Consider the following 114,937-nt stretch of genomic DNA (forward strand, 5'->3'; position numbering starts at 1 on the left):
CCCCCGCACGGTGCGGGGCGGGCGCGCCCCGGGCCTCCCGTCCGCCCTGATCGTGAGCACAGGACGTCGGGCCGGCTCGACGGACCCGACCATTCCTGCTCACGAAGCGGGCGCGAGCGCGCGCGACCGCGCACGAGTCCTACTCGTCGGCGGGCAGCGGCTCGGCGTGCTCGATGCGGGCGCTCGCCGTGGCCATGTGCTCGTCCATCGCGCGCTGCACGGCGGGCACGTCGCGGGCGCGCAACGCCTCGAAGACGGCGCGGTGCTCGTGGAACGCGGCCTCGGTCGCCTGCCGGGTCTGCACGCGGCGCGCGACCCACACGCTCAGCATCGAGCGCAGACTCTGCAGCAGGTCGGCGAGCACGTCGTTGCCGGACGCCCGTGCCAGCAGGACGTGGAAGCGGACGTCGGCGTCGATGAAGGCCTGCGGGTCGTCGAGCGTCGCCTCCTGCCGGACCAGGTACTCGCCGAGCTCGGTGATCTGCTCGTCGGTGGCGCGCTGCGCGGCGAGGATCGCGGCCGTGCGCTCCAGCGAGGACCGGATCTCGAGCAGTTCGCGGGTGCGGTTCGCGGCGAGCATCAGACCCCACGACAGGGTCGTCGGCAGCAGGTCCGAGGTGCCGCCACGCAGGTACGTGCCCGAACCGGGGCGGATCTGCACGATGCCCAGGATCTCGAGGGCGGCGAGGGCCTCGCGGACCGCCGAGCGACCCACGCCGAGCCGCTCGGACAGGACCCGCTCCGCCGGCAGCCGCGACCCGGGGGCCAGCTCGCCGGCGGTGAGCAGCGACACGAGCTGTCGGGCGACCACCGAGGCGGGTGACCCGACGGGCACGGACTCGAGTTCGAGTCGGATGTTGAGGGGGTCGTCCGGGCTGAACGCGGGCATGCAGTGAGCGTACCGGTCGGTCAACCGGTTGCGGCGGGAGCAGTGCCAGCGCGCCGGGCGGACGGCCTCGTCCGAGCCGACGCGCGAAATGGTCAACCGGTTGACAAGTTGATCGAGCGCGACGCACACTGGATCAGGCGCACCGATGCGCCCGCTCCCGATCCGCGCAGCAGCCCGGACCACCCCGACGCAGCAGCCGGGCGGAGTCGTACCACCCCCACCGAGCAGGAGTCATCGTGGACATCCCCGCCACGCGAGGCATCCCCACCTCGGTCGTCGAGAAGACGGCCATCCGCAAGATCGCGATCCGCATCGTGCCGTTCGTAGCACTGATGTTCTTCATCAACTTCCTCGACCGCACCGCGATCTCCTTCGCCGCCCCCAACGGCATGGAGGCCGACCTCGGCCTGACCGCCGCCCAGTTCGGCTTCGCGTCCGGTGTGTTCTTCATCGGCTACCTCGTGCTCGAGGTGCCGTCCAACCTCGCGCTGCACAAGTTCGGCGCCCGGATCTGGCTCGCCCGCATCATGATCACGTGGGGCATCGTGTCCCTGCTCTTCACGTGGGTGCAGAACTACCCGCAGCTCGTCGGTCTGCGCTTCCTGCTCGGCATCGCCGAGGCGGGGTTCTTCCCCGGCGCGATCCTGTTCCTGTCGACGTGGGTCCCGGCTCGCCACCGCGGCAAGATGCTCGCGCTGTTCTACCTGGCCCAGCCGCTCACGAGCGTCATCGGCTCGCCGCTCGCCGGCTGGCTGATGACCCACGAGGGGATCCTCGGCGGCCTGGCCGGCTGGCGCTTCATGTTCCTCTGCGTCTCGATCCCGGCGATCATCGTCGGCGTCCTGTGCCTCTTCGTCCTCAAGGACAAGCCGTCGCAGGCGAAGTGGCTCGACGAGGACGAGAAGGTCTGGCTGGAGACGACGCTCGCTGCCGAGAGCGCGGCGAAGGGCGGCGGCGGCGACGGCCACGGCAAGGGCGGCCTGCGTGCGGCCTTCGGCTCCGGCCGCGTCTGGATGCTCGCCGCCGTGTACTTCGGGTTCATCTACGGCCTCTACGCACTCAGCTTCTTCCTGCCGACGATCATCGACGGCTTCCAGGAGCAGTTCGGCACGACGTTCGACCTGTTCCAGAAGGGCCTCATCACGGCCATCCCGTACGTGCCGGCCGCGGTCGTCCTGTACTTCTGGTCGCGTGACGCCTTCCGTCGTGGCGTCCGGGTCTGGCACATCGCCGTCCCGGCCCTGGTCGGCGGTCTGACGATCCCGGTCGCGCTGTACATGAACAGCCCGGCGGCCACCGTCGCCGTCATCGCGATCACCGCGTGTGCGATCTTCGCGGCCCTGCCGAACTTCTGGACGGTCCCGACGCAGTTCCTGACCGGTGCCGCCGCAGCCGCGGGGGTCGCCCTGATCAACACCGTGGGCAACCTCGGTGGGTTCGCCGCCCCGTACATCACGGGCGCGGTCAGCGAGTGGACCGGCGGGTACCAGGTGCCGATGTTCATCGTCGGGTTCTTCATGGTGCTGTCGAGCGTGCTGATGTTCGTCCTCGGCCGGAACACCAAGCGCAACGAAGCGGCCGCCGCCGCGACCGGAGCCGAGACCGCAGCCGCGGCCACGGACGGACCGACCGCCATCGCGAAGGAGGCCGGCGCATGACCCGCCTGTTCAACGACCCGGCGGACTTCGCCGACGAGATGGTCGACGGCTTCGTCGCCGCCAACCGCGCCCGGGTCCGCAGGGTGCACGGCGGCGTCGCCCGCTCCACCACCAGCCCCGAGGGGACCGTCGCGCTCGTCGTCGGCGGTGGCTCCGGCCACTACCCGGCCTTCGGCGGCCTCGTCGGGCACGGCCTGGCTGCCGGTGCCGCGATGGGCAACCTGTTCGCCAGCCCCAGCGCCCAGCAGGTCACCGCCGTGGCGAAGGCGTCCGAGCACGGCGGCGGCGTACTGCTGAGCTACGGCAACTACGCCGGCGACGTCCTCAACTTCGACGCCGCGGCACGGGCGCTCGAGGCACAGGGCATCGACGTCCGCACGGTCCGCGTGACCGACGACATCGCCTCGGCGCCCGCCGACCAGGCGCACCAGCGCCGGGGCATCGCGGGTGACCTCTGCGTGTTCAAGGTGGCCGGCGCGGCCGCGGAACGCGGCGACGACCTCGACGCGGTCACCGCGATCGCGACCCGCGCCAACGACCGCACGCGCAGCTTCGGTGTCGCCTTCTCCGGCTGCTCCCTGCCCGGCGCCGACGAACCGCTCTTCACCGTCCCCGAGGGCCGGATGGCCATCGGCATGGGCATCCACGGCGAACGCGGCATCGCCGAGGCCGACGTCCCCACCGCGGACGGCCTGGCCGACCTGCTCGTCGACGAGCTGCTCACCGAGCTGCCGTCCGGCGTCACCGCGGACGGTGCGCGCGTCGTCCCGATCCTCAACGGCCTCGGCTCCGTCAAGTACGAGGAACTCTTCGTCGTCTTCGGTGCCGTCCAGCGGAAGCTCACCGAGGCCGGCATCGTCGTGGTCGAGCCCGAGGTCGGCGAACTCGTCACCAGCTTCGACATGGCGGGCGTCTCGCTCACCCTGTTCTGGCTCGACGACGAACTCGAGCAGCTCTGGGCCGCGCCCGCCGACGCCCCCGCGTACCGCAAGGGCGGCGCCGTCCCGCAGCAGCCGCTGCCGGCCGAGGTGCTCGAAGCCGGCGTGGTGGTGCCCGTGACGCCCGGCACCGAGGAGTCCCGGGCCGCAGCAGTCCGCGTCGCAGGCGCCGTCTCCGCGATCCGCGCCACGATCGACGACCACGCCGACGAGCTCGGCCGCATCGACGCCGTCGCCGGCGACGGCGACCACGGCATCGGCATGCAGCGCGGCTCCACCGCCGCCGACCGTGCGGCACAGGACGCCGCCGCCCGTGGCGCCGGCGCCGGTTCGGTCCTCGCGATCGCCGGTGATGCCTGGTCCGACAAGGCCGGCGGCACGTCCGGTGCGATCTGGGGTGCTGCCCTGGAGGCCATGGGTCGCGTCCTCGGGGACGAGTCCCGTCCGACATCCGCCACCGTCCAGAGCGCGGTGCACGCCGCCACCGAGGCCGTCCTGGCCTTCGGGGCCGTCCCCGGCGACAAGACCATGGTCGACGCACTCGTGCCGTTCGACCAGGTCTTCTCCGCCCGGGTCGACGCCGGCGACGAACTCGTCGACGCCTGGTCGGCCGCCTCGGCCGCAGCGCAGACCGCGGCCGACGCCACGGCCGACCTGTTGCCCCGGATGGGCCGTGCACGCACCCACGGTGCGGACGCCGTCGGCACCCCGGACGCCGGCGCGGTCTCGTTCGCGCTGATCACCGCCGCGGTCCGCTCGACCATCGCCGTCCCCGCCTGACCCCCACCACGAAAGGCACACCCGCATGAGTGAGCAGCAGTTCCGCATCGTCGTCGGTTCGGACGACGCCGGCTTCGACCACAAGGAGGCCATCAAGGCCGACCTGGCGAAGGACCCCCGCGTGGCCTCCGTGGTCGACGTGGGCGTGGACGCCGACGGCCACACGGCCTACCCGCACGTCGCCGTCGACGCCGCCCGTCTGGTGGCGAACGGCGAGGCCGACCGCGCGATCCTGGTCTGCGGCACCGGCCTCGGAGTCGCGATCGCGGCGAACAAGGTCCCCGGCATCCGCGCCGTGACCGCGCACGACTCGTTCTCGGTCGAGCGCTCGATCCTGTCGAACGACGCCCAGGTCCTCTGCATGGGGCAGCGCGTCGTCGGGGTCGAGGTCGCGCGCCGGATGTCGAAGGAGTGGCTCGGCTACACCTTCGACCAGACCAGCGCGAGCGCGTCGAAGGTCCAGGCCATCTGCGCCTACGACGGCTCCGCGCCGGTGGGGACCGACGCCTGATGACCGTGACCGCGGCGGCCGCCCCCGTGACGATCGGGGTGTCGCTCAAGATGTACTTCTCGCACGCCCGGACGCTCGAGTGGGCGGCCGCCGTGGCCGACATCGCCCGGAGCCACCCGGCGGTGCGCTCCGGCGCGGTCGAGCTCTTCGTGGCGCCGACGTTCCCGTCGCTCGTGCCGGTGCGTGCGGTGATCGGGGACGCCCCCGTGACGCTCGGCGCGCAGGACCTGGCGTGGGCGGACGAGGGCGCGTTCACCGGCGAGGTCTCCGGCGTGGAGCTCCGGGAGATCGGTGTCGACCTCGTCGAGATCGCACACGCCGAGCGCCGCTCCCTGTTCCACGAGACGGACGACGAGATCGCGGGGAAGGTGCACGCGGCGTTCCGCAACCACCTGCGGCCCCTGATCTGCATCGGTGAGACCGCGCGCGCCGCCGACGACGACCCCGCAGCCGCGATCGCCGAGGTCACCGCGCAGCTCGACCGGTTCACCACCACGGCCACCGCCGACGGTCTCGCCGGACCGCTCATCGCCGCGTACGAGCCGGTGTGGGCGATCGGTGCCCCGCAGCCCGCACCCGACGAGCACATCGTCGCGGTGCTCGGTGGGATCGAGCAGCACCTGGCGACCCGGCCGGAGCTCGCCGGCTCGGTCGCGATCTACGGCGGCAGTGCCGGTCCGGGCCTGCTGACCCGCGGTGCCGGACGCATCGGCGGCCTGTTCCTCGGCCGCTTCGCCCACGACCCCGAGGCGATCCGCACGATCCTCGATGAAGCCGAGGCGCTGGCCGCGACGCAGGACGGAGCACCGGCGTGACCTCCCTGCTCGGCCTCTCCACCTACGCCTACTTCTGGCGCATGTCCGACCGCGTGCCGTCGCCGCTGTCCCTCGACGACGCCCTGCGCGACGCCGCGACCCACGACGGCGTCGACCTGTTCCAGATCTGCGACCACCTGCCGCTCGACACCGCGACCGATGCGCGCCTGGCGTCGATCCGGTCCCTGGCCACCGACCTCGGTCTCACGCTCGAGGTCGGCACCCGTGGCACCCGGCCGGAGCACCTGGCCCGGTACCTGCACGTCGCGCAGCAGCTCGGCGCGACCCTCGTCCGGAGCATGTGGACGAGCGGCGACGACCAGCCCGACGCGGCCGAGACCGGACGACGCCTGCGGCAGGCGCTCCCCGCCTACGAGCGCGCGGGCGTGACCCTCGCGCTGGAGACCTACGAGGTCGTCGCCACCGCCGACCTCGTCGCCGTCGTCGAAGCGATCGGCTCCGACCACCTCGGCATCTGCCTCGACCCGGCGAACACCGTCGCCCGGCTCGAACACCCGGCCGACGTCGTGGCGATGACCGCCCCGCACGTCGTCAACTGGCACGTGAAGGACGCCGCCTTCACCCGCTCACCGGGCTGGGTCGGGTTCCAGTACACCGGCGTCCGCACCGGTACCGGACTGCTCGACCACGACGCCGTCCGCGCCGCGATCGAGCCCGACGCCCGGGGGATCAACCGCGTCATCGAGTTCTGGCTGCCGTGGCAGGACGAGCACGCCGGCGCCGAACCCCTGCCGGGGGAGACCCCCGCACAGACCACCACGCGCATCGAGGCGGCGTGGACCGAACACACCATCGAGTACATCAGGAGCAAGGAATCATGACCGACACCGTCACCACCCCCCACACCGTCGCTGCCGGATCCGGCACGGCCGACGTCACCGTCGCCGTGATCGGTGCCGGCGGCAAGATGGGCACCCGCGTCTCGAACAACTTCGCGAAGAGCGAGTACACGACCCTGTACAGCGAGGCCTCGCCCGCCGGCCAGGAGCGCATCCGGGCCCTCGGCCGCGAGATCACCGACAGCCTCGACGCCGCGAAGGCCGCCGACGTCGTCATCCTCGCCGTGCCCGACGTCCTGCTCGGCACCGTCTCCGAGCAGCTCGTCCCCGTGATGCAGCCCGGCGCCACGATCCTGACGCTCGACCCCGCCGCCGCCTACGCCGGACTGCTCGCCAAGCGCGAGGACGTCCACTACGCCGTGGCGCACCCGTGCCACCCGTCGGTGTTCCTCGAGCGCACCACCAAGGCCGAGTGGGACGACACCTTCGGTGGCATCGCCGCCCCGCAGGAGGTGATCGCGGCCTTCGACGCGTCGGAGTCGCTCGGCGACCAGGACGAGCGCGCCAAGGCCGTCGCCGAGGCCGTCATCACCACCATGTACGCGCCCGTCATCCAGGTGCACTGGGTGACGGTGAAGCAGCTCGCCGTGCTCGAGCCGACCCTGGTCGAGACCATCGCCTGCATGATCGGCGACTTCCTCAACGACGCCCTCGAAGAAACGGTCACCGGTGTCGGCGTGCCCCGCGAGGCCGCCCGCGCCATGCTCCACGGCCACACCTGGATCGCGCTGACGAACGGCCTGCGCGGCTCGAACCCGTTCTCCGACGCCTGCCACATCGCGATGGGCTACGGCCGCGAGAAGCTCATCAAGGAGGACTGGAAGCAGGTCTTCGACGACAGCGAGCTCGACTCGGTCATCGCGAAGATGCTGAAGATCGACGCCGTCCGGCGCTGATCACCCGCGGTCCCCACGGACCGGAACGCCCCGCCGACCCCCTTCCGGCGGGGCGTTCCCCGTGCCGCCACGGCTGCTCTTCGCCACCCGCTGGCCGCCCTGGAGGCCCGGTCCGGCCCCGTCAGACCGTCTCGCGCCCGGCGAGCAGTGCGCCCAGCGCTGCGGCGCCGCCCGCAGCGTCGGGCACGGTCACCATCCGCGCTTGCCCGCCGCGGAGCCGTGCGACCAGCCCCGGCCCGGACCGCACGACGTAGGCGACGCCGCGGCCCGAGATCCGGTAGCCCCAGCCACCCCACTGCCCGGGGGACACCTGCTCCCAGCCGCACGACTCGATGCGCTCCAACGGCACCCGCATGAGCGGGATCCTCGTCCACGTGGACGTGAGCCGCATGCCCCGTCGGTCGACCGTGAGCTCCACCCGCGCCAGCACCAGCACGGCGAGCCCCGCGAGCACCATGGCCAGACCGGACACGACCGCCGTGGTCACGCCCGCCGACACCGTCCAGACCGCGGTCCCGACGCCGAGCAGCACGACGAGCGCCCCGAGCAGCGCGAACCACCGGCTGCCGACGCGTGCACGCCAGGCCACCCGGGTGTCGGGCCCGACGGTCAGGGGTGCGACGTCGGACGCCGGCACGGGGGCAGCGACCCGGAACAGTGCGAGCACGGGGACAGCGGCGACCACCACGGCGACGAGCAGGAACGGCACCGTCCACCACGGGGACAGGGTGCCGTCGCCGGCCGTGTTCGTCCAGGCCAGCAGGACCCAGGCCGACCCGAGGGTCCCGGCCAGCAGGTTCGCGACGAGCAGCACGGTGGCCGCGGTCCGCTTGTCGTGCCACCGCAGCGCGCCCATCGCGAGCCCGACGGCCACGAGCGCCACCGCCAGGGTGACCCAGAACGCCGTCCAGGGGGAGCCCCAGCCGTCCGCTGTGCCGTCCGTCCGGAAGTGGATCGCGATCCGTGACGGCATGGCGGGCGCCGCGAGGACCGCGGTGAGCACCAGTCCCACCGCGACCAGGAGCCCTGGTGCCACCACCGCCAGCCGTGTGCCCGTGGTCATCGGTCGTGTCGTCATCGTGCCCCCTTGATCATCGTGAACAGGTCGTCGAGCGGGACGCCGAGGGTGTCCGCCTGGTCGCGCAGCTCGTCGACGAGCGTGCGCAACCGGTCGAACGAGGCGTTGCCCGACCGCAGGACCGTCGCACCGCGGCCACGCCGCAACTCGATCAGTCCGTCGTCCTGCAGCAGCGCGTAGGCACGCAGGACGGTGTGCATGTTGACGTCGACCGAGGCCGCGAGGTCGCGCGCTGCGGGCAGTCGCTCGCCGTTCCGGAGCTCGCCGCGGGCGATCGCGTGGCGGATCTGGGTGGCGACCTGTTCCGCCAGGGTCGCGCGGGCCCCCGGGTCGACGGTGATCAACATGTTCGCATTCTATGCGAACAATCCCGCTCGGCACCAGGGGTCACCCGCCCCTCGAGACCCTGCTCGGACGCCGTTTGGCCGCGGAACGCAGGCGCGGTTCCAGCGGGCTCCGGCACGCGTACCGTCCGTCGCGATGACCGATTCGACCACCACCAGCACCCCGTCGAACTACGAGTCCGCCGACGGGGTGGACCCCCTGCGCGTCACCACCTACCGACAGGTCCGCAAGGCCGCACGCCGCGGGCACGCACTGCCCGGCGACGTCGGCGAACCGTCGCTCGCAGACCTCGTGAACGCCCGGAAGAACGGCATCGCCGAGTCCCGCTGACCCCGCGTGGCCGTGCGTGCGGGCGGGCGACCGGTCAGCCGTGCGCGACGGACTCCACCAGCGCGTCGAGCGCCCGGTCGAGTTCCGGCAGCGTGACGGCGCCGTAGCCGAACACGATGCCCGCCGGTGCGCTGCCGGGCGCGAGCCCGTACTCCTCGAGCGTCGCCACTCGTACCCCGGCGTCCGCCATCCGCTCGGCGACGTCGGCCCCGGTGGTCGGACCCGACCACGTGACCACCGCGTGCAGTCCGCCGTTCAGGGCACGGGCCTCCAGTCCGGTGACGTCGTCGAGCCGGGCCGCGATCCGGGCTCGGCGATGCGCGTAGTCGCGGCGCACCCGTCCCAGGTGCCGCCGCAGCGCACCCGTGCGCAGCAGGTGGGCCAGTGCCGCCTGCACCGGCTCGGCGACCACCGCGCCGCGTGCACGCCGCGCCGACAGCACCGCCTCCGCCACCCGTGCACCGATCCCGGCACCTGCTGCGGAGGGCAGGACGACCCAGGCGCACCGCAGTCGCGGGTCGAGCTTCTTCGAGAACCCGCCGACGTGCAGCACCACGCCCTCGGCGTCGAGTGCGGCCAGCGCGGGCACGGGCGTCCCGCGATGCCGGAACTCCGAGTCGTAGTCGTCCTCGACCACCACCGTGCCGGTCGCAGCCGCCCAGGCGAGCAGCCGACGGCGCCGGGCCACCGGCATCACCGAGCCGAGCGGGTACTGGTGGGTCGGACTGACCAGCACCGCGTCGACCGGCCCCGCAGCCTCGAGCGCGTCGAGGTCGAGGCCGTCCTCCCCGACCGGGACGGCGACGAGGGTCCCGCCCGCGCTCGTGATCGCCCGGTGCCCGGTGCGGTAGCCGGGGTCCTCGACGCCGAAGACGGGTGGACGACCCAGCAGGCTCCGCAGCGCCTCGGTGATCAGCGACAGCGCCTCCGAGGTCCCCGCAGTCACGAGCACCCGGTCGACCGTCGTCGTGAACCCGCGGGTCAGGCCGAGCTGGGCGACGACCTGTGCCCGCAGCTCGGGGGAGCCGAGCGGCTCCGCGATCGCGTTCCGGAGCGGTGCCGACGCCGCTGCGCGCCAGGCGGCCCGCCAGTCCCGCTGGGGGATCGCGGTCACGGCGGGGATGCCCGGCCGGCAGTCGATGCGCACCGCGGGCGACGGATCGGCCAGGACGGCGTCGGCGGCGAAGGCGACGGGCGAGCCGGGCCCGGCGCCGCCCGCCACCGACCCACCCGGCGTCCGGCCGTGCACGTCCGCCGCGACCCGGGCCACCGCACCGTGCCGCGTGCGCAGGTACCCCTCGCCGTCGAGTTGTTCGTACGCCGCGACGACGGTGCCGCGCGCCACCCCGAGCTCTGCCGCCAGCGCACGCGTCGACGGCAGTGGATCGCCCTCGCGCAGGGTGCCGTCGTGCACCATCGCGCGGACCCGGGCCACGACACCGGACACCTTGCTCGACTGGTCCACCGTGATCACTCCGAACTGGTCCACGCATCGGACCACTGGTGACCCTAGCGTGAGCGCATGCCCACCCCGAACGCCCAGCCGCACCCCACGGAACCCGCCGCCGACGGTCCCTCGCTCCGCGTCCGCCGCCTGCGCGACCGCCAGTCCGACGACCCGGGAGTCCTCGACGCGATCCTCGCCGAAGCCCACGTCGCGCACGTCGGCATCGTCCGCGGCGGCCACCCCGTGGTCCTGCCCTTCCTCTGCGCCGTCGGGGACCTCGGCGACGGCCCGGTGATGCTGCTGCACGGCTCGACCGGAGGCGGCCTGTTCCTCGACGCCGGGGCCGAGGGTGTCCCGGTGGCCGCGACCGTCACCCACCTGGACGGCCTGGTGTTCGCCCGCTCCACCAACGACAGCTCCGCGAACTACCGCAGCGCGATGATCGCCGGCCGCGCCACCGTCGTCCCGACCGACCTGCGTGCCGAAGCGCTCTGGCAGGTGGCGGACCACCTCATGCCGGGTCGCCGAGCCGAGGTGCGCGAGATGACCGCGAAGGAGGTCCGCGCCACCCAGGTCCTCCAGCTGCCCCTCGACCGCGCGAGCGTCAAGGTCCGTGCCCACGGGGTCGGCGAGGACCCGGCCGACGGCGAGGACCACACCGTCTGGGCGGGCGTCCTGCCACTCGCGGTCCGCGCCGGTGTCCCGATCTCGGGGGACATCTCGGGGGACAGTCCGGTGGACGCGTCCGTCCTCGCGCTGTCGGCTCGCCTCGACCGTCTGGCCGCCGACCGGGAGGCCCGGATCGCCGCCGCCATGCGGGTCGCGTCGGTCTGAGCCCGTCCCCACGGCCGCACGCCGGCTCCGGAACAGCCGTGCGCGTCGTCGGAGTGGCCTGCGAGCGGTGATCGTTCCTGTGACCAGCTGCAGGAACACTCCGGCGCTGCCCAGCCGCGGACACCGTCGTGACCAATACGTTACTTTCCGGACCGCCGAGTGGTCCCGACCCGGAAGGACCCATGGGACGCCACACCCTGCCTGCAGCAGCCGACGACCGTCAGCCCACGCGGACGCACACGCACCCCGCGCGACCGCACACGCACCCCGCGGCCGATCCCGCGCCGCTGACGCCGGACACGCAGCAGTCCCGTCCCCGCGGACGCCGCTCGGCCCTCGGCCCCGCAGCCGCCCGTTCCACCTTCGTCGAGCACCCGAAGCCGGCCCGGACCGTGCGGATGCAGCCGCGTCCCGCCCCCGTCGCGTCGTCGGCCGGCAGCGCGGTGCTGAGCCGGACGGCCACCCTGCGTGCCGAACGAGCACTCGACCCGCGGCACATCCGTCGTTCCGCGAACGCGAAGCGCGCCGCGATCCTGCTGGCCCCCGCCATCGCCGTGACCTCGAGCCTGACGCTCGCCCTGCCCGCGAACGCCGACACGCTGCCGGTCGACACCCGCTCCGGCACGACCACGGCACAGGACGCCCAGACCTTCACGGTGGCGCACGACGTGCAGGTCCCCGTGGTCTCGACCGACGGCATGACCACCACCACGACGATCGTGTCCTACCCGACGCTCGACCTGCGGTTCGGGGTGACGACGGCGCAGGCACAGTCCGCGTTGTCCGCCGCGCTGTCGGCCGGCGGCGACCGGGCCACGATCCTGGCGACCGCCCTGCAGTACATGGGGGACCCGTACGTCGAGGGCGGCGCGAGCCACGAGGGCATCGACTGCTCCGGGCTCACGATGGTCGCGTACCAGGCGGTGGGGATCCAGCTCGTGCACTACGTGCCGACGCAGGACGCCGTCGCCACCACGATCCCCGAGTCCGAGGCGTTGCCGGGCGACCTCGTCGTGTACGACGACGACGACCACGTCGGCCTGTACCTCGGCCAGGGGCTCGTGCTGCAGGCACCGCACCCGGGCGAGGTCGTCGACATCGTCCCGATGTACTCGGCGGCGCACCACTTCGCCCGCGTCCTGCCGGCCGGCAGCTGACCCGGCGGACCGCGCTGGGGCCCTGGTGGTGACCAGCAGGACCACCCGGACGGGGCGTCCCCACGGATCACGGGCCTCCCGTATCCTGGAGTGATGGCTTCCGACACCCGCACCCCGTTCGAACAGCAGCAGTCTGCTCGTCCGCAGGTGCGCCCGCGCACCGAGGGCTGGAAGCAGGCCACCGACACCGACGGCCGGCCGCTCCTGCAGTTCGCGTCCCCGAAGCGCGGCAAGCCGCCCGTGCACCTGGCCGACCTGACGGCTGAGGAACGCGAGGCCCGCGTCAAGGACCTCGGTCTGCCCGGGTTCCGCGCCAAGCAGCTCGCGACCCACTACTTCCAGCACTACACGTCCGACCCGGCCAAGATGACCGACCTGCCCGCCGCCCAGCGGGAGCAGCTCGTCGCCGGGATGCTGCCGCCGCTCCTCACCGAGACCCGGCGGCTCGCGACGGACAACGGCGACACCATCAAGTTCCTCTGGAAGTTGCACGACGGCGCCCTGGTCGAGTCGGTCCTGATGCGGTACCCCGGCCGGATCACGCTGTGCGTGTCGTCCCAGGCCGGGTGCGGCATGAACTGCCCGTTCTGCGCCACCGGCCAGGCCGGGCTGACCCGCAACATGTCCACCGCCGAGATCATCGAGCAGATCGTCCGGGCCAACGCCGCGATCGCCGCCGGTGAGCTCGGGGGCGATCCCCGCAAGGGCGGCAACGACCGCGTCGACGCCGAACGCGTGACGAACATCGTGTTCATGGGCATGGGGGAGCCGCTCGCGAACTACAAGCGGGTGATGGACGCGGTGCGGTTGATGGTCGCGCCGCAGCCGAACGGCCTCGGCATGAGTGCCCGCGGCATCACGGTGTCGACCGTCGGCCTCGTGCCGGCGATGATCAAGCTCGCGGACGAAGGGATCCCGCTCACCTTCGCGCTGTCCCTGCACGCCCCCGACGACGAACTCCGCGACGAGCTCATCCCGGTGAACTCGCGCTGGAAGGCCGACGAGGCGATCGACGCCGCCCACAACTACTACGTCAAGACGGGCCGTCGTGTCTCGATCGAGTACGCGCTCATCAAGGACATGAACGACCACGCCTGGCGAGCCGACCTGCTCGCCGAGAAGCTGAACAAGCGTGGCAAGGGATGGGTGCACGTCAACCCGATCCCGCTCAACCCGACGCCGGGCTCCGTCTGGACCTCGTCCGAGGTGCACGTGCAGGACGAGTTCGTCCGCCGACTCAACGCCGCCGGCATCCCGACGACCCTGCGTGACACCCGCGGCAAGGAGATCGACGGGGCGTGCGGGCAGTTGGCCGCGGCCGAGTAGGTCGGTCCGGTCAGTCGGTCCGGTCCAGTTGGTCTGGTCGTCTGGTCGTCTGTTCGTTCGGGAGGCACGGTGCGGGTTCGCACCGTGCCTTCCGTCGTTCACGGGGTGCGTCCACCCCGTCGATCACCGGAAACCCGGGGGGGCAGCTCCCGTTCACCGGAGTGCGACACGCCCGGGAGGGAGGACGGTTGGCGGGCCCCCTGGGGCCTGTGTAGAGTAATCACTCGTTGCCGCTGAGGCGGAGAACGGAACGGCCGAGACGGTCACAGGGTGCAAGCCCTGGATGCGCAGTCCGGACGGGGTCCCGCTCAGGCAACATCCCCCCGAAGAAGTCGAAGTGATTCGACGTGTCCGACGGTGGAACAAGACGAATGCCTCTCTGGCGGAATCCTTTTGTGGGTCGAGCGGGGAGTGCGTCTGGTCCTTGAGAACTCAACAGCGTGCACATTGTCAATGCCAATTTATTGATTGACCTCGTGCCTGGTCGGCAGTGCGTCTGGTCCTTGAGAACTCAACAGCGTGCACATTGTCAATGCCAATTTATTGATTGACCTCGTGCCTGGTCGGCTTGCTGACTGGGTCATGAAGCAATTCCTTTTGGATTGAAGATTGTCAGTAGACAGTCAACAGTCAGAATCAACTCGGTCTGATGCCTTCGGGTGTTGGGTCTGTATTTTTTTACGGAGAGTTTGATCCTGGCTCAGGACGAACGCTGGCGGCGTGCTTAACACATGCAAGTCGAACGATGATGCCCAGCTTGCTGGGTGGATTAGTGGCGAACGGGTGAGTAACACGTGAGTAACCTGCCCCTGACTCTGGGATAAGCGTTGGAAACGACGTCTAATACTGGATATGATCACTGGCCGCATGGTCTGGTGGTGGAAAGATTTTTTGGTTGGGGATGGACTCGCGGCCTATCAGCTTGTTGGTGAGGTAATGGCTCACCAAGGCGACGACGGGTAGCCGGCCTGAGAGGGTGACCGGCCACACTGGGACTGAGACACGGCCCAGACTCCTACGGGAGGCAGCAGTGGGGAATATTGCACAATGGGCGAAAGCCTGATGCAGCAACGCCGCGTGAGGGATGACGGCCTTCGGGTTGTAAACCTCTTTTAGTAGGGAAGAAGCGAAAGTGACGGTACCTGCAGAAAAAGCACCGGCTAACTACGTGCCAGCAGCCGCGGTAATACGTAGGGTGCAAGCGTTGTCCGGAATTATTGGGCGTAAAGAGCTCGTAGGCGGTTTGTCGCGTCTGCTGTGAAATCCCGAGGCTCAACCTCGGGCTTGCAGTGGGTACGGGCAGACTAGAGTGCGGTAGGGGAGATTGGAATTCCTGGTGTAGCGGTGGAATGCGCAGATATCAGGAGGAACACCGATGGCGAAGGCAGATCTCTGGGCCGTAACTGACGCTGAGGAGCGAAAGCATGGGGAGCGAACAGGATTAGATACCCTGGTAGTCCATGCCGTAAACGTTGGGCGCTAGATGTAGGGACCTTTCCACGGTTTCTGTGTCGTAGCTAACGCATTAAGCGCCCCGCCTGGGGAGTACGGCCGCAAGGCTAAAACTCAAAGGAATTGACGGGGGCCCGCACAAGCGGCGGAGCATGCGGATTAATTCGATGCAACGCGAAGAACCTTACCAAGGCTTGACATACACCGGAAACGGCCAGAGATGGTCGCCCCCTTGTGGTCGGTGTACAGGTGGTGCATGGTTGTCGTCAGCTCGTGTCGTGAGATGTTGGGTTAAGTCCCGCAACGAGCGCAACCCTCGTTCTATGTTGCCAGCGGGTTATGCCGGGGACTCATAGGAGACTGCCGGGGTCAACTCGGAGGAAGGTGGGGATGACGTCAAATCATCATGCCCCTTATGTCTTGGGCTTCACGCATGCTACAATGGCCGGTACAAAGGGCTGCGATACCGTAAGGTGGAGCGAATCCCAAAAAGCCGGTCTCAGTTCGGATTGAGGTCTGCAACTCGACCTCATGAAGTCGGAGTCGCTAGTAATCGCAGATCAGCAACGCTGCGGTGAATACGTTCCCGGGCCTTGTACACACCGCCCGTCAAGTCATGAAAGTCGGTAACACCCGAAGCCGGTGGCCTAACCCTTGTGGAAGGAGCCGTCGAAGGTGGGATCGGTGATTAGGACTAAGTCGTAACAAGGTAGCCGTACCGGAAGGTGCGGCTGGATCACCTCCTTTCTAAGGAGCATCTGGTCAGTGCTGGTCGCCCATTAGGGGTGGCTGGTTGCTGGTCCAGGCGCCTGTTTCGGACCGAACGTGTCCGACGGGTAGCTCATGGGTGGAACATTGACAGTGCAGTTGGGAGTGATGCTTCCGACCTCAGTACGCTCTGCTTGCAGGGTTGGGACGGGTCGGGGGTGGAGCGCTCAGCTGGTGCACGTTGTTGGGTCCTGAGGGACCAGGCTTCCTGCTGCTACGTGAGTGGTGGTGGGGGTTGGGCCTACGGGTCCTTCGTCGGGCCAGTGTGATCCTGCTGTTGTGGTGGGGGAGTGCTGGTGCCGATCGTATGTTGAGAACTACACAGTGGACGCGAGCATCTTTGATTCGCGTCATCCATGATCAGCCTTTGGGTTGTTGAGTGGTGACGTTGGATCGCAATTTTAATCTTTGTGGTCAAGTTTCTAAGAGCAAACGGTGGATGCCTTGGCATCTGGAGCCGATGAAGGACGTAGAAATCTGCGATAAGCCTCGGGGAGCTGATAATCGAGCTTCGATCCGAGGATTTCCGAATGGGGAAACCCCGCCAGGCGTTTTGCGACCTGGTGACTCCCGCCTGAATATATAGGGCGGGTAGAGGGAACGTGGGGAAGTGAAACATCTCAGTACCCACAGGAAGAGAAAACAACATGTGATTCCGTGAGTAGTGGCGAGCGAAAGCGGATGAGGCTAAACCGATCATGTGTGATAGCCGGCGGGCGTTGCATGGTCGGGGTTGTGGGACACGTCACTCAGTTCTGCCGGACTGGGGCGGTTACAGCGCATCATAGTCGAACCGGTTTGAAAGCCGGGCCGTAGTGGGTGCCAGCCCCGTAGACGAAATGGTGTTATGGCCGGATGTGTATCCCAAGTAGCACGGGGCCCGAGAAATCCCGTGTGAATCTGTCAGGACCACCTGATAAGCCTAAATACTCCCAGATGACCGATAGCGGACAAGTACCGTGAGGGAAAGGTGAAAAGTACCCCGGGAGGGGAGTGAAATAGTACCTGAAACCGTTTGCTTACAAACCGTCGGAGCCTCCTTAGTAGGGGTGACGGCGTGCCTTTTGAAGAATGAGCCTGCGAGTTAGTGATATGTGGCGAGGTTAACCCGTGAGGGGCAGCCGTAGCGAAAGCGAGTCTGAATAGGGCGTTTGAGTCGCATGTTCTAGACCCGAAGCGAAGTGATCTATCCATGGCCAGGTTGAAGCGACGGTAAGACGTCGTGGAGGACCGAACCCACTTCAGTTGAAAATGGAGGGGATGAGCTGTGGATAGGGGTGAAAGGCCAATCAAACTTCGTGATAGCTGGTTCTCTCCGAAATGCATTTAGGTGCAGCGTTGCGTGTTTCTCGCCGGAGGTAGAGCTACTGGATGGCCGATGGGCCTCAACAGGTTACTGACGTCAGCCAAACTCCGAATGCCGGTGAGTGAGAGCGCAGCAGTGAGACGGTGGGGGATAAGCTTCATCGTCGAGAGGGAAACAACCCAGACTACCAACTAAGGTCCCTAAGCGTGTGCTAAGTGGGAAAGGATGTGGAGTTGCACAGACAACCAGGAGGTTGGCTTAGAAGCAGCCACCCTTGAAAGAGTGCGTAATAGCTCACTGGTCAAGTGATTCCGCGCCGACAATGTAACGGGGCTCAAGCACACCACCGAAGTTGTAGATTTCGCACTATAGACAAGCCTTCGTGGTTCAGTCGTGCGGAGTGGTAGGAGAGCGTCGTGTGGCGAGTGAAGCGGCGGAGTGATCCAGCCGTGGACGCTACACGAGTGAGAATGCAGGCATGAGTAGCGAAAGACGGGTGAGAAACCCGTCCTCCGAAAGACCAAGGGTTCCAGGGCCAGGTTAATCCGCCCTGGGTAAGTCGGGACCTAAGGCGAGGCCGACAGGCGTAGTCGATGGACAACGGGTTGATATTCCCGTACCGGCGAACAACCGCCCAAGCTAATCCAGTGGTGCTAAGAGTCCTAACCCGGTACAACCGGATCCCTTCGGGGTGATGGTGGCCGGTCTAACGCTCGACCCCATGCTGGTGCGGTTAGCGTATGAACAGGTGTGACGCAGGAAGGTAGCTGAGCCAGGCGATGGTATCCGTAAGGTGAACCTGGTGTAAGGATGTAGGGCTGACGATAGGCAAATCCGTCGTCTGTGTGCCTGAGATCCGACGCGTACCCGTAAGGGGAAATCAGTGATCCTATGCTGCCGAGAAAAGCATCGACGCGAGGTTGCAGCCGCCCGTACCCGAAACCGACTCAGGTGGTCAGGTAGAGAATACCAAGGAGATCGAGAGAATCGTGGTTAAGGAACTCGGCAAAATGCCCCCGTAACTTCGGGAGAAGGGGGGCCGGACACGTGACCGGATTTACTCCGTGAGCGTTGAAGGCCGCAGAGACCAGTGGGAAGCGACTGTTTACTAAAAACACAGGTCCGTGCGAAGTCGCAAGACGATGTATACGGACTGACGCCTGCCCGGTGCTGGAAGGTTAAGAGGAAGGGTTAGCCTTTGGGCGAAGCTCTGAATTTAAGCCCCAGTAAACGGCGGTGGTAACTATAACCATCCTAAGGTAGCGAAATTCCTTGTCGGGTAAGTTCCGACCTGCACGAATGGCGTAACGACTTCCCAGCTGTCTCAACCGCGAACTCGGCGAAATTGCACTACGAGTAAAGATGCTCGTTACGCGCAGCAGGACGGAAAGACCCCGTGACCTTTACTACAGTTTGGTATTGGTGTTCGGAGTGGCTTGTGTAGGATAGGTGGGAGACTGTGAAGCGGGCACGCTAGTGTTCGTGGAGTCATTGTTGAAATACCACTCTGGTCACTTTGGATGTCTAACGTAGGACCCTGATCGGGTTCATGGACAGTGCCTGATGGGTAGTTTAACTGGGGCGGTTGCCTCCCAAAGAGTAACGGAGGCGCCCAAAGGTTCCCTCAACCTGGTTGGCAATCAGGTGGCGAGTGTAAGTGCACAAGGGAGCTTGACTGTGAGACTGACAGGTCGAGCAGGGACGAAAGTCGGGACTAGTGATCCGGCAGTGGCTTGTGGAAGCGCTGTCGCTCAACGGATAAAAGGTACCTCGGGGATAACAGGCTGATCTTGCCCAAGAGTCCATATCGACGGCATGGTTTGGCACCTCGATGTCGGCTCGTCGCATCCTGGGGCTGGAGTAGGTCCCAAGGGTTGGGCTGTTCGCCCATTAAAGCGGTACGCGAGCTGGGTTTAGAACGTCGTGAGACAGTTCGGTCCCTATCCGCTGCGCGCGTTGGAAATTTGAGAAGATCTATCCCTAGTACGAGAGGACCGGGATGGACGAACCTCTGGTGTGTCAGTTGTTCTGCCAAGGGCACCGCTGATTAGCTACGTTCGGACCGGATAACCGCTGAAAGCATCTAAGCGGGAAGCCGTCTTCGAGATGAGATTTCCATGCACCTTGAGTGTGAGAGGCTCCCAGCAGACTACTGGGTTGATAGGCCGGATGTGGAAGCGGGGACTAACGACCCGTGGAGCTGACCGGTACTAATAAGCCGAAGACTTGATAACACACTGATTTCCGTGCACTTGTTGCACGGGCTCGCGTCCACTTTGTGGTTCCCGACAGACGATCGGGAATCGAAACTGAATACACCGCTCTGCCCTCTTCACGGAGGGCAGTAGTCGGGACAGCTTTGAGACCAATGTATGATCTGGTCGAGAGTGTTCCGGTGGTCATAGCGAGAGGGAAACGCCCGGTCACATTCCGAACCCGGAAGCTAAGCCTCTCAGCGCCGATGGTACTGCAAGGGGGACCTTGTGGGAGAGTAGGACGCCGCCGGACTTAACGTAAGAAAGATGTGGCCATCGGCCCTCCATCGAGAATTCGCAGGGGAAACCCTCGTTCTCGGTTGGGGCCGGTGGCCATTTCTGTTTCTGCCGCCGTTCACTCNCTCCCCCGCCGACGCCCCCGCGGTGCGCCGCGATCGCGCGGCGCACCGCGGGGGCGTCGGCGGGGGAGAGCGCTCCGGCGAGGACGAGCACCGGGGCCGGGGCGGGCGGTGTGCCGTGCCCGACGAGGACGCGGGTCGACGCGTGGACGCGCCCCCAGGCCTCCAGGAGGGCGAGCACGCCCTTCGAACGCGTGAGGCGACCGTAGTGGAGCACCACGGGGCGGTCGTCGTCGATGCCGAGCGCCGCACGGGCGCGGCGGGTGCTGGCGGGCGTGGCCAGCGGGAAGGCTGAGGTGTCGACGCCGTTCGGCACCGCGTCGATGCGGTCGGCCGGTGCCCCGGCTGCCGTCCAGGCCCGCGTCATCGCGGTGGAGACCGCGAAGAACCGCGTCCGGCCCCCCGCGAACGGCCCGAGGCGGCGGTAGTTCGGGGCGTGGTGCAGGTGCACCGCGAGGGGGACGCCGGACACGAACGACACGACGCGGCCCCACGGCAGGAACTCCGGCCGGTTCAGCCAGAGGACGTCGGGGCGGGACCGGCGGAGGCGGAGGCCCTCGCCGACGAAGCGCAGCAGGTCCCGCGGTGCGGTCCGCACCGAGAAGGAGTAGTCCCGTGCTGGGCGGAGCCGGACACCGAGACGGTCGAAGGGGGCACGGCCGTCGTCCGGGCGACCGGTCGGCGCAGGGCGGTGCCATACCTCGACGTCGTGCCCAGCGGACACGAGCTCGCCGACGTCCTCGAGGACGCAGCGCTCGACGCCGCCGGTGATGGTGAGCCCGTTCGTGGCGACGACGACACGGAGTGTGCGGTGGGCGGTGGGACTGGTCATGCCGAGCCTCCGCGGGCGAGTTGCAGTCGACGGAAGAACCAGGGCATGCAGGCGACGACACCGATGACCCTGACGATGTTCCAGGTGAGGTCCTGCGGTGCCAGCAGCGACGCCGCGGCGAGCACCAGGGCGATGCCGACGGCCAGCAGCACCCGGCGTCCGGGCCCCCGCCACTCGCGGCGGTCCGGGAGCGCCGCCTGCTGCAGGACGGCGAGGATCCCGTAGGCGATCACGGTCGCGATGCCGGCGCCGACGATGCCGGTCAGCGGCACGAGCACCAGGTTCGCGGCGATGTTGACGACACCGGCGACCGCACCGATCACTCCCACGGTCACGCCGCGGCGCTCCACCAGCAGCAGTCGGCCGGTGGCGCCGCTCGCGACCACGGGGAACGCGGTCAGGGCGACCACGAACACGACGACGGTGAGCGACTCGACGCGGTACGAGGCCGGCGCGAGGATCGGCAGGGCCACGGGCGACACGAGCGTCACGGCGAGGAGCACGGGGGCGAGGAGCACGTAGAGCTCGTCGCGGGCGTGCATCGCGAGCCGACGACGGGCGACGGCGTCGCGGAGGGCGGCGAAGTGCGGCGCCCACGCCTGGTTCGTGAAGGTCAGCAGCAGGATGACCGCGGACCCGACGACGTAGGCGATCTGGTAGCGGGCGACCTCGTCGGCACCGAGCAGGCGCTGCACGACGAGCCGGTCGCCGGCGTTCAGGACGAAGTACGACAGGCTGCCGAGCGCGATCGGGACGCCCAGCCGGAAGGCGCGAGCGGTGGTGCGGTGGTCGAACAGGCCACGGAACCGGGGCCTGGTCGCGACGATGCCGATGACCATCGCGACGCCCTGGGCGACGACGCCGCCCCAGGCGTAGGTGGTGGCGTCGGCGTGCACGGCGGCCAGCAGCCCGAGGCCGATGACCGACCCGCCGACCGACGACAGCAGGCTCGTCACCGCGAAGACCCGGATGCGGTCCTGCGCCACCAGCAGGGCGAGGGAGAGCTGCACGATCGCGGCGGGCCCGGTCCACAGCACGGCCACCAGGAGCAGCGGGTGCTGGTCGACGAAGCCCGCGGCGTCCCCCCACAGCGGGATCGAGACGAGTGCGAACACCGTGACGGTGACGGCGGTGACCATGCCGACGAACAGCAGGCCGCGCGCCCGTCGGTCGTCGCCGTCCTCGGCCCGCTGCAGCACCGCCGCCTGGTCGATGCCGCACACCGCGACGACCACGAGCGCCTGGTAGAGCGCGATCGCCGAGGCCAGCACACCGAACTCGGCCGGTGGCATCAGGTGCGCCAGCACGGGCGAGATGAGCGAACTCACGACGAGCTGCATCGACCACACCACGACGTAGAGCAGGCCGCGTCCGAACAGCACCGACGAGCCGCGGGCCACCGCCGTCGAACCGGTGTCCGTGGAGAGCGCTCCGGGCGAGGCGGGCTGCTCGACGGCGGCCTCGGCTGCACGGGCCTCGCGTCGGGTCTGGGGGACGGTCACCGCGACACCACCGCCGGTTCGTCGTCGCGTCGGGCACCGGTGCGCAGCCCGAACGCGGCGTCGACGACGTCGAGCAGGTCGCCGCTGCGTTCCGTCGAGAACTTGCGGGCGAACAGGAACGGGGCGGACTGGTCGGCCGAGGCACGGCGTTCCAGCACCCGTCCGGCGTCCTCGATCCCGAGCCACGGCGGGCTCTTCTGCTTCGTGCCGTCCCACCCGATCCACCACAGCGGGTGCGCGACGTGGGCGTCGGCGAAGTCGGGGGTGAACGCCGGGGTCAGCAACACCGACGGCACGAAGGTCTCGTCACCGATCCACACACGCTCCCAGAAGGTCACCAGGTCCGGCCGGCCGTCGACCACGTCGACGACGCCCTGCGCATGGTGCCGCGCCAGGACCTTGAGCTGCGAGCCACCGCCGAACACGACGCCGCGCGGCGCCCTGCGGGGGATCGGCAGGCGCAGCATGTGCTTCCGCCACGCCCAGTGCCGGAAACGCACGCGGGAACGGCCACCGTCACGACCCCACGCGGGGTGCGGGAGCGGCTGCACGTCGACGAACGACCGACCGGGGTTCGCCGTCATGACCGCGGCGATCTCCGCGGCACCGGCCAACGGGTAGTCGCTGCCGGTCAGCACGGCCACGTGCGTCGCGTCGGTCTCCGCGAGGGCAGCACGGTAGCCAGCGACCTCGGCCGCGACGTTCTCCCACTTCGCCCAGCCGGTGCGCATCCGGGGCAGCACACGGACCCGCTCGGGCAGGTCGGCCGTCATCGCTGCGAACGCGTCGTCGTCGGTGCTCGCGTCGCAGTGCAGGAACACCGGGAACGGGTCGAGCGCCGCCACGAGACGACGGACGTGCGTCGGGTCCTCGTGGGCGAGGACGATGCACGCGAGCGGCGTGGGGGAGATGGCCATGTCCGCGACGCTAAGCGGGCCCGGGAACCCCGACAAGGCCGGTCAGGGGCGGGTGCGGGGGAACGGCGGTTTCCCGCAGACCGGCCGCTCGGACCGATCGGACGCGGGGCCGGTCAGCGGCTGCGGCGGAACTTCGGGCAGTCGCAGAGGGCGCAGTCGGTGCCGGGACGGTAGTGCTCGTGCGCCCCTTCGGCGTGCCCGCAGCTCGAGCAGCCGGACCCGGTCGCGTCGTCGTCGGCCACGAGCGTGAGGAGACCCCCCGAGGTCTCGGGCACCAGGTGCAACTGCGGCCGCGGACGCCTGGTCGGGCCGGGCCGGGCCGTCGTGCGAGCCTGGGGCATGCGTCCTCCTCGTGCTCGGCGGGCAGCCGGTGCGCACCGGGGCGATCGCCCGGCGTGTTCGCCACTCTACTGGCGGCAAACCGCAGGCTCCCCGCATCCTCCGAGCAACGCCGTTGACCCCCTGTCGTCGGCCGGTGACCATGGCCAGGTCCACCCGATGAGAGCGGCCCGACGGGACGAGCATGACCGACCACACCACCACCGCGGCCCGAGCCCTGACACTCGAGCCCGCGATGCCCTCGACCCACGCCCCCACCTGGGCCGGAGCCGCCTGGGTCGGTGCCGTCGACCGGTCCGCCGCGCTCGCCGCGGACACCGTCCAGCTGGCCGGCGCCACCGGCTTCCGCCGGGCACGCCTGATGGTCCGCGACGGCGACGACGTCGCCGGGTTCGTGGACGTGCGCGTCGACGAGGGCGGGGCGGTGGACCCGGCCGAGCTCGGACCCGTCCTGCGCCGACTGCCGGCACCGGGCCCCGCGGTCGACGCGCCCGCATCCGGCGCACGCGTCTCGGTCGTCATCGGCACGCGCGAACGCGCCGCGTCACTCGACCGCGCCGTCCGGTCCGTCCTGGCGTCGGCGTACGACGACTTCGAGGTGTTCGTCGTCGACAACGCGCCGGTCACGACCGGGACGCGCGACGTCGTCGCCGCGCTCGGTGACCCGCGGGTGCACTACGTCCTCGAGCCCCGCGCCGGAGTCTCGCGTGCCCGCAACGCCGGCCTCGCGCTCGCGTCCGGCACGGTCGTCGCCTTCATCGACGACGACGTCGTCGCCGACCCGCGCTGGATGGCCGCCATCGCCGCCGCCTACGAGCGGGACAGCGACGTCTGGTGCGTCACCGGACTGGTACCGAGCGGCGAGCTCCGCACCCCCACGCAGCGCTACTTCGACGAGCGGGTCACCTGGGCCCGGAACCTCGAGCGCCGGGTCCTCCGCACGGCGAGCCCTCCGGTCGACGAACCCCTGTTCCCGTTCACCGTCGGGGCCTTCGGCACGGGGGCCAACATGTCCGTGCGCCGCGACGCGGTCCGCCAGCTCGGCGGCTTCGACGTCGCCCTCGGCCCCGGCACCCGGGCCCGGGCCGGCGAGGACCCCGACCTGTTCACCCGGGTCCTGCTCGCCGGTGGGGCGCTCGCCGTGGAGCCCTCGGCCGTCGTGTGGCACGAACACCGGAAGGACCGTGCCGCTCTGCGGTCGCAGGCCATCGGTTACGGCACGGGCCTCGGCGCGTGGGTGACGAAGCTCGTCCTGCGGCCGTCGACCGCGTTCGCGGTGCTGCGGCGGGCGGCCGGGGCGGTGCGGCGGCTCGGTGCCCTGGGGCAGGGAGCGGACGATCGCCCGGTCGACGCGATCGGCGGCTGGCCCGTGGACGCCGAGTTCACCGAGGCGACGCGCGGGCTGAAGCGCGCTGAACTCGTGGCCGCGCTGGGCGGGCCGTGGCGGTACCTGGCCGGGCGGCTGACTGCGCGCTGAGGCGCGGGCACGCCGGCACCGGCTTTGCGACAGAGCACGCGTCGATCGACGCGTGCTCTGTCGCGCTCCGCGTGCGCGGCAGAACGGACGGGAGGCCCGTGGCGACGCTGCCACGGGCCTCCCGTTCCGCGCGGGGGACCGGCTAGGGCCGGAACCGTCCCGCCTCGACGTCGCGCCAGCGACGACGGCTCCGGAACCAGGCGGCCGGACCCGCGGGGAAGCCGCGCAGCTCGTGGTACGCCAGGGTCTTCGGGATGCGTGTGGTCGAGGCCTCGTTCGTGACCTCGGTGGCGGCGTCGCGGCGCCCGGCCAGACGGGACACCATCTGCTTCGACTTGACCTTCGCGGCGAGCGGCATCAGGCGGGCGAGGACGGCGACGTGCCGCTTGTCCTTCGCGGCGAGCGCGAACATCAGCGCGGTGAACCCGACGCCGTTGCCGTGCAGCTGCTTGTGCAGGTCCTCGATGGTCTGACGGTGCCGGTGGTGCACGACCGCGCGGGGTTCGAAGCCGATCCTCCCGCCGCGCCAGAGCGTCTCGACGAACATCGCCAGGTCCTCACCGCCGCGGGCGGGGGAGCCGGCGCCGAGCGTGGGGTCGAAGCCACCGACGGTGTCGATCAGGGTGCGTCGGTAGGCCATGTTCGCGCCGGCGCCGTACGCCCCGATGCCGTAGACCGCGAAGCGCTTGAGCACCTGGCCCGACGGGGTGAGGGCACGGACGCGGGCGTGCCGCATGGTGCCGGGGACGTCCTCGGGGACGATCGTGACGGGCGAGAAGGTGCGCTCGGCGCTGAACCCGCCGTAGTACGCCTCGTACCAGATCTGCGCGGGGGTGGTGAGCTCGCTCGGCAGGATCACGCCGGTGACGGCCTGCAGGTCCGGCTCGCTGACGAACCGCGAACCGATCGCGCGGAGCCACTGCGGGTCGACGCGGACGTCGTCGTCGGTGAAGGCGATCACGTCGCCGGTCGCGGCGGCGACACCGGCGTTGCGACCGGCGGACAGGCCCGGGCGACGTTCCTCGACCAGACGGACGTCCCGCCCGGCCAGCATCGCGGGCAGCGCGTCACCGGCGGGGACGCGCACCCGGTTGTCGACGAGTATGACCTCGTGCCGCGGGTAGTCCAGGTGCTCGAGGACGTCGAGCAGCTTGCCGAGGTCCTCGACGCGGTCGACGACGGTGGACACCACGACCGAGATGGTCGGCAGGTCCTCGTCGGCCACGACGGGGACGTCGGCCAGCACGGTCTCCTGCAGGGCCTCGAGCGCGCGGGCCGCGTCGGCGGGGTCGTCGGTGAGCAGCACGTCGAGCGTGCCGGTGGGGTGGCCGCCGCGGTAGCCGATCACCATGGCGGACGCGCCGGTCTCGTCGGCGACGAGCCGGGGGAGCGGGGCGTCGAGGTCGACGCCGATCACCCGGCGCGGTGCGGGCACGGTGGCGGCGGTGGAGGGGATGGCCATGTGCGGGACGCTACGACGGCCCGGAGCGGCCGACAACGGCAGATCGGCGCAGTGGCGGGGTTCGTGCGGGGTTCCGCACGGCGCGTGTGCCCCGGACGAGTATGAGCGCTCACCCAGGAAGACACGGGAAGCTCATGGGTCACGCTCAGGTCACGGATCCGATGCAACCGGTTGCGCTCCGGTCGGACCGGGCGTAGCTTCCTCCTCCAGCAGGCAGTGTCGCCTGCTCCAGGGCGGCGGTGTCGTGCTCCGACCGAGCCGTCCTGGTGATCTCAACGAGGAGACAACGCTGTGAAGACAACACGCGCCAGGGTGCGGTTCGCGTCCGTTGCGGGGGTCGCGGTCATCGGGCTCGTGCTCACCGGATGCTCGAGCGGCAGTTCGGCGGACGACGACGCCAAGAGCGGCCAGGACAGCCGCGGACCCATCACCTACGTGCAGGGCAAGGACAACTCGAACGTCGTCCGCCCGCTGATCGCGAAGTGGAACAAGGCCCACCCGGACGAGAAGGTCACCTTCAAGGAACAGTCCGACCAGGCCGACCAGCAGCACGACGACCTGGTGCAGCACTTCCAGGCCAAGGACGAGAACTACGACGTCGTCGACGTGGACGTCGTCTGGACCGCCGAGTTCGCCGCGAAGAAGTGGCTCACGCCGCTCACCGGCGAGATGAAGCTCGACACCTCGAAGCTCCTGCCGTCGACGGTGAAGACCGCGACCTACAACGACACCCTCTACGCCGCGCCGCAGACCTCGGACGGCGCGCTGCTCTACTACCGCAAGGACCTCGTCAAGACGCCCCCCACCACGTGGAAGGAGATGATGGACGACTGCACGATCGCGAAGGCCGCCGGCATCGGTTGCTACGCGGGGCAGTTCGCGAAGTACGAGGGCCTCACCGTCAACGCGTCCGAGGCGATCAACGGCTCCGGCGGTTCGGTGCTCGGCAGCGACGGTGCTCCCGACGTCGACACCGACAAGGCGAAGGCCGGTCTGCAGAACCTGGTCGACGCGTTCCAGGACGGGAACATCCCGGCCGAGGCGATCACCTACCAGGAGGAGCAGGGCCGCACCGCGTTCGAGGACGGCAAGCTGCTGTTCCTGCGCAACTGGCCCTACGTCTACAGCCTCGCCAAGACCGACGGCTCGTCGAAGGTCAAGGACACCTTCGGCATCGCGCCGATCCCCGGTGCCGACGGCGTCGGAGCCTCGACGCTCGGTGGGCACAACGCGGCCATCAGCGTGTACTCGAAGCACAAGGCGACGGCGCACGACTTCCTCGAGTTCCTGACCTCGGACGAGACGCAGAAGTTCTTCGCGACCCAGGGCTCGCTCGCACCGGTCGTCGGTGACCTCTACACGGACCCCGAGCTGACGAAGCAGCTGCCCTACCTGCCGACGCTGCTCAAGTCGATCGAGTCGGCGGAGCCGCGCCCGGTCACGCCGTTCTACCCGGCCGTCACGAAGGCGATCCAGGACAACACCTACGCGGCGCTCAAGGGGTCGAAGTCGGTCGACGAAGCCATGAAGGACATGCAGGACGCCCTCAAGGCCGCGACCGACAGCGGGAGCTAGCGGCCGCACCGCGGCTTCCGCCGCACCTTCCGGACAGGAGGCCCGTGGCGGGTCCGCCACGGGCCTCCCTCCGTCCCCACTTGCGTTCCGACACCCCCGGCAAGGAGGCCGACACGTGTCAGCAGCAACCGAGATCCCCGCAGCCGTCCCGAACCCGACGGGCACGGAACCGAAGCCCCAGCGGCGCAAGGGCGGGCTCAACGCCGAGCACGGCCGGTGGGCCGTGTACCTCATCGGCCCGACGATCGTGCTCCTGGCGGTCGTCATCGGGTACCCCGTGGTCAGCGCGGTCATCCAGTCGTTCCAGCTCGACCAGGGCCTCGACAAGGCGACCGGTCTGTTCGTCGAGGGCGGCTTCGCCGGAGTCACGAACTACGTGCACTGGCTCGGCCAGCGGTGCGGGGACGTCGCGTGCCCACCAGGCAACCTCGGCTCCCAGTTCTGGGTCGCCTTCGGGAACACGTTCTTCTTCACGATCGTGACCGTGGTCCTCGAGACCGTCATCGGTCTGTGGATGGCGATCATCATGAACCGCAACTTCAGGGGCCGCGCCCTCGTCCGCGCCGCCATCCTGGTGCCGTGGGCGATCCCGACCGCCGTCACCGCGAAGCTCTGGTACTTCATCTTCGACGCGAACGGCGTGCTCAACCACGTGATCGGGCACCAGGTCCTCTGGTTCTCCGACGAGTGGGCGTCTCGGTTCGCGATCGTCATCGCCGACACCTGGAAGACGACGCCGTTCATGGCGCTGCTGATCCTCGCGGGCCTGCAGCTCATCCCCGAGGACGTCTACGAGGCGGGGAAGATGGACGGCGCTTCGACGCTCCAACGCTTCTTCCTCATCACGCTGCCGCTCGTCCGGCCGGCCCTGATGGTCGCCATCCTGTTCCGCGTCCTCGATGCCCTGCGCATCTACGACCTCATCGCGATCATGACCGGCGGTGGTGGTGGTTCCGGGAACGCGACCGTGTCGCTGTCCGTGCTGGTCGTCGACCAGATCCGGCAGGGGTTCAACGCCGCATCCGCCCTGTCCACCATCACGTTCCTCATCGTCTTCATCGTCGCGTTCGTCTTCGTCCGGTTCCTCGGCGCGAACGTCGTGCAGACGCAGGCAGCCCAGCAGAAGGGTGAACTCAAGTGACCCTCGCAGCAGATCGTCCCCGGCGCACCGCCGCGACCCGCGACCGGGCGACGGACCGTCCCGACGTGCGGGTCCGACGCCGGACGGGCCCGAAGCTCCGGACCGCCGTGCAGGCCGTCGTCATCGCCGTCTGGTGCCTCCTGCCGTTCTACTGGATGGTGGTCACGAGCTTCCGCGAGGTCGGGTACACGTTCGACGCCACCCCGTGGTTCACCCACGTGACCCTCGACAACTACGCGACCGCGTTCTCGACGGCACTGGGCAACCACCTCGGCCGAGCCCTCCTGAACAGCGTGTTCATCGGCGTCGCCGTGACCGTCATCGCCCTGCTCGTCGGCACCACGGCGGCGTACGCGCTGGCCCGGCTCGAGTTCCGCGGCAAGTCGTTCATCGCCGGTGCGATCCTGGCCGCGTCGATGTTCCCCGGTGTCGCCCTCATCTCGCCGCTGTTCCAGCTGTTCACCGACATCGGCTGGATGGGGTCGTACCAGGCACTCATCCTGCCGAGCATCTCGTTCGTGCTGCCCCTGACCGTGTACACGCTCGCGTCGTTCTTCCGCGAGATGCCGTGGGACCTCGAAGAGGCCGCCCGCATCGACGGGTGCACCCGGGTGCAGGCGTTCCGGCGGATCATCCTGCCGCTCGCGGCGCCCGCGGTGTTCACCACGGCGATCCTGGCGTTCATCTCGAGCTGGAACGAGTACCTCATCTCGTCGCAGCTCTCGAGCGACGCGACACAGCCGGTGACCGTGGCGATCGCCTCGTTCGCCGGGTCGCAGCCGCACCAGGAGCCCTACACGGCGGTGATGGCCGCCGGCACGATCGTCACGATACCGCTCGTGGTCCTCGTGTTGATCTTCCAGCGGCGCATCGTGGCGGGGCTCACCGCCGGCGGCGTGAAGGGCTGACGGCCATGGCCCAGCGCGGACCCACCCGTCCCACCGCCCACATCGAGGAATCGATCGGCTTCGTCGGCATGTTCGGCATGCTGTTCCTCGGCGTCACGGTGTTCTGCGAGCTCACCGGGCGACCGGCACTCGGCTGGGCGCTCACCCTGCTGGTGTGCGTGCTCGGTGTCGTCGCCCTCGACCGCTGGCGGGTGCGGGTGCTCCGCCGGCACGCCGAGGTCGACGGTGTCGGTGCCACTCCCGCCATCGCTGGGTTCCGCACCGCGCGCGGCGACGACCACCGGCGCCGGCCACGACCCTCCGCGGACGGGCGGGTGCACCGGCACAGCGGGTGGGACGAGCTCGCACCAGCCGGTCGTCGAGCGCCGCACGGCGCCCGCCGGGCCGCAGCGGCCGTCGCGCACGCCACCCCCGGCACTGCGGCCGACCGACCGGCGGACGTGACGCACGGGACGGACGGCTGACGGGCCTCCCGGGTCGCACCGATGGGGATCCAGGAGATCGCGACCGTCACGGGGCTGTCGAAGTCGACGGTGTCGCGGGCACTCCGCGGCATGTCGAACGTGGCCGACACCACGATCGAGCAGGTGCAGCGAGTCGCCGACGAGCTCGGGTACGTCCCGAGTTCGGCGGCGGCCGGCCTCGCCACCGGGCGTCAGCGCGCCGTCGGGGTGGTCGTGCCCGTCATCGACCGCTGGTTCTCCGTGAAGGCGCTCGGCGGTGTCGACGCGGAGCTCCGCCAGGCCGGGTACGACCTGGTCCTCTACAACCTCGGCGGCCCGGGCGGCGACCGTGACCGGGCGTTCCGGCGCTCGATGCTGCGGCACCGCGTCGACGGCCTCGTGCTGCTCTCCCTGGTGCTCGACGCCACCGAACGGGCCGAACTCGAACTCAGCCGACACCCGATGGTCGTCATCGGCGGCCCCGCACCGGGCCTGCGGAACGTGGGCGTCGACGACCGCGAGGTCACCCGGATCGCCGTCGAGCACCTGCACGGACTCGGGCACCGGCGGATCGCCTACGTGGGCGGCCAGGACGAGGCCGGCCTGAACGTCGCCGTGCCGCACCTGCGTCGGGACGGGTTCCTCGACGCGATGCGGTCGGCGGGGTCCGCGGTGCCGGAACGGTGGTCCCTGGACGGCCGGTTCTCGTTCGCCGGTGGGACCGCCGCCGGGGCCGTGCTGTTCGCCGAGCCGGCGACCGCGCGACCGACGGCGGTGCTCTGCGCCTCGGACGAGATGGCCCTCGGCGTCCTGCTGGCCGCCCACCGAGCCGGCCTCGCAGTACCCGAAGCCGTGTCCGTGATGGGGATCGACGGCCACGAGTTCGGTGCCGCCGTCGGACTCACCACCGTCGCGCAGGACCCGGTCGCCCAGGGGCGGACCGCGGCGCGGGCGGTGCTCGCCGAGGTCGACGGCGGTGTGGCCGGCCCGATCGCGGCGGCACCGGCGCACCTGGTCGCCCGAGCGTCGACGGGGCCGCCGCCGGGGTGAGGTCGGCGGCGCGTGGGTGGCGTGGGCGTGGGCGGCGTGGGCGTGGGCGTGGGCGTGGGCGTGATCGACTCGGAACGACGTTCCCGATGTCGTACGACAACGGCGATGTCGTTCCGAGCCGACGCAGCCCCAGCGGCCCTCCCTCGCTCGGCTCGGCTCGGCTCGGCGTAGCCTCGCCCGCATGGAGGTCACGAAACTCGAACACGCCTGCCAGATCATCACCGAGGGCAACACCCGCCTGGTGCTCGACCCGGGCAACTTCACCCGCCCGGTCGACGTCACGGGTGTCGTCGCCGTCGTCGTGACCCACGAGCACCCGGACCACGTCACGCCCGAACAGCTGCACCGGATCCTCGCCGCCGACCCCGATACCGTGGTGTTCGGCCCCGAAGGCGTCCGCGCGGCGCTCGCCGACTCCGGCATCGCGGTCGAGGTCGTGACCGACGGCGACCACCGCACCGTCGGCCCGTTCGAGCTCTCCTTCCACGGCACCCGACACCAGCTCATCCACTCCTCGGTGCCGATCGTCGACAACACCGGCGTGCTCGTGAACGGCCGGCTGTTCCACCCGGGGGACTCGTACACGGACCCGGGCGTCCCCGTCGAGGTCCTCGCAGCGCCCGTCGGGGCACCGTGGCTCAAGGTCGGCGAGATGATGGACGCCGTCGCCGCGATCGCGCCGTCCCGCGCGTACCCGATCCACGAGGCCACGCTCTCCGACATCGGCTACGACATGCACACGGGGCGGCTGCGCGAGGCCGTCGAACCCGCGGGGTCGCTCGTCGTGCTGCGGCCGGGGGAGTCGCTCACGATCTGACCGCGCGGGCGGACGGGAGGCCCGTGGCGGGCCCGCCCCGCGCCTCCCTTCCGAGGGGCGGGCGCGTCCACGGCCGCGCGACCGATGCGTGCGCATGTTGCGACAGACTGCGCGTCGTTCGACGGGTGTTTCGTCGCTCGATGCGCACGCAACGGATGCGTGTGCAGGTTGCGACAGAACGCGCGTCGTTCGACCGGTGTTCCGTCGGAATCTGCACGCGCAGCGAGCGCCGTATGCCGGGCGCAGCACGACGGCGCACCCGGGCGACACGCCCCGTTTTGGTACGGATGCAGGGCTTGTGCAATACTTGTCGAGTTGTCGGAACGGCCCCATCGTATAGCGGCCTAGTACGCTGCCCTCTCACGGCGGTAACGCGGGTTCGAATCCCGCTGGGGTCACCACAGGTGACATGCTCCGAGTCCGACAACAGCCGCGGCCCCATCGTATAGCGGCCTAGTACGCTGCCCTCTCACGGCGGTAACGCGGGTTCGAATCCCGCTGGGGTCACCAGCACACGAAACCCCCGCCGAGCTCCTGCTCTGCGGGGGTTTCGTCGTCCCCTCCGACAGGCGGTGTCGACCCGGCTCGGCACATGTGCGCATCCACAGACCGTCCAGGTGCGGGCGATCGCGGGCGCCGCGGGTGGGGCGGTACGCTGTCGACGTCGCCAGACCCGGCAGTGGGGCCTGCCGGACCCAACCGCGCACCAGCCGCCAACGGTCCCTATCCCGAACACCGCACGCGGAGACGATCCGGCGTGCTCGGCGATAGGAGTACCGATGACCGATGAGCGCCCACCACACCTGCGATGGGGCTTCATCACCCTGGTCGCCTTCGGCGGCGCGATCGGGACCACCGTCCGCGCACTGCTCGCTGCGGCGTTCCCCGCACACGACGGCATCAGCTGGACCATCCTGGCGATCAACGTCGTCGGGGCGTTCTGCCTCGGGTTCCTGCTCGACGCGCTCGCACGCCGCGGCGCCGACGTCGGTCGTCGTCGCGCGGCCCGGCTGTTCGTCGGCACCGGCGTCCTGGGCGGCTTCACGACCTACAGCACGCTCGCGGACGACACCGCGCAGCTGCTCGACCTCGGCCGGTGGACGGCCGGCAGCGGGTACGCCCTGCTGTCGGTCGTGCTCGGACTCGCCGCGGTCGTCCTCGGTCTCTGGGTCGCCGCGGCCACCCGGCCCCGCACCCGCCCGGAACCGCTGCAGGACGCCCGATGAGCCCCGTCGAACTGCTCCTCGTCGCGGTCGGCGGGGGAGCAGGCGCCGCGCTGCGCTTCGTGCTCGACGGGCTCGTCAAGGGCCGCGTGGCCCGTTCGCGGTTCGTCGGGTTCCCGGTCGGCACGCTGCTCATCAACGTGTCCGGGTCGCTCCTGCTCGGCGTGCTGACGGGCCTCGGACAGGCCGGCACCATCCCCGCCTCGACGGTCGCGGTGCTCGGGACGGGCATGATGGGTGGGTACACGACGTTCTCGACGGCGAGCGTCGAGACCGTACAGCTCCTCCGATCCGGCAAGACCCGGCTCGCCGTCCTGAACGGCCTCGGGATGCTCGTCGTCTCGGTCGGCGCAGCTGCGCTCGGCCTCTGGATCGGAAGGAACTCATGACCTCGGAACGCCCCGGCGAACTCGTCCTCGTCCGTCACGGAGAGACGGAGTGGTCGAAGAGCGGGCAACACACCGGCCGCACCGACATCCCGCTCACCGACAACGGCGTCGAGCAGGCGAAGCGCGCAGGCCGGTACCTCGGGGACCGGTCGTTCGCGCTGGCGCTGTCGAGCCCGCTGCAGCGCGCCCGCGACACCGCACACCTGATCGGCGTCGAGCCGGAGCTCGACGAGGACCTGTACGAGTGGGACTACGGCGCGTACGAGGGCCTCACCACCCCGCAGATCAAGGTGCTGCGCCACGGACCGTGGGACCTGTGGACCGACGGCGTCCCCGCCGGCGACACCCCCGGTGAGAACGCCGCCGAGGTCCGGGTCCGCGTCGAGCGCATCCTGAACCGTGCCCGTCCGGTGCTCGCCGAGGGCCACGACGCCGTGTTCATCGCGCACGGCCACGTGCTGCGGGCGCTCGGCGCCGCGTGGATCCGGCTCGCACCGCAGGACGGTGCCGTGCTGAAGCTCGGCACCGCTTCGGTCAGCGTCCTGGGCTACGAGCACGGCCGCCCCGTCATCGACGCCTGGAACATCCAGCCGCGCGACTGACGCGCTGGTGGGGCGTCCGGTGCTCGCGAAAGCGACAGACCCGCGGCACCCGGTGCGGTCCCGTCCGCGAGGGCGACAGACTTCAGCGGTTGTTCCGCAGCGATCTGTCGCTTTCGCAGAGCGCGCTGGTCGTGACCACGGACGGACGGGAGGCCCGTGGCGGCCCCGCCACGGGCCTCCCGTCCGTCGTCCGCGCCCGTTCCTTCCCCTGTCACGCGCGATGGCAGGCGGAATCGGGCATCCCTGGTCGGAAGGAATGACCAGGAACGCCCGGAACGACCGGGTGCGTCAGACGGTCCGGATGGCGCTGGTCGCACCGAGGGCACGGCCGCGCCGGCGCTCGATCGCGCGCCCGACGAGCAGCAGCCCCACGCTGACCACGGCACCGAGCACGGTCTGCGCGATCCGGTCGAGCGCGAGCAGCTGGGGCGCCTCGGGCAGGCTCAGCCACGAGACCGCCAACGCAAGCGGGGTGAGGAACAGCAGGCACACGGCGTAGTTCCGGGCGACGAAGATCTCGGCGAAGAACTGCCCGACGACGGCCAGCACGACGATCCACCACGCCGCCGGTTCGAGCAGCAGGACGCCGACCGCGACCACGGTGCCCCCGATCGTGCCGACCACACGCTGCCCGGCGCGGACGACGGTGTGCCGCTGCCGGATCGCCGGCAGCGTCGACACCACCGCGATGACGGCCCAGTACGGGTGGCCGAGTCCGGGGATCGACTCCGCGACCGCACCGGCGACGAGGGACCCGACGACGTTGAGCCCGACGGTCTCCCACAGCGCCGGCGTGCGCAGGACCGCGAGCGACCGGTGCTTGCGGTCGGCCAGCGGGCGGAACCGGTGCGGGGCGTGCGGGTGGAACACCCGGCGGAGCACCGAACCGGACATCGCGACGAGCCACGCCCAGACCACCGAGCACACGATGATCGTCGCGACGAGCGGGACGTCCGCCGGACGCATCGGGACGAGTGCGGACACGACGAACGCGAACACCGGGAAGATCGGCTGAGCGGGGATCGCCCGGAGCACGGAGAGGGTGCAGACCGCGACCACCAGGGCGACGACGAGACCCACGGCCTGCAGCCAGAGCGGCGACCCGACGAGCCCGACCCCGATGCCGGCGAACATGCAGAGCGTCTGCAGCGCCCCGGCGACCCCGGTGGTGACGGCACGCTGCCGGTAGGGCTCGGTCGCACCGAAGATGGCGGTGAACCCGGCGAACATGGCGAAGGCGGCGTACCCCGGCATCCCGAGGGCGATGAGCAGCGCGAGCGGTGCGCCACCGGCGATCGCGGCGCGGGCCGCGCCCTCGAGGTTGATGGTCCGGGTCGAGTGCGCAGGTGTCGTCATGTCGTCCCCATCTTCCCACCGCGACAGGTGTCGGGGAGTCGCCCCGGGCCTCCAGGCCGCGCCGTCACGGGGTGACGGGCGTGCGACGGCGGGGTGACGGACCCGCGACGGGCGGGGTGCCGCGCGTTGGTATACCAATGGTAGAGTCGCCTGATCGTGCCGCGGTCGCGGCGCAACGACGAGGACGAGGAGGGCCGGGCTCATGGGAAAGACGCTCGCCGAGAAGGTGTGGGACGACCACGTCGTGGTCAAGGGTGAGGACGGCAACCCCGACCTCCTCTACATCGACCTCCACCTCGTGCACGAGGTGACGAGTCCGCAGGCGTTCGACGGCCTGCGGCAGGCCGGTCGGCCGGTCCGTCGCCTCGACCTGACGATCGCGACCGAGGACCACAACACCCCGACGCTCGCCATCGACCGCCCCATCGCGGACCCGACGAGCCGGATCCAGATCGAGACCCTCCGTCGCAACTGCGAGGAGTTCGGCGTCCGCCTGCACTCCCTGGGTGACAAGGAGCAGGGCATCGTCCACGTGGTCGGCCCGCAGCTCGGCCTCACCATGCCCGGCATCACCGTGGTCTGCGGCGACTCGCACACCAGCACCCACGGGGCCTTCGGCGCGATGGCCTTCGGCATCGGCACGTCCGAGGTCGAGCACGTCCTCGCCACGCAGACCCTGCCGCTCAAGCCGTTCAAGACGATGGCGATCACGGTCGAGGGCACGCTGCGCCCCGGGGTGACGGCGAAGGACATCATCCTGGCCGTCATCGCGAAGATCGGCACCGGCGGCGGCCAGGGCTACGTGCTCGAGTACCGCGGCTCCGCGATCCGCGCGCTCTCGATGGAGGGGCGCATGACGATCTGCAACATGTCGATCGAGGCCGGTGCCCGCGCCGGCATGGTCGCCCCCGACCAGACGACCTACGACTACGTGCAGGGCCGCGACCACGCCCCGACCGGTGCGGACTGGGACGACGCCGTCGCCTACTGGGAGACCCTCGCCACGGACGACGACGCCGTGTTCGACGCCGAGGTGTTCATCGACGCCGACGACCTCGAGCCCTTCGTCACCTGGGGCACGAACCCCGGCCAGGGCGTCTCGCTGTCCGAGAACGTGCCGGACCCGTCGAGCTACAGCGACCCCAACGACCAGGCCGCAGCACGCCGAGCCCTGGAGTACATGGACATCACCGCCGGCACCCCGATGAAGGACATCGCCGTCGACGCGGTGTTCATGGGGTCCTGCACGAACTCGCGCATCGAGGACCTGCGGGCCTTCGCGTCGATCATCAAGGGCCGCACCAAGGCCGACGGCGTCCGGGTGATGGTCGTGCCCGGCTCCGCCCGCGTCCGGCTCGAGGCCGAGGCCGAGGGGCTCGACAAGGTGTTCACCGAGTTCGGCGCCGAGTGGCGGTTCGCCGGCTGCTCGATGTGCCTCGGCATGAACCCGGACCAGCTGGCACCGGGGGAGCGCTGCGCGAGCACCTCGAACCGCAACTTCGAGGGGCGCCAGGGCAAGGGCGGCCGTACGCACCTGGTGTCGCCGCTCGTCGCCGCGGCCACCGCGGTGCGCGGCACGCTGTCCAGCCCGTGGGACCTGGAGACCGACGACGAGATCGCGGCGGCGACGTCCGCCACCGCCACCGAGGGGACCTTCTGATGGACAAGATCACCACCGTCACCGGCATCGCGGCCCCGCTCAAGCGGTCCAACGTCGACACCGACCAGATCATCCCCGCGGTCTACCTGAAGCGCGTCACGAAGACCGGCTTCGAGGACGCCCTGTTCTCCGGGTGGCGCCAGGACCCCGACTTCGTCCTGAACCAGGAGCGCTACCAGGGCGCCCGCGTCCTGATCGCCGGCCCCGACTTCGGCACGGGGTCGTCCCGCGAGCACGCCGTCTGGGCGCTCCGTGACTTCGGCTTCTCGGTCGTGATCTCGCCCCGGTTCGCGGACATCTTCCGGGGCAACGCCGGCAAGCAGGGCCTGGTCACCGCGATCGTGACCGAACCGGAAGTCGAGCGGCTGTGGGCCGTCATCGAGGCGAACCCGGGCGTCGAGGCGACGGTCGACCTCGTGACGCAGCGCGTGTCGCTGGGGGATGTGGACGTCCCCTTCGAGATCGACGCTTACACTCGTTGGCGGTTGATGGAAGGGCTCGACGACATCGGGCTCACCCTCCGTGACGAGACCTCGATCACGGAGTTCGAATCCCGCCGCTCCAGTTGGCGGCCGAAGACATTGCCGGTGAAGTAGTGAACTCTCTCGTACAGGACGCAGCGGCCGCAGGGGCGCGCGTGGGCCTCACGTCGGACGAGATCGTCATCCGCGGGGGCAAGCCCCTCGTGGGGCGCATCGAGGTCCGTGGGGCGAAGAACCTCGCGACCAAGGCCATGGTGGCGTCGCTGCTCGGTGACACCCCGTCGATCCTCCGTGACGTGCCGGACATCTCCGACGTCAAGGTGGTCCGCGGGCTGCTCGAGGTGCACGGCGTGCGCATCACCGATCCGGCACGAGGCGAGCTCATCCTCGACCCGTCGCGCGTCGAGTCGGCGCACTTCGCCGAGATCGACGCCCACGCCGGCTCGAGCCGCATCCCGATCCTGTTCTGCGGCCCGCTGCTGCACAAGCTCGGCGAGGCGTTCATCCCCGACCTCGGCGGCTGCCGCATCGGCGACCGCCCGATCGACTTCCACCTCGACGCGCTCCGCGCCATGGGCGCGGTCGTCGACAAGCAGGTCAACGGCATCCACCTGACGGCCCCGGACGGCCTGACCGGCGCCTCCATCGAGCTGCCGTACCCGAGCGTCGGCGCCACCGAGCAGGTCCTGCTCTCGGCGACCCTCGCCAAGGGCGTCACGGAGCTGCGGAACGCCGCGATCGAGCCCGAGATCATGGACCTCATCGCGATCCTGCAGAAGATGGGCGCCATCGTCTCGGTCGAGCCGAACCGCGTCATCTTCATCGAGGGTGTCGAGTCGCTCCGCGGCTACACGCACCGTGCGATCAACGACCGCAACGAGGCCGCGAGCTGGGCCTCCGCAGCGCTCGCCACCAACGGCGACATCTTCGTCGAGGGTGCGAACCAGCAGGAGCTCATGACGTTCCTCAACGTCTTCCGCAAGGTCGGCGGCGGGTTCGACATCCAGGAGGACGGGATCCGGTTCTACCGCGAGCTGGACACCCTGAAGCCCGTGGTCATCGAGACCGACGTGCACCCCGGCTTCATGACGGACTGGCAGCAGCCGCTCGTCGTCGCGCTGACGCAGGCCGACGGCCAGAGCATCGTGCACGAGACCGTCTACGAGAACCGCTTCGGCTTCACCGACGCCCTGAACGAGATGGGTGCCGACATCGTCGTGCACAAGGAGGGGCTCCCCGGCCACGACCGCCGTGTCGCCCGCCGCCCGTTCGAGCAGGCCGCCGTCGTCACCGGGCCCACGAAGCTGCACGCCGCGAACGTCCGCGTCCCCGACCTGCGCGGTGGCTTCAGCCACCTCATCGCGGCGCTGACCGCCGAGGGTGAGTCGCACATCACCAACGTCGGCATCATCAGCCGCGGCTACGAGCACTTCATCCCGAAGCTGCGCAAGCTCGGCGCCGACTTCGACTTCGCTGGGTAGGCACCGTGCGGGCTGAAGGAAAGGGTGACGGTCTGGAGGCCCGTGGCGGCTCCGACGCGCAGGTCGCGACCGGCATCCCCGTGCGTGGGCGCCGATGGCGCCGCGGCGAGCTGAACACCGCGTTCCGCATCGTCGCCTCCATCGTCATCCCGACGTTCCGGTTCTCGGCGCGCTACCACTGGCACGGCCCGAACCGCCTGCCGGCGGAGGGCGCGTTCGTGCTCGCGCCGAACCACTTCACGAACATCGACCCGCTGGTCGTGGGCACCGCCGTGTACATCTCGAAGCGGGCGCCGCGGTTCCTGGCGAAGGCGTCGCTGTTCACGGTCCCCGTGGTCGGCAAGCTCATGTCCGGCATGGGGCAGATCCCGGTCGAACGCTCCGGCCGGACGCGTCTGAGCGACCCGCTCGGCGGCGGCCGGTCGCTCGTCGAGCAGGGCGGGGCGATCATCGTCTACCCCGAGGGCACGCTCACGCGCGACCCGGACCTGTGGCCGATGCGCGGCAAGACGGGCGCGGTCCGGATCGCGCTCGAGAACGACGTCCCGATCATCCCGATGGCCCACTGGGGCACGCAGAACATCATGGCGCGGTACGGCAAGAAGCTCCGGCTGTTCCCGCCGTCGCGCGTCGACGTGATCATCGGCGACCCGGTCGACCTGTCGGCGTACCGCGGTCGGCCGATCGACCAGCAGATGCTCGGCGAGGCCACCGAACTCGTCATGCGCGAGATCACCGCGCTGCTCGAGGTGCTCCGTGGTGAACGGGCACCCGCGACCCGCTGGGACCCGGCGGCGAACAACCAGAAGGAGACCGGCCGGTTTGAGTGACCTCCGCCCCCACGACGACCGACCCGACCCCGCTGCGGCGGCTCCCGGGGCCTTCGACACCGCTGCGATCCGGGTGGTCATGCAGTCGACCGACAAGCCCCGGGTGGCCGTCATCGGTGCCGGCAGCTGGGGCACCACGTTCGCGAAGGTGCTGGCCGAGGGCGGTGCGTCCACCGTGGTGTGGGCCCGGCGCCCCGAGGTCGCCCGCGAGATCACCGAGACCAAGCGCAACTCGGACTACCTGCCCGGCATCAACCTGCCGCGCACGCTGACCGCCTCGACGTCCCTCGAGCGCGTGCTCGACGGTGCCTCGCAGGTGTACGTCTCGGTGCCCTCGCAGACCCTGCGCTCCAACCTCGCCGCGATCCGCGAGCTGCTGCCCGCCGACGTGCCGGTCGTCAGCCTGATGAAGGGCGTCGAGAAGAGCACGGGGCTGCGGATGAGCGAGGTCCTGCTGCAGGGCCTCGGCATCGACCAGGACCGCATCGCCGTGGCCAGCGGCCCGAACCTGGCGCTCGAGATCGCCCGCCGGCAGCCGACCGCCGCCGTGGTGTCGTCGTCCTCGCTGGAGACCGCCACCGACGTCGCCGCCGTCGCGACGAACCCGTACTTCCGGTCGTTCATCAACACCGACGTCATCGGCACCGAGTTCGGCGGCGTGCTGAAGAACCTCATCGCCGTCGCGATCGGCATCGTCGACGGGGTCGGCTACGGCGAGAACACCAAGGCCTCGATCATCACCCGCGGCCTGGCCGAGATGACCGACTTCGCGGTGTCGCTCGGTGCGCAGTCGTCCACGCTGTCCGGGCTCGCGGGCCTCGGCGACCTCATCGCCACGTGCCAGTCGCCGCTGTCGCGGAACAACACCGCCGGGCGGCTGCTCGGTCAGGGCTACCGGTTCGACGAGGTCGTCCGCCAGATGAACCAGACGGCGGAGGGGCTGGCCTCGGTCGCCCCGATCCTCGAGCTGGCCGCGGCGAACGGTGTCGACATGCCCATCGTCAGCCAGGTCGGCGAGGTCCTCGCCGGTAGGCTCGATCCGCGCAACATCGCGCCGCACCTCACCGAGACCGACGAGCCGCAGGGCGAGTGACCGGTCCCGCACCGAGTCACGAAGGGACTCCCGTGCCCACGATCCCCGAGGGAACCCCCATGCCCAGGACCACCGTCGCCGTGCTCTTCGGCGGTCGATCGAGCGAGCACGAGATCAGCTGCGTGACCGCCGGCGGCATCATGGACGTCGTCGACCGGTCCGAGTACGACCTGGTGCCGATCGGGATCACCCAGGACGGTGCCTTCACGCTGCAGTCCGACGACCCGGCGCAGTGGACGATCCGCGACGGCGCGCTGCCGACCGTGCCCGACAACGGCACGCGGATCGCGTTCCCGACGTCCCCGGCCACGAACGAACTCGTCGTGTCGCACCCCGACGGCACCGTCACCGCGATCCCGGTCGACGTGGTGTTCCCGATCCTGCACGGCCCCTTCGGAGAGGACGGCACGATCCAGGGCCTGCTCGAGATCGCCGGGCTGCCCTACGTCGGCGACGGCGTGCTCGCGAGCGCCCTGGCCATGGACAAGCACGTCGCCAAGGCCGTGCTCGAGCACGCCGGGCTGCGGGTCGCCCCGTGGACAACAGTGCTCCGCCGGCAGTGGGCGGCCGACCCGGTCGACGTCGCCGAAACGGTCGCCGCACACGGCTGGCCGCTGTTCGTCAAGCCGGCCCGAGCGGGATCGAGCATGGGCGTCTCACGCGTCGACGACCCCTCGCAGCTGGGTGCCGCCATGGACCTGGCGTTCGAGCACGACTCCAAGGTCATCATCGAGCCGCGGGTGATCGGCCGCGAGGTCGAGGTGGCCGTGCTCGAGGGGCGCGACGGTGCGCCGCGGACGAGCCTGCCCGGCGAGATCGTGGTGGCCGAGGACGGCTTCTACGACTTCGCCTCGAAGTACCTGGGCGGCGACGAGTCGCTGCTCTGCCCGGCCCCGCTGACCGAGGCGCAGACCGACGAGATCCGCTCGATCGGCGCGCGCGCGTTCGAGGCCATCGGCGGTTCGGGCCTGGCCCGTGTCGACTGCTTCCTGACCGACGACGGCTTCGTCGTGAACGAGGTCAACACGATGCCGGGCTTCACGCCGCTGTCGATGTACCCGCGCTGCTGGGCGGCGTCGGGTGTGTCCTACGGCGAGCTGGTCACCGAGCTCATCGAACTGGGTCGCGCCGCCGTCCGCTGACCAGGTCGGTCAGCCCTGCACGTCCGCCGGGTCGAGGCACTCGTGTCCGTCCTTCGGCAGCGACGACACGGCGTCGGACAGCTCCTGCACGACCGACGTGGTCTTCGTCGAGTCGACGACGACCTGCACGGCCGGCGACCGTCCGAACGTGGTGAAGACGACCTGGTCGCCGCGGTCGTCGCGGATCCAGTCGACGCCGCCCTGCGAGAAGCACGGCAGGTCGGACACGGTGGGCACGGCGACGCCGCAGTGGTAGATCGCCACCTCGGGGTCGCCCCAGGCCGCCGTGGCCTGTGCGTTCGTGTTCCGCAGGTCGAACTTGGAGCCCACGGTCGCGGGCAGTCGGACCTGCACGGCGGCACACGCTGCGGCGTCGGCCGACGGCGCTGCGGTCATCGAGACGGCGTTCGTGCACCCGGTCAGCCCGGCGGCGAGGGTGATCACGACCCCGACGATCGCGAGGGTCCGAGGGGTGCGGCGCGCGGTGTCCATCGCCGTCCAGGCTACCGTTCTCGTGTGGACGCGACGGACGACGCCTGGAACGGACCGACGGTGGGGGAGCTCGGCGAACTCGTCGTCCTCGACCGGATCACGAGCCGCCTGCCGACCGGGACGCCGATCCTCGGCCCCGGTGACGACTGCGCGGTGGTGGCAGCACCCGACGGTCGGTTCGTCGTCACGACCGACATGATGGTCCACGGTCCGGACTTCCGGTGGGCATGGTCGTCGCCGACGGACGTCGGGTGGAAGGCCGCCGCCACGAACCTCTCCGACGTCGCGGCGATGGGTGCGGTGCCGAGTGGCCTCGTGATCGCCCTGGCAGCGCCGCAGGACACCCCCGTCGCGGTCCTCGAGGGCATCGCCGACGGCTTCCGGCTCGCCGTCGACGCGCTCGCGCCGGGGTGCGGGGTGGTCGGTGGGGACCTCTCCACCTCGGCCACGTTCACGGTCACCGTCACCGCCTTCGGGGACCTGCGCGGCCTCGCACCCGTGCTGCGGTCGGGCGCCGGGGTCGGTGACGTGCTCGCGGTGTCCGGCGAGACGGGTCGTGCCGCACGTGGGCTGTCCCGGCTGTTCCGCGACGGCGTGGACGACCGGGGCGAACCGGACCGCGCAGCGACCGTGACGAGCGGCGCCGACACGGACCCCGACGTCGGACGGCAGCGTCGCCCGGTACCGCCGATCGCCGACGGCCCGCTCGCCGCGCAGACGGGGGCCACCGCGATGCTCGACCTGTCGGACGGCCTGGCGATCGATGCCGGCCGGCTGGCGCGCGCGAGCCGCGTCACGCTGGAGATCGACGCCGAGGCCGAACTCGACGACGCCGCGCTGCACGGCGGCGAGGACCACGGACTCCTCGCCACGTTCCCCGCCGACGTCGTCCTGCCCGGGGGCTTCCGCCGCATCGGCGTCGTGCGGGAGCGTGGCGACGCAGACCTGTTGCGCGCCGGTTCCCCGGTGCCGACGACCGGCTGGGACCCCTACGCCGACTGGGACGGCGCCGCCGGCTGACCCGGCTGACCCGATCCGGTCGGTGCAGGACCGTGTTGCGACAGGACACGCGTCGTTCGACACGTGCACTGTCGCAGAGCGCGTGCACAGGCGCACCGCGCCTCAGTCGGCGGCGACGGCCTCCCACGCGACGGTCTCGCCGTAGCTGCGCTTGCTGAACGGCGCGAGCCCCGTCGGCCAGGTGGGTTCGGGGGAGCGCTTGCTCCGCTCGACCACGACGACGGCGTCGGGAGTCAGCTTCGGCGCCAGCGCCTCGAGCACCTCGGCGAGCTCGTGCTCCGTGACGTCGTAGGGCGGGTCGATGAACACCAGGTCGAAGGTGCGGACGGTTCCGCGCAGGTACCCGAGCACGGGCTGCGGCTGCACGTCGATCCGGACACCGGGGATCCGCTGCTGCACCGCCTTCGCGTTCGCCCGGCACGCCTGCGCCGCTGCGGACGCCCGGTCCACCAGGACCACCTCGACGGCCCCGCGCGACGCCGCTTCGAGCCCGAGCGCGCCCGTGCCCGCGTACAGGTCGGCCACCGACGTGTCCTCGACCAGTCCCCGCGCCTCGAGCGACGAGAACAGCGCCTCACGCACGCGGTCGCTCGTCGGCCGGGTGCCGGACTTCGGCACGCGGAGCGTCAGGGAGCCGGCGGCGCCGGCGATGATGCGGGTCATGCAGCCACCGTATCGGCCCGGCGGGTCCGTTCCGGCGTTCTCCACAGGCCCGTTCGGGAGGCGCGGGTGGGGTCGGTCGTGCCCGGTACCGTTGGACCGTGGTCACCTCCGGAACCCCCGCTGCGCCGGCCGCGCCCGACCTCGGTCCGGCGCCGCTCGACGCGCGGCTCGCGAACGTCCTCGGCGGTCGGACGGCGACCGCGATCGAGAAGGCCTTCGGCTACCGCACGGTGGGGGAGTTCCTCGAGCACGCGCCGCGTCGGTACGCCGAGCGTGGTGCGCTGACGGCCCTCGACTCGCTCGCGATCGGCGAACCGGTCACCATCGTGGCCGAGGTGGTCGACGTCCGCGAACGCACGATGCGCGCGCGTCGTGGCTCCATCCTCGAAGCGAAGATCGGTGACGGCAAGGGGCTGCTCACCCTGACGTTCTTCAACCAGGGATGGCGCACGAAGGACCTCGTGCCCGGCGCCCGCGGCATCTTCTCCGGCAAGGTCAGCGACTACCGCGGTGCCCGGCAGCTCGCCCACCCGGACTACGAGCTGTTCGACCCGGACGACCCACGGGCCACCGCCGACCCCGGTTCCGACGAAGCGATCCGGTGGTCGCGCCAGCCGATCCCGATCTACCCGGCGACGGCCTCGCTCACCTCGTGGCAGATCGCGAAGTCCATCGGCATCGTCCTCGACACCCTGCCGGACCTGCCCGACCCCGTGCCCGCGTCCGCGCGGTCCCGGCTCGACCTCGTGCCGTTCCGCCGGGCTCTCGAACTGCTGCACCGCCCCGAGAAGGTCGCCGACTTCAAGCGCGCGCAGGACGCCCTGCGCTACCGCGAGGCGTTCGTGCTGCAGACCGCCCTGGTGCAGCGCCGGATCGCGGCCCGTCGCACCGCGGCGACGCCGCGCGTGGCCGCTCCCGGTGGCATCCTCGAACGCTTCGACGCCACCCTGCCCTTCACGCTGACCGACGACCAGCGTGCCGTCGGTGCCGACATCGACCACGACCTCGCCCGTACCTGGCCCATGCACCGCCTGATCCAGGGTGAGGTCGGTTCCGGCAAGACCCTCGTGGCGATCCGGGCCATGCTCACCGTGGCCGAGTCCGGCGGGCAGTCCGCGCTCATCGCCCCGACCGAGGTGCTTGCGGCGCAGCACCTGCGGTCCATCGTGAAGTTCCTCGGTCCGGACCTGGCGGCCGAACTCCGACCGGTGATCCTGACGGGGTCGCAGTCCACCGACGAACGCCGTCGTGCCCTGCTCGCCGCGGTGTCGGGCAGCTCACGGCTGGTCGTCGGCACCCACGCCCTCCTGGGCGACCGGGTGGACTTCGCCGAGCTCGGACTCGTGGTGGTCGACGAGCAGCACCGCTTCGGCGTCGAGCAGCGCGAGGCCCTCCGCACCAAGGGCACGACCCCGCCGCACGTGCTCGTGCTCACGGCCACACCGATCCCGCGCACCGTCGCGATGACCGTGTTCGGCGACCTCGACGTCTCGACCATCACGGGCATGCCGTCGGGGCGTGCCGGCGTCGAGACCTTCACCGTCCCGCTGGCGGAGCACCCCGGCTGGGAGCCCCGGATCTGGTCGCGGATGGCCGAGGAACTCGCGAAGGGCCGGCAGGCGTTCGTCGTCTGTCCGGCCATCGACGACGCCCACACCGAGGACGACGGGGAGCCGGAACCCGCCGAGGCCGAGGCCGACGCCCCGAAGCGCGCTCCTGCGACCGTCCTCGCCACGGCCGAGCGGATGCGCACCATGCCCGCGCTCGAGGGGCGCTCGATCGCGGTCCTGCACGGCCGGATGACCGCCGACGAGAAGGACCGCGTGATGACGTCCTTCGCCGCCGGTGACCTCGACGTCGTCGTGGCCACGACCGTGATCGAGGTCGGGGTCGACGTGCCGAACGCGGCGATGATGGCGGTCCTCGACGCCGACCGGTTCGGTGTCTCGCAGCTCCACCAGCTGCGCGGTCGCATCGGCCGTGGGCAGTGGGCCGGTGTCTGCCTGCTCGTCACCACGGCCGAGCTCGAGACCACCTCGCGTGAGCGCGTCGACGCGGTGGCCGCCTCGGACGACGGCTTCGAGCTCGCCCGGATCGACCTCGAGCTCCGACGCGAAGGCGACGTCCTGGGTGAACGACAGTCCGGAGGGCGGTCCTCGCTCAACCTGCTCCGGGTGGTCGAGCACGCGGACCTCATCGTCGACGCGCGCGAAGAAGCCGAGCGGGTGCTCGAACCCGACCCGGAGCTCGAGGGGTCGCCGGCCCTCCGTGACGCGCTCGCCCGGCGCCTCGACGAGTCCGACGCGGCGTTCCTCGGCAAGAACTGACCCGGGGGCACGACGGCGCGCGCGGTATCGTCGCTGCCATGGCGCAGATCGCGGTGGTCCCCGGTTCCTTCGACCCCGTCACCCTCGGGCACCTCGACGTCATCGGCCGCGCGGCCGGGCTCTTCGACGAGGTGCACGTCCTCGTGGTGCACAACCCCGACAAGAAGCCGGCGATGTTCGAGGCGGTCGACCGGGTCCGGCTCATCCGGGACTCGCTGGTCGAGGTCGGCGCGCCCGGGACGGTCACGGTCGGCGAATGGACGTCGGGCCTGCTGGTCGACTACTGCCGGCAGGTCGGCGCGAAGGTCCTGGTGAAGGGCGTGCGGTCCGGCGAGGACGTCGCGTACGAGACCCCGATGGCCATCATGAACCGCCACCTGGCCGACGTCGAGACGGTGTTCCTGCTGCCCGAGGCATCGCGGGCGCACGTGTCGAGCTCGCTCATCCGCCAGGTGTCGTCCCTCGGCGGCGACGTCACGCCCTACGTGCCGAAGACCGTCGCGGACGCCCTCGCGGCCCGCTGAGCGTCCCCGGGGCGGCACCGCGTCCGGACACGCCTGTCGCCACCTCGACTCTCGGCCTGGATCGCGCTAGGCTTGTCGATCGTGTCTTCCCCCGTGAACAGCCCCTACGCCCTGCGCGTGCGCGACCTCGCGCACCGGCCGGGCGAGATGCGCGAGCACTCGCTCGACATCGAGGTGCCCGACGCGATGGGGGCCGGTCTGATCGCCGTCCGCCAGGGTGCGGAACTGCGGATCGACGTCAAGCTCGAAGGCCTGCACGAGGGCGTCCTCGTGTCCGGGCACGCTTCAGCCGACGCCGCGGGGGAGTGCTCGCGCTGCCTCATCGACATCAGCGAACCGATCGAGGTCGATTTCGCCGAGCTGTTCGCGTATGATGCCTCGGAGGATTTCGACTTCTTCGTTCGCGATGACCACGTGGACACCGAACAGGTCGTTCGAGATGCGGTGGTGCTGTCGCTGCCGTTCCAGCCGGTCTGCCGACCGGACTGCCCAGGACTCGACCCGGTGACGGGTGAGCGTCTGGCCGACCTCGGCGAGCAGCCCGCTCGTCAGGTGATCGACCCCCGGTGGGCAGCGCTCAGCGGGATCGCTCTCGACGACAGTGCTGCAGGATCCACCGACGGTGACACCACCGCACCGAAGACCACCGAGGGCGAGGAGCGGGCCGAGACCGAGTAGGTCCCGACACCGCCAGCCCCCGTTCCGACCACCGACCAACCGAAAGAGATTCACCATGGCCGTTCCCAAGCGCAAGCAGTCCCGTGCGAACACGCACGCCCGTCGTTCGCAGTGGAAGGCCACGCCGATCCAGCTCGTGAAGACGATCGAGAACGGTCAGGTCACCTACAGCCTCCCGCACCGCGCGAAGGTCGTCGAGGACTCGGCCGGCACGCCCCTGTACATGGAGTACAAGGGCCGCAAGGTCGCCGACGTCTGATCGGACCGAACGCATGACGACAACGTCCGGCGCTGCGGGGTCTCGCCCCGCGGGGCCGGACGTCGTTCGTCTGCAGGGCATCCTCGGGGTCGACATCGACCTCGAGCTGCTCCAGCTCGCCCTGACGCACCGCTCCTACGCCTACGAGCACGGGGGCATCAAGCACAACGAGCGCCTCGAGTTCCTCGGGGACTCGATCCTCGGCCAGGCCGTGACCGTGAAGCTCTACCGGTCGTTCCCCGACCTCGACGAAGGCGACCTCGCCAAGCGTCGAGCGAGCCTGGTGTCGACCGTGGCGCTGGCCGAGATCGCCCGGATGATCGGGCTCGGCCGCTACCTGCGCCTCGGCAAGGGCGAGGAACAGACCGGTGGGCGCGACAAGTCGTCGATCCTGGCCGACACGGTCGAAGCCGTGATCGGCGCGACGTACCTGTCGGCCGGCCCCGACCCGGCCACCGAGCTCGTGCTCCGTCTGGTCGAGCCGCTCATGATCGACCCGGACCGCTTCGGCGCCGCGATGGACCCGAAGACGAGCCTGCAGGAGCTCGCCTCGAGCCGCTCGCTCGGCAACCCGGCGTACCGCGTCACCGAGACCGGCCCGGACCACGACAAGACCTTCACGGCCACGGTCGTCCTGCAGGGCGAGGACATCGCCACCGGCACCGGGTCGAGCAAGAAGGCAGCCGAGATGGCGGCCGCGCTCGACGCGTGGACGCGGCTGTCCGGTCGAGCGGCCTGACCGCGTGCCCGAACTCCCCGAGGTCGAGGTCGTCCGCGCCGGCCTCGAACCCGCCGTCAGCGGCGCGCGGGTCCTGCACGTCGACGTGGTCGACGACCGTGCCCTGACCCGGCACGACGGCCCCGCCGAGGACTTCGCCGACCGACTGACCGGTCGCACCATCGCCGCCGCCGTCCGCCGGGGCAAGTTCCTCTGGATGCCGCTGCAGCCCGAGCACGACGGGGACCGCCCCGAGGCACTCGTCGCCCACCTCGGCATGAGCGGGCAGATCCTGCTGGGCCGTGGTCGGCAGGCGGCGAAGCACCGGCGGATCCTCATCGACGTGCAGCCCGCGGGCACCGACCGTGCGGGTGCGCCGGAACCCCCGGTGGAGCTCGAGTTCGTCGACCAGCGCACGTTCGGTTCGATGGCGATCGACGCGATGGTGCCGACGATCGACGGTGCTCCCGCCGGGTTCGGCGGGCAGGTCGACGCGACCGACCCCGACGCCGTGTGGCGCCGCTGGGTGCCCGGCCAGGTGTCGCACATCGCGCGTGACCCACTCGATCCCGCGTTCGACGACGACCGGTTCACCGCGATGGCCCGGAAGCGCTCGAGCGGCATCAAGCGGGTGCTGCTCGACCAGGGTGTCGTGAGCGGCATCGGCAACATCTACGCCGACGAGTCGCTGTGGGCGGCGAAGCTGCACTACGACCGCGCCGCCGACCGGCTCACCCGCGCCGACCTGCGACGCCTGCTCGACGAGGTCCGCGCCATCCTGCGCCGGGCGCTCGAGGACGGCGGCACGAGCTTCGACGCCCAGTACGTCAACGTGAACGGGCAGTCCGGGTACTTCTCGCAGCGCCTGAACGTCTACGGCCAGCAGGGCAAGCCGTGCCCCCGCTGCGGCACCACGATCGTCCGCGAGGCCTTCATGAACCGGTCGAGCCACATCTGTCCCGTGTGCCAACCGCGTCCCCGTGCCCGCACGCGTTAGCCTGACGCCAACCTGAGCATCCGGAGACCGCATGTACTTGAAGAGCCTGACCATCAAGGGGTTCAAGTCCTTCGCGCAGCCGACGACGTTCGCGTTCGAGCCGGGCGTGACGTGCATCGTCGGCCCGAACGGCTCCGGCAAGTCGAACGTGGTGGACGCCCTGGCCTGGGTGATGGGGGAGCAGGGGGCGAAGACCCTGCGCGGCGGCAAGATGGAGGACGTCATCTTCGCCGGCACCTCCACCCGCGGTCCGCTCGGTCGCGCCCAGGTGCTGCTGACCATCGACAACAGCGACGGCCTGCTGCCGATCGAGTACTCCGAGGTGACGATCGCGCGCACGCTGTTCCGCAACGGCGGCAGCGAGTACGCCATCAACGGTGAGAACTGCCGACTGCTCGACGTGCAGGAGCTGCTGAGCGACACCGGCCTGGGCCGTGAGATGCACGTGATCGTCGGGCAGGGGCAGCTCGACAAGGTGCTGCACGCCACGCCGGAGGACCGCCGCGGCTTCATCGAGGAGGCCGCGGGGATCCTGAAGCACCGCCGCCGCAAGGAGAAGACCCTCCGCAAGCTCGACGCGATGCAGACCAACCTGACCCGCTTGTCCGACCTGGCCGGTGAGATCCGGCGGCAGCTGAAGCCCCTCGGGCGACAGGCCGAGGTCGCGCGCAAGGCCCAGTCGGTCGCCGCGGTCTTCCGCGACGCCAAGGCCCGCATCCTGGCCGACGACGTGGTGCGCCTGCGCCGCGAGCTGCACGACCACCAGGAGGTCGAGGCCGGCCGCAAGTCCGAGCGCATCGTCCTGACCGAACGGCTCGACCAGACCCGGGTGCGCCAGCAGCACGTCGAGCAGAGCATGGTCGGCGACGACGTCGACCGCGCCCGCACCGTCGTGCACCGGCTCGAGAGCGTGCAGGAGCGCCTCCGCGGCCTGTCGAGCCTGGCGAACCAGCGCCTGATGTTCCTGGCGCAGCAGGCCGACGCCCCGCAGCAGGGCCCGACCGTCACCCAGGAGCAGGTGGACGGGGTCCGCGCCGAGGCCGATCGCCTCGCGGCCCGTGCCGACGAGATGCAGGGCGGCTCGGCGACGACGGCCCGTGCCGTGCAGGACGCCCGGGTCGCCCTCGACGCCCTCGACGAGCGGATCGCCGCGCAGGCCGCCCGGGTCTCGCAGCACGACCTCGAGGCGCAGCGGCTCGCCAGTGCCGTTGACGTCGCGCGGTCGAAGCGCGGTTCCGCCGTCGCCGACCGTGAACGGCGGGAGCGGGCTCTCGCCGAGGCCGGGGAGCGTGCCGAGCGTGCTGCGGCGGCCCTCGCCGAACTCGGGGTCGACCCGTCCGAAGGTGTCGACGAGGCCGCACTCGCGCAGACCCTCGAGCAGGCGCGTGCCGAGCTCGAACGGGCACAGAGCGCGCGCGACGAGCAGCGCGACCGGCTGCACGCCCTCGAACGCGAGCGGGACGCCCTGGACGCCCGGGTCACCGCGCTCGGCATGTCGATCGAGGTCCGTGACGGCTCGCAGGCCCTGATCGACGCCGGCCGCGCGGGCATCGTCGGTCGCCTGGCCGACAGCCTGACGGTGTCCCCCGGGTTCGAGGCCGCGATCGCCACCGCGCTCGAGGGCCTCGCCGACGCCGTGCTCGCCGACGGCCGCGGTGTGGCGCTCGACGCCGTCGACCACGCCCGTGCCGCTGACCTCGGCCGGATCGACGTCGTCGTCGCGGACGCCGTGCCCGTCTCCACCGCTCTGCCCGCGACCCTGCCGGCCGGCGTCCGCCGTGCCACCGACCTGGTGCAGGGACCGCCGGCGCTCGCGTCGATCCTGCGCGACACGCTGGTCGCGGAGACCGACGACCTCGACCTGGAGGCGGTGCTCACCGCCGCCCCGCAGGCCACGGTGGTCACGCGGTCCGGCGACCTCGTCCGTGCGGTCCGCGTGACCGGCGGCGGGGAACGCGTGACCTCGCGTATCGAGCTCGTCGCGGAGCGCGACGACGCCGTGACCCGACGCGACGCGATCGCGACCGACGCGGAGGACGCCGCCACGGGCCTCCAGGCCGCGCGCAGCGCCGTCGAGGACGCACGCCGTCGTGCGGACGAGGCCGACGCGGCATCCCGGGCGTACACGCGGGCGAAGGCCGAGTACGACCGCACGAGTGCGTCGACGCGGGCGAAGGCGGAGAACGCCGCGGCCGAGGTCGAGCGGCTGCGCGCCGCGCTGGCGGAGACCGACGGTGCCGTCGAGACCGCCGAGGCGGCGCTGGCCGAGGCCGAGTCGGCCCACCGGACCTTCACCGAGCAGGACCGCCCCGTGGTCGACGCGTCCGAGCGCCCCGCGCTGCAGGACGCGCTCGAGGCCGCGCGCGCCGCCGAGGTCGAGCAGCGCATCCAGGTCGAGACCGTGCGCGAGCGGGTGCGCGCCGAACGGAACCGCGCCGACCAGCTCGAACGCCAGCTGGAGGCCGAGCGTGCCGCCGCTGAGGAAGCCGCGCGGCTCGCGGTGATCCGCCGCGGACAGATCCGCACCGCCGAAGCCGTGCTCGCCGACCTGCCCGGGGTGCTCGGCGCGGTCGACCGTTCGCTGGCCGAGGCGCGGGTGCAGCTGGCGACCGAGGAAGCCGAGCGGTCGAAGCGCAACACCGAGCTGCAGACGATCCGCAACGAGGAACGTGAACTCCGCGACCGCCTGCAGACCATCACCGACGGCGTGCACTCCCTCGAGATGGAGATCTACGAGAAGAAGCTGCACGTCTCCGGCGTCCTCGACCGGGCGCAGAGCGAGCTCGGGCTGACCGAGGCGGTACTGGTGGCCGAGTACGGGCCGCACGTGCCGGTGCCGGTCGACGTGCTCGTGGACCCGCGGGTGCTCGCGCGGAAGCACCGCGAGGCGGAGCGCGCAGCGGCGGCCGTCGCCGCCGACGCCGCGGGCGTGCCCGAGCCGGACCGCGCGGACGCGCACGAAGACGCAGACGCAGACGCAGAGATGAGCACCGACGACGGCACTGACGAGCCGGCCGACGACCTGGCCCTCGTCGAGCCTGCGTCCACCCTGCCCGGCGGCCCCGCCCTGCCCGAGTTCGACACGACCGACGAGATCGACCCCGCCGACGTCGAGACCGTCCCCTACGTCCGCGCCGAGCAGGAGCGCCGGCTCAAGGCCGCCGAGCGCGACCTCGGACAGCTCGGCAAGGTGAACCCGCTCGCGCTCGAGGAGTTCCAGGCGCTCGAGCAGCGGCACGCGTTCCTCGCCGAGCAGCTCGAGGACCTGCAGAAGACCCGGACGGACCTGCTGACGATCATCGACGAGCTCGACACGAAGATGCAGACGATCTTCGAGTCCGCGTTCAACGACACGAAGGAAGCGTTCGACGTCATCTTCCCGATCCTGTTCCCGGGCGGCTCGGGGTCGATCAACCTGACCGACCCGACCGACCTGCTCGGCACCGGGATCGACGTGCAGGTGAAGCCCGCCGGCAAGAAGATCGACCGCCTGACGCTGCTGTCCGGCGGCGAGCGGTCGCTGGCTGCGGTGGCGCTCCTCGTCGCGATCTTCACCGCGAGGCCGTCGCCGTTCTACATCATGGACGAGGTCGAGGCGGCGCTCGACGACGCCAACCTCGGCCGTCTGCTGACCGTGTTCGAGCGCCTGCGCGAGTCGTCGCAGCTCATCGTCATCACGCACCAGAAGCGCACGATGGAGATCGCGGACGCCCTGTACGGGGTGTCGATGCGGCAGGACGGCGTCTCCGCCGTCGTCGGGCAGCGGGTGCAGAAGCGCGAGCCGGCGGACGCGGTCGCGTAGGCGCCCTGGTCGCGACCGCGACAGACAGGAGGCGCGGTGCCAGCTGGCACCGCGCCTCCTGTTCCGTCAGGTGCGTCCGGACAGGACGCCGGGTCGCTACGCGCGACCGCGGATCGTCCGGAGCAGCCAGCCGATGATCCCGAGCAGGATGAGCACGATGCCCACCCAGAGCAGGAGCTTCAGGGCGCCGACGAAGATGCCGCTGAAGAGCAGGACGAGGCCGACGATGATCGCGATGATCAGCAGTGCGGGCATGAGGGTCTCCTATCCCTGGAACGAGACCGAGCAGATGCCCGGACCAGAACGGGACGCTACTCCTCGGCGCCGCATCGCGTTCGCTCGTGCGGCGGGACCGCGCCCGCTCAGCCGACGAGGTTCTGCACGAACACGTGCGGCGTGAAGCCCGTCAGGTCGTTGATGCCCTCGCCCTGCCCGATGAGCTTGATCGGGATGCCGGTCTTCTCCTGCACGCTGAGCACGAAGCCGGCCTTGGCCGAGCCGTCGAGCTTCGTGATGACGAGGCCGGTCACGCCGGCGCCCTCGATGAAGGCCTGGGCCTGGGCGAGTCCGTTCTGGCCGGTCGTCGCGTCGAGGACGAGCAGGACCTCGCTGATCTCGGTCTGCTTCTCGACGACGCGCTTGATCTTGGTGAGCTCGTCCATCAGCCCGGCCTTGGTGTGCAGGCGCCCGGCGGTGTCGATGACGACGATCTCGGTCTGGTCGCGGATCGCCTTCTCGACGGTCTGGTACGCCACCGATGCGGGGTCCTGCCCGGGCTGCGACGGACGGACGACGTCGACCCCGGCGCGCTGGGCCCAGGTGGCGACCTGCTCGACCGCCGCGGCGCGGAACGTGTCCGCCGCCCCGACGAGCACCGTGCGGTCGTAGGTCTTCAGGAACTTGGCGAACTTGCCGATCGTCGTGGTCTTGCCGACGCCGTTCACCCCGACGACGAGCACCACGGCGGGCCGCGCGCTGAGCTTCAGGGTGGTGTCGAGCTTCGAGAGCCGTTCCTCGAGGACCTCGCGGAGCATGCGCTGCAGGTCGGCGGGGTCGGTCGTGCCGTACCGGTCGACGCGGGCGTGCAGGTCCTCGATGATCTCCTCGGAGATGTCCGGGCCGAAGTCGGCGCCGATCAGGGCGGTCTCGAGGTCCTCCCACGTGGTCTCGTCGATCGTCTTGCGCTGGAAGAGGCCGCGCAGCCGTGTGGACAGTGACCAAGAACTCGCCATGCTCCCAGCTTAGAGCGCGGCACATGTCCGCTGTGCCCGGTATGCTCGGGGACACGAAGGGGAGTATTCCCTCTCGGTGACCCCGTCAGTACGGTCCGGAACGATCCGGCCCCGGGGCGCCGGTCGTGCGGCACCGGTTCCGGTGCGGGGCGACGGAAGAGACCTTCAGGCCTCGGCGTACCCGCACACCAGTGGCACGCCCTACCTGAAGGAAACCGTGGACGTCCCACTCTTCGTCTGGCTCATCACGATCGCCGGCATCCTCGCGCTGCTCGTGTTCGACTTCTACTCGCACGTGCGCACGCCGCACGTGCCCCACATCCGCGAATCCGCGTTCTGGTCGGCCTTCTACATCGGCCTGGCCATCCTGTTCGGCATCGGGATCCTGGTGTTCGGCGGCGGACAGGCCGGTGGTGAGTACTTCGCCGGCTGGCTGACCGAGAAGGCGTTGTCGGTCGACAACCTCTTCGTCTTCCTCATCATCATGTCGAGCTTCGCCGTGCCGAAGGAGTTCCAGCAGAAGGTCCTGCTGGTCGGCGTCGCGATCGCGCTCGTCGCCCGCGGTGTGTTCATCGCCCTCGGCGTCACGATCATCGAGAACTTCTCGTGGGTCTTCTACCTGTTCGGTGCGCTGCTGTTCTGGCTCGCCTGGTCGCAGGCCCGCAGCGGCAACGACCACGGCAACGAGGGCGATTCGCGGCTCATCCGGATCCTCAAGCGCTTCATCCCGACCTCGGACCACTACGACGGTGACCGCCTGACCACCCGCGTCGACGGCAAGCGCCTGTTCACCCCGATGCTGCTCGTCATGGTCGCCATCGGCCTCACCGACGTGCTGTTCGCGCTCGACTCCATCCCCGCGATCTTCGGGCTGACGCAGGACGCCTTCATCGTGTTCACCGCGAACGCGTTCTCGCTCCTCGGGCTCCGGCAGCTGTACTTCCTGATCGCCGGTCTGCTCGAGCGCCTCATCTACCTGGGTCAGGGCCTGGCCGTCATCCTGGCGTTCATCGGTGTGAAGCTCGTCTTCCACGCCATGCACGTCAACGAGCTGCCCTTCATCAACGGTGGCGAGCACATCGAGTGGGCGCCGGAGATCCCGATCTGGTTCTCGCTGGGCTTCATCGCCCTGACGATCACGGTCGCGACGATCGCCTCGCTCGTGGTCTCGAAGCGCCGGCAGGAGCGCGGGCTCACCCCGTCGGGTGAGCCGAAGGAGTCGGTGGAAGCCGACGCGAAGTAGTCGTCACCACCTGACGGACGCCAGGCGCGGTGCCAGCCGGCACCGCGCCTGGCGTCTGTCCGGAGCGTCGCCCGGAGCGTCAGACGGCCTGGCGACCGGGGGTCGCGTCGAGCAGGTGGGCCAGGTGCTCGGGAACCGAGCCGCCGCGCGCCACCGTCGCCCGTGCCCACAGCCGGCCTGCCCGGTACGACGACCGGACCAGCGGCCCGGCGAGGACCCCCGCGAAACCCATCTGCTCGGCGAGCTGGCGGAGCTCGACGAACTCCGCAGGGCTGACCCAGCGCGCGACCGGCAGGTGCCGCGGTGACGGGCGGAGGTACTGCGTCAGCGTGATGATGTCCGTGCCGGCGGCGTGCAGGCGCTGCAGGGCGTCCTCGATCTCGATGCGCTCCTCGCCCATGCCGAGGATCAGGTTCGACTTCGTGACGAGTCCGGCGTCGCGGCCCTGGGTGATGACGTCCAGGGAGCGTTCGAACGTGAACGCCGGTCGGATCCGCTTGAAGATCCTCGGGACGGTCTCGACGTTGTGCGCGAAGACCTCGGGGCGGGCGTCGAACACCTGGCCGAGCTGGTCCGGTCGGCCGTTGAAGTCCGGCACCAGGATCTCGACGCCGGTGCCGGGGGAGTGCTCGTGGATCTGCCGGATCGTCTCGGCGTAGAGCCAGGAGCCGCCGTCGGGCAGGTCGTCCCGTGCGACGCCGGTCACCGTGGCGTACTTCAGGCCCATCGAGACGACGGAGTCCGCGACCCGGCGGGGCTCGTCGCGGTCGAGCGGTTCCGGCTTGCCGGTGTCGATCTGGCAGAAGTCGCAGCGGCGGGTGCACTGCGATCCGCCGATCAGGAACGTCGCCTCGCGGTCCTCCCAGCACTCGAAGATGTTCGGGCAGCCGGCCTCCTGACAGACGGTGTGCAGCTGCTGGTCCTTGACCAGGGCGGACAGCTCGCGGAACTCGGGGCCCTGCGTGGCGCGGGTCTTGATCCACCCGGGTTTCGTCTCGATCGGGGTCTCGGCGTTCCGGGCCTCGACCCGGAGCATGCGGCGGCCTTCGGGGGCGAGGGTCATACGAGGGTCTCCTGTCGGGCGGGCGCGTTGCTGGTGCTCGTGCTGGTGCTGGGGGCTGTCGTGCTGATCCGGTGGCCGCGGTGCATGCCGTCGACGGCCTGTTGGACGCCGTGCGCTACCAGGGGTGCGAGGTCGTCGACGGTCACGGGAGCGAGCCCCAGGTGCGCCGCGGCGGCGCGCAGCGTCGTGACCCCGGCGTCCGCGATGCCGCACGGGACGATCGCTCGGTAGGCGTCGAGGGCGTTGTCGCAGTTGATCGCGATGCCGTGGCTCGTCACGCCCTCGGCGACGTGCAGCCCGATGGCGCCGATCTTGGCGGCGGGGGAGCCGTCCGAGCTCGGCACCCATGCACCGCTGCGCCCGTCGACCCGTTCAGCGTGCACTCCGACGGCGGCAGCAGCGTCGATGATGACCTGCTCCAGGTCGCGCACCCAGGCGACGACGTCGAGGGGTTCGGCGAGTCGGACGATCGGGTAGGCGACGAGCTGCCCCGGGCCGTGCCAGGTGATGCGGCCGCCGCGGTCGGTGTCGACGACGGGGGCACCGTTCGTCGGTAGGTCGGAGGGTTCGGTGCGGCGTCCGGCGGTGTACACGGACGGGTGCTCGCACAGCACGAGGGCTCCGGGGGAACGGCCTGCGACGACGGCGGCGTGCAGGTCCCGCTGCAGAGCGAGACCGTCGGCGTAGTCGAGCAGCCCGGGGTGGTGCACGATCTCGAGTTCCGGCATGCGGCGACTGTACGACAGTTTCTGGACGGCGTCCAACAACCATCCTCTTGACCTCAACTATGGTTGAGATGTTCCGATGGGGACATGGACATCCGCCAGGTACAGCTCGCCACCCGATCGCTCGACGACACCGCCCGGTTCTTCGAACGGCTGGGGTGTCCGGTCGAGATCGTCGACGCCGCGGTGCGCGTCGTCGTGGGGTCGTCGCTCCTCGTGTTCCGTGAACTGCCCGAGATGACCGGAGCCCTGCACCTGGCGATCACGATCCCCACTGGGACGTTCGACGCGGCCAAGGCCTGGATCGCCGGACTGACGACGGTGCTCGGTACGGATGACCAGGACGAGTTCGAGGGGCCGCCGAACTGGAACTCGCGGTCGGTCTACTTCGAGGGGCCCGACGAGCAGCTCCTCGAGCTCATCGAGCGGCGGGACCTGCCCGCAGACGCGGGCGAGAACACGGTCGTCCCGCTCGTCTCCATCAGCGAGGTCGGCGTCCCCGTCCCCGACGTCCTCGGCGCCGTCGATGCCCTGCGACGCGCCGGTCTCGAGCCCTACGCGAACCCGCCGGGGGAGTCCTTCGCCGCGGTCGGCGACGTGGACGGCCTCGTGATCCTGGTGTCGCCCGACCGGCGCTGGTTCCCGACCGGTGACCGGAGTCCGTCGATCGCGCCGGTGGTCGTCGACCTGGGCCTCGGGGCACCGCTCGAACTGACCGAGGGTGTCCTCCTGCGGTGAACGGACCGGTGCGGCCTGCGCGAGCCTTGTAGAATCGATGGATCATGGCGCAATTCGGCTCACTCTCCGATCGGCTGACCGAGACCTTCCGCAATCTGCGGAGCAAGGGTCGGCTGACTCCGTCCGACGTCGACGGCACCGTCCGCGAGATCCGGCGGGCCCTCCTCGACGCCGACGTCGCGCTCGAGGTCGTCAAGGCGTTCACCGCCTCGGTGCGCGAGCGTGCCCTCTCCGACGAGGTCAACCGCGCGCTCAACCCGGCGCAGCAGGTCGTCCAGATCGTCAACGAGGAACTCGTCGGCATCCTCGGCGGGCAGCAGCGACGGCTCGAGTTCGCGAAGAAGTCGCCGACGGTCATCATGCTCGCGGGTCTGCAGGGTGCCGGTAAGACGACCCTGGCCGGCAAGCTCGGCAAGTGGCTCAAGAAGGACGGCCACACCCCGATGCTCGTCGCGGCGGACCTGCAGCGACCGAACGCCGTGCAGCAGCTGCAGGTGGTCGGCGAACAGGCCGGCGTGCACGTCTTCGCGCCCGAGCCCGGCAACGGTGTCGGTGACCCGGTCAAGGTCGCCAAGAACGCCATCAAGGCCGCGATCGACCAGCAGTACGACACCGTCATCGTGGACACCGCCGGTCGTCTCGGTGTCGACGCCGAGCTGATGAAGCAGGCGGCGAACATCCGCAAGGCCGTCGACCCGGACGAGGTCCTGTTCGTCATCGACGCGATGATCGGTCAGGACGCCGTCAACACGGCCCGCGCGTTCCAGGAAGGCGTCGACTTCACCGGTGTCGTGCTGTCGAAGCTCGACGGTGACGCCCGCGGTGGTGCTGCCCTGTCGGTGGCCAGCGTGACCGGCCGCCCGATCATGTTCGCGTCGACGGGTGAGTCGCTCGACGACTTCGAGCCGTTCCACCCGGACCGCATGGCGAGCCGGATCCTCGACCTCGGCGACATCCTGTCCCTCATCGAGCAGGCGCAGGGTGCCTTCGACGAGGAAGAGGCGCGCAAGGTCGCGGACAAGATCGCGACCGACAACTTCACGCTGAACGACTTCCTGCAGCAGATGCAGCAGCTCCGCAAGGCCGGCTCCATCAAGGGCATGCTCGGCATGCTCCCGGGCGCCAAGGGCATGCGCGAGGCGCTCGACAACTTCGACGAGCGCGAGATCGTCCGCACCGAGGCGATCATCCAGTCGATGACGCCCCAGGAGCGCGAGCTCCCGAAGCTGCTGAACGGTTCGCGTCGTCTGCGCATCGCGCGCGGCGCCGGATCGACCGTCACCGAGGTCAACGCCCTGGTGAACCGGTTCGAGCAGGCCGCCAAGATGATGAAGACCGTCGCCCGCGGTGGCGTGCCGCAGATGCCGGGCATGGGTCCGATCCCGGGCATGCACGGCGGCAAGAAGCAGCAGCAGGGTGGCAAGAAGAAGTCGAAGGTCGGCAACCCGGCCAAGCGCGCGGCCCTCGCGGCCGGTGCCGCGGCTGCACCGCAGCAGGCCCCGCAGGGCTCTGGCCTCGGTCTCGGTGGTGCCAAGGGTTCCAAGGCGCCGACCGAGGAAGAGCTCGCGTCGCTGCAGAAGTTCCTGGGTCGCTGACGCGGCTCGCGATCCCGACCACCTGACGGACGGGCGCGCTCCGCTCAGCGTGACGCGCCAGCGGCACGCGGGGCGCGCTGACCGAGCCTGCGAGGGACGGAGCCAGCTGGCACCGGGCCTCCCGTCCGTCGTCCGGTCGCGTCGCGACGTTCCTTCCCATCGCACGCCCGATTCGACCGGGTACACCCGGTCCGAGTGGGTGCGTCAGAGCGCGTCGCGGAACTCCGTGACCAGGTGGCGGACCACCGCGCGCAGGTCGCCGCCGTTCTCGCGCGCGACCTGCAGCTGCCGTTGGTACGAGGCGCCGCGCTCGATCATCGTGTCGAGGTGGTGCAGTTCGTCCTGGCAGCCGAGCCGCTCCGCGATCGGGTCGAGCCGCTGCACCAGGTCGTGCACCTCGTCGGTCACGAGCCGCTCGTCACCGGCGACGTTCGTGATGATCTCGGCCTCCATGCCGTAGCGGGCCGCGCGCCACTTGTTCTCGCGGATGAACCACGGCTGCATCGTCGGCAGGGTCTCACCGGCGTCGAGCCGGTCCGAGCACGCGGTGACCAGGCACTGCACCAGCGCGGTGACGGCACCGACCTCGTGCAGGGTCGAGATGCCGTCGGACACGCGGTTCTCCAGGGTGCCCCAGCCGGGCGAGGGGCGGATGTCCCAGCGCAGGTCCTTCACGCTGTCGATGACGCCGGTGTGCGTGAGGTCGCCCACGACCTCCTCGAAGTTCGCCCAGGCACCGAGCTGCGGTGGGAGTCCACCGGTCGGGAGCTGCTGGAACATGAGCGCACGGTTCGAGGCGTACCCGGTGTCGGTCCCGCCCCAGAACGGGCTCGACGCCGTGAACGCCTGCAGGTGCGGGACGTAGGCGAGCATCGCGTTCATGATCGGGACCGCCTTGTCGCGGTCGTCGATGCCGACGTGCACGTGCACTCCCCAGATGAGCATCTGGCGTCCCCACCAGCGGGTGCGGTCGATCAGGGTCGTGTAGTGCTCGCTGTCCGGGGTGATCTCCTGCTGGTCCCAGACGGCGAACGGGTGCGTGCCGGAGCACATCACCTGGGCGTCGAGCGGTTCGGCGGCGTCGATGACCTCGCCGATGATGCCGGACAGCTCGCTCGTCGCCGCACCCACCCGATCGTGGACGCTCGACACGACTTCGACCGTGTTGGTCAGCAGCTCCTCGGTGACGCGGTCGGCGTCACCGAGCCGCTCGTGCACGGCGGCGATGACGGCGGGGGCGCGTGGCGCGAGGTCGCCGGTCGACAGGTCGACCAGCGGGAGTTCCCACTCGACGCCGATGGTCGACGGGCGGGACTCGGTGAAGCGGATGTCCATGCCGTCCATCCTGCCCGGAACGTTGTCGGACACGCACAACGATCCGTCCGCCGGTCGCACGGACCCCGCAGAATGGGCGCATGAGCAGCGTCGCTTCCGCCCCCGTCGTCCCGGAGTCGCTCCGGAGCGTGGCGTCACCCTGGACCCTCGGGCCCCTGCACCTGCCGAACCGGGTGGTGATGGGGTCGATGCACACCGGGCTCGAGGTGCAGGACGACGGTGGTGCCGGCATGGCTGCGTTCTACCGGGAGCGTGCAGCTGGCGGAGCCGCGTGCATCATCACCGGCGGCATCGCGGTCAACGACGAGGCCCGCGGTGGTCCGGACTTCGCGGTGTTCGGGGTCGGGGGAGCCGACGAGCGGTTCCGGGTCGCGGTGCAGGCCGTGCACGACGAGGGCGGGACGATCCTGGCGCAGCTGTTCCACGCCGGTCGGTACGCCCTGGCGTCGGGGATGGTCGACCGGCACGGGGACCCGCAGCGCGTCGTGGCGCCCTCGGCCCTGCCGTGGGCAGCCGCCCGGGGCGTGGTGCCGACCGCGCTGACGGCGGCCGAGGTCGAGCGGACCATCGAGGACTTCGCCGCCGCTGCCCGCACCGCCCGCGCGATCGGGTTCGACGGCGTGGAGATCATGGCGTCCGAGGGGTACCTGATCAACCAGTTCCAGTCGCCGCTGACGAACCTGCGCGACGACGAGTGGGGCGGCGACGCAGCACGTCGTCGGCGGTTCGCGATCGAGGTCGTCCGGGCCGTGCGCACCGCCGTCCCGGACCTCGCCGTGACGATCCGGCTGTCCGGCGCCGACCTGATGCCCGGCTCCTCGACCGACGACGAGGTCGACGCACTCGTGCACGACCTGCTGCCGCTCGGGCTCGACGGCATCTCGGTCGGCATCGGCTGGCACGAGTCCCGCACCCCGACGGTGCAGGCCGCGGTGCCGCACGGGGCCTGGCTGGCGTACGCGTCCCGGATCGCCGGGGTGGTGCGCGCGTCCCCGCACCCGCACGTCCGCGTGATCGCCTCGAACCGGATGACGGACCTGCGGGACGGCGAGGCGGTGCTCGCCGACGGCCTGCTCGACGCCGTCGCCCTCGCCCGACCGTTCCTGGCCGATCCCGCACTCGTCGACCGCTCCCTGGCCGGCCGGTTCGCCCTCGTGAACACCTGCATCGGCTGCAACCAGGCGTGCCTCGACCGGTCGATCATCGGCGCACCGGTGTCGTGCCTGGTGAACCCCCGCGCCGGCCGCGAGGTCGCGTTCCCCGCACGCCCGACGGCCGACCCGAAGCGCGTCGACGTCGTCGGCGGCGGTCCGGCCGGGCTCGCCGCGGCGGTGGACGCCGCCCGCCGCGGCCACGAGGTCACCCTCTGGGAGGCGTCCGACCGTCTCGGCGGCCAGTTCGGCCTCGCCGCACTCGTCCCGGGGAAGGAGGACTACGCCGCCACGGTGCGGTCCGCCCGCACGGAGCTCGAGGAGCGGGGCGCGACCATCCACCTCGGACGCCCGGCCACGGCTCGGGACCTCGTCGACAGCGACGCCGTCGTGCTCGCGGCCGGGGTGGTCCCGCGGAGCATCGACGTCCCCGGCAGCGACCTGCCGCACGTGCTGTCCTACGAGCGGGCGCTGCGGGACGGCGTCCCCGAGGGCACCGTCGCGATCATCGGCGGCGGCGGCATCGGGGTGGACACCGCGGCGTTCCTGACCGAGTCGCCCGACGAGGCCGTCCGGGCCGCCGGGTTCGCGGCGCGCTGGGACCTCGACGTGTCCGAGGAACTCGTCGGCGACGTCCCGCAGCGGCTCCCCGCGGCACCGCGCACCACCCGACCGGGGCCGGACGTGACGGTGCTCCGCCGATCGGGCAAGTTCGGCCACGGGATCGGCATCACCTCGCGGTGGGTCGCGATCGGTCGGCTGCGCGACGCCGGCGTGCGGATGGTCGGCGGCGTGCAGGAGTACCTGCGCATCGAACCCGGGGTGCTCTGGATACGCGACGAGCACGGGGACGAGGTCGGCGTGCCGGCGGACACCGTCGTGGTCTGCGCCGGGCAGGAGCGGGCGAGCGACGCCGAGGGTGACGCTCCCGACGGAGTCGCCACGGGCCTCCAGGCCGCCGGCGTGCCGTACGCCGTCGTCGGCGGCGCGCGGGACGCACGGAGCGTGGACGCGGTCCGGGCGACGTCCGAAGCCCTCGAAGCGGTGCGGCGCCTCGCCCCGTAGCGAGTCGGCTCGCATCACGGCCGGGAATCTGCAAGAATGAACGGTCGAATCGCCGCAGCTCGACCCTCTATCCAGCTGTGAGCGATCTCTCTCGAGCTTTCGCCGTGTGTGCCCCCACGCCCGCGGTTCCAGTTCAACCACAACGAAAGCAAACAGGAGCAATTGTGGCTGTCAAGATCCGTCTGAAGCGTCTCGGTAAGATCCGTGCGCCCTACTACCGCATCGTCGTCGCCGACTCGCGCACCAAGCGCGATGGTCGTGTCCTCGAGGAGATCGGTCAGTACCACCCCACCGAGGAGCCCTCGGTCATCAAGATCGAGTCCGAGCGTGCGCTCTACTGGCTCGGCGTCGGCGCGCAGCCGACCGAGCAGGTCGCGGCCCTCCTCAAGCTGACCGGCGACTGGGCCAAGTTCAAGGGCGAGAAGGACACCGAGTCCAAGGTCAAGGTGGCCGAGCCGAAGCAGGCCTTCCAGGTCGACTCCTCGAAGAAGGCCGTCCTCAAGCCGAAGTCGGAGAAGACGGCTCCCGCCGCCAAGGCCGACGACGCCGAGACCGCCGACGAGACGACCGAGGCGTAGTCCTTGCTCGAATCCGCGCTGACGCACCTCGTCAAGGGGATCGTCGATCACCCTGACGACGTGCGCGTCGCCAGCTCCACCTCCCCACGCGGCGAGGTCCTCGAGGTGCGTGTGCACCCCGAGGACCTCGGCCGCGTGATCGGTCGCGCCGGGCGCACCGCCAAGGCGCTCCGCACCCTCGTCACGGCCCTGGCCGACGGCAAGCGCGTGCGGGTCGACGTGGTGGACACCGATTCCTAGGGAGACGACCCAGCTCCGGGTGGGTCGAATCACGAAGGCGCACGGGCTCAAGGGCGGCATCAAGCTCGAGCTCTACACCGACGACCCGGATCGTCGGTTCACCCCGGGCGCCACCTTCACGCTCCAGGTCCCCGACGACTCTCCGTGGTCGGGCAAGACCCTCGAGCTGGACGAACTCCGCTGGTACAACGGTCACCCCGTCGCGTTCTTCGCCGGGATAGACGACCGCACCGGCGCCGAGTCCCTGGCACGCATCATCCTCTGGGTCGAGCAGGACGCCGACGCCGAGACCGGTGAGGACGACGCCTGGTACGACCACCAGCTCGTCGGGTTGAAGGTCCTGCGCGACGGCGCCGAGGTCGGCACCGTCGCCCGTGTGGACCACATGCCCGCGCAGGACCTGCTCGCGATCGACACGCCGACCCGCGGCGAGGTCCTCGTGCCGTTCGTCTCCGCCATCGTGCCCGCGGTCGACATCGCTGCCGGCACCGTCACGGTCACGCCGCCGCAGGGCCTGTTCGAGGACCCCGAGGACACCTCGCGCCCCGAGACGGTCACGGACTAGCTGCCGTGCGGATCGACATCGTCACGATCTTCCCGGAGTTCTTCTCCGTGCTGGACGTGTCCCTGCTCGGCAAGGCGCGCTCCGGCGGCCTGCTCGACCTGCACGTGCACGACCTGCGGTCGTGGACCACCGACCGGCACCGCACCGTCGACGACACCCCGTACGGCGGTGGCGCCGGCATGGTGATGAAGCCGGAACCGTGGGCGCAGGCGCTCGAAGCGCTCTTCCGCCCCGACGGCTCGTCGACCCTGGTGGTCCCGACGCCGGCCGGCACCCCCTTCACGCAGTCGATCGCGCGCTCGCTCGCGTCGACGTCCGACCACCTCGTGTTCGCCTGCGGGCGGTACGAGGGCATCGACGCCCGCGTCTTCGAGTGGGCGTCATCGCGCGCCACCGTCGTCGAGCTCTCCCTCGGTGACTACGTGCTGAACGGTGGCGAGGTCGCCGCGATGGCGATCATCGAGGCCGTCGGTCGACTGGTCCCCGGCGTGGTCGGCAACCCCGAGTCACTGGTCGAGGAGTCCCACGAGGACGGTCTGCTCGAGTACCCCTCGTACACCAAGCCCGCGTCGTGGCGCGGCCTGGACGTCCCCGACGTCCTGCTCAGCGGGCACCACGCCCGCGTCGGTGCCTGGCGGCACGAGCAGCAGCTGGAGCGGACGCGGCGCGTCCGTCCGGACCTGCTGCCCGACGCGTAGCGCGACCCGTCCTGGGAAAGCGACAGACGTCCGCGGAACATCCGCGGACACCTGTCGCTTTCGCTGTTCTGACGGTCCGCGGCCCGCGAGGTCTGTCGCCTCGGTGGGGTGGGGGCGACGCGTGACGGACTGGAGGCGCGGTGCCAGCTGGTGCCGCGCCTCCAGGCCCGCTACTGGTCGCGCTGGGCGCGACGCAGGGTCAGGACCTCGGGTCCGGCCTCGGTGACCGCCACGGTGTGCTCGACGTGCGCAGCGCGCGAGCCGTCGACGCTGCGCAGGGTCCAGCCGTCGTCGTCCTGGGAGAGCTCGTCGGTCGTCTGCATGAGCCACGGTTCGATGGCGACGACCAGCCCCGGCCGGAGCTTGAGCCCGCGGCCCGGACGGCCGTCGTTCGGCACGTGCGGGTCCCCGTGCATCGTGCGGCCGACGCCGTGCCCGCCGAACTGCAGGTTGACGTCGTGACCGGCCTGGTGCGCGACGTGTCCGATGGCGTGCGAGACGTCGCCGAGCTTGTTGCCGGGGGCGGCCTGGGCGATGCCGGCCGCCAACGCCCGCTCGACGGTGGCGATCAGGGCCTGGTCCTCGGCACGCGGCGTCCCGACCTGGACGCTGACGGCGGAGTCCGCGACCCAACCGTCGACGCTCGCGGCGAAGTCCAGGCTCACCAGGTCGCCGTCCTGCAGCGCGTAGTCGTGCGGCAGGCCGTGCAGGGCGGCGTCGTTGACCGACGTGCAGAGGTTCTTGCCGAACGGCGACATCCCGAACGACGGGTGGTAGTCGACGTAGCAGCTCTCGGCCGCGCGCTCGGCGATCATCCGGGCCGCGACGCGGTCGAGGTCGAGCAGGTTCACGCCGACGTCGACCGTCTCGAGCAGTTCGTCGAGCACGTCGGCGACGAACCGGCCGGCGACACGCAGGCCGTCCAGCTCGGCGGGGGTGCGGAGTTCGATCATGGGTCCATCCTCGTCGTTTTGCCTCGCGCGCTCTCTGTGGCAGTATTGAACGCTGTGCCCTGGCTGGACTCTGCCACGGGGGAGTCGCCGACACCGGGCACGCACCACCACTTTCCGAACCTTCTATCCGCGGCGACCCGTGTGCGTCCGCAGAGAGTGAAACCCACCATGAGCCAGCTCCTCGACAACGTCGACGCAGCATCGCTGCGGACCGACGTCCCGGACTTCCGTCCCGGCGACACCATCAAGGTGCACGTCAACATCATCGAAGGCACGCGCTCGCGTATCCAGGTCTTCCAGGGTGTCGTCATCGGCCGTCAGGGCCACGGCATCGGCGAGACCTTCAAGGTCCGCAAGGTGAGCTTCCAGGTCGGCGTCGAGCGCTGGTTCCCGGTGCACTCGCCGATCATCGACCACATCGAGATCGTCACCAAGGGTGACGTCCGTCGTGCGAAGCTCTACTACCTGCGCGAGCTCCGCGGCAAGGCGGCTCGCCGCAAGATCAAGGAGAAGCGCGACGCCTGATCGCCTTCACAGTGAACGTCCGCGAGCCGGACGACGCTGCGAGCCCCTCGTCCATGTACGGTTGTGCATCGACGGGGGGCTCTTCCCATTGCGGCAGAGCGAGCGGTTCGAACGAGAGCGGAAATGACGGACACGACAGACGATTCGGGGCGCAGGCCACGTGCCGAGAAGCAACGGAACGGTGTCCTCACATTCCTCCGCGACCTCGTCATCATCTTCATCGCGGCACTCCTCGTGTCGTTCCTGGTGAAGACGTTCCTGATCCGGTCGTTCTACATCCCGTCGGCGTCGATGGAGAACACGCTGCAGATCAACGACCGCGTGATCGTCAACGAGCTCGTTCCCGGAACCGTGGCGCTGAAGCGGGGGGACGTCGTCGTCTTCAAGGACCCGGGCGGATGGCTCACCGGTTCCGACGTGCCGAACGTCACGCCGGACACGCAGCCCGCCAAGGCCATCGACTGGGCCCTGACGCAGGTCGGGCTCGGCACGGGGGACAGCGACGACCACCTCATCAAGCGCGTCATCGGGCTGCCGGGTGACAAGGTGTCGTGCTGCAACGACCTCGGGCAGATGTCCGTCAACGGCGTCCCCATCAAGGAGCCGTACCTGAAGCTGCCCGCCGGTGCCCCGGCCTCGGCGACCGATTTCTCGGTGACCGTGCCGAAGGGCACCATCTGGGTGATGGGCGACAACCGGAACGATTCGAAGGACTCCCGGTACAACGGTGACACCCCGTCGAAGGGCTTCGTCCCGATGTCCGACGTCACCGGCCGCGCGTTCGTCATCTCCTGGCCGGCGAGCCGGTGGACCTGGCTCGACGACCACCCCGAGGTGTTCGCCGGCGTGGAGGAGCGCGACGAGTGACCGCCGTCCGTCCGTCGCTCCGGGTCGAGAAACGGCTGCTGGCCGAGGGCCGCGTGACCGTGATCGGCATGGACGAGGTCGGCCGTGGCGCCATCGCCGGTCCTGTCGGGGTCGGAGTGGCCGCGGTGACGCTCGACATCGGACGTGTGCCCCAGGGGCTCGCCGACTCGAAGCTGCTCTCCGAAGCGCGCCGGACCGACCTGGTGCCCGTCGTGCAGCGTTGGGCGCGGACAGCGGTCGGCATGGCCTCGGCGGAGTTCGTCGACCAGCAGGGCATCGTCCCCGCCCTCGGTGCTGCCGGGGCGCAGGCGCTCGGTTCCCTGGTCGCAGACGGGGTGTCCCTCGACGGCGCAGTGGTCGTGCTCGACGGCTCGTTCGACTGGTTGAGCAGGGCCATCCCCGAATCCCTCCGGCCGGCGACGGAACCGCTCGAGGTCGTCGTGCGGGTCAAGGCCGACCGCGACTGCGCCTCGGTGGCCGCGGCGTCCGTGGTGGCCAAGGTCGCGCGTGACGCCGTCATGATCACGGCGCACGACGACGCTCCGCACTACGGCTGGGTGTCGAACAAGGGGTACGGGTCGACGGCGCACTACGACGCGATCCGGACGGTCGGGGCGCACACCCTGCACCGGAAGTCGTGGCTGCACCAGGCCTCGAGCGTCGCGCTGGACGGGTTCGACGCACTCGACGCCCCCGCGGCCCTCACCGGTCCTCCGCTCGGGCGTCCGTCGCCGTAGACTGTGGGCGCAATGGATGAGGACGAATTCGACGACTACGACCGCGAGGTCGAGCTGGCCCTGTACCGCGAGTACCGAGACGTGGTCTCGCAGTTCCGTTACGTGGTCGAGACGGAGCGCCGTTTCTACTTGGCGAACGAGGTCGAACTCGTGCGCCGTGACACGGAGCACGACTTCTACTTCGAACTGACCATGAACGACGTCTGGGTCTGGGACGTCTACCGTTCCGACCGGTTCGTCAAGGGTGTCCGCGTGCTCACGTTCAAGGACGTGAATGTCGAGGAGCTCACGACGCGGGAACTCGAACTGCCGAAGGAACTCGCACTCGACGAGTGATCGTCGCTTTTCATTCTGCTGCTTTCTCGGTGAATCGCCGGTGATCCGAAGCGCCGTGGAATTGTTCGCGCTATTGTGATGGGGATTTAACCGCCCCACGAACAGGAGCACCCCATGGCACAGAAGGTCACCGTCCAGCTCGTCGACGACCTCGACGATTCCCCCATCACCACCGGTGAAGGCCGGACGGTCGAATTCGCGTTCGACGGCTCGTCGTACGAGATCGACCTGTCGAACGACAACGTCGACAAGTTCCGCGAGGCGATCTCCGATTACATCGCCGCGGCGCGCAAGGTCTCCGGTCGTCGGACCGGTGGCGGTTCCGCCCCGAAGTCCGCACCCAAGCGCGGCAACTCGGAAGAGCTCGGCAAGATCCGCGAGTGGGCCAAGGAGAACGGGTACGAAGTCTCGTCCCGTGGTCGTATCTCGACGCAGGTGCAGGAAGCGTACGCAGCAGCGCACTGACGCTCGCCGCAGCAGGACCCGGGTGATCTCGATCGCCCGGGTCCTTCTTCTTTCCTCCACAGGGGCTATCTGCTCGCACTGATTCCACAGATTCTGCATCGTCACTGATGTGGTTGTTCGTTCCCGAGATCGTTGTCGTGGAGGCAACGACATGGAACAACAGGTGCAACGCCCACCGGGGCGGTCGCTCCGGAACGGACGACTCGGGCGATTCGGTGAAGAACGTGCGGTGGTCTGGCTCGAGGCTCGGGGATTCCGCGTCCTCGAACGGAACTGGCGATGTGCGCGCGGGGAGATCGACATCGTCGCGTGGGATTCCTGCACGCTCGCGTTCATCGAGGTGAAGACCCGGTCCGGTGCGGCGACCGGGCACCCGTTCGAGGCGATCACCGCAGCGAAGCTCACCCGGATGCGTCGGCTCGTCCCCGAGTGGTTCGACGCGCATCCCGAGGTCTCGGCACGTGCGGTCCGCGTGGACGTCGTCGCGGTCCACGTCGACGGACCCCGCATCGTCGTCGAACACCTGGCAGGCGTGCTGTGACCGGCATCGGCCGCGCGGCCGCGGTCGCGCTGCTGGGGGTCACCGGCCGCTGCATCGAAGTCGAAGCCCACCTCACCAGTCAGCTCCCGGCGTTCAGCATCATCGGGCTGCCCGACACCTCGTTGGGCGAGGCGCGGGAACGCGTGCGATCCGCGGCCGCGAACGCGGGGTGCCCCTTGCCCGCCCGTCGGATCACCGTGAACCTGACCCCCGCTGCGATCCCGAAGCGCGGTTCCGGGTTCGACCTGGCCATCGCGATGGCGGTGCTCGCCGGCGCGGGACTCGCGCCGGACGTCTCGGAGCGTGTCGTGTACATCGGCGAGCTCGGCCTCGACGGTCGGGTGCGTCCGGTCCCCGGGGTGATCCCGATGCTCATCGCCGCGCGCGACGCCGGTGTCGACCGCGTGGTGCTGCCCGTCGGCAACCTGACCGAGGCCCGTGTCGTCAGCGGTGTGCGGGTCCGGGGTGTGGACTCGCTGCGGGCGGCGGCCATCGACGCCGGGGCGCTCCTGCCGGAGGTCGAGGTCGACCCGGTGCTGCCGGTCCCGATCCCGTCGGTGCCGCGTCCCGTGGCCGAGCTGTCCGACGTCGTGGGGAACCCGGTCGGGGTCCGTGCCGTGATCGCGGCGGCGGCCGGGGGACACCACGCGCTGCTGCTCGGGCCGCCGGGTGCCGGCAAGACGATGCTCGCCGAGCGGCTGCCCGGGCTGCTGCCGGACCTGGACGACGAGACCGCGCTCGAGGTCGCCGCGGTCCGGTCCGTCGCCGGACTCGGCCCCGCGTCCTGGAGCACGAAGCCACCGTGGGAAGCCCCGCACCACTCCGCCTCGGCTGTCTCGCTCATCGGCGGTGGGTCGGGGGTGCTGCGTCCGGGGGCCGTGTCGCGCGCCACCGGGGGCATCCTGTTCCTCGACGAGGCGCCGGAGTTCCCCCGGGCCGTGCTCGACGCGCTCCGGCAACCGCTCGAGTCCGGTCGGATCACCGTCCACCGGGCGGCGGGCGCCGCCGAGTTCCCCGCACGCTGCCAGGTCGTCCTCGCGGCGAACCCCTGCCCGTGCGGGAACGCCGGTGGTGCCCACGGGCAACCCTGTGAGTGCTCGCCGAGCACCGTTCGCCGGTACCTCGGGCGGATGTCCGGGCCGTTGCTCGACCGCATGGACATCCGCGTGCTCGTGCCCCGGGTGACGACGGGGCGGATGCGCGCCGCGGACGGCAGCACGCCGACCACGGCGGTCGCACGTGCAGCGGTCGCGGCAGCGCGGGCCCGCATGGCGGAGCGGCTGCACGGGACGGGATGGTCCCGCAACGCCGAGGTCACCGGGACCTGGCTCCGCGCCGACGGGCGCATCGAACCCGGGTCGACCGCGGACCTCGACCGTGCACTCGACCTCGGCACCCTGACGATGCGCGGCTGGGACCGCGTGATGCGACTGGCGTGGACGCTCGCCGACCTCGATGCCGTCGACCGGCCCACGGGTGAGCACATCCGGGGTGCCCTGGCCCTGCGGAGCGCGCTGTGATGCCGGCGGGCACGGAGCTCCTCGACACCGTGGCGCGCCTGCTGGGACGCAGCGGCGCCGCGGTCGACCCGGTGCAGGCCGCGGCACGGGTCGCGTGGTCGGCCATCGTCGAACCCGGGGACTCCGTCGCCGGCGAGCTCCTCGCCGGGCTCGGGCCGGAGCGCGCACTCGGTGGGGTGTTGCTCGCCGCGGACGGCGACCACGACGCGCTGCTGGGGGACTGCGTCGAGGCCGAGGTCCCCGGAGCCGAGGACCCCGCGGTGCTGCTCGGGGTGCTGCGGACCGCGGTGGAGCGCTGGCGGCCCCGGCTGGCCAGCGTCGAGGTGGGCGACGTCCTCGCGGCCGCCGGTGCGGTCGGCGCCGGTCTGCTCGTCCCGGAGAGCGACGGGTGGCCCTCGTCGCTGGACGACCTCGGGCCGCACACCCCGGTGGTCCTGTGGACGCGCAGCCCCGGCGTCCGCCTCGGCGACGGGACGCCGGTGCTCGGGGTCGTGGGGTCCCGGGCGAACACGGTGGCCGGTGCCGAGGCGACCGCGGAGATCACCTCGACGGCGGTGGACGCCGGATTCCGCGTCGTCAGCGGTGGCGCCTACGGCATCGACGCCGTGGCGCACCGCGTGGCCGTCGCTGCCGGAACACCCACGATCGCGGTCCTGGCCGGTGGCATCGACCAGCTCTACCCGGTGGGCAACGCGCAGCTGCTCCACAACGTGGCACGGCAGGGCGCCCTGCTCGCCGAGTCGGCACCGGGGACGCGACCGACGCGGTGGCGTTTCCTCGCTCGGAACCGGCTGATCGCCGCGCTGGCCGACGTCACGGTGGTGGTCGAGGCCGGTGCTCGCTCCGGGGCGCTCAACACCGCTCACCACGCCGCGCAGCTCGGGCGGCCGGTGTTCGCCGTGCCCGGAGCCTTCGCGTCCTCGGCGTCGGTCGGATGCCACCGGCTCATCGCGCAGGGGCGGGCGGAGATCGTCGTGCACCCCGGCGATCCGGTCGCGGCGATCCGTGCGGTGTCCGGGACCTGTGGGGGAGCGGTGCCGGACGAGCCGTTGCTGTCCGGCAGGCAGGACCCCGAGGTGGTCCGGGTCCTCGACGCGCTCGGCCGTCGTGCGCTTCCCGAAGCCGAGATCGCCCGCCGAGCCGGGATGTCGACGGCGGACGTCGCCGACGCGCTCGCGCTGGCGCAGCTGCAGGGGCTCGTCGTCCCGAGCGGCGGCGGGTGGGGGCGGGCATGACGGTCTGCAGCCGTACGCTGACGTCGTGGCTTCGCGGACGGACGATCGACTCGAGGCGGCGGTGCACGCCTTCCTCGGACACGCGCGGCACGCGCGGGGCCTCAGCGAGCAGACCCTCCGCGCGTACGCCAACGACCTCGAGCAGCTCGTCACCTTCGCGGGCGGCCGCAGCGTCGACCGCGTCGCCGACGTCGAGCTGGAGCTCCTGCGTGACTGGCTCTGGGACGCCGACCAGCGGGGGCTGGCCCGGTCGACCATCGCCCGACGGTCCTCGTCCGTGCGGGCGTTCACCCGGTGGGCGAGCGAGACCGGGGTGACCCCGACGGATGCCGGGGTCCGGCTCCGTGCGCCGAAGGGTGGAGCGCACCTGCCCCGAGTGGTGTCCGCCGACCAGGTGCGCACCCTGCTCGACGGGCTCGGTGCCCGGGCCGCGACGGACGACCCGACGGCGCTGCGGGACCTGGCCCTCGTCGAGCTCCTGTACGCGGCCGCCATCCGGGTCAGCGAACTCGTCGGGATCGACGTGACCGACGTCGATCGCGGACGCCTGACCGTGCGGGTCCTCGGCAAGGGCGGCAAGGAACGCGTGGTGCCGTTCGGCGTTCCGGCGCGGGACGCGCTCGAGGCATGGCTGGAGCGCGGACGGCCCGCCCTCGCCGCTCGGAGCGACGGCCCGGCGAGCACGGCGCTGTTCCTCGGCGACCGTGGCGCCCGACTCGGCGTCCGGAGTGCGTACCGCGTGGTGGCCCGGTTGCTCGGCGACCTGCCGGGCGAGGGCCCGAGCGGGCCGCACACGTTCCGGCACACCGCGGCGACGCACCTGCTCGACGGGGGAGCAGACCTGCGTGCGGTGCAGGAACTCCTCGGGCACGCGAGCCTGGGGACGACGCAGATCTACACCCACGTGTCGTCGGCGCGGCTGCGCGAGGTCTACCGGACGGCGCACCCGCGCGCCTGACGCTGCGCTGACGTCCCTGACGCTCGGTCGCCGGTGGACTCAGCCGGGCCACGCCGACTCGGGCAGCAGCACCGGCCACTCGGCAGGCGGCAGGTACGGCATCGGGTCGACGTAGCGACCGTCGACCCGCGCACCCAGGTGGAGGCACGGTGCCGTCGCCGGACAGTGCCCGACCGAGACGCGCCCGACTGCATCGCCCTGCACGACCTCGTCACCGGCGGCGACCAGGGGCGTCACCGAGTCGAGCGTGCTGACCAGCCCGCTGCCGTGGTCGATCGTCACGACGGTGCGGCCGCCGACCGCGCCGGCGAACGCCACGGTGCCGTCCGCCACCGCCGACGCGGTCGTCCCCAGGGCCGCGGGGACGTCGATGCCGCGGTGGCCGGCGGCGTAGTCGGAGGACGGCGCCTCCCACGCACGCTCGACCACCCGTGACCCGGTCGGCCAGGCCCAGCGGGCCTCGGCTCGGTCCGCGTCGGCCGCAGGAGTCACCGACGGCCCGGCCCCCGACGACGGCGCAGCACCGAACGTCGCCGCCCCGAACACCCCCGCATCGAACGCCGCCGTTAGGCACAGCACCGCCGCGCACACCACGGACAGCAGGACGGGACGGGAGCTCGATCGCATGTCCCCAGCCTCGGCCGTGGAACCGGCCCCGTGGCGGACACGGGGCGATCCGTGGAGGGGGAGTCGCGCCTCCAGGCCTGGGGAGGAACGACGCGACGGCCGATGCGACGGAGTCGACGTCGTCCGACAGCGACACCGTCGTTCCGCGTCGGCACGCCGACCAGTCGTCCCGATCTCGCACCCGGTTATGACCACATCCCGGGCGAGGAGTACAGTCGGGGCCGCTCCGGAACACGCAACGCCGCTCGGACGGCGAACCAGCCGACCGCCGGGGCACCGTGCTGCACACCGGCACGGCGGCAGAACCCAGGAGCATCGTGTCCACCACGACCACCGGGCACGGCGAAGACCGTGCGTTCAAGGGGAAGGTCACCCTGTTCGCCATCGCGGCGGCGGTCGGTGGCTTCCTGTTCGGCTTCGACTCGTCCGTCATCAACGGCGCCGTCGACGCGATCAAGGGTGAGTTCAACCTCTCCGACGCGGCCAGCGGCTTCGCGGTCGCCTCGGCCCTGATCGGCTGCGCGTTCGGCGCCTACTTCGCGGGCCGTCTCGCCGACCGCTACGGCCGCACCCGGATCATGTTCTGGGCCGCCGTGCTGTTCTTCGTCTCGTCGATCGGATCGGCGTTCGCGTTCGCCACGTGGGACCTCGTGGTCTGGCGTCTCGTCGGCGGTCTCGGCATCGGTACCGCCTCGGTCATCGCACCGGCGTACATCTCCGAGGTCTCCCCGAAGGCGATCCGCGGGCGGCTGGCCTCGTTCCAGCAGCTCGCGATCACGCTCGGTATCTTCGCCGCGCTCCTGTCCGACCAGCTCTTCGCCGTGACCGCGGGCAGCGCGTCGGCCGAGGTCTGGGGCCTGGCTGCCTGGCGCTGGATGTTCCTGGTCGGGGTGATCCCCTCGGTCGTCTACGGCGTCCTGGCGATCACGCTGCCGGAGTCCCCGCGGTACCTGCTCACCAAGGGGCGGGACGACGACGCGCGCGTGGTGATGGGCAAGATCGTGCCGCGCGACACCGTGAACACGAGCCTGGAGGAGATCCAGGACGGCATCAAGAAGGAAGCCAGCGAGAAGAAGGGCTCCATCCGGGGCAACCGCTTCGGGCTCCAGCCGATCGTCTGGGTGGGCATCATCCTGGCGGTGATGCAGCAGTTCGTCGGCATCAACGTGATCTTCTACTACTCGACGACGCTCTGGCAGGCGGTCGGATTCAAGGAGGAGGACTCGTTCCTCATCTCCACGATCACCTCGGTGGTCAACGTCGCCGTGACCTTCATCGCGATCTTCCTGGTCGACAAGGTCGGCCGCAAGCCGCTGCTGGTCGCGGGTTCCGCGGGCATGTTCGTCTCGCTCACCATGGTCGCCATCGCGTTCTCGCAGGCGACGATCGTCGACGGCAGCCCGAGCCTCCCCGGCTCGTGGGGCGTCATCGCGCTGATCTTCGCGAACCTCTTCGTGGTGTCCTTCGGCGCTACTTGGGGTCCGCTGATGTGGGTCCTGCTCGGTGAGATGTTCCCGAACCGCATCCGTGCCACGGCGCTGGGGATCGGTTCCGCCGCCAACTGGATCGCGAACTTCATCGTGACGATCTCGTTCCCGGTGCTCTCGGGCTTCAACCTCACGGTCACCTACGGCATCTACGCGCTGTTCGCGCTGCTGTCGCTCTTCTTCGTCATCGCGAAGATCCCGGAGACGAAGGGCCGCTCGCTCGAGGAGATGGGCATCTCCGCCGACGGCGACACGGTGGACGCCAAGGCCTGATCAGGACGGCCGGATCCGCGGGGATCCGCCGGATCGACCGGACAGGAGGCCCGGATCACGTCAGCCGCGAGGCGCGCGTGATCCGGGCCTCCCTTCTGTTAGCATCTATCCAGCAGCGTGCTGATGCGCGCTGACTTCGCGTGTCCACCAGGCCCTCATCGGCTCGGTACCCGACCACCGGTCCCGCTCTCACGAGCGGGCGGTCGCGTGCCAGGACACCAGGGATCACGACCGACGGTCGCGATCGACACAACCGCAACAGGTCCGCAGCGACGTGCGAGAGCACGGCTGCGCGCCGAGAACACAGAAGGAGGACGGCACATGGCCGTCGTCACCATCCGCCAGCTGCTCGACAGCGGCGTCCACTTCGGACACCAGACCCGTCGGTGGAACCCGAAGGTGAAGCGCTTCATCCTCGCCGAGCGCTCGGGCATCCACATCATCGACCTGCAGCAGTCGCTGGCCTTCATCGACCGCGCGTACGACTTCGTCAAGGAGACGGTCGCGCACGGTGGCACGATCCTCTTCGTGGGCACCAAGAAGCAGGCCCAGGGCTCCATCGCCGAGCAGGCGACCCGCGTCGGCCAGCCGTACGTCAACCAGCGTTGGCTCGGCGGTCTGCTCACGAACTTCCAGACGGTCTCCAAGCGCCTCGCGCGCATGAAGGAGCTCGAGGAGATCGACTTCGACGACACGACGAAGGGCTTCACCAAGAAGGAGCTCCTCATCAAGAAGCGCGAGCTGGACAAGCTCCACAAGACCCTCGGTGGTATCCGCAACCTCACGCGGACCCCGAGCGCGCTCTGGATCGTCGACACCAAGAAGGAGCACCTCGCCGTCGACGAGGCGCAGAAGCTCGGTATCCCGATCATCGGCATCCTCGACACCAACTGCGACCCCGACGAGATCACGTACCCGATCCCGGGCAACGACGACGCGATCCGCTCCGTCGGTCTCCTGACCCGCATCGTCGCCGACGCCGCGGCCGAGGGCCTGAAGACCCGCCACAACGGTGGCGACGAGGACGAGGCCAGCGAGCCCCTCGCCGAGTGGGAGCAGGAGCTCCTCGGTGGCGAGACGGCAACCCCGTCCGCCGACGCCGCCCCCGAGGGTGCGACCGTCGAGGAGAACAACGCTGACGCGCAGGTCGCCGCGAAGGAGATCGGCGAGCCGATCGCCGACGAGGCGAAGAACGCGGAGCCGACGGCCGAGGCCGAGGCAGCCGCGGAGACCACCCCCGCCGAGTGAGCTGCCGGGGCGTCGGACCCACCGGGTCCGGCGCCCCGACTGCACTCCACTCTCCACACACGTACAGTCCAGAAAGGACTCCAGTCAATGGCAAACTTCACCGCTGCTGACGTGAAGAAGCTCCGCGAGGACCTCGGCGCCGGCATGATGGACGCGAAGAACGCGCTCGTCGAGGCCGACGGCGACTACGACAAGGCCGTCGAGCTGCTCCGCATCAAGGGTGCCAAGGCCGTCGCCAAGCGCGACGACCGAGCCACCTCCGAAGGCGTCGTCGTCGCGACCTCCGAGAACGGCGCCGCCACGGTCGTCGAGCTCGCGAGCGAGACCGACTTCGTCGCCAAGAACGAGAAGTTCACGACCCTCGCCGACAAGGTGCTGGGTGCGGTCGCCGCTGCCGGTGCCGCCGACGTCGCCGCCGCGAACGCTGCACCGCTGGACGGCAAGACCGTCCTCGAGGTCGTCAACGAGTCCGCTGCCGCGCTGGGCGAGAAGCTCGAGGTCCGCACGGTCCGCCGTGTCGAGGGCTCGGCCTTCGAGATCTACCTGCACAAGACCAGCCAGGACCTGCCGCCGCAGATCGCCGTCGTCATCGCGTACGAGGGTGACAACGCCGCCGAGGCGCGTTCGATCGCCCAGCACGTCGCGTTCGCGAACCCGACGTACCTGACCCGCGACGAGGTCCCGGCCGAGGCCATCGAGAAGGAGCGTGCGACCGTCGAGGCGATCACGCGCGAAGAGGGCAAGCCCGAGGCTGCCCTCCCGAAGATCGTCGAGGGTCGGGTGAACGCCTACATCAAGCAGGTGTCGCTCCTCGACCAGGACTACGCGAAGGACAACAAGATCTCCGTCGCGAAGGCCGCCGAGAACGCCGGCATCACGATCCAGGGCTTCGCCCGCGTCAAGGTCGGCGCGTAACGAACCCGTGACGGGGTCAGGAACCAACGAGGTTCCTGGCCCCGTTTTTCGCGCGCACCGACACGACACGCGCGCGACACATCCGCGAGTACATTTCCACGAGACCACGACGAAGGGTGCGGACCAGATGACCGACGAGAAGACCGGACGACGCCGCGTTCTGCTGAAGCTGTCGGGAGAGGCGTTCGGCGCCGGCTCCCTCGGGGTGAACCCCGACGTGATCGGCACCATCGCCAAGGAGATCGCCGTCGCCGCGCGCGAGGTCGAGATCGCGATCGTCGTCGGCGGAGGCAACTTCTTCCGTGGCGCCGAGCTCTCGCAGCGCGGCATGGACCGCGGACGCGCCGACTACATGGGCATGCTCGGCACGGTGATGAACGCGCTCGCGCTGCAGGACTTCCTCGAGCAGGCCGGCGCCGCGACGCGCGTGCAGTCCGCCATCGCGATGACCCAGGTCGCCGAGCCGTACATCCCGCGGCGGGCCGAGCGGCACCTCGAGAAGGGCCGGGTCGTCATCTTCGGTGCCGGCGCCGGTCTGCCGTACTTCTCCACCGACACGGTGGCGGCGCAGCGTGCGCTCGAGATCAAGGCCGACGAGGTCCTCGTCGCCAAGAACGGCGTCGACGGCGTGTACACCGCCGACCCGAAGAAGGACGCCTCGGCCGAGAAGCTGCACCACGTGACCTACCAGGACGCACTGCTCAAGGGCCTCAAGGTCGTCGACGCCACCGCGTTCTCGCTCTGCATGGACAACGGCATGCCGATGCACGTCTTCGGCATGGAGGGCGACGGCAACGTCCAGGCCGCCATCCGTGGCGAGCGCATCGGCACCGTCGTCAGCAACTGACCCCCGGCGCTGACTAGACTCGACGCCAGTACCGAAGGAGTAACACCGTGATCAGTGATGTCCTGACCGAAGCCACCGAGAAGATGGCGAAGGCTGTCGAGGTCGCCAAGGACGACTTCTCGACCGTCCGCACCGGCCGCATCAACGCGGCGCTCTTCCAGAAGATCCCGGTCGAGTACTACGGCACCCCGACGCCGCTCGCGCAGCTCGCGTCGCTGCAGACGCCCGAGGCCCGAACGCTCATCGTCACGCCGTACGACAAGTCGGCGCTCAAGGAGATCGAGCGCGCCATCGCGACGTTCCCGAACCTCGGTGCCAGCCCGACGAACGACGGCGACATCGTCCGCGTGACGATCCCCGAGCTCACCAAGGACCGCCGCAAGGAGTTCGTCAAGCTCGTGCGGACGAAGGGCGAGGACCACAAGGTCGTCATCCGCAACATCCGCCGCAAGGCCAAGGACGACCTCGACGCGCTCAAGGGTGAGATCTCCGACGACGAGATCTCGCGTGGCGACAAGGACCTCGAGGGCCTGACGAAGAAGCACGTCGACCAGATCGACGACGCGCTGAAGAAGAAGGAAGCCGAACTCCTCGAGGTCTGATGCGTCGCTCCGACCAGGGCGATGACCGCCCCACAGCAGAGCACGGGCCCGCGACGAGCGGGCCTGTGAAGAAGGGGCTCCGCCAGGACTTCGATGCGCGCGCACGTGCGGCGCGCACCGACTTCGAGGCGCAGCTCCGCCAGCGCAAGGCCGACTTCGGTGCGCGGAACGAAGCTCTGACGGCGCGGACCGGGCGCAACCTGCCGGCGGCGATCGGCATCGCGCTCGCGTTCGCGGTCGTCATGCTCGGCACGCTGCTCCTGTTCACGCCGTCCTTCATGGTGGTCGCGGCGTTCCTGCTGGGCGTCGGCGTCTACGAGCTGACGAGCGCGATGCGCTTCGCCGGCCGCGACGTCCCGCGGATCCCGAGCGTCGCCGTCGCGATCGCGGTGGTGCCGGCGGCGTTCCTGTACGGGCAGGCCCCGGCGCTGTTCACGCTGCTCGGCGGCATCGTCCTGATCAGCGTCTGGCGCCTGGTCGAGGTCGCCCTCGCCCGGCAGAAGCCCCCGGCCGGCAACGTCGTCCGTGACCTGACGAACGGGCTGTTCGTCCAGGCGTACATCTCGTTGCTCGGTGCCTGCGTCGTGCTGCTCTCCGCCCAGCGGGACGGCAACTTCTGGGTGATCGGCTTCATCCTCGTGGTCGTCGCGGTCGACACCGGTGCGTACGCGACCGGCCTGAACCTCGGCAAGCACCCGATGGCACCCCGCATCAGCCCCAAGAAGACGTGGGAGGGTTTCGCCGGGTCCGTGGCGGCGAGCATCATCGTCGGCATCCTCGTGGCTGTGTTCATGCTCGGGCTGCCCTGGTGGACCGGTGTCGTGCTGGGTGTGCTCATCTCCGGGTCGGCCACGCTCGGCGACCTGACCGAGTCGATGATCAAGCGTGACCTCGGCATCAAGGACATCTCGTCGTTCCTGCCCGGGCACGGTGGACTGCTCGACCGCATCGACAGCATCCTGCCGTCGGCCGCGGTCGCCTACGTGCTGTACCTGGTCGTCAACCACTGACCCGCCCCCGGGCCGGGCTGTATGTGGCACTCAGCGCGTCCAGGTTGTGCCACGGGTCGGGACTGGCAGAATGACGCCGTGGCCACCACCTTCCCGACCGCAGCCCGTTCCGCCCTCGGTTACGACGTCGACGAAGTCGAGCGTTTCCTCGAGGACGCCCGGCGCGCGTACTCCGCCGACGACAGTGCCCCCGGCATCGAGGCTGCGAAGATCCGTGCCACGGCGTTCTCGATGCGCAAGGGCGGCTACTCCACCTCGCACGTCGACGCCGCCCTCGAGCGGCTGGAGGACGCCTTCGCGGCGCGCGAGCGTGAGCGGGAGATGAGCGAGGTCGGCAAGAAGGCCTGGTACGCCGAGGCGCGGACGAAGGCGTCGGACGTCGTGGCACGCCTCGAGCGGCCCGACGGCCAGCGGTTCAGCCGCGTGAGCGTCCTCGGCACCGGCTACCACCCGAAGGACGTCGATGCCTTCGCCGCCCGACTCGCGGGGTACTTCCGCGAAGGCAAGCCGCTCAGCCTCACCGAGGTGCGCTCGATCGTGTTCCGCCCGAAGCACGGCGGGTACCGCGAGGCGCAGGTCGACGCGGTGCTCGACGCCGTCGTCGAAGTGATGCTCGCTGTCCGATGACGACGCGCTGTCCCCAGGTGCTTCGCTTTCCGTGATCGTTCCGTTACCCTGGTCCTACTCATGGGCAGGCACACGGCAGATTCAAGCTCCGACCGCGATACCCGCGAGCACCTCAGCCTCCAGGCTTCCGGTGAGCGCCGCGCGGCAATGCAGCGAACCCGCACGACGGAGACGTCGGCGTTCGGGGTGACCCCGCAGGCAGCGGCGACCGGGCCGGTGGCCACGCCGAAGTCGGTCGCGGCGAACCGCGTCTCGGACGAGCGTGTGGCGTCCTTCGCCCACGACGCGCTCGTCGCCGAGCAGCGTTCCCCGAAGCAGCGCACCGCGACGGTCCAGCGCCGTACGACGCCGAAGCTGGCCGAGCCAGCCCGTGTCGCGTCGGTCAACGCCGTGGCCCGCAAGCGCGCGACGGCCCCGATGCTGTCGTTCGTCGGCGTGTTCCTGTTCGTCGGCGGGTCGCTGTTCAACCCGCTGCAGGCCGACGTGGCACAGGCCGCCGTCGACACCCCGGTGCTCGTGAAGGCCCCGGCACCCCAGCAGTACACCGCACACGGCACCTACGGCGAGGCCGCTGCCGACCGCGACGGCTACGGCGTCACGGTGCCGGCCCCGAAGGTCGTGAAGCCCGTCGTCGAAGACGACGACGCCGATGCCACCGACGACGCCGCGGATGCCGCAGCCCCCGATTCCGAGCCGGTCTCGGCCGCCAACACGCTCGCGGCCACCGCCGCGACCCCCGACCCCGGCAGCGCGCAGGCGATCGCCCTGCAGCAGGTCACGGCCCGCGGCTGGGGCACTGACCAGTACAACTGCCTGGTCTCGCTCTGGAACAAGGAGTCCGGCTGGCGGGTGAACGCCTACAACCCGAGCGGTGCGTACGGCATCCCGCAGGCCCTGCCCGGCAGCAAGATGGCCACGGCCGGCGCCGACTGGCAGACGAACCCGGCGACGCAGATCACCTGGGGTCTCAACTACATCGCCGGCGTCTACGGCACCCCCTGTGGTGCGTGGGGTCACAGCCAGGCCAACAACTGGTACTGATCGGCTGCTCGGGTGCCGCGCAGCAATCGGCCGCGGCGTCCCCGTGGTCGCGACGTCGAGCCTGACGAGGAGTCCACCCTCGATCGGCTGATGAGTTCGTGGAAGCGCACCGAGGTCCGCCACGGTCGCGAGTACCAGGTGCAGCCGATCTCCGCCGCGTCGGCGCAGAAGGAGTACATCTGCCCGGGCTGCGGTGGCACCGTTTTGCCCGGCACCGCCCACGTGGTGGTCTGGCGCGCGGACGGCGTCCTGGGTGACGCCGCCGACCTGGCGTCCCGTCGGCACTGGCACAACCACTGCTGGAGCATCGCATGACCGAGCACGACGTGACGCACGACACCGAGATCCGCTCCGCGACCGAGCTGCCCGCCCGACGAACCGAGGTCGAGCTGGTCACGGACGACCACCTGACGCTCGTCGGGGAACTGGCCGAGCCCGCCGACGCGCCTGCCCGCGGCACCATCGTCACGCTCCACCCCCTGCCGACCGCACACGGCTTCATGGACTCGCACGTGCTCAAGAAGGCCGCTGCCCGGTTGCCGGCCCTGGCCGACATCGCGGTGCTGCGGTTCAACTTCCGCTCCGTCACGTCGCCGCGCGGCACGTCCGAGGGGGGCTTCGGCGACGGCGTCTCCGAGGGCTTCGACCTGCGTGCCGCTGTCGCCGAGGTCGTCGACCGCGGGCTGCCGACGCCGTGGCTGGTGGGGTGGTCGTTCGGCACCGAGGTCATCCTCAAGCACGCACTCGAACACGTCGAGGCCGGCACCGTCGCCGGGGTCGTCCTGCTGTCACCGCCGCTGCACCGCACGTCGGACGCCGAGCTCGCCCGCTGGGCCGCCGTCGACGTCCCGGTCGTGGCGCTCGTGCCGGAGCACGACGACTTCCTGCAGCCCGAAGCTGCGGCCGCGCGGTTCGCGCTCGCTCCCGATGTCCGGGTGGTGCCCGTCGCGGGCGCGAAGCACCTGTGGGTGGGGGAGCGGTACGTGCGGATCGTGCTCGACGCGATCGCCGACCTCGTCGTCCCGGGCAGCGCACCGCTGCCGACCCACTGGCCGGTCTGAGCAACGCCCACGGCACGCCGTGCGCCCCGCCACCTGCTGCGGGTGGGGCGGCCTGGAGGCGCGTGTCGGGCCTCCGGGCCGGTGACCGTCAGCGCTCGGTCGCGTCCACGTCGTCGCGCTCGTCCGCAGCGGACGCTGCGGTTGGCGCCGTGCCGAGCAGGCCGGTCGCGTTCGTGAGGACCCCGCGGAGGTTCTCGAGGTAGCCCGCGACGGCCTCGCGCTCGGTGCGGATCGCCGCCAGGCGGTCCTCGGCCTCGGCGATGACACCGGCGGTGCGCTCCTCGGCGTCGGCGACCATCCGGTGCACCCGGTCTTGAGCGTCGGCGACGATGGTGCGTGCGTGCTCCTGCGCCTCGGCCGTGCTGGTGCGCTCGAGGTCGTCGGCTTCCTGCTGCAGACGCTCGGCTCGCTCACGGGCCTCGGTGGCGCGGCGCGTGGCCTCGGCGAGCTGCAGGTTCGCCTCGTCCAGGTACTTCTGCGTCTCGGTCACGGTCTCGTGGTGCTTCTGCAGGTAGTCCTGCTCGGCGTCGTCGCGGCGGGCCGCGAGTTCCGACTCGAGGGTCGTGCGGGCTTCGTCGCGTGCTCGGGCGATCTCGGCACGGACCTCGTCGCGTTCCTTCACGAGGGCGGCGCGGGCGGTGTCGATCTCCTGCTGCAGGGCGGTGCGCTCGGCTTCGAGCACCCCGAGCTCGGCGGTGCGGCGGTCGGCGATCTCGGCGTCGACCTCGGCGTGCTCGCGTTCGCGGCGGGCGGCGATGGCGTTCTCGTGCTCGCGGACGGCACGCTCGGCTGCTGCGTCGGCTTCGGCCCGCTCCTGCGCGATCCGGGCGTCGTGCTGCTCGAGTTCGCGGGCGATCCGGTCGGCGGTCTCCTGCACCAGGCGCGCGTTCTCGACGCGGGTCTGTTCCTCGTCGACGCGCAGCTGGGCGCGGGCTGCTTCGATCTCCTGTTCGAGGTCGGTGCGGGCCACGGCGAGTTCGCGCTCCCACTCGGCGCGGGCGGCCGCGAGCTCCTCGTCGAGTTCGCGGCGGCGGTCACCGATCTCGCTGTCGAGCTCGGCCCGCCGACGCGCGACCTCGGACGCGAGTTCGGCGCGACCGGTCTCGAGGGCCAGCGCGTGTGTCTGCTGCTCCTCGTCCCGTTCGCGGTGCCAGGCGGCGCGGCCCTCGGCGACCTCGCGCTCGAGGGCCTCGCGCCGGGTCGTCTCCTCGCGGTCGAGGTCCTCGGTGCGGCGGGTGTGGTCGGCTTCGAAGACCGAACGGCGGTGCTCGGTCTCACGGTCGAGCTCGGCTGCGGCGGTGCGGGCGTCGGCGGACTCGCGCTGGGCGATCTCACGCAGCTCCGCGACCTCGTGCTCGACCTGGGCGCGCAGTGCGTTCGTCTCGCGGATGGCGACGGAGCGGACCTCGGCGGCCTCGGTCACCGCGGCACCGCGGATGGCGGCTGCCTCGTTGCGGGCGTCCTGCGTGAGCAGACCGGCCTCGGCGCGGGAGCGCTCGACGGTGTCGGCGGCTTCGGCGCGGGCACGGGTCAGCTCGTTGGTGGCGCGGGTGCGGGCGTCCTCGAGGGCGTCGCGCGCTTCTTCCTGCGCTTCGCGGACGGTGCGCTCAGCTTCGGCGCGGCTCGAGGCTCGGAGCCGCTGGGCGTCGATGTCGGCCTGGCTGATGAGCCGGGTCGACTGTTCCTCGGCGACACGCAGCGTGGACTCGAGGCGGGTGCCCAGACCGCTGTACGTGGGGGTGCCGGCTTCGTCCAGCTCGCCCTGCAGCTCGGACACGCGGGCCTGCAGGAGACGGATCTCCTTCGCGGCGTCGGCGCGGTCGTTGTTCGACTTGATGAGCTCGCGGCGCAGGTCGTTCAGTGAACGCTCCACCTCGTCGCGGCGGTACCCGCGCAGCTCGGTCCCGAACTCGGCCTCGTCGTTCGCCACGTGTCGCTCCTGGGTGCTCGGCGGAGGGCCCGGATCGGCCCGCGGTCGATTGTAGTGGCGGCCGGAGCGGGTCGTCTGAGTCCGGCGACAGCGCGGATTGATGCACTGTCCAGCGATGCTCGCTATCCTGAGTCGCTGATTCGCGCGCCGACATCCCCACCCCGGCGCGGTAGGGAGAGTGTTCGTGCGATTCGTCCTGGCGATCGTCAGTTTCGTCATCGGCCTGCTGCTCGTGGTGCTGGCGGTGGGGCAGCGGACCGTGTTCGCGCCGCCGTCCTCGCTCGTGGCCGAGAGCTCGACGACCAGTTCCGCCCCGGTGACGGTGATCCCGGGGACGACGCTCAACGCCAACCCCGGCTACCAGCGCATCAACGTGTCCGGCTCCGGCAAGGTGTTCGCGGCGTACGGCAAGACCGCCGACGTCGACGCCTGGATCGGTGACGCCGAGCACACCACGCTCCGCTTCGACGCCGAGAAGGGCTCGCTGGTCGGGTCGACCTCGGGCAGCGAGACGAGCGTGCCGTCGCCGAAGGGCAGCGACCTCTGGTACCAGGAGTACGACGGTGCCGGACAGTTCACCGTCCGCCTGCCCCAGGACGTCTCGGTCCTGGTCGTGAGCGACGGCAAGGCCGCCGCACCGAGCGACGTGTCCGTCACCTGGCCGCAGGACACCGCGACGCCGGCGGTCGGTCCGCTGCTCGTGGCCGGCGGCGTGTTCGTCCTCGGAGGCCTCGTGCTGCTCGTCCTCGCCTTCCTGCACCAGCGCCGTGGCCGCGGTCCCCGCCGTCGCAGCGGTGGCAGCCGTCCGCCGCGGGTGCGTGCCTCGCGCCGTGCCGCCGCCGCCGGAGCGCAGGTGCCTCGCCCCGGTCGTCGTGGGACCCGCGCGTTCGTCGGCGTCCCGGTGCTGCTCGTCGGTGCCCTGACCCTGGCCGGCTGCTCGTCGGACTACTGGCCGCAGGGCGGCGATCCGTCGCTGGCCACGCCGACTCCGACGGCCACCGCCACGGGGGCGGCGGAGCCCACCGAGCCGACCGCCGCGACCAAGCAGCAGATCACCCGCATCGTGCAGCGCGCCGCGGCCGTCGCGAAGCAGGCCGACGGGGCGCGCGACCGCGACCTGGTCCGCACCCGGTTCTCCGGCGCGGCGCTCGACCTCCGGCTGGCCAACTACTCGATCCGCGGCAAGGACTCGGACGTGAAGGCGCCGCCGGCGATCTCCGCAGCGCAGGTGTGCGTCGCGCTGCCGCAGCAGACCGACACCTGGCCGCGGACGGTCTTCACGATCGTCGCCGAGGACTGTGACGCCAAGTCGGCGCCGCAGGCCCTGACCCTGGTGCAGGACAGCGCCCGTGATCCCTACAAGGTCGCGTACGACGTGTCGCTCGAGGCCGACGCGAAGATCCCGAGCCTCGCCCCGACGACCATCGGTGCGGCGCTGCTCGCGCCGGAGTCGAAGCTCCTGACCATCCAGCCGGACCAGGTCGCGACCGCCTACGGCGACATCCTCTCGAAGGACACCGCCAGCGAGTACGCCGACCTGTTCACCACCGAGGGTGACGCACTCCGCACGACCATCGGCAAGGCGTACAAGGACAAGAAGGCCAAGGCGCTGCCGGACACGGCGAAGATCGAGTACTCGTCCGAGGTCCCCGCCGACTCCGCCGTCGCCATCGCGACGGACGACGCCGGCGCCCTGGTTTCCGCCGACCTGGACGAGATCGAGAAGGTGACCCCGACCGCGTCGGGCGCCGAGGTGAACACCGAAGGTGCCGTGAAGGCACTGTCCGGCGTCGACACGAGCAAGAAGGGCATCAGCGCCACCTACAGCGTCCAGCTGCTCTTCTACGTGCCGCCGGTCGCCTCGGATGACAAAGTGGTCCTGCTCGGGTTCACGCAGGGCCTGACCGCAGCAAGTGAGGTGCAATGAGCAACATCCCCCCGACCCCGTCCGGGCTCCGCGGAGCCGTGGACCTGTCGTCCCTCGTCGACCGCGCACAGCGGCCGCCCCAGCCGTCCGGCGCTCCGGCCCCGGCGGGTCCAGCAGGCGGTGCCGCGCCCGGTTCCGACGTCGGCACTGCGAGCGGCGCCGGCCCGACGGTCCCGTCGCTCGTCATCGACGTCACCGACGCGACGTTCCAGGACGTCCTGGAGCTGTCGAACGTCGTCCCGGTCATCGTGGACATCTGGGCCGAGTGGTGCGGGCCGTGCAAGCAGCTCTCACCGATCCTCGAGCAGCTCACCGCCGAGTACGACGGCCGCGTGGTGCTCGCCAAGGTGGACGCCGACACGAACCCGCAGCTCGTGCAGGCGTTCCAGGCGCAGTCGATCCCGACCGTCGCAGCCGTGATCGGCGGACGCCCGCTCGGGCTCTTCGTCGGCGCACTGCCCGAGGCGCAGGTCCGCGACGTCTACGAGCAGGTGCTCCAGGCCGCCGAGCAGAACGGGGTGTCCGGTCGCGTGTCCGTCGACGGCGCAGCGGCGGACGTCGACGCGGAGCAGGGCGAGCCGGAGCCGGAGCCGCTCCCGCCGCACCACCAGGCCGCGTACGACGCGATCGAGCAGGGCGACTACGCCACCGCGATCGAGGAGTACAAGACCGCCATCCTGCAGGACCCGCACGACCAGATGGCCGTCGCCGGGCTCGCGCAGGTGTCGCTGCTCGACCGGCTGAACGGCCGGACGGCCGACGAGATCCGCGCCGCTGCAGCCGCAGGCCCGCACGACGTCCAGGCGCAGCTCGCCGTCGCCGACCTCGACATCTCGGGCGGACACGTCGACGACGCCTTCGGGCGCCTGCTCGACCTCGTCCCGACCGTGTTCGGCGATGACCGTGAAGCCCTGCGCGTGCGGCTCGTCGAGTACTTCGAGCTCATCGGTTCCGAGGACCCGCGCGTGGTCGCGGCCCGCCGCCGCCTGGCGAACGCGCTGTACTAGCCCCTGCCGGGTCCGTGCGGCGCAGCAGACGCCGTCGTCACGCCGAGACGCCGCCGGATCCGGCGGCGTCTCGGCGTTTCCGCGGCGTCTCGCGGACACGACGGCGTCTCGCGGACACGACGGCGTCTCGAGCAGGATCGCCCGGACCCGCAACGCGACAGACGGGAGGCCCGGTGCCAGCTGGCACCGGGCCTCCCGTCCGTCGGTCGGTCGCGTCCTGGACGTGGGCCGGGTTACGGGGCCAGCTTCAGCCAGACGGCGCCGAGCGGCGGGACCACGACGTGCGCTGAGGCCGGGCGGCCCGCCCACGGGGTGTCCTCGGCGGTGACGACGCCGAGGTTGCCGACTCCGGAGCCGCCGTACTCGGCCGCGTCGGTGTTGAGCACCTCGTGCCACTCGCCCGCGGTCGGCAGCCCGAAGCGACGCTCCACCGGGACGCCGGAGAAGTTGACGAACACCGCGACGCGGTCGTCGCCGTCCTTCCGCAGGAACCCGAGGGTCGAGTGCGGTGCGTCGCCGCCCTCGAGCCACTCGAAGCCGTCGGCCGTCGAGTCGTGGGTCCAGAGCGCCGGGGAGTCCTTGTAGACGCGGTTGAGTTCGGCGACGAGGTCCTGCACGCCGCGGTGGCCGGGCTGGTCGAGGAGCCACCAGTCGAGGCCCTTCGCCTCGGACCACTCCGCGGGCTGCGCGAACTCCTGGCCCATGAAGAGCAGCTGCTTGCCGGGGTGCGCCCACATGAACGCCAGGTAGGCGCGCACGTTCGCGAGCTTCTGCCACTCGTCGCCGGGCATCTTGCCGTACAGGGAGCCCTTGCCGTGCACGACCTCGTCGTGGCTGATCGGCAGGGTGAACTGCTCGCTGAACGCGTAGACGAACGAGAACGTGATCTCGTCGTGGTGGTAGCTGCGGTACGCCGGGTCGCGCTGCACGTACTCGAGCGAGTCGTGCATCCAGCCCATGTTCCACTTCTGCCCGAAGCCGAGCCCACCGGCGCTCGTCGGCTGGGTCACCCCCGGCCACGAGGTGCTCTCCTCCGCGATCATCACGATGCCGGGGTACCGCTTGTACGCCGTCGCGTTCGTCTCCTGCAGGAAGGCGATCGCGTCGAGGTTCTCGCGCCCACCGTGGATGTTCGGCAGCCAGTCGGTGCGGGAGTAGTCGAGGTACAGCATCGACGCCACCGCGTCGACGCGCAGACCGTCGATGTGGAACTCCTCGAGCCAGTACAGCGCGTTCGCGACCAGGAAGTTGCGGACCTGCGGCTGCCCGAAGTCGAAGACGTAGGTGCCCCAGTCGAGCTGCTCACCGCGGCGCGGGTCGGGGTGCTCGAACAGGGCGTAGCCGTCGAAGCGGCCGAGCGCCCACTCGTCCTTCGGGAAGTGCCCGGGGACCCAGTCCATGATCACGCCGATGCCCGCGGAGTGCAGGCGGTCGATCAGGTAGCGCAGGTCGTCCGGTGAACCGAAGCGTGCGGTCGGGGCGTAGTACCCGGTGACCTGGTAGCCCCACGAGCCACCGAACGGGTGCTCGGAGAGCGGCAGGAACTCCACGTGCGTGAAGCCGGTGTACTCAATGTGCCCGATGAGCTGGTCGGCGACCTCGCGGTACGACAGGCCGGGGCGCCACGAGCCGAGGTGCACCTCGTAGACGCTCATGGGGGCGTCGTGCGTGGTGGTCTGCGCACGGCGCTCCATCCACGCGGCGTCGCCCTCGGACCACGTGTACGTGGACTCGGTGATGACGGAGGCCGTCGCCGGCGCGATCTCGGCTTCGCGGGCGAACGGGTCGGCCCGCTCCACCCAGCCGGAGTCGGTGAGGATCTGGAACTTGTAGCGCTGGCCGACGACGGCACCGGGCCAGAAGAGTTCCCAGACACCGAGGTCGCTCAGACGGCGCATCGCGGTGGTGCGGCCTTCCCAGCCCTCGAAGTCCCCGATGACACGCACGGCGGTGGCGCGCGGTGCCCAGACGGCGAATGCGACCCCGTCGACCCCGTCGACCGTGCGGGCGTGTGCACCGAGGTGCTGCCAGAGCTGCTCGTCGCGGCCTTCGCCGAACAGGTGCAGGTCGAGCTCGCCGAGCGTCGGGGCGAACCGGTACGCGTCGTCGGTGGTCCAGGTGGCGTCGTCCTCGTCCGTCGACGCGTCGTAGTCGTACTCCGACTCGACGCGGTACCGACCGAGCGTGTCGGCCGTGGCGCCGGCCCAGAGCCCGTCGCCCTCGTGCGTGAGCTCGATGTCGTCGCCGTCGGGGCGGACGAGTCGCACCGCGCGAGCCAGGTGGCGGACGACGCGGACGCTCGTGCCGCCGTCGACGGGGTGCGGGCCGAGCACGTCGTGCGGCTGGGACCACCGGCCCTCGGCCACCTGCAGGCGCAGCCAGTCCTCGATCGGTGCCGGGCGCGGGTCCGTGGCGGCACCGGCAGTGCCGACGGCCGGGGCCGGGGCATCGGCCGGAGCCGGGGAGGCGGCAGCGGCGCCGGGGGCGACCGGGGCGTCGACGGACGCCGGACGGACGACCGGTGCCGAGCCTCCGGTCGGGGCCTGCGGGTCGTCCGACGACGAGGCTGCCGCCACGGACGGCTGCCGCGGGTGCGTCGGGTCGGCGGGGTGTCCGGCGAGCGTCGCGGACTCCGCCACGCCGCGGTCGGGCGCCTCGCGCTCGGCCGGAGGGGCACCGGGCAGGTCCTCGGCGGGAGCGGACACCTTCGGCTCGTAGCGCGGCACGGCCGGCGGCGGAGGCGGTACCGGCGGCACGGCCGGTCCGCGCTTCGTGGGGTCGGTCGGTTCGGGGGTCATCGGTGGGGTCCTTCCACGACGAGCAGGTGCACGGGCTCCTGGAACGCGTCCAGGCGGACGTAGTTCGACGCGCCCCAGGTCCAGCGCTGACCGGTCACGACGTCACGGACGTCGAACAGGCCCTCGGTCGGCAGACCGAGTGCGGCGAGGTCCAGGTGCACGGTGGTCTCACGGGCGGAGTGCGGGTCGACGTTGGCGACGACGATCACCGTGTCGGGCCGACCCGACCGGATGAAGTCACCCGACAGGTGCTTCGAGTAGACGACGATCGCCGGGTCGTCAGCGGCGTGCACGTGCAGGTTCCGCAGCTGTCGCAGCGCGGGGTGCGCCGCCCGGAACCGGTTGAGCATCGTGACGTACGGGGCGAGGGACGCGCCCTCGGCCTCGGCCAGTGCGAAGTCGCGCGGCTTGTACTCGTACTTCTCGTTGTCGATGTTCTCTTCGGAGCCCGGTCGTGCGACGTCCTCGAACAGCTCGTACCCGGCGTACATGCCCCACGTCGGCGCACCGGTGGCGGCGAGCGACGCACGCACCTTGTAGCCGGCTCGGCCGCCGAACTGCAGGTACTCGGTGAGGATGTCGGGGGTGTTCACGAAGAGGTTCGGGCGCAGGTAGTCGCTCGTCTCGTGCGAGAGCTCGGTGAAGTAGTCCTCGATCTCGTCCTTGGTGTTGCGCCAGGTGAAGTACGAGTACGACTGCTGGAACCCGGCTTCGGCGAGCGCGCGCATCATCGCCGGGCGGGTGAACGCCTCGGCCAGGAACACGGTGTCGGGGTGCTCGTCGCGGATCTCACGGATGACCCGTTCCCAGAACCACAGCGGCTTGGTGTGCGGGTTGTCGACGCGGAAGATGCGGATGCCGAAGGCGATCCAGTGGCGCAGGACGCGCTCGACCTCGGTGACCAGGCCCTCGGGGTCGGTGTCGAACTGGATCGGGTAGATGTCCTGGTAGCGCTTCGGCGGGTTCTCGGCGGTCGCGATGGAGCCGTCGGCGCGCTGCGTGAACCACTCCGGGTGCTGGGTGACCCAGGGGTGGTCGGGGGAGCACTGGAGCGCGAAGTCGAGCGCGACTTCCATGCCGGTGTTCTTCGCCGTCTCGACGAAGTCGCGGAAGTCGTCCTCGGTGCCGAGGTCGGGGTGGATCGCGTCGTGCCCGCCTTCGGGGGAGCCGATCGCCCAGGGGCTGCCGGGGTCGTTCGGCCCGGGCGTGAGCGTGTTGTTCGGCCCCTTGCGGGCGGTGGTGCCGATGGGGTGGATCGGCGGCAGGTAGATGACGTCGAAGCCCATCCGGGCGACGGCGGGCAGGCGGCGGGCCGCGGTGCGGAAGTCACCGCTCTTCCAGGAGCCGTCGGGGTTCTTCTTCGCGCCTTCGGAGCGGGGGAAGAACTCGTACCAGGCGCCGACGCCGGCGCGGGTGCGTTCGACGTCGAGCAGCTGGGTGGCGGAGTGCGTGCGGAGCGAGGTGAGGGGGGCTTCCTCGACCTCGGCGACGATGCGCGGGTCGTCGACGGCGGCCAGGCGTTCCGCCGGGTCGAGGTCGGTGTCGCGGACCCGTGCGGCGGCGCGTGTGGCGGCGGGGGAGCCGGTCTCGTCGGCCAGCCGGTCGAGCAGCACGGCGCCGTCGAGCAGCGTCGCCTCGGTGTCGACGCCGGCTGCGATCTTCAGGCGTGCGCCGTGCAGCCAGCTCGCCCAGTCGTCGGAGTACGACTCGACGTGCCAGGTCCAGACGCCGACGTGGTCGACCTGCACCGTGGCGTCGTAGCGGTCGGTGCCGGGGGCACCGAGGGTCATGGGGACGGTGCGTGTTCCACCGTCTGGGCGTTCGAGGACGAGGTCGGCGCCGATGATGCCGTGTCCTTCTCGGAAGACGGTCGCACCGAACGTGATCACCTCGCCGTCGAATGCCTTGCCGGGGAAGCCGTTCGGCGTCCTCGGGGCGAGCTCGGTGATCGGGATGCGCCCGATCTTCGGGCGTCGGGGTCGGTCTGCGGTGGCCACGGAAGCGACGCTACCCGGCGGGCGGCTCCGCGTTCCCCGGATTCCGCCCACTGTGGAGGGGCCGGGCGCGCCGTGGACCCTGTGGAGGACCGGACGCAAGGCCCGTGGCGGGGCCGCCACGAGCCTTGCGTCCGCCTGTCGGTCGCTGTGCCCGGCCGCACCCGCCTGCTCGCGCTACGCCACCTCGAACAGGTGGATGCCGGGGCCGTAGGCGGTGAAGACCTGCCCGGCGGGACGGAGGCGCTCGTGGTCTCGGTGCTTCTCGCTCGACCAGGCCAGGCGGTACCCGAGGACGTCCTCGCGCACCGGCAGGGTCAGGTCGCGGGTACGGCCGCTGCCGTGCACGACCACCAGGACGCGGTCGAAGGGCTCGTGCTCCGGTGTCGACTCGACGAAGTACTGCAGGGCGCGGTGCACCGGCTGGTCCCAGCCCTCGATCGTCATCGCGTGCCCGTCCGGTCCGTACCAGGACATCCGCGAGGCCCCTGGCGTCTCCTGGCCCTCGACGCCGAAGCGGGTGGGCCGGAGTGACGGGTGCGCCTGCCGGAACCGGGCCAGCGCGGCGACGGCCTCGGTCATCGTCTCGGCGTCCTCGTCGTCGGACCAGTCGACCGGGGTCAGGTCCTCGGACACCACGTAGGCGTTGTTGTTGCCGTGCTGGGTGCGGCTCCGCTCGTCGCCGGCGGTGAGCATCGGCACCCCGGCGGACAGCATGAGCGTCGCCACCATGTTGCGCATCGACCGGCCACGCGCGGCGCGGACCCCCCGGTCGGCGGTGTCGCCCTCGATGCCGTGGTTGAACGAGCGGTTGTCGTTCGAGCCGTCGCGGTTGTCCTCGCCGTTGGCCTCGTTGTGCTTGCCGTCGTACGACACCAGGTCGAGCAGGGTGAAGCCGTCGTGCGCGGTGACGAAGTTGACGCTCGCCAGCGGGCCGCGGTCGGCGCCGAAGACACTCCTCGACCCCGACAACGCTTCAGCCAGCCGGCCGATCCCGGTCTGCGGCAAGCCGGTGCGGCGCTCCTCGGCGATGTCGGTGAGCCAGAACTGCCTGACCGTGTTCCGGAAGCCGTCGTTCCACTCGCTCGTGCGGTCCCCGGCCGCACCGAACGCCCCGGTCTTCCAGCCGTCGGGGCCGACGTCCCACGGCTCGGCGACCACCAGGGTGTCCTGCAGGTCGGGGTGGTTCCGGATGCGTTCGAGCAGCGGGTGCGACGGGTCGAACCGGTGCTCGCCGTCGCGGGCCAGGGCGGCCATCAGGTCGAAGCGGAAGCCGTCGACCTGCACCTCGCGCGCCCAGTACACCAGGCTGTCGACGATGAGGTCCGCGGTCGCCTCGACCGAGGTGTCGAGCGTGTTCCCGCACCCGGTGGTGTCGTAGTAGCCGTCCCGGTACGGCGAGGCGGAGTGCGCCCAGCGGTACCGGTTCGCACCGTCGATGCCGCGCAGGCTCGTCGTCGGGCCACCCAGGCCCTCCTCCGCGGTGTGGTTGTAGACGACGTCCAGGACGACCTGGATGCCGGCCTCGTGCAGCAGCCGGACCATGCCCTTGAACTCGCGCAGGACGGCGTCGGCACCCTGCTGCCGGGCCGGTGCCGAGGCGTGCGCGGCGTGCGGGGCGAAGAACCCGAGCGTGTTGTAGCCCCAGGCGTTCTGCCGGCCGGCGTCGCGGAGCCACCGCTCGGTGTCGAAGGCCTGCACGGGCAGCAGCTCGAGCGTGGTGACGCCGATGCGGTGCAGGTGCGCGATCGTGCTCTCGTGTGCGACCCCGGCGTACGTGCCGCGCAGGTGTTCCGGCAGGTGCGGGTTCGCTGCCGTCAGGGTGCGGACGTTCGCCTCGTAGACGACGGCGCGGTCGAGCGGGACCTGCGGCTTCACGACGCCGCCCCAGTCGAAGGCGTCGTCGACGACGACGCTGGTCCAGCGCGGGCCGGCTGCTTCGTCGTTCCCCGTCGGCAGGATGCCCCGCGCGTACGGGTCGAGCAGCGGACGCGTCGGGTCGAACTCGTGCCGCGGGCCGACCGGGCCGTCGACGAGCAGGTGGTACCGGTCGCCGGGCACGACCCCGGGGACCTCGCCGGTCCACACGTCCGTGTCCGGCACGCGCTCGAGCGGGTGTCGGGTCGGCCGGCCCTCGGAGCCGTCGGAGCGGTCGGTCCCGTCCGCGCCGTCGGCGCTTCCCGCGCTCGTCACGACCAGGACGACGCCCGTCGCCGTCGCGGACCGCAGGGTGAACCGGGGGACGGTCCCGCCCAGGGAGAACCCCGGCGTCAGGTCGATCGCTGTCTCGTGCACGCGACAAGGGTACGAGGACCGGCGCGTATCCTGGACACTGCTCGATCCAGGGGGTGCATTTGTCGGTCTACCTCGACCACGCCGCGACGACGCCGATCCTGCCGGAGGCGCTCGCCGCCTTCACCGATGCCCTGGGCACCGTCGGCAACCCGTCGTCCATCCACAGCGCCGGTCAGCGCGCGAAGATGCTGCTCGAGGACGGCCGCGCCGCCGTCGCCCGCTCGCTCGACGCCGACCCGGTCGAGGTCGTGTTCACCTCCGGCGGTACCGAGAGCATCAACCTCGCCGTGAAGGGCCTGTTCTGGGCTCGCCAGCGCGACCGTCAGCGGCCCCGCATCGTCGTCCCGGGCGGCGAGCACCACGCCACCGTCGACACCCTGACCTGGTTGGAGACGCACGAGGGGGCCGTCGTCGACGTGGTCCCGTTGGACGCGCAGGGTCGCGTCGACCTCGCCGGACTGGAGGCGCGGCTCGCCGACGCCTCGGACGTCGCCCTGGTCACGTTCCTGTGGGCGAACAACGAGGTGGGCACCATCCAGCCCGTGTCACGGATCGTCGAACTCGCGCACGCCGCCGGCGTGCCCGTGCACAGCGACGCGGTCGCCGCCTACGGCCAGGTGCCCGTGTCGTTCGCGGCGTCCGGCCTCGACGCCCTCAGCGTCTCCGCCCACAAGATCGGCGGGCCCGTCGGCATCGGTGCGCTCGTGCTCGGACGGAAGGCGACCGTCGAACCCCTCATCCACGGTGGTGGGCAGCAGCGGCAGGTGCGGAGCGGCACGCAGGACGCCCCTGCGGCTGCGGCCTTCGGCGTGGCGGCCGGCGCGGTGGTCGCCGAGCCGATGCCGCACCCGGCGCTCGCCGCCCTGCGGGACCGCCTGGTCGCCGGGGTGCGTGCGGCCGTGCCGTCAGCCGTGCTGATGGGGGACCCCGTCGACCGGCTGCCGGGCAACGCGCACTTCACGTTCCCCGGGTGCGAGGGCGATTCGCTCCTGTTCCTGCTCGACGCCGCCGGGGTCGCGGTGTCGACCGGATCGGCGTGCCAGGCCGGGGTGCCCGAGGCGTCGCACGTGCTGCTCGCGATGGGGCTGTCGGAGCAGGACGCCCGCGGTGCGCTCCGGATCACGCTCGGGCACACGACGACCGACGCCGACGTCGACGCGTTCCTGGCTGCGCTGCCGGATGCGGTCGCGCGGGCCGGTGCCGCGGGGATGGCGTCGCGGGAGCCGCTGCTCGGGCGGTAGGGCCTCTTCCGTCGGGCTGGATGCCACGGGGCACGGTTGCGGTGCTGGACATCGTTCTGGTCCTGACGTCGAGAGCCTCGCGACTCTCCGGGTCACGGCGGGTGCGGGTCGCGCGCGGCTGCGGGAGCGGCTGCCGTCGGATCCACACACCGACCCAGACGTGCGAGAGACCGGTCGCTGCGAGACCGACCATGGCCCACCCGACGACGCCGTGCCCGGTCCCGACCCAGAAGACCCCGAGGACGAGGACGAGCGTCGTCACGACTGCACCGAAGGCGAGCATGAGCAGACTGGACACGGGACCGGCGTTCTGGGCGAGCCGAGCGTCACGCACCCAGGCCGGGTTCCGCACGCGCCACAGGACGATCGCGACGGTGCCCAGCAAGACCGCGATGCTCGCTGCGAGCAGACCTGTTCCAGCCACGGCCCGATGGTGATCCGACGGGACCGTCCTCGACGCGATCTCCACGAGGGCCTCGCGACCGACCCGCATCGTTGTGATACTCGGACATGCTCGAGTTGGTGCGACCGCAGACGGCGTTGTACGAGGCGTGGGCTGAAGCGCATGCCGAGTGGGGGCCGGGTCTGCACGAGGACGGGTTCGGGATCACGGCGCACGACGACGTCAGCGACGAGGACGGGTTCCGCACCTGGGTCGGCCGAGTGCACGCCAGGCCCGGCGCACTCTGGTGGATCGTCGAGGACGGCCGTGTCCTGGGCGGGATCGCACTCCGGGCTCCGGGAGACACCGCCGGCGTGCACCGGTTCGGCCACGTCGGGTACGGGATCCGCCCGTCAGCACGGGGCCGCGGCGTGGCGACGTGGGCGCTGGGCCAGGTGCTCGCCCACGCCTCGCGAGTCGGGATCGACCCCGTGATCGCGCTCTGCCGCGATGACAACGCCGGGTCCATCCGGGTCCTGGAGCACTACGACGCGGTGCTGTCGTCGATCGAACGGCGTGAGGGAGTGCGGCTCCGGCGGTACGCCGTCTCCCGGTCGCACCGGCGTCCCGGGTAGCCGATCGAGCGCACGGCCGCCCCCGGGAACCCGTGTCGACGCGTCACACCAGCCGGGCGAGGAGCGCGTCCGTCTCGGCTGCGGTCGGCGCTGTCGCCGGACCGTTCCTGGTGACCGCGAGGGCCGCCGCGGCGTTCGCCCGGCGGACGGCGTCGACGACCGACGCACCACGGGACAGCGCAGCGACGAGCACTCCGCCGTGGGCGTCTCCCGCACCGTTGGAGTCCACCGCGACGACCCGGAAGCCGGGGACCAGCACGGGGGAGGCACCGGGCTCGACGACCCAGCAGCCGGCTGCGCCGTCGCGCACCAGGGCGGTCCCGCGGGCGGCCGCGGCGATCGTGGTGACCGCCTCGGGGAGTCCCGCGGATGTGGGAGCCATGAGTCGCGCCTCCCGTCCGTTGGCGCTGACCACGTCCGCACGCGCCATGACGGGGCCGAGCACCGCCGGGGGCAGCGTGTCGACCAGCGGCGACGGGTCCAGGACGACGCGGACGGAGTCGGGGACCCCCCCGAGCCAGTCGGCGATCGCTCGCCCGTTGACGGCGTGCGCGAGGCCGTAGCCGGACACGAACACGGTGTCGTCGGCGACGAGGGCGATCCGGTCGAGGTCGGCGCGGCCGAGCTGCCCCTCTGCGCCGACGCTCGTGACGAAGGTCCGCTCCGTCGAGGCGTCCACGAGTGCGACGCAGTACCCGCTGTCGACGTCGTCGAGACCGGGCTGCAGGACGTCCACGCCGGACGTGGCGAGCGCGCGACGCACCACGTCGCCGAACGGCCCGCTGCCGTACTGCCCCCCGAACGCGACGTCGAGTCCGTCCCGGACAGCGGCGACCATCGTGTTCAGGCCGCCGCCCGCGGTGATCTCCGACGCGGAGGCGATGACGTCGCCGCCCGGATCCGGGATCGCGTCGACGCGCATGACGATGTCGACGATGACGTTGCCGACCGAGACGAGGCGGGGCATCAGGCGCGCGCCCCGGCGTCCGTGGTGGTGGCCGGCTCGTGCTCGGTGAGCCGGCCGCGTGCTCCGCCGGTCAGCAGGTAGACCGCGGCAGCGACGATGAACGTGATCACCCAGCCGAGTCCGTTCGCGCCGATCCAGGTCGCGGAGAACGCACCGACGAAGACGGGGTCCGCGTCACCGACCTGCACCTCGGTGAACAGGAAGCCGATCACGATCGCGACGATCCAAGCGGCAAGGGCACCCCAGGCGACACCACCGCGGTACCAGTACCGGGCGCCAGCGCGCAGGTCGAGGAGCGCCGCCGGGTCGTACCAGCGCCGCCGGACCATGTCGGCGGTGAAGACGCCGAGCCACGCGGTGATCGGGACGGCGAGGACGGAGATGAACGTGATGAACGGGGCGTAGAAACCGTCGGCGACGAGCATGAAGTACATCGCGCCGAGTGTGGTGACGACCACGTCGACCGCGACCGCCCACACGCGCGGGACCTTGATGCCGAGGGTCAGCGTGGTGAGGCTCGCCGAGTACACGGACAGGTGGTTCGACAGCAGCAGGCCACCGAACGCCGCGATGAGGTACGGGATCGCCATCCAGCTCGGCAGCAGGTCGCGGATCGCAGCGACCGGGTCACCGGCCTGCGCCAGCGTCGGGTCTCCGGCGGAGACGAGCGCGCCGAGGCCGACCAGGACGACGAGCGGGATGCCCGCACCGGCGGCACTCGACACGATAAGCGCGCCGGCCTTCGACGAGGTGCGGGTGTAGCGGGCGATGTCCGCTCCGGCCGTGGCCCAACCGATGCCGGTACCGGCTGCGATCGTGCCGATGCCGATGACCATCGCGGCGACGGGGCCCGCGGGCTGGGACCCGACGACGTCCCAGTCGACGCGCAGCACGAGGAAGACCGCGACGAACACGTTGAGCGCACCGAACACCCACGTCGCCCACTTCTGGACGGCGACGATGAACGCGTGCCCGAGGCCGGAGACCAGCACCGTGGCGACGACGAACACCAGGATCGCGACGATCGTCAACACCGGGTTCGCCTTCGCGTCACCGCCCGTCCCGAACAGGATCGTGAACAGCGACAGGAGCACGAACGCCGCCGTCGTGGTGTTCACCGTCTCCCAGCCGAGCCGCGACAGCAGCGACACGAACGTCGGCCCGATGTTCCCGCGGACGCCGAACACCGCTCGGCTGAGGGTCAGACCCGGAGCACCGCCGCGGCGGCCGGCGACGGAGATCACGCCGACGACCGCGAAGGACCCTGCGGCGCCGATCACCGCGACGAGCAACGCCTGCCAGATGGTCAGGCCCTGGAACGCGACCAGGGTCGCACCGAGCGGAAGACCGAGGATGGAGATGTTCGCGGCGAACCAGACCCAGAACAGCGCGCCGGGCGTACCGGTCCGTTCGTCGTGGGGCACGGGCTCGATGCCCCGCTGCTCGATCGTCGTCAGCGTGCCGCTGCTGAGCGTGGTGGGCGTGTGGGACATGGTTCGGTTCCTCTTACGTCGTCGGAAGGGTGGTGCGCGAAACCGTGCGTCGGCCTGTCCAGGCGACGCCACAGCGTGGGGGGAGGGGGGAGGCGGGTCAGCTGCCCGCGCGGAGGGTGAGGAGTCCGTCGACGACCCGGTCGAGCCGGAGGTCGTTGACCGTGGTCACGGTGGCGACGGCATCGGCGGGCCAGGCATCCGGCCCGTGGACGGCGCCGAGCACCGCACCGGCCATCGCGGCGATCGTGTCGGTGTCGCCGCCGAGTGCAGCCGCTGCGCAGAGGGTCTGCCACGGGTCGAGGTCGAGGGCGACGAGGGCGAGTGCGGCGACGACGGACTCCTGGCTGGCCACGCTCGTGCCGATGAGCCGCGTGATCGTGTCGATCTGCGCGGACGCGGGCACGGTCGGCAGGTGCTCACGCGCCCACGTCGTCCTCGCAGCGATGTCCGCACCGGCGACCCAGTGGCCGCGCTCCGCGCCGATCGTGGCGGCGGCGACCGCGGCGTCGAGCGCTCCGGACCGGGTCGCCCCGTCGATGCCGGCGCTCACGGCCCCCGCGATCGCGCTCGCTCCGGCGATGCCGAGTCCGGTGTCGTGGGTGACGCGGCTGGCGTCCTGGACGGCGTCGACCAAGCGGACCAGGTCGTTCGAGGGCACGGCGACGCCGACCGGTGTGATCCGCATCGCGGCCCCGTTCGTCGTGCCGGTCGAGCCCGCCTCGGACGCGGGGACGCCGTCGAGGATCCGCTGCACCGCGGTCTTCGTGCTCGGGCCGAGCAGGTCGAGCGAGCCCTTCGCCTCCATCCCGCGCTCCCAGGCGATGAGCGCCTCGGCGAAGCGGACCGGGTCCAGTCGTCCGTTGCCCCCGAGCAGCAGCTCGGCGAGCATCAGGGCCTGTTCGGTGTCGTCGGTGATCGTGCCAGCCGGCATGCCGGTGGCGATGCGCTGGTGCGGTCCGGCGTCGGCGAACCCGGCGATGGCCCCGTGGTCGGCGAGGATCTGCGCGCGGGACATCGACTGGGTCGGCATGCCGAGGGCGTCGCCGATCGCCAGGCCCGTCAGGGCAGCGAGGGCGTGGTCTCGGAGGCGGTGCTGGTTCACGGTGTCCTGTCGTGGGGTCGTGACGTGGTCCCGAAGCGCATGTGCAGTCGGAAGCGGTCGGGGTCGAGGAGGCTGTCGACACGCTCGACGAACGCGCCTTCGGCCGTGCGTGCGATGCGTCGGCTGCGCAGGAACGGCGTGCCCGCGGTGCGGTCGAGCAAGGCCGCGTCGTCGATGTCGAGCGGCACGACGTCGATCCACTGCTCGGCGCTCGCCGGCACCAGACCGGTCTCGGCGATCGTGGCCGTCAGGGAGCCGTCGACGAGTCCGTCGGCGGTCGCGGACGCCAGGCGCCCCAGGTGCGGCACGACGCTGCGCTCCAGGGACACCGGACTGCCACCGACGACGACACGGAGCCGGTCGACCGCGACGAACGTCGCGCTGGCGGCATCGACCTCGGTCTGGAGCGCTGTGTCCTCGAACCGCTCGATGCGCAGGGTGCGGGTCGACACCTCGGTCCCGGAAGCGGCGATGGACCGTGCCCAGCCGCCGCGGGGGTCGAGGGAGGCGCCGTCGAACGTGACGACCGAGCCGATCCCACCCCGGGTGGCGATGTACTCGTCGTCTGCCAGGTCGGCGAGGGCAGCTCGGACGGTGCCACGACTGACGGCGAAGCGCACGGCCAGGTCGTGCTCGCCGGGCAGGCGCTCGCCGGCTCGGTACCGCCCCGTCGCGATCTCGTCGCGGAGCGCGTCGGCGACGAGACGTCGCTTCGAGGTGATCGGCATGCCATGAGCGTACATGTACAAGACCTGTTCAGTCGTGTCTCCGCGCTCAGTGGATGACCGGCCGGTCCGGTCCGGGTGCCTCGACGCTCAGAGGTCGCAGACCGCGGTGGGCAGGTTCTGCTCGGCGCTGACCCACACCGATTCGACGTTCGCCCCGCCCTCGCCGAGTTGGAACGAGACGAGGCCGCCGGGCAGCTGGACGTCCCACCGCGACCAGGATCCGTCCGGTGTCGAGATCCGTTCCGTGAGTGACGGGTACGCGGCCCGGAGTGCATCGGAGCTCGACCCCACACCGATCCCCGCGGCGGTCGTCGGCCCCGCCGTCGTCGTCCGGGCAGAGTCACCCTCAGCGCCGATCAGGACCCCGGTCACGCGGTCGTCCTCCTCGGTGATCCGCAGCGTCGGGCTGCCGTCGCGCGCCCACGTTCCCGGAGCCGTGCACGTGCTCGGCGTCGCGGGCACCAGACGGTACGCCTGGGCGAGGTCGTCGCTCTCCGCCTCCGTGGCGCCGCCGAGAGCGATCGGACCGACCTCGTCGCCCGAGATGGTCCACGAGGACGGGTCGTCGAGCGCGAAGGGGCCCTTGCTCGGGGTCGGGGCAGTGGATCGTGTCGGTGGGGCTGTGGGCTCCGGGGTCTCCTGGACCGGAGCGGACTCCGGGGTGCTGGTCGTGGCCGGTTCGCTGGGCCCCGGCGTGGAGACGGGGGCGGGGTCGGCGGGGAACGGCTGCGGGATCACGCCGAGTGCGACGCCACCACCGGTGATCCCGAGGCCGAGCAGGGCGACGACACCGATGACGATCGCGGCGCGGCGACCACGTCGGCGCGGCGCAGGGCGCTGTTCGGTCGCGCGGGTGAGCACGGTGCGCTTCATCGCGACGAGCATGCGCTGCAGGTCGTCGCCGGAGGGAGGCTCAGTGTTCATCGTGCATCACCGCCTTCTGCAGTCGGGCACGGGATCGGGCTGCACCGCGGGGAGCAGCGTCGACGGTGAGGCCGAGGGCCTCGGCGGCGTCCGCGTAGGAGCGTCCGTCGACGAGGCAGGCTTCGCAGAGGCGGCGGTCGACGGGTGCCAGCGCATCGATCTCGTCGCGGACCCAACGCAGTCCGACGCGGGCACCGTCCGCGTCGGGACCTGCGGTGTCGCCGTCACCCGTGCCGGGGCGGCGCGCGTGGTCGCGGCACACGACGAGCAGCCAGGGCAGCAGGGCGTCGGTCGCCAGACGGAGCGTTCCGCCGCGCTGCCAGAGCGTGAGGAAGGTGTCCTGCACGATCCGTTCGGCGTCCTCGCTGCTGGAGGCCAGGGCCCATGCGAAGCGGGTCAGGGTGGGCGCGTACCGATCGAACGCGTCAGCCAACGCCGCACGTTCGCCGTTCGCGAGTCGACGCCTCAGTGCTGCGTCGGCGTTGGCACCGTCATCCACGGTTGCCCCCTCTCACCTCAGGAGTGTCGCCAGCGACGCGATCCTGACACAGCGGCGTCCGCCGGCGTGTCGCGCCGCGGGCGGACGCGGGTGGCAGGCCCCCGGTCGACGTCACCGTGACCGGTGTGACGGACCTGCGCCGGGCCTCCCGGTCGGCCGTTTCCCAGCGCGCCGGACAGGCGGGCGCGCTGGGACACCGCACGGTCGGCGCGTCCGTCGTCAGCGGTCGTCGGCCGTCGGTCTCGGACTGCTCGTCGTGCGCCGCACCACCAGTGACACCGGCACTCGGTGCACGCGCGGCTCCGGCGTTCGGCCGTGCACGCGTTCCCCGAGCCAGCGTGCGGCCTGGGCCCCGATCGCGAAGGTCCCGTTGTCGACCGTGGTCAGCGAGATGTGCCGGATGCTGCCGAGGTACGTGTCGTCGTAGCCGACGAGCGACACGTCGTCCGGGACGGCCAGGCCCAGGTCGTCGGCCGCGGACAACGCGCCGATGGCGACGAGGTCGTTGTAGGCGACGAGCGCGGTCGGACGGTCAGCCGTGGCCAGGACTCGTCGGGCCGCCGCGTACCCGCTCTCCTCGCTCATGCCGGCCGGCACCACGACGGCGTCGGCACCGTGGCGGGTCATCGTCGTGCGGAAACCCTGCTCGCGGAGCTCCCCGACGCGCCCCGGGCCGACGAGGTGACCGATCCGCGTGTGCCCGAGTGCGAGGAGGTGCTCGGTCGCGATCGACGCGCCGGCGTGGTCGTCGTTCACGACCACGTCGGTGTGCAGGTCGTCAGGCTCGTAGGTCCCGGCGAGGACCACCGGGATCTCCTGGGCGGCCCGTCGGAGCGCGGCGTCGTCCTCGGTGGTGCCGACCACGACGATCCCGTCGACCTGTTGTCGCAGGAGCATGTCCACGGGGGAGCCGCCCACACGCCGGGTGGTCGCCGAGTCGACCAGGATGGGTGCCAGCCCGACGGTGTCGAGTGTGGCGGTCAGGCCGGCGAGCAGGTCGACGAACCAGGGGTTCCGCAGGTCGTTCAGCAGCACGCCGACGGTGCCCGTCCGCTGCTCACCGAGGCTCCTGGCTGCGCGGTTCGGTCGGTAGCCGAGTTCGGCGACTGCTCGTTCGACGGCCGCGCGACGAGCGTCACTGACCCCTGGGTCGCCGCGGAGCGCGAGCGAGACCAGCGACTTCGAGACCCCGGCGTGCTCGGCGACGTCCCGGATGGTCGGGGCGTGGTGCGGTCTCGACATGGATGCAGGCTAGTCCTATTCTGGACCGGTCCAGTTCATTCCAGTGCTGTCCAACGAAGCGAGCGCAGATGCCCCCGAAGATCTCCATGAACGTCACGACGACGTTCCACGGCAACGTCGTCCAGGACATCCGACTGGCGAGGGAAGCCGGGTACGGCGGGATCGAGCTGCAGAGCCCGAAGCTCTACCGGTACCTCGACGCCGGCTACGACATCCGGACGCTGCCGCCGCTGCTCGAGGGGCTCGAAGTGACGGGGCTCGGTGCGGTGCTCGACATCGAGCGTCAGGGTGCCGGTCGCGACGACTTCGTGGCGGAGGTCGAGCGCATGTGCGGTGTGGCGACCGCCGTCGGGGCGCCCATCGTGCAGCTGTGCACCGGGCCGGTCGATTCCGCGGTCGTCCGTGACCACCGCGCGGGCCGCCTGGCCGACGACGACACCCGGTACCGGGCGACGCTGGGGCTCGACGAGGACGCAGCGGTCCGCATCACCGGAGCGAACGTCCGTCTGGCGGCGGACATCGCCGCGGACCACGGACTCGAGGTCTACCTGGAGCCCCTCGCGTGGGCGCACCTCAACCGATGCCGGCACGCGCTGGACATCATCGAGGAGGCCGGGCGCGACAACGTCGGCATCGCACTCGACACCTGGCACTTCTGGACGACCGGGGACACGCTGGCCGAGGTCCGAGCGCTGCCCGCGTCGGTCATCAAGGCCGTCCACCTGTCGGACGGGTTCGACCTGGACCGCGACCGGACGGTTCCCGACCAAGCCGTCCACCGCAACGTCGTGATCGGCGGTGGCGCGATCCCGCTGCAGCAGTGGGTCGAGGCGATCAAGGCCACCGGCTACGACGGATGGTGGGTCACCGAGATGTTCTCCGACCGGGCGAACGAACAGGATCCCGCCGTCGTCGCACGCACGATGCACGACCTGACCGCGATCCTGGTGGGCTGATCATGACGCAACGCTTCGCACTCGTCGGTGCCGGCTTCATCGGCGCCGTGCACGCCGCGTCCCTCGGAGCGCACCCCGACGTCGACTTCGTGGGGATCCACGACGTCGATCGTGACCGCGCTGCGTCGCTGGCGGCACGCCACGGCACGCGGGTGCTCACCCAGGACGAGGCGTTCGACGCGGCGCAGGTCGACGCGGTCTTCGTCGCTTCCTCCACCGACACCCACGCGCGGCACCTGCGCGCTGCCGCCGACGCCGGGATCGCCGTGCTCTGCGAGAAACCCATCGCTGCCGGGTACGCCGACGCGGTCGCGGTGGTGGAGCACGTGCGTGCCAGCGGCGTGCCGGCGATGCTCGACTTCAACCGGCGGTGGGACCGTGACCACGCCGAGTTGCAACGCATCGTCGCCGCGGGGGAGATCGGTGCGGTCGAACTCCTCCAGGTCAGCTCCCGTGGCCCGTCCATGCCGCCGCTCGACTACCTGCGGGTCTCCGGCGGCCAGCTCCGCGACCAGACCGTGCACTTCTTCGACCTCGTGCGGTGGATCACTGGCGAGGACCCGGTGACGGTCGCGGTGGCGGGTTCGGCGCTCGTCGACCCGGCCATCCGCGAGTTCGGCGACGTGGACACATCGGTCACGACTCTCACGATGCCCTCCGGCGCGCTCGTGCAGATCGACAGCGTGCGGCGCACCGGCTACGGCTACGACGAGCGCATCGAGGTCATGGGATCGTCCGGACTCGTCGAGTCGCGGCGGAACCACCGCGGGAACGTCGCTCGTTACACCGATGGGCAGATCGTCGCGGACGGACTCCACGACGGCTGGTTCGAGCGTGTGCAGCCCACCTACGCCGCGACGCTCGCCGCCTTCGTCGCGTCGCTCGAGTCCGGATCCGAGCCGCCGGTCTCCCTGGAGGACGGGCTCAGGGCCCAGGCCATCGCCGAGGCGGCCACTCGTGCCCTGTCGTCGGGACGGACGGAGCACATCGACTACTGACCCCCGGTCGGCCGAGTCGGACTCGCGCCGGTAGGATCGATGACCATGGTCGAACTGGACTTCACCGAGCAGCTCTCCGCCCTTCGCGAGACCTTCGGCAACATCCGCTCGGTGGTCGACGTCGACCGCCTGCAGCGTGAGATCGCCGACCTCAGCGAGCAGGCCGGGGCCCAGGACCTCTGGGACGACGTCGACCACGCGCAGCAGGTGACGAGCTCGCTCTCGCACCGGCAGTCGGAGCTGAAGAAGATCACCGACACCGAGCAGCGCATCGACGACCTCGAGGTGCTGGTCGAGATGGCGAACGAGGGCGACGACCAGGAGTCGGCCGACGAAGCCCTCGCCGAGCTCAAGGCGATCCAGAAGATGATCGGCGACTTCGAGGTGCAGACGCTCCTCGACGGCGAGTACGACGACCGTCCGGCCGTCATCACGATCCGTGCCGGCGCCGGTGGTGTCGACGCGGCGGACTTCGCCGAGATGCTCCTCCGCATGTACCTCCGGTACGCCGAGCAGCACAACTTCAAGACCACCGTGATGGACACCTCCTACGCCGAAGAAGCGGGCATCAAGTCCGCGACGTTCGAGATCGACGCCCCGCACGCGTTCGGCACGCTGTCGGTCGAGGCCGGCACCCACCGCCTGGTCCGGATGTCGCCGTTCGGCGCCGCCGGCAAGCGCCAGACGTCCTTCGCCGCGGTCGAGGTCATCCCGCTCATGCCGGAGACCGCCGTCATCGACATCCCCGAGAACGACATCCGTGTCGACGTGTTCCGCTCGTCGGGCCCCGGCGGACAGTCCGTCAACACGACCGACTCGGCGGTGCGGCTGACGCACATCCCGACCGGCACCGTGGTCTCGATGCAGAACGAGAAGTCACAGATCCAGAACCGCGCAGCCGCCATGCGCGTGCTGCAGTCGCGCCTGCTCCTGCTGAAGAAGGAAGAGGAGAACGCGAAGAAGAAGGAGCTCGCCGGCAACATCACGGCGAGCTGGGGCGACCAGATCCGCTCGTACGTCCTGGCGCCGTACCAGATGGTCAAGGACCTCCGGACGGAGCACGAGGTGAACAACCCCTCAGCCGTGTTCGACGGCGATCTGGACGGCTTCATCAACGCCGGCATCCGCTGGCGCAAGCAATCCGTCGCCGACTAGGGGGCCGTGAGCCGCGCGCCTCGCTTGCTTTCCAAGCGGGGCGACCTACCCTGATCCGGTCATGATCAAATTCGACCAGGTCACCAAGGTCTACTCGGGCAACCCGAGTCCGGCGCTCGACAACCTCACCCTCGAGATCCTCAAGGGTGAGTTCGTGTTCCTCGTGGGCGCGTCCGGTTCCGGCAAGTCCAGCTTCCTGCGCCTCGTGCTCAAGGAGGAGAAGCCCACCAGCGGGCAGATCCACGTGCTCGGGCAGCGCCTCGGGTCCCTGGCGTCGCGGAAGGTCCCGTACTTCCGACGCAACCTCGGCGTGGTGTTCCAGGACTTCCGTCTGCTGCCGAACAAGAACGTGTTCGACAACGTGGCGTTCTCGCTGCAGGTCATCGGCAAGAGCAAGGGCTTCATCAGTGAAGCCGTGACCGACGTGCTGAAGCTCGTCGGACTCGCCGGCAAGGCCACCCGCATGCCGCACGAACTCTCCGGTGGTGAGCAGCAGCGTGTGGCCATTGCCCGCGCCGTCGTGAACAAGCCGGCGATCCTGCTGGCCGACGAGCCCACCGGAAACCTGGACCCCACCACGTCCGCCGGCATCATGGCGCTCCTCGAACGCATCAACCAGGGAGGCACCACCGTGCTGATGGCGACGCACGACGCCAGCATCGTGAACCAGATGCAGCGGCGGGTCATCGAGCTCTCGAACGGCACCGTCCTGCGTGACGAGCAGTCCGGCGGCTACCAGACCCAGGCCGTCCCGATCCAGCGAGGCACCGTGTCCAACACCACCGGCATCCAGACGATCCCGGGGCTCATCCGATGAGGCTCGGACTCGTCATGTCCGAGGTCGGCTCGGGCCTGCGGCGCAACGCGTCGATGGTCGTCTCCGTCGTCCTCGTGACCTTCATCTCACTGACCTTCGTCGGTACCGCGATCCTGCTGCAGATGCAGATCAACCAGATGAAGGGGTACTGGTACGACCGGGCGCAGGTCGCCGTCTACCTGTGCACCGACACCGACACCACGGGCAACTGCACCGGCGCGAAGGCCACCGCGGACCAGCGCGAACAGGTCCAGGCGCAACTCGAGTCGTCGACGCTCAAGCCCTACATCGAGAAGACCTACTACGAGAACCAGGACCAGGCCTTCACCCGGTTCAAGGAGCAGTTCAAGGACTCGGCCGCGACGGAGTTCGTCAAGCCGGAGTACCTGAACGAGACCTTCTGGGTCAACCTGAAGAACCCGTCGCAGGCCGATGTCCTGGTCGAAAGCCTGTCGAAGGTCGCCGGCGTGCAGAGCGTCGTCGACCAACGCGGGTACCTGCAACCGATCTTCAACCTGCTCAACGCATCGTCGTACACGGCGATCGGCATCGCGGGGCTCATGCTCGTGGCGGCCGTGCTGCTCATCGCGACGACGATCCGGTTGTCGGCGTTCAGTCGACGGCGAGAGCTCGGCATCATGCGACTCGTGGGTGCGTCGAACCGGTTCATCCAGACACCGTTCGTGCTCGAGGGGGTGATCGCCGCAGCCATCGGAGCCGTCCTGGCCGGCGGCGCGATCACCGCCGTGGTGTGGTTCTTCGTCCGGAACTTCCTGGCGGAGCGCTTCACCGGCACGGCGTTCATCGGCATGGGGGACGCGGCCATCGTGGTCCCCGCGGTGATCGTGATCGGGGTGCTCCTCGCAGCGGCATCGGCATCGATCGCCATCCGTCGGTACCTGAAGGTCTGACGCAGCGCAGCATCCGCCAGCGGGCGGCGCGCCGGGAAGGTGCGCCGCCCGCTTCGTGTTGAGTAGTCTGTAGGGCTGCGCGGAACCGTCCGGCGCAGTGCACCGGTCACCATCGAGAGGAGTCGTCATGGCGAAGGAACGCGGTGAGAAGATCGTCGCGACGAACCGTCGCGCCCGACACGACTACCTCATCGAGGACACGTACGAAGCAGGCATGGTCCTGTCCGGCACCGAGGTGAAGTCCCTGCGCATGGGGCGTGCGTCACTCGTCGATGGGTACGCCTTCATCGACGGTGGCGAAGCCTGGATCGACGCCGTGCACATCCCGGAGTACACCGAGGGCACGTGGAACAACCACTCGCCCCGACGGAAGCGCAAGCTGCTCCTGCACAAGCAGCAGATCGTGAAGATCTCGCACAAGACGGCGCAGGGTGGCTACACCTTGGTGCCGTTGCAGATCTACTTCCACGACGGTCGGGCCAAGATCGAGATCGCCGTCGCGAAGGGCAAGCGCGAGTTCGACAAGCGCCAGGCCCTGCGCGAGAAGACCGACAAGCGTGAGGCCGAGCGGGCCATGCGCACGCGGAACCGTGTCGGCGAGTAGCGCCGACGCACGTCCTCGGCTAGACTGAGGGACTGCTCCGATCGGGGCATTGGCAACTCAACAGCGTGACAGCGGTTCGCACGTCCGGCCCGCATGGGGATGATCGGTTTCGACATTGCCTGTGTGCCGACGGGAAGCGGGCCGAGGACCCACGGTTATCTCGTTAACGATCCGTGGAAACCAACAAGTGCCAATTCCAAGCGCACTGACTTCGCTCTCGCTGCGTAAGCAGCCCAGCACATGAAGTCCGTCGGCCAGGTGACCGTCCCCTAACCTGATCCCGACGTCATCCAGAGGACTTGCTGCACGGTTGCGCCTCAGGGCCGTGCGGGACTTGCACTGAGACTGGGCCCGTCGTCCTAGAAGCCGGTAGCAAAGGACGGGGCCGAGCAGAACGAACTATCCGGATACGCCCGTAGAAGACGTCGAATTGCAGCGATGGACGGGGGTTCGATTCCCCCCATCTCCACCATTCGCCGAACGACGAACCGCTGTCACGCTGAGCCACCTGAACGCCCCGGCACCGTCCCCTGGACAGTGCCGGGGCGTTTCCTGTTCCGCCACGTCCGAGGACTACGCTGCGGAGCAGGCGCGCAGAACATGCTCGCGTCGAACCCGAACGAGAGGTCAGCACGTGGTGCAGGAGATCGCGATCCGTGTCCGTCTGCGGGAGCAAGAACGAGTGGTGCTCAGCGAGTACGAGCGGATCGTGGGCTCCATCGCCACGGTCGCCGCCCTCGCCGCCTGGCTGCCGAACCCCGACACCCGACTGGTCGTCCGCGGCCGCGGTGCCGAACCGGTGCGGCTCGAGACCGTCACGTACGGGTCGGTGGTCGAGATGCTCGTCGTGCTCGACCAGCGCTCCGCCGGGGTGGAACGTGCCGCCGCCGCCATCGCCGCGCTCATCGAGTCGGTCCGCCACGAGCACGTCGCCGACGACGTCTCCGGGGTCGCCGGGGAACTCGACCGGCTCGACCGCGCTGCCCCGCGCGGCCGCTCCGTCGTGGAACGCGCCCTGCGGACGTTCCTGGAGGGGGCACGGTCCGACGTCCTCGCGCGCCGGTCCACGACCCGCGTGCGGACCGCACAGGCGCTGCTCCGACTCGCCGAGGCGGACGCGGTGCTCACGGTCGAACGGGTCGCCGATGCCCTGGCGTCGGTGCTCGAGGAGCACGCTGTCGACGTCGAGCTGGACACCGGCTCCGCCGTGGTCGTCGCGCCGATCGACGGGGTGGAGTCGCCGGAGACCGAGGCCGCGTCCGACGACGCCGACGCCGACGCCTCGCAGGCGGAGACGGAGGCCGTGTCGGCCGTCCTCCCGCTGCCGACGGGTGCGAGCAAGGCGAAGTCGAAGCAGGACGACGGCAAGAAGAAGCAGTCGAAGAAGGACGGCGACAAGAAGAAGCAGTCGAAGAAGGACGACGACGGCAAGAAGAAGCAGTCGAAGAAGGACGACGACGGCAAGAAGAAGCAGTCGAAGAAGGACGACGGCAAGAAGCAGTCGAAGAAGGACGACGGCAAGAAGCAGTCGAAGAAGGACGACGGCAAGAAGCAGTCGAAGAAGGACGACGGCAAGAAGTCCAAGAAGAAGTAGCTCGCCGCCGCTCCCGCTAGAAGTCGAACAGGTTCGCCCGGATCTCTCCGGCGCCGTAGTCCCGTCGCAGCAGCCCGCGGCGCCGGAGCACGGGCACCAGGTCGCCGAACATCCGGTGGATCTGCGCCGGGTGCAGGTCGCCCGAGAAGATGATCCCGTCGTTGTCGGCGTCGCTGCCGAGCTCCTCGACGAAGTCCGCGAACTCGTCGGCGGTCCCCACGAACCCCGAGCGTGACGCGATCCGCCCCTGCCGCGCCTTGCGGGTGAGCAACTCCCGCAGCGGTGCGTCCGGGGTGTCCCCGAGCAGCCCGCGGATCGTGCCGGCCGAGACGTGCTCACCGAAGGTCCCGTCGGGTACCGGGGCGTCCAGGTCGAGCGCGAGCAGGTCGGTCTCGGAGTCGCTCGACCACGCGATGGCCGCCGCACGCAGCGCGTCGTCGGTGGGGTGCTCGGAAGCCGCGACGATGCGGTCGGCCTCCTCCGGCGAGGACACGATCACCGGCTTGAGCACGAACAGGATCCGCAGGTCCGACGCGGAGCGCCCCGCCGCTTCCGCTGCAGCGATCACCCGAGCTTGGTAGTCCGTCACCGCGGCGGCCGACAACGGCGCGAGCGCGAGCTGCACGTCCGAGTGGGTCCCGGCGAACGCGAGCCCGCGACCGGAGCCGCCGGGGGAGACGACGACCGGGTCCGAGGCGAGCGGCAACGCGTTGAGCGGCCCGTCGGCGGTGAAGTGGGTGCCCTCGTGGTGGAACGCGTCGAGGGCGTCCCCGTCCGCGAAGTGCCAGGAGTCCGGCGCCCCGACGTACCCGTCGCCCCACGAGTGCCAGAGTCGGCGAAGCAGCGTGATCCACTCCTCGGCGCGGTCGTACGCCTGGTCGTGGGGCAGCGGCGGCAGGCCGGCGTGCCGCGCACTGCCGACGTCGGTGACGACGTTGATCCCCAGGCGGTCCGAGGACAGGTGTGCCAGGGTCGCGAACTGCCGTGCCGCCAGGTACGGCGGGGTGATCCCCGCGTTGACGGTCGGCGCGATGCCGATGTGCGAGGTGGCGGCGAACAGGTACGGGGCGAGCAGCAGCGGGTCGTGCTTCGGGCCGCCGTACGCCTGCCGGATGCGCAGGTCGAGGGTCGCGGGGTTCCCGAGCGAGACGGCGTCCTCGGCGATGACCAGGTCCATGCCGGCCTGCTCGAGTGTCCGGACGGACTGCTGGTACAGGTCCGGCTTCGTCCAGTCGTGGCCCCAGTCCCAGTCGGACCGCCCCCACGCCTGCGGGCCGAAGCCCCGCGAGAAGAAGTACCCGAAGTGCTGCAGCTCGGCCATTCAGCGCTCCTGCCGGTCGAGGGCCGGCCCACCGACCGACGAGCGGTGCGCGTCGGACGCTCCACGTGCCTCCAGGCCGGTGGTCGCTGCGGACCGCACGGCGGCGAACCCGCGTTCCAGGTCGCGGAGCAGGTCCGCGATGTCCTCGATGCCCACCGACAGCCGGATCAGGCCGTCGTCGATGCCCTGCTCGGCGCGTTCTTCCGGCGTGCGGCCGGCGTGGGTGGTGGTCGCCGGGTGCAGGATCAGCGAGCGGACGTCGCCCAGGTGGGTCATCCGGCTGAACAGCTGCACGGCGTCGATGAACGCGCGCGCGGCGGCTCCGCCACCGGCGAGCGTGAAGGCGAAGACGGATCCGGCCCCACGGGGCAGGTAGCGCTGGGCGAGGTCGTGGAACGGACTGGAGGCCAGGCCCGCGTGGTCGACGCTCGTCACCTCCGGCTGCTGGTCCAGCCAGGACGCGACGGCCAGCGCGTTCGCGCAGTGGCGTTCCACCCGCAGCGACAGCGTCTCGATGCCCTGGCGGAGCAGGAACGCGTTGAACGGGGACGGCGCCGGACCGATGCGTGCGGCGACGACGTCGCGGGCGAACACGGCGAACGCCCGGTTGCCGTACCGCTCGACGTAGCTCTCGCCGCCGAGGGACCGTTCGGGGCTGGTCAGGTGCGTCCAGCGCTCGGGGGCGGCGGACCAGTCGAAGCGGCCGCCGTCGACGACCACCCCGCCGAGTCCGGCACCGTGCCCGGACAGGAACTTCGACGCCGAGTGCACGACGATGTCCGCACCGTGCTCGACCGGGCGCACCAGGTACGGCGTGGCGAGGGTGTTGTCGACGATCAGCGGGACCCCGGCGTGGTGCGCGGTCTCGGCGACGCCGGCGATGTCGAGGACGTCGTTCTTCGGGTTGGGGATCGTCTCGGCGAAGAACGCCTTGGTGTTCGGCCGGACCGCGGCAGCCCAGGCGTCGAGGTCGCGGGCGTCGGTGACGAAGTCGACCTCGATGCCGAGCCGGCCGAGGTTCTGCAGCAGCAGTCCGCGGGTGCCCTCGTAGATGCTCCGGGCGCTGACGACGTGGTCGCCGGTCTGCAGCAGACCGAGGAACGCCACGG

Annotated in this window: 103 protein-coding genes, 2 tRNA genes, 3 rRNA genes, 1 other RNA gene and 1 pseudogene (1 of these 110 running past the window's edge); 78 read left to right on the forward strand and 32 right to left on the reverse strand. The window is 70.6% G+C overall.

What is annotated here, in order from left to right:
- Nucleotides 1-139: 139 nt before the first annotated feature.
- Nucleotides 140-889, reverse strand: coding sequence for a FadR/GntR family transcriptional regulator (locus BOSE127_RS15200; RefSeq protein WP_159557879.1), 750 nt, complete (start codon nt 887-889; stop codon nt 140-142).
- A gap of 236 nt (nt 890-1,125) precedes the next feature.
- Between BOSE127_RS15200 and BOSE127_RS15205 the strand changes: the two genes are divergently transcribed.
- From BOSE127_RS15205 to BOSE127_RS15230, 6 genes are read left to right on the forward strand one after another with little or no spacing between them, the layout of a single operon-like run.
- Nucleotides 1,126-2,547: an MFS transporter gene (locus tag BOSE127_RS15205; protein WP_159557881.1), complete on the forward strand. Its 1,422-nt coding sequence runs from the start codon at nt 1,126-1,128 to the stop codon at nt 2,545-2,547.
- Complete coding sequence (locus tag BOSE127_RS15210; RefSeq protein ID WP_017885796.1) at nt 2,544-4,265, forward strand: dihydroxyacetone kinase family protein; 1,722 nt, start codon at nt 2,544-2,546, stop codon at nt 4,263-4,265. Before BOSE127_RS15205 ends, BOSE127_RS15210 begins: the two co-directional genes overlap by 4 nt.
- 25 nt (nt 4,266-4,290) lie before the next feature.
- Entirely contained in the window at nt 4,291-4,776 is a 486-nt protein-coding gene (locus tag BOSE127_RS15215; protein ID WP_159557883.1) for a ribose-5-phosphate isomerase, read from the forward strand.
- Nucleotides 4,776-5,591 (forward strand): triose-phosphate isomerase family protein, encoded by an 816-nt coding sequence (locus BOSE127_RS15220; RefSeq protein WP_159557885.1) that lies wholly within the window; start codon nt 4,776-4,778, stop codon nt 5,589-5,591. Before BOSE127_RS15215 ends, BOSE127_RS15220 begins: the two co-directional genes overlap by 1 nt.
- Entirely contained in the window at nt 5,588-6,433 is an 846-nt protein-coding gene (locus tag BOSE127_RS15225) for a sugar phosphate isomerase/epimerase family protein (RefSeq protein ID WP_156463930.1), read from the forward strand. Before BOSE127_RS15220 ends, BOSE127_RS15225 begins: the two co-directional genes overlap by 4 nt.
- The gene (locus tag BOSE127_RS15230) at nt 6,430-7,347 is read left to right on the forward strand and encodes a phosphogluconate dehydrogenase C-terminal domain-containing protein (RefSeq protein ID WP_017885792.1); all 918 of its coding nucleotides are present in this window, start codon (nt 6,430-6,432) and stop codon (nt 7,345-7,347) included. Before BOSE127_RS15225 ends, BOSE127_RS15230 begins: the two co-directional genes overlap by 4 nt.
- Nucleotides 7,348-7,468: 121 nt before the next feature.
- Here the strand turns inward: BOSE127_RS15230 and BOSE127_RS15235 are convergent, their stop codons facing one another.
- Both BOSE127_RS15235 and BOSE127_RS15240 read right to left on the reverse strand, forming a co-directional pair.
- On the reverse strand, nt 7,469-8,410 hold the full coding sequence (locus BOSE127_RS15235) for a DUF1648 domain-containing protein (protein ID WP_082509817.1): 942 nt from the start codon (nt 8,408-8,410) through the stop codon (nt 7,469-7,471).
- Between the two features lie 11 nt (nt 8,411-8,421).
- Nucleotides 8,422-8,772 (reverse strand): GntR family transcriptional regulator, encoded by a 351-nt coding sequence (locus tag BOSE127_RS15240; RefSeq protein ID WP_017885790.1) that lies wholly within the window; start codon nt 8,770-8,772, stop codon nt 8,422-8,424.
- A 133-nt stretch (nt 8,773-8,905) separates the two neighbouring features.
- On the opposite strand from BOSE127_RS15240, the gene BOSE127_RS15245 reads away from it, so the two are divergent.
- On the forward strand, nt 8,906-9,100 hold the full coding sequence (locus tag BOSE127_RS15245; RefSeq protein WP_042540396.1) for a hypothetical protein: 195 nt from the start codon (nt 8,906-8,908) through the stop codon (nt 9,098-9,100).
- 34 nt (nt 9,101-9,134) lie between these two features.
- Here BOSE127_RS15245 and pdxR read toward each other — a convergent pair whose 3' ends face one another.
- On the reverse strand, nt 9,135-10,589 hold the full coding sequence (gene pdxR, locus BOSE127_RS15250; protein ID WP_159557887.1) for a MocR-like pyridoxine biosynthesis transcription factor PdxR: 1,455 nt from the start codon (nt 10,587-10,589) through the stop codon (nt 9,135-9,137).
- Nucleotides 10,590-10,622: 33 nt separating this feature from the next.
- Here pdxR and BOSE127_RS15255 point away from each other — a divergent pair, with 33 nt between their 5' ends.
- The 6 genes from BOSE127_RS15255 to rrf all read left to right on the forward strand — a co-directional run bounded on the left by BOSE127_RS15255 (nt 10,623) and on the right by rrf (nt 19,898).
- Nucleotides 10,623-11,381: a pyridoxamine 5'-phosphate oxidase family protein gene (locus tag BOSE127_RS15255; protein WP_056073357.1), complete on the forward strand. Its 759-nt coding sequence runs from the start codon at nt 10,623-10,625 to the stop codon at nt 11,379-11,381.
- Nucleotides 11,382-11,563: 182 nt separating this feature from the next.
- Nucleotides 11,564-12,538: a C40 family peptidase gene (locus tag BOSE127_RS15260; RefSeq protein WP_056073354.1), complete on the forward strand. Its 975-nt coding sequence runs from the start codon at nt 11,564-11,566 to the stop codon at nt 12,536-12,538.
- A gap of 93 nt (nt 12,539-12,631) precedes the next feature.
- Entirely contained in the window at nt 12,632-13,864 is a 1,233-nt protein-coding gene (gene rlmN / locus BOSE127_RS15265; RefSeq protein WP_159557889.1) for a 23S rRNA (adenine(2503)-C(2))-methyltransferase RlmN, read from the forward strand.
- A 677-nt stretch (nt 13,865-14,541) separates the two neighbouring features.
- A 16S ribosomal RNA gene (locus BOSE127_RS15270) occupies nt 14,542-16,063 on the forward strand.
- A gap of 433 nt (nt 16,064-16,496) precedes the next feature.
- Nucleotides 16,497-19,624: ribosomal RNA gene (locus tag BOSE127_RS15275) — 23S ribosomal RNA — on the forward strand.
- A gap of 157 nt (nt 19,625-19,781) precedes the next feature.
- Nucleotides 19,782-19,898 (forward strand): 5S ribosomal RNA (rrf, locus tag BOSE127_RS15280).
- Together the 16S, 23S and 5S rRNA genes form the textbook arrangement of a ribosomal RNA operon.
- A gap of 109 nt (nt 19,899-20,007) precedes the next feature.
- Here rrf and BOSE127_RS17510 read toward each other — a convergent pair.
- From BOSE127_RS17510 to BOSE127_RS15300, 4 genes and pseudogenes are all read right to left on the reverse strand, one after another.
- Nucleotides 20,008-20,836: pseudogene (locus tag BOSE127_RS17510) on the reverse strand (glycosyltransferase family 4 protein); the annotation flags it as partial.
- Complete coding sequence (locus BOSE127_RS15290) at nt 20,833-22,338, reverse strand: lipopolysaccharide biosynthesis protein (RefSeq protein WP_083389330.1); 1,506 nt, start codon at nt 22,336-22,338, stop codon at nt 20,833-20,835. The pseudogene BOSE127_RS17510 and the gene BOSE127_RS15290, both read right to left, overlap by 4 nt.
- Complete coding sequence (locus BOSE127_RS15295) at nt 22,335-23,255, reverse strand: beta-1,6-N-acetylglucosaminyltransferase (protein WP_017887126.1); 921 nt, start codon at nt 23,253-23,255, stop codon at nt 22,335-22,337. Before BOSE127_RS15295 ends, BOSE127_RS15290 begins: the two co-directional genes overlap by 4 nt.
- A gap of 113 nt (nt 23,256-23,368) precedes the next feature.
- Complete coding sequence (locus tag BOSE127_RS15300; RefSeq protein WP_140448189.1) at nt 23,369-23,596, reverse strand: hypothetical protein; 228 nt, start codon at nt 23,594-23,596, stop codon at nt 23,369-23,371.
- Between the two features lie 182 nt (nt 23,597-23,778).
- Here BOSE127_RS15300 and BOSE127_RS15305 point away from each other — a divergent pair, with 182 nt between their 5' ends.
- Nucleotides 23,779-25,071: a glycosyltransferase gene (locus BOSE127_RS15305; protein ID WP_056069007.1), complete on the forward strand. Its 1,293-nt coding sequence runs from the start codon at nt 23,779-23,781 to the stop codon at nt 25,069-25,071.
- A 142-nt stretch (nt 25,072-25,213) separates the two neighbouring features.
- Here BOSE127_RS15305 and BOSE127_RS15310 read toward each other — a convergent pair whose 3' ends face one another.
- The gene (locus BOSE127_RS15310; RefSeq protein WP_052481843.1) at nt 25,214-26,533 is read right to left on the reverse strand and encodes a glycosyltransferase; all 1,320 of its coding nucleotides are present in this window, start codon (nt 26,531-26,533) and stop codon (nt 25,214-25,216) included.
- 291 nt (nt 26,534-26,824) lie between these two features.
- Here BOSE127_RS15310 and BOSE127_RS15315 point away from each other — a divergent pair, with 291 nt between their 5' ends.
- The 11 genes from BOSE127_RS15315 to BOSE127_RS15365 all read left to right on the forward strand — a co-directional run bounded on the left by BOSE127_RS15315 (nt 26,825) and on the right by BOSE127_RS15365 (nt 34,681).
- On the forward strand, nt 26,825-28,108 hold the full coding sequence (locus BOSE127_RS15315; protein WP_040419670.1) for an ABC transporter substrate-binding protein: 1,284 nt from the start codon (nt 26,825-26,827) through the stop codon (nt 28,106-28,108).
- Between the two features lie 115 nt (nt 28,109-28,223).
- Nucleotides 28,224-29,249: a carbohydrate ABC transporter permease gene (locus BOSE127_RS15320; protein ID WP_017887131.1), complete on the forward strand. Its 1,026-nt coding sequence runs from the start codon at nt 28,224-28,226 to the stop codon at nt 29,247-29,249.
- Nucleotides 29,246-30,157, forward strand: a complete 912-nt coding sequence (locus BOSE127_RS15325; RefSeq protein ID WP_159557891.1) for a carbohydrate ABC transporter permease — start codon at nt 29,246-29,248, stop codon at nt 30,155-30,157. Before BOSE127_RS15320 ends, BOSE127_RS15325 begins: the two co-directional genes overlap by 4 nt.
- A 5-nt stretch (nt 30,158-30,162) precedes the next feature.
- Nucleotides 30,163-30,621: a hypothetical protein gene (locus BOSE127_RS15330; protein ID WP_194590451.1), complete on the forward strand. Its 459-nt coding sequence runs from the start codon at nt 30,163-30,165 to the stop codon at nt 30,619-30,621.
- A 21-nt stretch (nt 30,622-30,642) separates the two neighbouring features.
- On the forward strand, nt 30,643-31,650 hold the full coding sequence (locus BOSE127_RS15335) for a LacI family DNA-binding transcriptional regulator (RefSeq protein WP_159557893.1): 1,008 nt from the start codon (nt 30,643-30,645) through the stop codon (nt 31,648-31,650).
- Nucleotides 31,651-31,831: 181 nt separating this feature from the next.
- Nucleotides 31,832-32,467, forward strand: coding sequence for an MBL fold metallo-hydrolase (locus BOSE127_RS15340; RefSeq protein ID WP_159557895.1), 636 nt, complete (start codon nt 31,832-31,834; stop codon nt 32,465-32,467).
- Nucleotides 32,468-32,792: 325 nt separating this feature from the next.
- Nucleotides 32,793-32,868, forward strand: a tRNA-Glu gene (locus BOSE127_RS15345).
- Nucleotides 32,869-32,901: 33 nt separating this feature from the next.
- Nucleotides 32,902-32,977 (forward strand) — tRNA-Glu (locus BOSE127_RS15350).
- Nucleotides 32,978-33,246: 269 nt separating this feature from the next.
- Nucleotides 33,247-33,693 carry a fluoride efflux transporter FluC gene (locus tag BOSE127_RS15355; protein WP_159557897.1) on the forward strand — a complete coding sequence of 149 codons (447 nt, stop codon included), beginning with the start codon at nt 33,247-33,249 and terminating at the stop codon, nt 33,691-33,693.
- Nucleotides 33,690-34,079 carry a fluoride efflux transporter CrcB gene (crcB, locus tag BOSE127_RS15360; RefSeq protein ID WP_056068991.1) on the forward strand — a complete coding sequence of 130 codons (390 nt, stop codon included), beginning with the start codon at nt 33,690-33,692 and terminating at the stop codon, nt 34,077-34,079. Before BOSE127_RS15355 ends, crcB begins: the two co-directional genes overlap by 4 nt.
- On the forward strand, nt 34,076-34,681 hold the full coding sequence (locus BOSE127_RS15365) for a histidine phosphatase family protein (RefSeq protein WP_017887138.1): 606 nt from the start codon (nt 34,076-34,078) through the stop codon (nt 34,679-34,681). The genes crcB and BOSE127_RS15365 overlap by 4 nt, the downstream gene beginning before the upstream one ends.
- Nucleotides 34,682-34,969: 288 nt before the next feature.
- On the opposite strand, the gene BOSE127_RS15370 is transcribed toward BOSE127_RS15365, so the two are convergent.
- Nucleotides 34,970-36,037: an FUSC family protein gene (locus tag BOSE127_RS15370; RefSeq protein ID WP_159557899.1), complete on the reverse strand. Its 1,068-nt coding sequence runs from the start codon at nt 36,035-36,037 to the stop codon at nt 34,970-34,972.
- Nucleotides 36,038-36,239: 202 nt separating this feature from the next.
- On the opposite strand from BOSE127_RS15370, the gene leuC reads away from it, so the two are divergent.
- The 6 genes from leuC (at nt 36,240) to BOSE127_RS15400 (ending at nt 42,725) form a co-directional block, all read left to right on the forward strand.
- Complete coding sequence (gene leuC / locus BOSE127_RS15375) at nt 36,240-37,697, forward strand: 3-isopropylmalate dehydratase large subunit (protein WP_056068985.1); 1,458 nt, start codon at nt 36,240-36,242, stop codon at nt 37,695-37,697.
- Complete coding sequence (leuD, locus tag BOSE127_RS15380; protein ID WP_017887141.1) at nt 37,697-38,293, forward strand: 3-isopropylmalate dehydratase small subunit; 597 nt, start codon at nt 37,697-37,699, stop codon at nt 38,291-38,293. The genes leuC and leuD overlap by 1 nt, the downstream gene beginning before the upstream one ends.
- Nucleotides 38,293-39,660: a UDP-N-acetylglucosamine 1-carboxyvinyltransferase gene (gene murA / locus BOSE127_RS15385; RefSeq protein ID WP_031259726.1), complete on the forward strand. Its 1,368-nt coding sequence runs from the start codon at nt 38,293-38,295 to the stop codon at nt 39,658-39,660. The genes leuD and murA overlap by 1 nt, the downstream gene beginning before the upstream one ends.
- 5 nt (nt 39,661-39,665) lie before the next feature.
- Entirely contained in the window at nt 39,666-40,490 is an 825-nt protein-coding gene (locus BOSE127_RS15390) for a lysophospholipid acyltransferase family protein (RefSeq protein WP_017887143.1), read from the forward strand.
- Nucleotides 40,491-40,569: 79 nt separating this feature from the next.
- The gene (locus BOSE127_RS15395; RefSeq protein ID WP_031259730.1) at nt 40,570-41,583 is read left to right on the forward strand and encodes an NAD(P)H-dependent glycerol-3-phosphate dehydrogenase; all 1,014 of its coding nucleotides are present in this window, start codon (nt 40,570-40,572) and stop codon (nt 41,581-41,583) included.
- A 59-nt stretch (nt 41,584-41,642) separates the two neighbouring features.
- Nucleotides 41,643-42,725: a D-alanine--D-alanine ligase family protein gene (locus BOSE127_RS15400; RefSeq protein ID WP_017887145.1), complete on the forward strand. Its 1,083-nt coding sequence runs from the start codon at nt 41,643-41,645 to the stop codon at nt 42,723-42,725.
- A 9-nt stretch (nt 42,726-42,734) separates the two neighbouring features.
- Here BOSE127_RS15400 and BOSE127_RS15405 read toward each other — a convergent pair whose 3' ends face one another.
- On the reverse strand, nt 42,735-43,217 hold the full coding sequence (locus tag BOSE127_RS15405) for a DUF3515 family protein (RefSeq protein ID WP_017887146.1): 483 nt from the start codon (nt 43,215-43,217) through the stop codon (nt 42,735-42,737).
- A 24-nt stretch (nt 43,218-43,241) separates the two neighbouring features.
- Here BOSE127_RS15405 and thiL point away from each other — a divergent pair, with 24 nt between their 5' ends.
- Entirely contained in the window at nt 43,242-44,237 is a 996-nt protein-coding gene (gene thiL, locus BOSE127_RS15410; RefSeq protein WP_071251634.1) for a thiamine-phosphate kinase, read from the forward strand.
- Between the two features lie 102 nt (nt 44,238-44,339).
- Here thiL and BOSE127_RS15415 read toward each other — a convergent pair whose 3' ends face one another.
- A complete protein-coding gene (locus BOSE127_RS15415; RefSeq protein WP_017887148.1) occupies nt 44,340-44,900 on the reverse strand; it encodes an RsmD family RNA methyltransferase in 561 nt (186 codons plus the stop codon).
- Between the two features lie 98 nt (nt 44,901-44,998).
- Between BOSE127_RS15415 and BOSE127_RS15420 the strand changes: the two genes are divergently transcribed.
- The 7 genes from BOSE127_RS15420 (at nt 44,999) to BOSE127_RS15450 (ending at nt 54,205) form a co-directional block, all read left to right on the forward strand.
- Entirely contained in the window at nt 44,999-47,227 is a 2,229-nt protein-coding gene (locus BOSE127_RS15420) for an ATP-dependent DNA helicase RecG (protein WP_071251635.1), read from the forward strand.
- 38 nt (nt 47,228-47,265) lie between these two features.
- Nucleotides 47,266-47,751: a pantetheine-phosphate adenylyltransferase gene (coaD, locus tag BOSE127_RS15425; RefSeq protein WP_017888275.1), complete on the forward strand. Its 486-nt coding sequence runs from the start codon at nt 47,266-47,268 to the stop codon at nt 47,749-47,751.
- A 93-nt stretch (nt 47,752-47,844) separates the two neighbouring features.
- Complete coding sequence (locus tag BOSE127_RS15430; RefSeq protein ID WP_017888274.1) at nt 47,845-48,429, forward strand: YceD family protein; 585 nt, start codon at nt 47,845-47,847, stop codon at nt 48,427-48,429.
- A gap of 55 nt (nt 48,430-48,484) precedes the next feature.
- Nucleotides 48,485-48,688 (forward strand): 50S ribosomal protein L32, encoded by a 204-nt coding sequence (gene rpmF, locus BOSE127_RS15435; protein ID WP_017888273.1) that lies wholly within the window; start codon nt 48,485-48,487, stop codon nt 48,686-48,688.
- 13 nt (nt 48,689-48,701) lie between these two features.
- On the forward strand, nt 48,702-49,427 hold the full coding sequence (rnc, locus tag BOSE127_RS15440) for a ribonuclease III (protein ID WP_017888272.1): 726 nt from the start codon (nt 48,702-48,704) through the stop codon (nt 49,425-49,427).
- 4 nt (nt 49,428-49,431) lie between these two features.
- Nucleotides 49,432-50,403, forward strand: a complete 972-nt coding sequence (gene mutM / locus BOSE127_RS15445) for a bifunctional DNA-formamidopyrimidine glycosylase/DNA-(apurinic or apyrimidinic site) lyase (protein WP_017888271.1) — start codon at nt 49,432-49,434, stop codon at nt 50,401-50,403.
- Nucleotides 50,404-50,434: 31 nt separating this feature from the next.
- Nucleotides 50,435-54,205: an AAA family ATPase gene (locus BOSE127_RS15450; protein ID WP_159557901.1), complete on the forward strand. Its 3,771-nt coding sequence runs from the start codon at nt 50,435-50,437 to the stop codon at nt 54,203-54,205.
- Between the two features lie 96 nt (nt 54,206-54,301).
- Here BOSE127_RS15450 and BOSE127_RS15455 read toward each other — a convergent pair whose 3' ends face one another.
- On the reverse strand, nt 54,302-54,460 hold the full coding sequence (locus tag BOSE127_RS15455; protein ID WP_017888269.1) for a hypothetical protein: 159 nt from the start codon (nt 54,458-54,460) through the stop codon (nt 54,302-54,304).
- A gap of 107 nt (nt 54,461-54,567) precedes the next feature.
- Entirely contained in the window at nt 54,568-55,437 is an 870-nt protein-coding gene (ftsY, locus tag BOSE127_RS15460; RefSeq protein WP_017888268.1) for a signal recognition particle-docking protein FtsY, read from the reverse strand.
- A 217-nt stretch (nt 55,438-55,654) separates the two neighbouring features.
- Here ftsY and BOSE127_RS15465 point away from each other — a divergent pair, with 217 nt between their 5' ends.
- Entirely contained in the window at nt 55,655-56,680 is a 1,026-nt protein-coding gene (locus tag BOSE127_RS15465; RefSeq protein ID WP_017888267.1) for a TerC family protein, read from the forward strand.
- A gap of 79 nt (nt 56,681-56,759) precedes the next feature.
- Here the strand turns inward: BOSE127_RS15465 and lipA are convergent, their stop codons facing one another.
- Entirely contained in the window at nt 56,760-57,743 is a 984-nt protein-coding gene (lipA, locus tag BOSE127_RS15470; protein WP_042539671.1) for a lipoyl synthase, read from the reverse strand.
- Complete coding sequence (lipB, locus tag BOSE127_RS15475) at nt 57,740-58,471, reverse strand: lipoyl(octanoyl) transferase LipB (RefSeq protein ID WP_140448183.1); 732 nt, start codon at nt 58,469-58,471, stop codon at nt 57,740-57,742. Before lipB ends, lipA begins: the two co-directional genes overlap by 4 nt.
- Nucleotides 58,472-58,555: 84 nt before the next feature.
- On the opposite strand from lipB, the gene BOSE127_RS15480 reads away from it, so the two are divergent.
- On the forward strand, nt 58,556-59,206 hold the full coding sequence (locus tag BOSE127_RS15480; RefSeq protein ID WP_159557903.1) for a hypothetical protein: 651 nt from the start codon (nt 58,556-58,558) through the stop codon (nt 59,204-59,206).
- A 44-nt stretch (nt 59,207-59,250) separates the two neighbouring features.
- The gene (gene ffh / locus BOSE127_RS15485; RefSeq protein ID WP_159557905.1) at nt 59,251-60,801 is read left to right on the forward strand and encodes a signal recognition particle protein; all 1,551 of its coding nucleotides are present in this window, start codon (nt 59,251-59,253) and stop codon (nt 60,799-60,801) included.
- Nucleotides 60,802-61,005: 204 nt separating this feature from the next.
- On the opposite strand, the gene BOSE127_RS15490 is transcribed toward ffh, so the two are convergent.
- Entirely contained in the window at nt 61,006-62,145 is a 1,140-nt protein-coding gene (locus tag BOSE127_RS15490; RefSeq protein ID WP_017888262.1) for a glutamate--cysteine ligase, read from the reverse strand.
- Between the two features lie 71 nt (nt 62,146-62,216).
- On the opposite strand from BOSE127_RS15490, the gene BOSE127_RS15495 reads away from it, so the two are divergent.
- The 5 genes from BOSE127_RS15495 to trmD all read left to right on the forward strand — a co-directional run bounded on the left by BOSE127_RS15495 (nt 62,217) and on the right by trmD (nt 66,433).
- Nucleotides 62,217-64,352, forward strand: coding sequence for an oxidoreductase (locus tag BOSE127_RS15495; protein WP_159557907.1), 2,136 nt, complete (start codon nt 62,217-62,219; stop codon nt 64,350-64,352).
- Nucleotides 64,353-64,516: 164 nt separating this feature from the next.
- Nucleotides 64,517-64,930, forward strand: coding sequence for a 30S ribosomal protein S16 (rpsP, locus tag BOSE127_RS15500; RefSeq protein ID WP_017888259.1), 414 nt, complete (start codon nt 64,517-64,519; stop codon nt 64,928-64,930).
- Nucleotides 64,931-64,933: 3 nt separating this feature from the next.
- Complete coding sequence (locus tag BOSE127_RS15505; protein WP_017888258.1) at nt 64,934-65,170, forward strand: RNA-binding protein; 237 nt, start codon at nt 64,934-64,936, stop codon at nt 65,168-65,170.
- Nucleotides 65,171-65,189: 19 nt separating this feature from the next.
- Nucleotides 65,190-65,735, forward strand: a complete 546-nt coding sequence (rimM, locus tag BOSE127_RS15510; RefSeq protein ID WP_200942672.1) for a ribosome maturation factor RimM — start codon at nt 65,190-65,192, stop codon at nt 65,733-65,735.
- A gap of 5 nt (nt 65,736-65,740) precedes the next feature.
- Nucleotides 65,741-66,433, forward strand: coding sequence for a tRNA (guanosine(37)-N1)-methyltransferase TrmD (gene trmD / locus BOSE127_RS15515; RefSeq protein WP_017888256.1), 693 nt, complete (start codon nt 65,741-65,743; stop codon nt 66,431-66,433).
- A gap of 170 nt (nt 66,434-66,603) precedes the next feature.
- On the opposite strand, the gene map is transcribed toward trmD, so the two are convergent.
- The gene (gene map / locus BOSE127_RS15520) at nt 66,604-67,386 is read right to left on the reverse strand and encodes a type I methionyl aminopeptidase (protein ID WP_159557909.1); all 783 of its coding nucleotides are present in this window, start codon (nt 67,384-67,386) and stop codon (nt 66,604-66,606) included.
- 168 nt (nt 67,387-67,554) lie between these two features.
- Between map and rplS the strand changes: the two genes are divergently transcribed.
- The 9 genes from rplS (at nt 67,555) to BOSE127_RS15565 (ending at nt 74,570) form a co-directional block, all read left to right on the forward strand.
- Nucleotides 67,555-67,911 (forward strand): 50S ribosomal protein L19, encoded by a 357-nt coding sequence (rplS, locus tag BOSE127_RS15525; protein WP_017888254.1) that lies wholly within the window; start codon nt 67,555-67,557, stop codon nt 67,909-67,911.
- A 123-nt stretch (nt 67,912-68,034) separates the two neighbouring features.
- Nucleotides 68,035-68,778: a signal peptidase I gene (lepB, locus tag BOSE127_RS15530; protein WP_017888253.1), complete on the forward strand. Its 744-nt coding sequence runs from the start codon at nt 68,035-68,037 to the stop codon at nt 68,776-68,778.
- Entirely contained in the window at nt 68,775-69,515 is a 741-nt protein-coding gene (locus BOSE127_RS15535; protein WP_159557911.1) for a ribonuclease HII, read from the forward strand. The genes lepB and BOSE127_RS15535 overlap by 4 nt, the downstream gene beginning before the upstream one ends.
- Nucleotides 69,516-69,527: 12 nt before the next feature.
- Nucleotides 69,528-69,851, forward strand: a complete 324-nt coding sequence (locus BOSE127_RS15540; protein WP_017888251.1) for a DUF2469 family protein — start codon at nt 69,528-69,530, stop codon at nt 69,849-69,851.
- Nucleotides 69,852-69,965: 114 nt separating this feature from the next.
- Nucleotides 69,966-70,316, forward strand: coding sequence for a histone-like nucleoid-structuring protein Lsr2 (locus BOSE127_RS15545; protein WP_017888250.1), 351 nt, complete (start codon nt 69,966-69,968; stop codon nt 70,314-70,316).
- A gap of 151 nt (nt 70,317-70,467) precedes the next feature.
- The gene (locus tag BOSE127_RS15550) at nt 70,468-70,857 is read left to right on the forward strand and encodes a YraN family protein (protein WP_042539661.1); all 390 of its coding nucleotides are present in this window, start codon (nt 70,468-70,470) and stop codon (nt 70,855-70,857) included.
- Nucleotides 70,854-72,377, forward strand: coding sequence for a YifB family Mg chelatase-like AAA ATPase (locus tag BOSE127_RS15555; protein ID WP_017888248.1), 1,524 nt, complete (start codon nt 70,854-70,856; stop codon nt 72,375-72,377). Before BOSE127_RS15550 ends, BOSE127_RS15555 begins: the two co-directional genes overlap by 4 nt.
- Nucleotides 72,377-73,612, forward strand: coding sequence for a DNA-processing protein DprA (gene dprA, locus BOSE127_RS15560; RefSeq protein WP_159557913.1), 1,236 nt, complete (start codon nt 72,377-72,379; stop codon nt 73,610-73,612). Before BOSE127_RS15555 ends, dprA begins: the two co-directional genes overlap by 1 nt.
- Nucleotides 73,613-73,637: 25 nt before the next feature.
- A complete protein-coding gene (locus tag BOSE127_RS15565) occupies nt 73,638-74,570 on the forward strand; it encodes a tyrosine recombinase XerC (protein ID WP_236559573.1) in 933 nt (310 codons plus the stop codon).
- Nucleotides 74,571-74,609: 39 nt separating this feature from the next.
- On the opposite strand, the gene BOSE127_RS15570 is transcribed toward BOSE127_RS15565, so the two are convergent.
- Complete coding sequence (locus tag BOSE127_RS15570; protein ID WP_159557915.1) at nt 74,610-75,197, reverse strand: M23 family metallopeptidase; 588 nt, start codon at nt 75,195-75,197, stop codon at nt 74,610-74,612.
- Nucleotides 75,198-75,514: 317 nt separating this feature from the next.
- On the opposite strand from BOSE127_RS15570, the gene BOSE127_RS15575 reads away from it, so the two are divergent.
- The 10 genes from BOSE127_RS15575 to BOSE127_RS15620 all read left to right on the forward strand — a co-directional run bounded on the left by BOSE127_RS15575 (nt 75,515) and on the right by BOSE127_RS15620 (nt 84,308).
- Nucleotides 75,515-76,957 carry a sugar porter family MFS transporter gene (locus BOSE127_RS15575; protein ID WP_236559574.1) on the forward strand — a complete coding sequence of 481 codons (1,443 nt, stop codon included), beginning with the start codon at nt 75,515-75,517 and terminating at the stop codon, nt 76,955-76,957.
- Nucleotides 76,958-77,278: 321 nt separating this feature from the next.
- The gene (gene rpsB / locus BOSE127_RS15580) at nt 77,279-78,205 is read left to right on the forward strand and encodes a 30S ribosomal protein S2 (RefSeq protein ID WP_017888243.1); all 927 of its coding nucleotides are present in this window, start codon (nt 77,279-77,281) and stop codon (nt 78,203-78,205) included.
- An 87-nt stretch (nt 78,206-78,292) separates the two neighbouring features.
- Entirely contained in the window at nt 78,293-79,120 is an 828-nt protein-coding gene (gene tsf / locus BOSE127_RS15585) for a translation elongation factor Ts (RefSeq protein ID WP_027465873.1), read from the forward strand.
- A gap of 127 nt (nt 79,121-79,247) precedes the next feature.
- A complete protein-coding gene (gene pyrH / locus BOSE127_RS15590) occupies nt 79,248-79,967 on the forward strand; it encodes a UMP kinase (RefSeq protein ID WP_017888241.1) in 720 nt (239 codons plus the stop codon).
- Nucleotides 79,968-80,014: 47 nt separating this feature from the next.
- Nucleotides 80,015-80,569: a ribosome recycling factor gene (gene frr, locus BOSE127_RS15595; RefSeq protein ID WP_017888240.1), complete on the forward strand. Its 555-nt coding sequence runs from the start codon at nt 80,015-80,017 to the stop codon at nt 80,567-80,569.
- Nucleotides 80,570-80,634: 65 nt separating this feature from the next.
- Nucleotides 80,635-81,579: a phosphatidate cytidylyltransferase gene (locus BOSE127_RS15600; RefSeq protein WP_159557919.1), complete on the forward strand. Its 945-nt coding sequence runs from the start codon at nt 80,635-80,637 to the stop codon at nt 81,577-81,579.
- Nucleotides 81,580-81,657: 78 nt separating this feature from the next.
- Complete coding sequence (locus BOSE127_RS15605; protein ID WP_017888238.1) at nt 81,658-82,206, forward strand: DivIVA domain-containing protein; 549 nt, start codon at nt 81,658-81,660, stop codon at nt 82,204-82,206.
- Nucleotides 82,207-82,353: 147 nt separating this feature from the next.
- The gene (locus BOSE127_RS17395) at nt 82,354-83,247 is read left to right on the forward strand and encodes a transglycosylase SLT domain-containing protein (protein WP_017888237.1); all 894 of its coding nucleotides are present in this window, start codon (nt 82,354-82,356) and stop codon (nt 83,245-83,247) included.
- Between the two features lie 12 nt (nt 83,248-83,259).
- Nucleotides 83,260-83,562, forward strand: a complete 303-nt coding sequence (locus BOSE127_RS15615) for a hypothetical protein (protein ID WP_042539653.1) — start codon at nt 83,260-83,262, stop codon at nt 83,560-83,562.
- Nucleotides 83,559-84,308, forward strand: coding sequence for an alpha/beta hydrolase (locus BOSE127_RS15620; protein ID WP_159557923.1), 750 nt, complete (start codon nt 83,559-83,561; stop codon nt 84,306-84,308). The genes BOSE127_RS15615 and BOSE127_RS15620 overlap by 4 nt, the downstream gene beginning before the upstream one ends.
- A gap of 88 nt (nt 84,309-84,396) precedes the next feature.
- Here the strand turns inward: BOSE127_RS15620 and BOSE127_RS15625 are convergent, their stop codons facing one another.
- Nucleotides 84,397-86,238 (reverse strand): hypothetical protein, encoded by a 1,842-nt coding sequence (locus tag BOSE127_RS15625; protein ID WP_201300460.1) that lies wholly within the window; start codon nt 86,236-86,238, stop codon nt 84,397-84,399.
- A 184-nt stretch (nt 86,239-86,422) separates the two neighbouring features.
- On the opposite strand from BOSE127_RS15625, the gene BOSE127_RS15630 reads away from it, so the two are divergent.
- Together BOSE127_RS15630 and BOSE127_RS15635 are read left to right on the forward strand one after the other, a co-directional pair.
- The gene (locus BOSE127_RS15630) at nt 86,423-88,165 is read left to right on the forward strand and encodes a hypothetical protein (RefSeq protein ID WP_159557925.1); all 1,743 of its coding nucleotides are present in this window, start codon (nt 86,423-86,425) and stop codon (nt 88,163-88,165) included.
- A complete protein-coding gene (locus tag BOSE127_RS15635) occupies nt 88,162-89,172 on the forward strand; it encodes a tetratricopeptide repeat protein (RefSeq protein ID WP_056068945.1) in 1,011 nt (336 codons plus the stop codon). Before BOSE127_RS15630 ends, BOSE127_RS15635 begins: the two co-directional genes overlap by 4 nt.
- Nucleotides 89,173-89,405: 233 nt before the next feature.
- Here BOSE127_RS15635 and glgB read toward each other — a convergent pair whose 3' ends face one another.
- From glgB to BOSE127_RS15650, 3 genes are all read right to left on the reverse strand, one after another.
- Nucleotides 89,406-91,970 (reverse strand): 1,4-alpha-glucan branching protein GlgB, encoded by a 2,565-nt coding sequence (glgB, locus tag BOSE127_RS15640; RefSeq protein WP_156155354.1) that lies wholly within the window; start codon nt 91,968-91,970, stop codon nt 89,406-89,408.
- The gene (locus BOSE127_RS15645; RefSeq protein ID WP_194590470.1) at nt 91,967-93,967 is read right to left on the reverse strand and encodes an alpha-1,4-glucan--maltose-1-phosphate maltosyltransferase; all 2,001 of its coding nucleotides are present in this window, start codon (nt 93,965-93,967) and stop codon (nt 91,967-91,969) included. Before BOSE127_RS15645 ends, glgB begins: the two co-directional genes overlap by 4 nt.
- A gap of 174 nt (nt 93,968-94,141) precedes the next feature.
- Nucleotides 94,142-96,259 (reverse strand): glycogen debranching protein, encoded by a 2,118-nt coding sequence (locus BOSE127_RS15650; protein WP_159557927.1) that lies wholly within the window; start codon nt 96,257-96,259, stop codon nt 94,142-94,144.
- 59 nt (nt 96,260-96,318) lie between these two features.
- On the opposite strand from BOSE127_RS15650, the gene BOSE127_RS15655 reads away from it, so the two are divergent.
- Together BOSE127_RS15655 and BOSE127_RS15660 are read left to right on the forward strand one after the other, a co-directional pair.
- Nucleotides 96,319-97,500: a cysteine desulfurase family protein gene (locus BOSE127_RS15655; RefSeq protein ID WP_056068941.1), complete on the forward strand. Its 1,182-nt coding sequence runs from the start codon at nt 96,319-96,321 to the stop codon at nt 97,498-97,500.
- 522 nt (nt 97,501-98,022) lie between these two features.
- The gene (locus tag BOSE127_RS15660) at nt 98,023-98,517 is read left to right on the forward strand and encodes a GNAT family N-acetyltransferase (RefSeq protein ID WP_201300461.1); all 495 of its coding nucleotides are present in this window, start codon (nt 98,023-98,025) and stop codon (nt 98,515-98,517) included.
- A 43-nt stretch (nt 98,518-98,560) separates the two neighbouring features.
- Here the strand turns inward: BOSE127_RS15660 and BOSE127_RS15665 are convergent, their stop codons facing one another.
- The 7 genes from BOSE127_RS15665 to BOSE127_RS15695 form a co-directional block, all read right to left on the reverse strand.
- The gene (locus tag BOSE127_RS15665; RefSeq protein ID WP_159557929.1) at nt 98,561-99,484 is read right to left on the reverse strand and encodes a PfkB family carbohydrate kinase; all 924 of its coding nucleotides are present in this window, start codon (nt 99,482-99,484) and stop codon (nt 98,561-98,563) included.
- A complete protein-coding gene (locus tag BOSE127_RS15670; protein ID WP_159557931.1) occupies nt 99,484-100,977 on the reverse strand; it encodes a purine-cytosine permease family protein in 1,494 nt (497 codons plus the stop codon). Before BOSE127_RS15670 ends, BOSE127_RS15665 begins: the two co-directional genes overlap by 1 nt.
- Nucleotides 100,978-101,074: 97 nt before the next feature.
- On the reverse strand, nt 101,075-102,079 hold the full coding sequence (locus tag BOSE127_RS15675) for an ADP-ribosylglycohydrolase family protein (RefSeq protein WP_017888223.1): 1,005 nt from the start codon (nt 102,077-102,079) through the stop codon (nt 101,075-101,077).
- Nucleotides 102,076-102,807, reverse strand: a complete 732-nt coding sequence (locus BOSE127_RS15680; RefSeq protein WP_214563650.1) for a GntR family transcriptional regulator — start codon at nt 102,805-102,807, stop codon at nt 102,076-102,078. Before BOSE127_RS15680 ends, BOSE127_RS15675 begins: the two co-directional genes overlap by 4 nt.
- An 87-nt stretch (nt 102,808-102,894) precedes the next feature.
- The gene (locus BOSE127_RS15685) at nt 102,895-103,731 is read right to left on the reverse strand and encodes a hypothetical protein (protein WP_156155352.1); all 837 of its coding nucleotides are present in this window, start codon (nt 103,729-103,731) and stop codon (nt 102,895-102,897) included.
- On the reverse strand, nt 103,721-104,164 hold the full coding sequence (locus tag BOSE127_RS15690) for an RNA polymerase sigma factor (protein ID WP_228500798.1): 444 nt from the start codon (nt 104,162-104,164) through the stop codon (nt 103,721-103,723). Before BOSE127_RS15690 ends, BOSE127_RS15685 begins: the two co-directional genes overlap by 11 nt.
- Nucleotides 104,165-104,449: 285 nt before the next feature.
- A complete protein-coding gene (locus BOSE127_RS15695; RefSeq protein WP_017888219.1) occupies nt 104,450-105,472 on the reverse strand; it encodes a LacI family DNA-binding transcriptional regulator in 1,023 nt (340 codons plus the stop codon).
- A gap of 68 nt (nt 105,473-105,540) precedes the next feature.
- Between BOSE127_RS15695 and BOSE127_RS15700 the strand changes: the two genes are divergently transcribed.
- From BOSE127_RS15700 to BOSE127_RS15735, 8 genes are all read left to right on the forward strand, one after another.
- Nucleotides 105,541-106,428 carry a sugar phosphate isomerase/epimerase family protein gene (locus BOSE127_RS15700; RefSeq protein ID WP_140448172.1) on the forward strand — a complete coding sequence of 296 codons (888 nt, stop codon included), beginning with the start codon at nt 105,541-105,543 and terminating at the stop codon, nt 106,426-106,428.
- A 2-nt stretch (nt 106,429-106,430) separates the two neighbouring features.
- A complete protein-coding gene (locus tag BOSE127_RS15705; RefSeq protein ID WP_159557933.1) occupies nt 106,431-107,426 on the forward strand; it encodes a Gfo/Idh/MocA family oxidoreductase in 996 nt (331 codons plus the stop codon).
- 45 nt (nt 107,427-107,471) lie between these two features.
- Nucleotides 107,472-108,581: a peptide chain release factor 2 gene (prfB, locus tag BOSE127_RS15710; RefSeq protein ID WP_017888216.1), complete on the forward strand. Its 1,110-nt coding sequence runs from the start codon at nt 107,472-107,474 to the stop codon at nt 108,579-108,581.
- A gap of 61 nt (nt 108,582-108,642) precedes the next feature.
- Nucleotides 108,643-109,398: a cell division ATP-binding protein FtsE gene (gene ftsE / locus BOSE127_RS15715; protein WP_017888215.1), complete on the forward strand. Its 756-nt coding sequence runs from the start codon at nt 108,643-108,645 to the stop codon at nt 109,396-109,398.
- Complete coding sequence (ftsX, locus tag BOSE127_RS15720; RefSeq protein ID WP_017888214.1) at nt 109,395-110,309, forward strand: permease-like cell division protein FtsX; 915 nt, start codon at nt 109,395-109,397, stop codon at nt 110,307-110,309. Before ftsE ends, ftsX begins: the two co-directional genes overlap by 4 nt.
- A gap of 127 nt (nt 110,310-110,436) precedes the next feature.
- Nucleotides 110,437-110,913 (forward strand): SsrA-binding protein SmpB, encoded by a 477-nt coding sequence (smpB, locus tag BOSE127_RS15725; protein WP_017888213.1) that lies wholly within the window; start codon nt 110,437-110,439, stop codon nt 110,911-110,913.
- Between the two features lie 95 nt (nt 110,914-111,008).
- Nucleotides 111,009-111,385, forward strand: a transfer-messenger RNA (tmRNA) gene (gene ssrA / locus BOSE127_RS15730).
- A 162-nt stretch (nt 111,386-111,547) separates the two neighbouring features.
- Complete coding sequence (locus tag BOSE127_RS15735; protein ID WP_159557935.1) at nt 111,548-112,507, forward strand: hypothetical protein; 960 nt, start codon at nt 111,548-111,550, stop codon at nt 112,505-112,507.
- A gap of 16 nt (nt 112,508-112,523) precedes the next feature.
- Here BOSE127_RS15735 and BOSE127_RS15740 read toward each other — a convergent pair whose 3' ends face one another.
- Complete coding sequence (locus BOSE127_RS15740; protein ID WP_159557937.1) at nt 112,524-113,828, reverse strand: LLM class flavin-dependent oxidoreductase; 1,305 nt, start codon at nt 113,826-113,828, stop codon at nt 112,524-112,526.
- Nucleotides 113,829-114,937, reverse strand: partial view of an O-acetylhomoserine aminocarboxypropyltransferase/cysteine synthase family protein gene (locus tag BOSE127_RS15745; protein WP_017888210.1) — the 3' portion only. It continues 274 nt past the right edge of the window; the window shows 1,109 of its 1,383 coding nt (coding positions 275-1,383); its start codon lies off the right edge, out of view — the gene reads right to left on this strand; its stop codon occupies nt 113,829-113,831.

It is taken from the genome of Curtobacterium sp. 8I-2 (genome assembly GCF_902506155.1).
Lineage (GTDB): Bacteria > Actinomycetota > Actinomycetes > Actinomycetales > Microbacteriaceae > Curtobacterium > Curtobacterium poinsettiae.

Coding starts and splice junctions, on each gene's coding strand:
- BOSE127_RS15400 (WP_017887145.1), top strand. CDS start 41,643: ATGCCCAGGACCACCGTCGCCGTGCTCTTCGGCGGTCGATCGAGCGAG.
- BOSE127_RS15210 (WP_017885796.1), top strand. CDS start 2,544: ATGACCCGCCTGTTCAACGACCCGGCGGACTTCGCCGACGAGATGGTC.
- BOSE127_RS15550 (WP_042539661.1), top strand. CDS start 70,468: ATGGAACAACAGGTGCAACGCCCACCGGGGCGGTCGCTCCGGAACGGA.
- crcB (WP_056068991.1), top strand. CDS start 33,690: ATGAGCCCCGTCGAACTGCTCCTCGTCGCGGTCGGCGGGGGAGCAGGC.
- tsf (WP_027465873.1), top strand. CDS start 78,293: ATGGCAAACTTCACCGCTGCTGACGTGAAGAAGCTCCGCGAGGACCTC.
- BOSE127_RS15455 (WP_017888269.1), bottom strand. CDS start 54,460: ATGCCCGCACTGCTGATCATCGCGATCATCGTCGGCCTCGTCCTGCTC.
- smpB (WP_017888213.1), top strand. CDS start 110,437: ATGGCGAAGGAACGCGGTGAGAAGATCGTCGCGACGAACCGTCGCGCC.
- map (WP_159557909.1), bottom strand. CDS start 67,386: ATGATCGAACTCCGCACCCCCGCCGAGCTGGACGGCCTGCGTGTCGCC.
- lipB (WP_140448183.1), bottom strand. CDS start 58,471: ATGCCGGAACTCGAGATCGTGCACCACCCCGGGCTGCTCGACTACGCC.
- BOSE127_RS15680 (WP_214563650.1), bottom strand. CDS start 102,807: ATGCCGATCACCTCGAAGCGACGTCTCGTCGCCGACGCGCTCCGCGAC.
- BOSE127_RS15230 (WP_017885792.1), top strand. CDS start 6,430: ATGACCGACACCGTCACCACCCCCCACACCGTCGCTGCCGGATCCGGC.
- BOSE127_RS15705 (WP_159557933.1), top strand. CDS start 106,431: ATGACGCAACGCTTCGCACTCGTCGGTGCCGGCTTCATCGGCGCCGTG.
- rnc (WP_017888272.1), top strand. CDS start 48,702: ATGACGACAACGTCCGGCGCTGCGGGGTCTCGCCCCGCGGGGCCGGAC.
- dprA (WP_159557913.1), top strand. CDS start 72,377: ATGCCGGCGGGCACGGAGCTCCTCGACACCGTGGCGCGCCTGCTGGGA.
- BOSE127_RS15295 (WP_017887126.1), bottom strand. CDS start 23,255: ATGGCCATCTCCCCCACGCCGCTCGCGTGCATCGTCCTCGCCCACGAG.
- BOSE127_RS15740 (WP_159557937.1), bottom strand. CDS start 113,828: ATGGCCGAGCTGCAGCACTTCGGGTACTTCTTCTCGCGGGGCTTCGGC.
- BOSE127_RS15330 (WP_194590451.1), top strand. CDS start 30,163: ATGGCCCAGCGCGGACCCACCCGTCCCACCGCCCACATCGAGGAATCG.
- glgB (WP_156155354.1), bottom strand. CDS start 91,970: ATGACCCCCGAACCGACCGACCCCACGAAGCGCGGACCGGCCGTGCCG.
- leuD (WP_017887141.1), top strand. CDS start 37,697: ATGGACAAGATCACCACCGTCACCGGCATCGCGGCCCCGCTCAAGCGG.
- BOSE127_RS15340 (WP_159557895.1), top strand. CDS start 31,832: ATGGAGGTCACGAAACTCGAACACGCCTGCCAGATCATCACCGAGGGC.
- BOSE127_RS15665 (WP_159557929.1), bottom strand. CDS start 99,484: ATGCCCCGCCTCGTCTCGGTCGGCAACGTCATCGTCGACATCGTCATG.
- BOSE127_RS15310 (WP_052481843.1), bottom strand. CDS start 26,533: ATGGCCATCCCCTCCACCGCCGCCACCGTGCCCGCACCGCGCCGGGTG.
- prfB (WP_017888216.1), top strand. CDS start 107,472: ATGGTCGAACTGGACTTCACCGAGCAGCTCTCCGCCCTTCGCGAGACC.
- BOSE127_RS15495 (WP_159557907.1), top strand. CDS start 62,217: ATGAGCAGCGTCGCTTCCGCCCCCGTCGTCCCGGAGTCGCTCCGGAGC.
- BOSE127_RS15685 (WP_156155352.1), bottom strand. CDS start 103,731: ATGAACACTGAGCCTCCCTCCGGCGACGACCTGCAGCGCATGCTCGTC.
- rplS (WP_017888254.1), top strand. CDS start 67,555: ATGAGCCAGCTCCTCGACAACGTCGACGCAGCATCGCTGCGGACCGAC.
- coaD (WP_017888275.1), top strand. CDS start 47,266: ATGGCGCAGATCGCGGTGGTCCCCGGTTCCTTCGACCCCGTCACCCTC.
- BOSE127_RS15405 (WP_017887146.1), bottom strand. CDS start 43,217: ATGGACACCGCGCGCCGCACCCCTCGGACCCTCGCGATCGTCGGGGTC.
- BOSE127_RS15540 (WP_017888251.1), top strand. CDS start 69,528: ATGGATGAGGACGAATTCGACGACTACGACCGCGAGGTCGAGCTGGCC.
- ftsX (WP_017888214.1), top strand. CDS start 109,395: ATGAGGCTCGGACTCGTCATGTCCGAGGTCGGCTCGGGCCTGCGGCGC.
- BOSE127_RS15235 (WP_082509817.1), bottom strand. CDS start 8,410: ATGACCACGGGCACACGGCTGGCGGTGGTGGCACCAGGGCTCCTGGTC.
- ftsY (WP_017888268.1), bottom strand. CDS start 55,437: ATGGCGAGTTCTTGGTCACTGTCCACACGGCTGCGCGGCCTCTTCCAG.
- BOSE127_RS15545 (WP_017888250.1), top strand. CDS start 69,966: ATGGCACAGAAGGTCACCGTCCAGCTCGTCGACGACCTCGACGATTCC.
- BOSE127_RS15335 (WP_159557893.1), top strand. CDS start 30,643: ATGGGGATCCAGGAGATCGCGACCGTCACGGGGCTGTCGAAGTCGACG.
- BOSE127_RS15700 (WP_140448172.1), top strand. CDS start 105,541: ATGCCCCCGAAGATCTCCATGAACGTCACGACGACGTTCCACGGCAAC.
- ffh (WP_159557905.1), top strand. CDS start 59,251: ATGGCGCAATTCGGCTCACTCTCCGATCGGCTGACCGAGACCTTCCGC.
- BOSE127_RS15355 (WP_159557897.1), top strand. CDS start 33,247: ATGACCGATGAGCGCCCACCACACCTGCGATGGGGCTTCATCACCCTG.
- ftsE (WP_017888215.1), top strand. CDS start 108,643: ATGATCAAATTCGACCAGGTCACCAAGGTCTACTCGGGCAACCCGAGT.
- BOSE127_RS15570 (WP_159557915.1), bottom strand. CDS start 75,197: ATGCGATCGAGCTCCCGTCCCGTCCTGCTGTCCGTGGTGTGCGCGGCG.
- BOSE127_RS15620 (WP_159557923.1), top strand. CDS start 83,559: ATGACCGAGCACGACGTGACGCACGACACCGAGATCCGCTCCGCGACC.
- BOSE127_RS15635 (WP_056068945.1), top strand. CDS start 88,162: ATGAGCAACATCCCCCCGACCCCGTCCGGGCTCCGCGGAGCCGTGGAC.
- rpsB (WP_017888243.1), top strand. CDS start 77,279: ATGGCCGTCGTCACCATCCGCCAGCTGCTCGACAGCGGCGTCCACTTC.
- rlmN (WP_159557889.1), top strand. CDS start 12,632: ATGGCTTCCGACACCCGCACCCCGTTCGAACAGCAGCAGTCTGCTCGT.
- BOSE127_RS15670 (WP_159557931.1), bottom strand. CDS start 100,977: ATGTCCCACACGCCCACCACGCTCAGCAGCGGCACGCTGACGACGATC.
- BOSE127_RS15415 (WP_017887148.1), bottom strand. CDS start 44,900: ATGACCCGCATCATCGCCGGCGCCGCCGGCTCCCTGACGCTCCGCGTG.
- lepB (WP_017888253.1), top strand. CDS start 68,035: ATGACGGACACGACAGACGATTCGGGGCGCAGGCCACGTGCCGAGAAG.
- rpmF (WP_017888273.1), top strand. CDS start 48,485: ATGGCCGTTCCCAAGCGCAAGCAGTCCCGTGCGAACACGCACGCCCGT.
- BOSE127_RS15215 (WP_159557883.1), top strand. CDS start 4,291: ATGAGTGAGCAGCAGTTCCGCATCGTCGTCGGTTCGGACGACGCCGGC.
- BOSE127_RS15240 (WP_017885790.1), bottom strand. CDS start 8,772: ATGTTGATCACCGTCGACCCGGGGGCCCGCGCGACCCTGGCGGAACAG.
- BOSE127_RS15300 (WP_140448189.1), bottom strand. CDS start 23,596: ATGCCCCAGGCTCGCACGACGGCCCGGCCCGGCCCGACCAGGCGTCCG.
- BOSE127_RS15395 (WP_031259730.1), top strand. CDS start 40,570: ATGCAGTCGACCGACAAGCCCCGGGTGGCCGTCATCGGTGCCGGCAGC.
- BOSE127_RS15370 (WP_159557899.1), bottom strand. CDS start 36,037: ATGACGACACCTGCGCACTCGACCCGGACCATCAACCTCGAGGGCGCG.
- BOSE127_RS15480 (WP_159557903.1), top strand. CDS start 58,556: ATGGACATCCGCCAGGTACAGCTCGCCACCCGATCGCTCGACGACACC.
- BOSE127_RS15200 (WP_159557879.1), bottom strand. CDS start 889: ATGCCCGCGTTCAGCCCGGACGACCCCCTCAACATCCGACTCGAACTC.
- BOSE127_RS15245 (WP_042540396.1), top strand. CDS start 8,906: ATGACCGATTCGACCACCACCAGCACCCCGTCGAACTACGAGTCCGCC.
- BOSE127_RS15450 (WP_159557901.1), top strand. CDS start 50,435: ATGTACTTGAAGAGCCTGACCATCAAGGGGTTCAAGTCCTTCGCGCAG.
- BOSE127_RS17395 (WP_017888237.1), top strand. CDS start 82,354: ATGCAGCGAACCCGCACGACGGAGACGTCGGCGTTCGGGGTGACCCCG.
- BOSE127_RS15220 (WP_159557885.1), top strand. CDS start 4,776: ATGACCGTGACCGCGGCGGCCGCCCCCGTGACGATCGGGGTGTCGCTC.
- pyrH (WP_017888241.1), top strand. CDS start 79,248: ATGACCGACGAGAAGACCGGACGACGCCGCGTTCTGCTGAAGCTGTCG.
- lipA (WP_042539671.1), bottom strand. CDS start 57,743: ATGACCCTCGCCCCCGAAGGCCGCCGCATGCTCCGGGTCGAGGCCCGG.
- leuC (WP_056068985.1), top strand. CDS start 36,240: ATGGGAAAGACGCTCGCCGAGAAGGTGTGGGACGACCACGTCGTGGTC.
- BOSE127_RS15255 (WP_056073357.1), top strand. CDS start 10,623: ATGCCCACCCCGAACGCCCAGCCGCACCCCACGGAACCCGCCGCCGAC.
- BOSE127_RS15695 (WP_017888219.1), bottom strand. CDS start 105,472: ATGTCGAGACCGCACCACGCCCCGACCATCCGGGACGTCGCCGAGCAC.
- BOSE127_RS15305 (WP_056069007.1), top strand. CDS start 23,779: ATGACCGACCACACCACCACCGCGGCCCGAGCCCTGACACTCGAGCCC.
- BOSE127_RS15365 (WP_017887138.1), top strand. CDS start 34,076: ATGACCTCGGAACGCCCCGGCGAACTCGTCCTCGTCCGTCACGGAGAG.
- BOSE127_RS15490 (WP_017888262.1), bottom strand. CDS start 62,145: ATGGACGGCATGGACATCCGCTTCACCGAGTCCCGCCCGTCGACCATC.
- BOSE127_RS15260 (WP_056073354.1), top strand. CDS start 11,564: ATGGGACGCCACACCCTGCCTGCAGCAGCCGACGACCGTCAGCCCACG.